We start from the raw sequence: 114,990 nt of genomic DNA, 5'->3' as shown, positions 1-114,990 counted from the left end.
CCAACGGCGCCGTCATGGGCGGGCTGACCCGAATCTCGCCCGGTGGCGAACTCATCGTCCCTTCGGGGCTCGGCGTGGAGTTGGGAGGCCGTGTACAAGGCGAAGGCGACATCACCGCAAATGTGATCAACGCGGGCACGCTCGACCCCCAGCGAACGGGAACGCCCGGCGGAGTCATGCAGATCAACGGTAACCTGACGATGAACTCGTCCGGTACTTATGACATGGAAATTGGCGGAACTCCCGCATCCGACATGCACGATCGCTGCAACGTCTCCGGCACGGCCGCCTTCGACGGCACGCTTCGCGTCACCATCCCGAACGGCTACGTCCCCAAAGTCGGCGAGCAGTTCATCGCCATCAACGCGACGCTCGGCCGCACCGGCGAATTCGCGTCGATCATCCCCCCGAGCCCGACCCCGTGCAACGACGTGACCTTCGTTCTGGTCTATTCGTCCACGGCGGCCATCGTGCTGATCCGTCCACCACTTGGCTGCACGGCCCTGGGAGACTTGAACTCTGACGGCGGCTGCAACGGCGCGGACATGCAGGAGTTCGTCGACAGCATGATCTTCGGCCCCTACAACAACTGTTCCGACATGAACGGAAATTGCGTCAACGACGTCGCCGACATCCCCATCTTCGTCAATTGTCTGCTGTAACTCAGGGCGCCCGGAGCAATGGCATGTTTGCTACGTGGAAACTTCAATAATCCCCAGGACGAGTTCGAACACGCCGGAGATAATTGCCAGCACGCCGTCGCCCTCGTCAAAATCTTCGTGGCAACCGCTCAGGACCAAGAGTGACAGTGCTGGCGTACAGTACGCGAACCATCGATACCAGACATTCTTCATACAAAAGCTCCGCGCAGTCTTCCCCCGGCGAGGTACACCTAAGTTATAGGCATGGACACCCTTAACCGTTGCAAAGTTAGGCGGCGGGCTTTGGTCCGGTCGAGAATGGCTTTATCAGGACCGAATCGCCCTGCGCCGAACACCGCCCCGCAGCCGTCCGCTGCTGCGACAGATTCATGATCGCATTGGCCCCCAACCGCCCCGCCGCGGCCTTTAATGCCAGTAGCGCCTCCTCCGACGTGCGGTAACCCTCGACAAAAACCGTCTCAATCTGACGGATAATCTCATACCCGGCTATTCGGTCGCTGGAACTGGTGGCCACTATCCGGGACGCCTCTTCACGCTGCCGTGCCACCTCCGCGTCACTAAGACCTCCGTACCGCGACAAGTTGGGATGCAGCGGCGCGGCGGGTCGCCGACGTCGAATCGTCGCTGCAGCGCGCTTGACAACGAATACAACTACCAGAAAGGCCGTGGCGACACCGGCGATTGTCCAGCGATGTGCTTCAAGCCACGGAAAGGGATCCATCGGTCGGATTGTAGCGTCGGGCGGCCGCTGGACGAACGTCGCGATTCCATGTCCGGCACCCTCCAATTTATCGGCCTCGGCAAGAGTGCCAGGCCGTCCCGATAAACTCATTCCTCGCCGAAAACAACCGCGATTCAGACGTTGTTTCTAAGCGGGTCCTCGCTCGATTGACTCCGCGCCAGGCACGTGCGTATCACTAAAGGGTGCCCGCCCGCCTCGCACGACGTGTGTTCCGTTTGACTCCTTTTTCTTTCGTGCCTGCGATAAGTGCACCCGCAATCTCGACCCCCCGCAAGGTCGGGCGCCTAGCCCGGCCTGCAATGCCCCGCCGCGATCGAGTGCCCACTCGGTCGCGGCAAGATGGCGCTGCGCCGTCCGAGCCCACGCTCGCGGCGCGGCGTCATTGTTTTTTGGAGAGCAGCCGCCCTCGGCTGCTTTCACTCCTTCACACGCTTTTGCCGAACCATTCTCCCCCAGTTGACACCCCGCGGCCCGCTCCCCCATACTCCCCTACCATTAACGTGATCGCCCCCATCGTCTAGTGGACTAGGACACCGGCTTTTCATGTCGGCGACAGGAGTTCGAATCTCCTTGGGGGTATTCTCATCACTTGCTGGATCGCCGATACGCCTCGAATCGCTCGCGGTAGAACCCCGCCGCCTCCCGATGACCCCGGCGTTCTAATTCCGCCGCCAGCTCTCCCAGCGTCGGCTCGCGTGTAACGTACGTCGCCCAATGGCCGCGGAAACCGGCCCGCTTATCCGGTTCAACGTCACCCTGACAATACCGCCGTGCATCTTGCACGACCTGGCGGGCCTCCGTCGGCCCGAGATAGACGACCTGCACACGATTCTCATTATCGATGAGCAAGCTGGCAGGCAGCGGCCACGGAGATTCCTGCCCGCGGAGATTCTGAATCACGGCCTCGAATGCGTCGACGACCCCCGCCTCGGGGATCACCATCGAGAATACTTCAGCGACGTCAGACCCTGATATCGCCTTCTCGTATACACCTTCGGGCGGAGTCTTACCCTCCTTGCCATCCACGCACACGGCGGCAATCCGTATTCGCGCGTCGCGGAGTTCCTTGGCATCGCGGCCAAAACCCGCCAGTTCCTTTTTGCACGGGGCGCACCACGTCGCCCAAAAATTGATCAGCCCGGCCGAACGCGGCGATTGCCCGGGCATCACCGACGCCGCCAACACGGGAGGCAATGCCAGCGGCGCGCGCAGCACCATTCGCGCCCCGTCGTTCTCCATCGGCGCCGGCGGAGCCGCCGCAGGCAGCCCCTTAAATGAGCGCGACGGAGCTGCCTCCGCCGAGTCTACGCCCTGCGTGACGCGATACCGGCGACCGACCTTGAGGTCATGGACCTCCTGCGTCTTTCCGTCGGGCCATCTCACGACCGCCCGCTCAATGCGCTCCGCCTCTCCGAGCCCGAAGTGCAACACCTTGCTCGACTGGGCAAGATTGCCCTCCCCCGCGAGCAATGCTCTTCGAAAACGCTGGCCCCCCGCGTACACGTCGACGAAGGCGCCGATCGCATCGCGATTGCACGTTTTTCCAGTCAGGCCGATCTGCACCCAGTTCTGCTTCGCCGTGCCGGCGTTCTCGAGATAACGAAGCTGAGGCCCATTCCGATTGCGCAGCCATAAATCCAGGTCGCCGTCATGGTCCCAATCCGTCAAGGCCAGCGCGCGGCCGTCCTCCGCAAAATCGAGGCCGGCGAGCGCGGATACGTCGGCAAACGCACCGTTTCTAAGATTGAGATAGCAGCACTTCCGTTCCCGCCCGCTCCACGACCCGCCCTCGTAGATAAGCTGCCGAATGGCCATCCATCCTTGAAGATACGTCTCCCGCCGACTCGCGAGGGAGCCAGGAGCAAGCGCGGCAATCGGCGGTGTCTGCGACGCGACGCGCCGCCAGAAAAAACTTCACAAATCATCCTTGGAGGGCCCGGTGATGAATCCATTGGGAACGACCATGTCGTCGTAACCGTCGTTATTGATGTCGACGAACATCGCCCCCCAAGCCCACCGCCCCAAAACGATCCCCGCCGCCTCGCTGCGATCCGTGAACCTCCCTTTTCCGTCGCTGGCCAGCAGCGTGTTTCCCAGTGCCAGGCGTTGCAGCGCTTCGCGATCCGCCTCCGGATCGCCGGCCATGGACCGCGGTTGATAGGTGATCCGCCGCCCTGCAGATGAAAACATGTTGCTGACCAGAAGGTCGAAATCCCCGTCGAGATCATAATCCGACCAACTGATCCCCATCCCCGAGGCCTGGTCCTCGGCCCCCGCCTGGACCGCCACGTCGGTAAAACGCCCGCCGTCGTTGCGGTAAAGATTGTTGCGGCCGAAATCATTGGCCACGTACAAGTCCTGATCCCCGTCCTCGTCATAATCAAACCAGGTCGCCACGACGCTGAATCGCCGATTGTTCACATCCAGCCCGACCTCGTTCGTGACATCTTTGATCCCGCCCTTGCCATCGTTGCGCAGCAGGTGATTGCTCGGCCCATTGTTCGCGTCGTAATACGGTTCCGGCGGGTAACTGAAATACCCGGCCTTTTGATAGCGGCTGCAATAGATGTCCAAATCGCCGTCCTGGTCGAAGTCCGCCGCGGCCAGGCTGTAAAACGGCCCCAGGTTCGTCGGCGGCATGATGTACCGCCGCCGCGGTGTGAAGACGCCCCGCCCGTCGTTCTCCAGAAAACCGATCGTCGATTCGAGCGCGACGACCAAATCCTGGTCCCCGTCGTTGTCCATATCCACCAAAAGCGCGCCGCGGCTCTCGTCCAGCCAATCGACGTGCGCCTCGGCCGCCGTGTCGCGGACCGTCCCGTCCGGCTGTTGCACCAGCAATTTGTTGGGCAGGCCCCCGATCATGCAGACGTAAAGATCATCCAGGCCATCGCCGTTGACATCTCCGACCGCAATTCCCTCGCTCCCGATCAAAGACGCGCCGCACAACGCATCCACCCGCCCCACCCACCAGTCGTTGCCCCTCTCGAGTTGCGGCGTCCATACCTCGGCGTCTCTGATAACGCGGTGAATCTGATCCACGAACTGCGGCCGCGAAGAGTGGACTTCGCTCATTCGAATGGGAGTAATCCCCTGGCACTGCGGGTCGCCCTGTTCCCCCGATCGCCACGCCACCGTCCATTCGGCATTCTGCTGAACCCTCCCGCTGGGACCATCTGCCGAATTCAGCTCGACATAAACGCCGGTCGTGAATTGACCTTCTTGAGCCGGATTGACGGTTACAACTTTGAAGAAAATCCGCAAATCGGCGGCGTCGCCGTGCGGTTCGACCAGCGCGGTCAGCGCGTCGGCCGGATTGAATTTCTGCTTTACATCGCCCCACTGAAAGCGCCGAACGCGCGTCCCGGCAATGATCGTGTCATCGAATCGATCGGGCCGCAGCGCCGGTACGCGGCAGCCCTCCACGAAATGAGGAGCGAGATCGCCGGCGTTCGGCCGCCGCCGAGCCTTAATGACCGCACCGATGGCATCCAGGACATGCTTGGCCTCGTCTGCCTCGATCTCAGTCTTCCAATCATCCGCACCGGGCAAGGCGAGCCGCTTGATCGAATCGACCCCGCGCTCGGCCGGTGTAGCCGGGATCCGCTCGCGGACCAGCAACGATTCAGACGACGGCCGCGAATCCGCTTTCTCCTGCGCGGACGCATTCCAACCCCCCGCGCTAGCGCAGAGTAGCACCCCCCCAATCGCCATTCGCCGACTCGCTCGCCTCACGGCTCACCACTCCACCTACGATGAGCGTCCTCGACGTGTAATTCCCTCCACTATACCCGATCGCGCAGGGTCGCGTCGAGTCTTCGAGACCTGCTGTGCTGTGCTCCTACTCCGCCTCCTGCAGTCGCACGCTCACCGTCCGCTCCTCATCCTCCCGGATGACCGTCACCTTTACCACATCGCCACCCTTATGCTTATCCAGCACCTCGCGGAGATCGTCGTAACTGTTGATCTCCGTCCCCTCGATCTTCACGATGATGTCCCCGGGCACGACGTCCCCGCCCCTCGTGATCCGGGCGCCGCGCAGATTCGCCTCCGCCGCCCCGCCACCCTCCTGCACGTCGGCGATCATCACCCCGCGCAGGCCCCACTGCTTCATCAGATGGTCTTGCACCGGCACGATCCCCATCAGAGGCCGGCGAACTCGTCCGTACCGAATGAGCTGCGGCACGACCTCGTTCACCGTATCGATCGGCACGGCAAACCCGATCCCCGCGCTCACGCCCGACGGACTCAGAATCATCGTGTTCAACCCAATGACGCGCCCCGCGCTGTCCAAAAGCGGCCCCCCCGAATTCCCGGGGTTGATCGCCGCGTCCGTCTGAATCACGCCCTCGATCGTCCGGCCCGTCACCGCCTTGATCGTCCGCCCCAGCGCGCTCACCACGCCGGTCGTCAGCGTCTGGTCAAGCCCAAAAGGGTTCCCGATGGCGAACACCTTTTGCCCGACCTGCAAGTCCTTGGAGGTTCCCACTGGCATCGGCCGCAGCTTGCTCGCCGGCGCGTCGATTTTCACCACCGCGACGTCTTTGTCCGCCTCGCCCCCAACGACCTTTGCTTCCCAGCTCGACCCGTCCGCCAGGCGCACTTGCAGCTCGCTGGCGTTGTTGACCACATGAAAATTGGTAACGATGTGCCCCGCCTGGTCCCACACAAAGCCGGACCCGGCGCCCTGCGTCGGCGACTCGAAAACGCGAAACCCAATCGTCTCCCGCCGAATCGCGACGCTGGTGATAAACACCACGGACGGAGAGGCCTCCTCAAAAAGCGCGATCGTGCTCTTCTCGTCCGCCGCCAGGTCGCCCCGCGGCGTGATCGGCCGCGGCTCGGCCGTCCTGTTATCTACGTACCCGCGGATTTTCCCCACGACCAACCAGCCCCCCAACAACCCGATGAGGATGCCCAGGAGTAGCGGTAATCGGCGTGACGAGCGTTCTACCGGCGAATACTGAAAAGGGTCCACGCGGGAGGTCCTCCACTCGCATGTCAACCTACGACCCAGATGATATCCAGCGTCCGGCTCGTTGGCACACGTCGTGCCCGTCGGCGGTTTTTGCGCGGAATGGCAATTCGCCTGCCAAACGCCCGGTCAGCGCTATGCCCGGCCGTGCCGGTCCGTCGATGTTTGTAAGAGAGCGCAGGCCAAAAAACCACCGGCGCGCTCTGGCCCTAATGCCGTAGGTTGCCATGTCGCCGACTCTCACGCTCAAACTCCCCCGCTCCGTGCGTTCCACGTTGCGCCATCTGGTGGACCCCGCCGCGGTGCACAATCCCCACGCGGCGCGCGGCGAAGAACGCGACATCCTCTGCCACGCCCGGCGCCTTCATGAATCGCTCTCGCGACTGCCCCCGGCGGGCTGTCACTCGGACCGTTGCCTGCTCATTGGTTCCGCCGGCGCCGAAGTCCCCTACCTCGGCGCGCAATTGAACTACACAGACGTCACCTGTCTGGCCCCATGTCGAAGTGACGCGGCCGAGCCGTGTCGCGCCGTTCGGCGACACCCCGGCGGTGATCGGCAATTCGAATACACGTTGATTGAGCATGACCCGGAAAGTTCCTGGCCGCTCGCGGACGCCCAATTCTCCCTCGCGCTCTTTTGGGGAGGTCTCGAGCAACTACAGAATGACCCGGAGTTCGCCCTCTACGAATTGAACCGCGTCTGCATGCCCGGCGCGACCGTCAGCGTCGTCGCAGAAAACGCCATCAGCTTCGAGGCGACGCACTCGATCCTGCGCGGCGAACCCGCCCCACCTCGCCTCAAGGGCCCCCAATTTGAAGGCCCCGGCGCGCGAAGAAGCTACACGCCCCGCCAGATTGCCGATCTCCTCGAAGGCACTGGCTGGCGGGTCAACGAGCTGACCACGATCGTCTCCGATCCGCCGGCGCATTGGAGTTGGTGGCATCGCGTCCTGTTCAAACGGCTCGCCGCCAACCTCCGTCGCGGCGCCGGTCTCGCCGAGCCCTACTGGAACGCCTTCGTCCTCGCCCAGGCCACCAAGATCGGCCCCCCCACCCGCAGTTATCCCCGCTGGCTCTACCAGGATGAACGAATCCGCCATCTCAAGATCGAAATGCTTGAAATGTTGTCCGACCAGTCCTCAAACGCGCTGAGCGCGTGACGCTTCCACGTACTCCTTATTTCCGAACGTGCATCACCAATATCGCTGACTCGCCGACCTCCGCACCGGCCGGAGCGCTGCCCAACACGAGATACCCGCCCCGCTGCGTCGTCACGACGGTCTCAATATTGAAATACCCTGCCGGCCCCGGGGCGTTCCCGTCGGCGCCGCCGGGGACAAGTCGAACCGACGCCTTCAGGTCCGCCTTTACGACGCCTTCTTTATTCACATTACTTACCATTCCGCGCACCTCGGCCACAATTCCGGGCACGACTTGGCCCTCCACCGCGAACTTTTCCCCTTCGACAGCCACGGTCGACAATCTGCCCAGGAGCGCGACATTTCCAAATCGTTCCAACTCCGTGGCAACCTCGTCCAAATCCGCGGGCATGTGCGTTCCCCGAGGCTGCCCCTCGAACTTCGCTTGAATAAACGCAAAATCGATGGCGATTCCGGCCGCCGGAGTATCCAGTTCCTTTAGCAGCGACTCGGCTTGCGTGATCTCCTTGCTGTCCCCGCGAAGCAGGATCTTTGAGCGCCCTCGATCGCCTGACACCCGGAGCCGACGGTTCTCTACGACACGATTCAAGTGATCGACGATCTCTTCGACGCGGCGATGCTTCACATCGACAATGACGACGCGCGGCCCGTCGCGCTCGGCGGCCATCACGTCCATCTGTTCGACGAGCTTGCGGGCCATCGCCAGCGTATCGGCCGGGCCGGTGAACACCACGCTGTTCGATTGTTCCACCGGATAACTCGTGCATCCCGGAAATATCTGCGACAGCATGCTGGCAACTTCGAAGCAACTCGCGTTGGCCAGCCTCAAGACGGCCGGCTCATAAGTCGAACGTGCGGCGGTTGGTTGCCCTCGTCCACCCCGCGAAGGTTGCGTCGTCGCAGGCTGGGAGGGTAGCGCCGATACGAATTGCGAGCATGCCAATACGATTGACAAGATGACGTGCATGGTTCAACTCCTGAAAAGAACTACCCTTGCGGTCGAGGCCTTGCCCCGCCGCTCGATTCCGTACTCCCTTCACTTATGTCCGAATCTTCAAAAAGCCAGACAATCCGCACGCGCGGATTGCTCGTGGCCAGTGCCACCGCGGCGCGGCCCGGCGCACTGCACTCACCCGGCGACACGATCGCCGGCCGGTCCGGTTGGAGTGACTCTCCTTGAATGGGCGTCCGCTCCACGATCGCCACCGGTTCGACGTTTCCGCGCCGTGCGACTGCAAAGTAAACGCCGCCGGCAACCAGCAAGGTCACCGCCGCCGCCCGTACCCATGCCCGGCTCCAAGTTGGCGTTACTTGAACACGCTGCGTCGCGCCCACCGCCATCCGATCCCCCGCGCGTCCCAATAGCGCCAAATCGCCGCCCATCGCCTGCATCTGATCAAACGCCGCCCGACAGGAATCGCAGGCGGCCAGATGCTCATCGACGCGCACTCTCAACGCCGCCGACAGCTCGCCGTCGAGCCAATCGGCCATCAGCGAGCGAATCTCATTGCAGGTTCTTTCATCGGCCATCTACTCACCCATCCATCCGGCCAGCCGCTGCCGCGCCAGATGCACATGCGCCCGAACCGCGGAAACCGACAACTTCATCGCAGCGGCGATCTCCTCGTACTCCATCTGCTGCATCGTCCGCATCACCAACGCCGCTCGCTGCTGCGGCGGTAGCCGATCGATCGCCGCGCGAAGTCGCTCCAGCCGCTCAGCCGTTTCCGCCGCCTCCGCCGGACCGCCCTCCATCGGGACGGCCATCCAGGCCTGCAGCGGCTCCGGCTTTCGCTTCCGACGATGGTTCAGGCAAAGGTTGGTCACCGTCCGCACCATCCACGGCCCGAAGCGTTCCTCGCCAGTCCCCGGCCCACGTGCCGCCGCGACTTTGAACGCCTCCTGCACGAGTTCCTCCGCATCATCCCGGTTCCACACGAATTTGACGGCCAAACGGACCATCCCACGCCGAAGCTCGTCCAGCCCACCGGTCGGAGCGTCTTTTTCCACATCGCCCATCGCACCGGTCGGCCCGCCTGGGTCCGTCTCCAGAAATGAACTGTCGAAGAAGGGCAAAGCGCTTAGTTGTACCGGGAATATTTTTCGCGGTTGCCTCCGAAGTGGTCTCTCGGCCCCGCAATCATTGACGGCCCTGCGAATCCGGCCTCTAATCCAGCGTGTCCGCCATTCCGCCAGACGACCGTCCCCTCGAACGCCAACTCCCCCCGGAAATGCATGCCGCGATTGGCGAAATGAAGGCCGGACCCGGCGAAGAGATCGCCTGGTGGCAACCGACCTGGCAGGACGGTCTGCGTCACCTCGGCTGGCGATGGATTTTCTTCCTGCCGGCCATCGGCGTCATCGGTTTCGCCGTCGCAGCGTACTGGTTTCCGCCGCTCGCCAACCTCATCGTGCCGCTCGGCTTCAAATTCATGCTCTTCGCCGCTGGCGTCGCGGTTACGCTAATTGGTTACGCCTTCCGCCAGGCCACCAAGGCCCGCACCGAGCCGTTCTGCATCCACTGCGGCTACAACCTCACCGGTCTTCCGGACAATTACCGATGCCCCGAATGCGGTCGGCCCTATTCCTGGCGGGTGATCAATGAATACCGCCGCGACCCGCAATGGTTCGTGTCCCGCTGGAAGGCCTCGCACAAACTGCCCGAAAATTTTGCGACGTTGGACGCCGGCCCCGGGCCGCAACGCAAATCGCGCGACGGGACATGAATGCAGCACTACGCTGCCGCGCTCTCCGGCTCGATCACGACCGCCGTGCCATAGCAAAGGACTTCCGTCGCACTGGCCCGCCCCCCGACATCCGACGCGTCGTAGCGAAACCCAACGACCGCGTTCGCCCCCAAGGCCGCCGCGTGATCCGCCATCAATTCATACGCCTGCTGCCGCGCCTGCTCGCACATCTCCGTGTAGGCCCCGATCTGGCCGCCGATGATCGACTTGAGCCCGCCCAAAATCCCCTGCGATATCGTCGGCGCGCGGACGATGATCCCCCGTACCACCCCAAGGTATTTCTTGATTCGATAGCCCTCAAACGTGAACGTTGTCGATACAAACAGCGCCATCAAACTCTGCTCCTACGTGGCACAGGCATTCAGCCAGTGGCCCTCGTCAATTCCGTATTCCCAATTCCGCATTCCGCATTACTACCCATGGTCCTTGCCCGCGTACGTCTTCGTCCGCGTATCGATCCGTATCGCGTCGCCGCTCTTAACGAAGAGCGGTACACGCACTTCCAGACCGTTTTCCAGCGTCGCCTCCTTCGTAACATTCGAGGCCCCTCCGACCGAATGCCCGGCGGGCGCCGTCACCTTGACCTTCAGCGTCACAATATCATCCACCTCGACGCTCATCGGCCGTCCTTCCAGATGCACCACGCGATAGTCCCCGCCCTCCACAATGAACCCGTCCCGGCCCGCGAGTTGCCCGCGCGAGATCTCAAACTCCTCAAACGTCTCGCTGTCCATGAACACAAGCGCGTCGCCTTTCGCATAAAGGTACTGCATCTGCCGAATCGCGTGCTCGACCTCCTGCACGGGCAGAAGATCGTCCAGGGTCCGATCGACCGGGTGTCCGTCACGGATGTCGCGCAGGGCGACGTGGACGGTCGGCTTCTGCTTACCGGTGTGCCGCTCATTGAAATCGACAACCTGATAGACATGGCCCTGATGCCGCAGCCACATCCCGCGTTGCAAGGGGATATTCGCCATGACAGGCCTCCGGTTGCGCCGGGAACATCATACCCCGCGCCGAAGGCCGCCTGCAACACTTAGGTATTGCCGCTACTCGCGAAGAAATTTGAGCGCCGCGTCAAGCACGGGATCGGCCTCTTTGAAATCGCCCTTCTTAGGTGTGACGGTCACGTCCGGCTCGATGCCCTTGCCCTCGATCACCGTCCCGTCCGGCTGCATGTCCTTCCACGACGGTACGAAGACAAAAACGCCGTTTGCCAGCTTGTGCGCCTGCGGGTTGCCGGAGCTCCCGTACGATTTCGCGCCGATCAACCTGGCCTTGGCGCCGTGCCGCATCATGAGGAGGAACGACTCGCAACTGCTCATGCACCCCTCGCTCATCAGCACCGCGACCTTGGCCTTAAACGCCGGTTTGTCCTTGTTGGGCCGCACGCTCCGCTTGAACGTCTTGCCGAATCCGCCCTTGGCCTCCTTGTCGCGGCTCTTATTCCTAGAATAGACCGCCGCCTTGGCGACGAAGCAGCCCGCGAACTCCCGGGCCAGCGTCTCGTTTCCCCCGGCATTGGGACGCACATCAATAATGAGCCCCTTGGCGTCGGCGAAATCGCCGAGGGCCGAATAAAGCGGCTCCAAGTCAGAAGGCTGTGCCAGACCCCACGTCGTAATCAACAGGTAGCCAATCCCGTCATCGAATCGGCCCGTGTAGGCAAACTCGCTCCGCTTCTGCCATTGCGGGACGGTCTTTTCCAATAGCGCGAGCTTGTAATTGGGCGTGTATCGCCGCTGATAAGTAGCGAACGGGACATGACCGACTTGCAGCGACAGGTGTACATCCTTCGCCGGGGCCAATAGCTTGGCCGCGTGTCGCGCGAATTCGGCGGCGGTCGCCGCCGCCGTCAACTTCGGCCCGAACTCCTTGAACCGCTTGCCCCAGTCCACCTTGTGCAGGTCGCGGTACGAATACTCCTCGTCGATCAGCCGGCGCAGTTCCGCCACGGACTTTTTGTTGACCGCCTTGGACAGATTCTTGGCGGGCTTCGCTCCGACTTTCGCCGTCGAAAACGAGATGGGGTAGGTCTCCGCCGCCTCGCCCGATTTGTTTCGGCAATTCATCGCGGACGGGCAGTTGATGCTGTAACTGTACGAATGCTCCGGCTGAAGCTTCACGGGGACGACAAGGACCCTGCCCTCTTCAAAATGGGGCTTGCCCGTCGATTCCGGAAACGTGGGGCCGCTCCCGCAAACAGACCATCCCGTCTCATCCATCTCCTGATCGAATTCGATCCGCAGTTCCGTCAGCGCCGGATCGACGTCGGCATCGCCGTTATCGGGAATCGCCTTGACGACCGACGGCGGCGCGGCGTACGCGGCCGCTGTCGTTGCGAGGACTGCGAAGAGAAAGACCCAAGGAGCCTTAGCCGCTGACATCATGTCCGCTGCATCTCTTCCATAAACGCCGACGGATTGTTCGCCCACTTCTCCGCCTCCAACGGCGTAATCTGCCCCCGCCGCACCAGCATGGCCAGCGAGCGCTCCAGTGTCGTCATCCGCTCCTCCGGCACATCCTTCGTCCGCGTCTGCATCTGCGAATACACCTGTTCGGTCTTCACCAGCCGGATCAGGTTCGCGACGGCATAGATGTTGTTGAGGATCTCCATCGCCACGACGCGCCCCTCGCCCGCCGCCTTGGGGATCAGCTTCTGGCAGATGATCGCCCCCAGCCCGAGCGAGAGCTGGCTGGCCACTTCGTCCGCCTGATTGGGCGGGAACATATCCAGCACGCGCGTAACCGTCCCCCGCGCATCCCGTGTGTGCAGCGTCGAAAAGACCAGGTGCCCCGTCTCCGCCGCCGTCAACGTCCACGACGCTGACTCCCGGTCGCGCATCTCGCCGACGAAGATCACGTCCGGATCCTCGCGCAAACAATCGCGCAGGCCCCGTTCAAAGCTTGGCACGTCGCGCCCCACCTCGCGCTGCGAGATGATCGCCGCCTTGCTCGTCAGCCGGTATTCGATCGGATCTTCCAGCGTGATGATCCGGCACGGTCGCGTCTGCGCGATCCGATCGATCAGTGAGGCGATCGTCGTGGATTTTCCCGCCCCGGTAATGCCCGTGACGAGCACCAGCCCGTGCTGGCGATGCAGAATGTCGCGCCAGATGCCGTTGGGAAACCCGATCTCCTCGACCGGCGGCGGAGTCGATTCCAGCGCCCGCACGGCGATGGCGATGCCTTCGTTGTCGTGAAAAAAGTTCAGCCGGAACTGCATCTTCTCGGTCATGCACGAACTGTCGGTCGAGCGGTTCTCCTTCAACCGCTTGATCTCGCCGTCCGAGAGAAGCGTCTTGCACAGCGCCTCGACGGTCGGAGCGTCCATCGGCGGACCCTTCATTCGCTGCAAACTGCCGTCCACCCGATAGACCGGCGGGCAGCCGACCTTGATGTGCAGATCGGACACGCGCATCCGCCCAAGCTGCGAGAAATAGTCGAGCAGGTCCTTCATGCTCAACTTTCGGTCGCCGTCGGTGGCGTACACTTTGGTGTCGATCGCGGAAGAAGGAGGCATGTTCGGCGGGTCCCGTACCGTGGCAGGGTCTTTCCGAGGCTCCCTATTAGCTTACGCCGCCCGCACGACGAAGGCTAGGGTGAGACCGCCGCCGTTGCGCTATGCCCATGCGTTTCGTAACAGGTCTCACACAGCCGCCGCCCATCCGGCAGGTGAAAGACCTGACCGGCCTTCTGACACCTCTCACAGAAACCGGCCCCGCGCGGCGGCAGGGCGCAGCCGTCGCGCCCAATCTTGCTGCGCCGCTCGTTCCGCTTGGCGTCTTCCTGCTGCTTGCGGAAAAGCCAGACCTTCACGCCCGTCCAGACGGCGATCACGAGGACCATGCCGATGGCCAGCACCATCAGAATTCCGATCAAGATGTGGATGTTCAGCCCGAACGATTGGAGCTGGTCCATGGCGGCTCCAGCGATCACGAAGTTAGCCCCCCGTCAATGACGGGGGGCCAAAGGACCAAGACGGCTTCATTGGCTCAGGCGATTGATCGCGACATCGACGTCGGGGCAAATATCAAAGAATCGATCGAGCCGCGTCGCCTTGAGCACGCCGTCGACGAAGGGAAGCAGACCGGCCAGCGACAGCTTGGCCTGCCGCGTATTCGCCAGGGCCGTGACGCGAACGAGGTCGCCCAGTCCCGCCGAACTTACGTAGGTAACGCCGGCAAGGTCCAGGACGACCTTGGCGTTGTTCTGATCCACCAGCTTGGTCACCTCGGCCACCCAATTGCTCTCTTCCCCGCCGATCATCGTCCCGCCGAGGTGAACCACGTTTACGCCACATCGCTCTTCCACGGTAACTTTCATCGTGCCCTCGCATTCCGCCGCGGCGGATCTTCGACTCACCCGGCCTCGGCTTTCGCCGCCCGGCGGGTTCCTATTCCTGCTCCTCGCGCTGCTCCGCGTCGAGTGCGTCCGTTTCGTTCTTCTGATTCTGGAGCCGCACCATCTGGCGGCCGTCCGACCACCCGCGATCGTAACCGTCCTGATACTCCTTTTCCACCATCCACAGCCACATCCATCCGCCGCTGTCCTCGAACAGCGAGGCCTTCGCGTCGCGCATCCCGTCCTTGTAGCCCTGGTTGTACCGACCGGCGGACATCTTCATCGTCGTTCGGTCGCCCGACGAGTTCTCCACATCCGAACAGCCCGGCCACGCCGCCATCGCTCCCACACACAACCAGATAATTGAATTCCGCCGTCGCGCCATGCACAGCCGTCCTGTAAATACTACCGCTTCGGATCGCGATAGACCCCGCGTTCGCACGCCACGACAAACGTCTCCGCCGTCGTCTTCAAGTCCTCCCACTCCCGGCGAATCTTCCGCGCCTCGCCGGCTGTAATCGCGCCGTCATTCGCGACGGATTGGCTGACCTCGTTTAGAAGCTCACTGAACCCCAGCACGAGTTGCTGAGTCGATTGCAGGAGATCGGTATCGATGTCCGCGCTCTTGGCGTCGGGGTTGTGCACGAAGAAGCCGCCCGCCTGCTGGCATAGCCAGCCGACCACCCCGATATGGCCCGTCGCCTGCACAATGTCTCGCAATCGGTCCAGCGGATTGCGCGTCCCGCTCGCGTCGGGGTCGTCCGTCTCGGATTCCTCGCACCACTTGTACACCAGCGCCGGGCTCAGCCGAAGGTGCGCCGCCAACGCCTTGACGCCGACCTTCTCCGCCGCCTCCCGCAACACCTCGTGAGATTCCATCGCGCGCTCCTCTGGCATCCCCAAGGACCAAACACCTTTTCCCCCGAATTCTCTCCGGCGGCGATTATAATCCGTCCGCACCATCGGAGCATCCACTTGCCCCCTGACACCAACCCCGACACTTTTCAAACGCAATCGACGATCCGATCGCTCCTGGACCAGGCCGGAATCTCCCCGCGCAAGCGCTACGGTCAGCATTTCCTCATCGATCGCAACCTGATGAAACGCCTCGTTGAAGCCGCCGAGATCGCTCCTACGGACTGCATCCTTGAAGTCGGCGCGGGCACCGGCAGCCTGACCGGCCTGCTCGCGGCGACGGGGGCCCGCGTCCTGACCGTTGAAGTGGATAGCGCAATCGCCAAGCTGGCCGCCAAGGCGATCGCCCCGTTTCCCAACGCCACGCTCCTGCAGGTGGACGCCCTGGCCGGAAAGTCAGTCATCGCCCCGGAACTCCTCGAGGCCATTCGGCTCAACACCAGGAACTCCGCGGCCCCGCTCAAACTCGTCGCCAACCTCCCCTACGACATCGCCACGCCGCTGGTCATCGACCTCCTCCTCGCCGATCTGCCGCTCGTTCGGCTCTGCTTCACGGTGCAGGCCGAAGTCGCCGATCGCTTCCTCGCCCAACCCGATTGCTCCGATTATGGACCCATCAGTATCATCGCCCAGGCCCTCTGCAAATGCGAACGGATCGCCAAGGTCCCGCCGCAGGCCTTCTGGCCGGCGCCCAACGTCGCCTCGGCCATGCTTCGCCTCGATCCGCTTCCCCGCAACCAACGGCCCATCGTTGATCCCATCGCGTTTTCCCACTTCGTCCGCGCCTTCTTCCTCCACCGCCGAAAGACGATGGGCCACCTCGCCCGGTCGCATTCCAAGGCAGATGACATCTTCGCGGCCCTCTCCGCGATGAATCTCGACCCGAGATCAAGACCGGAGACACTCACGGTTTCACAGTGGATTCATCTTTTTCAGGCCGTCGGTGACGCCTCCTCGCCCGACGGTTATACTCGCAATTCCGGCGATGCATGATCCGGCACAAGGCGCACAATGAACAAAAACCCCGAGCCCCCGTCCATCACCACCACCTATCTCGTCAAGAGCGAAGACCTCAACCACCACCACACGCTTTACGCCGGTCGGTGCGTCGAATGGTGCGTGCAAATGGCCTATATCGCCGCCGAGAACTGCTTTGACCAGCCGCGGCCCATCGTCTTCATGTCCATTCGCAGCCTGTCGATGCGAACCCCCGCCCGGCTGGGCGAGATCATTCAATTTACCGGCCGCGTCGATTACATCGGCGAATCTACGATCGGCATCCGCGTCGATGCCCGCAAGCTCCAGCCCAAGGACGACCCCAAGCCGGTCGCGACGGGGACATTCCTCTTCTGCTCGGTCGACGAGGAGGGACGGTCGGTTCCCCACGGTCTGACGCCGCTGTCGAACGAGACGTCCTCATCCCAGACCCGTTGGAGAAACGCGGAACGCGATCTATGTGGCACCGGCCCATAGCGTTATCCCTTGTGGGTGACGGAGGGCGAGGCTCCCGCCGAGCCTTTTGTAGGGCAGGTCGAGTCTTCGAGACCTGCCGTTTTTCTACCTGACCTTATGATTAGTTCATGAACCTCGACGACACCATTGTCGCCATCAGCTCGCCTCCGGGCGCTGCCCCGCGCGGAATCATCCGCCTCAGCGGGCCGGACGCGCGTACCATCGCCGCCCGTTTCTTCCATGCCGACTCTTCCGAATCGCTCGAACCCAATGTAGGGCAGGTCGAGTCTTCGAGACCTGCCGCTTCACTCGTCGGGCATGTCTCCATCGGCCGGACATCGTTGCCGGCATGCGCATACCTGTTCAATGCCCCCCGCAGCTTCACCCGACAGGACATCGTCGAATTACATCTCCACGGCGCGCCGGGCGTCCTCGGTTTATTGCTCGATCAGTTCCTCGCCGCCGGCGCGCGTTCCGCCGAACCCGGCGAGTTCACCGCCCGCGCCTTCCTCGCGGGTGCCCTCGATCTCTCCCAGGTCCACGGCATCGCCGGCATGATCGCCGCCCGCTCCGATCACCAACTACAGGCCGCCGCCCGACTCCTGCACGGCGCGCTCTCCCGCACCGCCCTCGCCGCCCGCGAAGAACTCGCCGACCTGCTATCGCTCGTAGAGGGAGCGATGGATTTCGCCGATGAGCCCATCGAATTCATTACCCCGGACGATCTCCGGCGGCGACTCAACGCCATACGCGGTGCGCTCGACGCGACCGCCGCCGCCGGTCTCCGCGCCGAACGCTGGGGCGAACTCCCCCGCGTCCTCCTCTCTGGTCCGCCAAACGCCGGCAAATCCAGCCTTCTCAACCGCCTCACCGGCCTCGACCGCGCCATCTGCGCCCCGATCGCCGGCACCACCCGCGACGTCCTCACCGCCCCGCTCGACTTGGGCGACCATGAATGTTTGCTCATGGACGTTGCAGGTCACGACGACCCGACCACCGATCTCGACTACGCCGCCCAATCCGCCGCCCGCGCCGCCATCCAATCTGCCGATTTGATCCTCAAGATCGTTGACGCTTCCAAGCCCTGGGAGGGCGATGCTCCCGCCGAGCCGACATTCATCGTCGTCAACAAAGGCGACCTTTTGGGCGACCCAGAAAAAGATGAACTCCGCCGGCTCTTGGCCAACAAATCCACTCATTCGGCCTACTTCGTCAGCGCCGCAACCGGAGATGGTTGCGAAGCCCTAAAGCTTGGCATTGCCCAAGCCCTTCGCGACCTGCCTGTCACCATCAACGACGCCGCCATCGCTCTCGTCGCCGAGCACCGCCAGGCCCTGGACGACGCCCTCCGCTGCCTGTCCAGCGCCATCGAACTCGCCGGCCGCGCCGGCGACTCCCTCACCGACGCCGACCTCATCGCCGCCGAACTCCACGCCGCCGCCGCCGCCCTCGCCACCCTCGTCGGTCGCGACGACACCGAAGACCTCCTCGGCCGCATCTTCTCCCGCTTCTGCGTCGGAAAATAGCCGCTTTCGAGTATCATGCCTCTAATGTCACTGCCTATGCCCTTCGACGGTATCTTCCTCGACCTCTACGGAACACTGACCGCCGGCGACCGCCAGGCCGTCGAGACGGTTTGCGAGGAGATCGTCCGCGACCACGCGCTGTCACTCTCTGCCTACGAACTGAGCGTCACCTGGGGTGAGCGGTTCTTTAACGCCCTGGATTTTTGCAGCGGTCCGGGCTTCAAAACGCTCTACGACGTGGAGATCCAGACCCTTCGCGAGACGATGACCGCCCTCGGCGTGGAGGTGGAGGCGACGCGCTACGCGCACAAGCTCCAGCACTACTGGAAGCACCCGCCGCTCCAGCCCGAGGTCAAGCAATTCATCGAGGCCGTCACGATCCCCATCTGCATCGTCTCCAACGCCGACCGCGCCGACGCCGAAATGGCCCTGGCCCGCTGCGAGGTGAAGGTGCATCACATTGTCACTTCAGAGGATGCCCGTTCCTACAAGCCAGATCGCGCCATCTTCGAACTGGCCCTGCGTCAGACCGGCTGGCGCCGCGATCGCGTCATCCACGTCGGCGATTCGCTGCACAGCGACGTCGGCGGGGCCCTCGTCGCGGGAATCAAGAGCGGCTGGGTCAACCGCGCGCACCGCATCCACGACATCGGCACGCACGTGCCGAATCACGAATTCGAAGACCTCATGGGATTGGCCGAGTTGATTAACGGTGCCAAGCCGAATTGAAACCGACGAGCCCTATCGCGCCGCGGCGTGAAACGGGCACTTCGGCGCGCTCGCGGGCGCCGACACACTGCCCGCGTTCGCCGTCGCGGGCGATTCCTGCAATTCCTTATGCAACTGCATCACTCCCTCAAACGCTGCGCCCGCCGCCTGGAGGATCGCGTCCGTTTGTGACGCCGAAAATACCACCGCGTTCATGTCATCCTTGAATTGCTGCCAATACGCCCGCTGATTCTCGCCGTAGGGATCGAGGTATCGCGTCCCATCCCCATCCAGCGCGTACGCCCGCCGGACCGCCTTGGCGATGAACTTGGAGCCATTATTGCTTCCTTCGAAGACGTAGTGCATCCCGAGCAGACCGGCCGGTTCGTTGGCCGCCATCGCGTCGATCCGGTCCATCAATCGCTTGGTCGCCGGCAACGGTTCGATGGTTGAGAGCGTGCGCCCGAAGAATGCCAAATCGGCCGCCAGATACGGCTCTTGATACTGGTAATCTCGCAAGACCGCATGGAAGGCCGACACGCTCCCGGCGTGAGCCCGGAGCTGCCCCTCGAGCGTGCGATGGATCAGCCACAACTGGGCCAGCATCTCGACGTAGCGCTCGCGCGGCAAATGGCCCTTGACCAGTTCCTGATTAAACGCCCCATCCTCCGTCGCGTCGTGAAGCGATTGGGTGTATTCCTTCAATCGAAGCATGATCGACGCATTGTGATCCGTCATAGTTGCATTCATGTGTTCCTCCACATCGTTCGTTCCCCCTCGGGAAGGCACCGCCTTCGCGCGGTTACGAATTCCAAAGTCCCCGTGCCACCAGGGCCGGGACGATCAACCACAGCAGTCCCTTTACCAGAAAGAACAAGAATCCGGCCACGCCGAACCGCCGCACCCATCGAACCACGCGGCACGACGCCCGGCATTGCTCCCGCCCGCACTCGCCGGCGACCGTCAACGCCTCGCGGCAAACGGGAAGCCCGGCCTCGTCACCCGGAAAGGTGCCGGTTGAAATCTCAGACTTCGAAGGTTGTGGGCTATTCGACTCCGCCACGTTCCGTTCCTGGGCTTTGAACTTCCAACCGGTAAACCCAAACCCCCCGAACAAGGGGCCGGCTAGTTGAGACTCAGTCTCAAATTCAATTCTAAGGAACCGACGAAGTCCTGCAAGCCCAAAAAACTGAAAAAAGCCGCCAACCGGATTCTGAGGAAGAACGGAACTTCGAGTTTCAACTTCTGTCAAGAAGACGGGTTAGGATCGTCCTGCACCTTACTGCTTTGCAGTACCTGGCGCAGGAACGCTTTGCGTCGTCGGTGGCGGAGGAGGCGAAGCGGATGGCCCGGTCTTGCCACCCGCCGGCACCTTACCCTTGATATCCGCCGACGGCACCGGCCTGGCCGGAGGCGTCAAATCAGTCTTGAGCATCTTCATTCCGCCTTGCCCGGACAACATCTTGAACATGGATTCCAAATCCCGCTTCTTCTCGGGATCAGCTTCCGCCAACTGCTTACGATCCACCAGTTGCCGCAGCCGGCTGTCCAGCAGGACGAATTTTTCCTGGATGGGTTTTTCCAGCTCCCCCCTTCGCTGTTCAAGTTCCCGGGGCTTGAGCTTGGGATTGGCGGATTTTGCTTCCGAATCGAGGAGCGCGAACTCATCCTTGTTCTTCTCGCGATACCTGACTACCTCGTCGCGAAGATCTTTGTAAATCTTGTCGCGGGCGGAGATCGACTGCTTGTCATCCAGCTTGAACGTCTGGATGAACTTATTGACGTAGGCCAGCCAATTGTCTTCCGGCTGGCGCTGCACGATCGGCGGCTGGGCCTCTGAGACTTGTCCTTGCTGGGTCGTCGCATTGCTGCCGGACTGGACTCTGGGGTTGGCCTGCGCCAGCATCGCATTTCCTTTGCCCTCCTTCCATCCTTCCAGCAGCCGGTCGACGTTCTGGAAATTGGACCTCATCTGGGAGAGGTCGGCGTCGTGGGTCTTCTTCTGCTCGTCCGTAAGGATGTCGCGCCACTCCTGGTTGCCTTCCAGAATGGCCCTCTGCGCCTCCGCATAAAGCGGCGCGGCCCGGATCGCCCAACTGGCATAGGCCTGCGGGGTTCCGGCCTTTTTCCCGGCCCGCAAGTCGATGGATTCCTTGAGTAGTTCCCGGACCTCCGGTTCGTACTTCTCCAGGAAAGCCGTCACGCGGTTCACCAGAAGATGTCGCGTGTAATCTTCCTGATCCTGGTTCAGGTTGTAGCGCCGCGAGATTTGAAGGACGGCATCCTCCATCATCTGCTCGGTGTTCCAGAGTTCCGGATTATTGGGGTGAGTCTGCGCCGTCGGTGGGTGGGACGGGGGTTTTTCCACCACCGGCTCGGTAGGCGTCTGGCCCTGAACGGGATTGATCAGGATCGCAACCAGGATTGCGCCCAGCAACCAACAGATCATTTCTAACCCGCGCCGCTTAATAAGTTGATCTTTTAATCGCATCATTTGTCCAGATTATACGCGACCCGTTAACTCGCCAACACCGGCAAATCCCCCCACTCCTTGTCCCCTTTTACTCATTACAGGGCCGGGGGTTGCACCCTGTATCTGATCCCTATGGCCCCCGCCACTTCCATCGGCTTCTCGCCCCATTCCGCCCTGTCCTCACCCCGATTCAATGGGACAGGCTATCCGCCATTTGCCGGGGACATGATAGCAAAGGCTTTCTTGCCGGGCTTGCCTCCCTCGCCGCTGGAACCTCCCAACGCCAAATACGGTGAGGTGTCTAAACATCACATCGTCGACGGTCAGACATTGAATCGGACGATGTTGCACGAACCCCATTTTCAAAAAAAAGGTGCCGAAACTCGGCCCGACGATTGACGATGTATCTCTGGAACGCTAAAACGATAGTGCTTGTCAACGTGGGTAATGTCTCCTGTGTCCACGCCTCGGCTGAATCCGGGCTCCCGGCGGATGAAGCCGAAGAAAGACTGTCATCATTGTGAAGTTTGCTTTGGCATGCTGGCTCGTGCTCCTGAGCATCGCTCACGAGGCCGCCGCCGCGCCCGCCTGGCCCACGCCGCCGCGCAACCCGTCCAAACCGACGAGCTCCCCGACCTCCGGTCCCCGGGAAACCGACCAGAACCTGGCCCTAATCAAGGGTAATAACACCGCCGATGCCAGGAAGCTTGGCGCGCTGCGCCTCTTGGAAATCGGCGGACCCGACGCCTCGAATGCGCTTGCCGAAATACTCCGGCAGAAGCCCGCCGACCTCCCTGCGCAGGTCGCGGTCTGCGCGGCCCTCATCGACGGTCCGCAAGCCGATCCCGCCCTCCTCCAACCGCTTCTTGACTTGCTGGGCGATCCACGGCCAGGCCTTGAAGATGTTCTTGTCTCCGCACTTCAACGCTTCGATCGCAGTCAGGTCGTGGAACGGCTCCGGCCCGCGGCCGTGGAGTCGTCTCAGGGGAGGCCGAAACGCCTGGCGGCAATCGCCGCCCTGGGCTCGATGGGCGATGAAAAAAACGCCGTCGCCGTTCTCAGGATCCTGCTCGACGACCCCAGTCGGTCCGTTCAGGGCGCCGCGTTGGCCGCGTTTTCGCAGGCCACCGGCATCGCCCACCCCGATAGTGCCGCTGCGAAGGACTGGTGGGAAAAACACTCGCAAATGTCGACCGTCGAGTGGCTTCGCACGGTCAGCAATGCCCGCAATGGTCAGGTCCGCGCCCTCTCCGGCGAAAAAACGGAGTTAACCCGGCGACTGACCGCCTCCTATCGCGAATTCTACCTGCAAACTCCGGAACCCGCCCGCCCGCCCTATTTAAAGTCCCTCCTGACCGACGCTTTGCCGGCCGTCCGCTCGCTGGGTCTGGATTTGATTAACGATCTGATTACCGATCGAAAGGAAATCGATCCGGCACTGAAGCCGCTGGTAGCCGGCACGTTGGTGGATCCCGATCCAAAAGTGCGCATGAGGGCCGCGAGGATGGTCAGTGACCTTCGCTTAAGCGTCGGCCTGGCCAGGCTGACGGATGCCCTCGGCCGCGAACTGGTGGATGAGGTCCGCGCGGCGCAGGTGGCCGCCCTCGGCCGACTGGACGATCTTCTGGCGATACCTGTACTGACGGAGAGGCTGACGGACGAATCCGGGATAGTCGTCGTCGAAGCGGCGACCGCGTTGGGGAACCTGGCGCGGAGAGGCCGTGCAGAACGGCAGGTATCCGACGCGATTGCTCGCGTCCTCCTGGAGCGCTTTGAAAAGGTGGCCACGTCCGATGCGGAACTACGCGAAAAACTCCTGATGGCCATGGCCAATATCGACGCGCCGGGTCTGTGGCCTGTTTTCGAGCGTGAATTACGGGCAGACAATGACGTCGGTCTTCGCCGCGCGGCGATGATCGGTCTGGCTGCCGGCGGTGACGCTGCCGTCGCTCCGATGGTGCGACCGCTCTTGGCATCATCCGAACCGGAGCTTCGCCTCGCGGCCGTGGACGCCCTCGCAAAATGCGGCCGTCTGGAAGTGGACTTGGACGCCTTGTCGCGCCTCCTGAACCCCGAGGTGGAGCCGGACCTCGCCGTCCGGCAGCGGGCCTGGGATGCCTTTCTCGCCGTCCTGCAACACGCCGCCCCCGACAAGCGCCTCGCCGTGGCGGATTCCTACAATCTCCCGGATGACAAGATCGCCCAGCGCCGGCAACTCGATATTCTGAAGACGTTCAGGGCCGATGCCGTCGCCTACGAATCGCTCTCCGACGACCAACGCCTTGTACTTTTGGAAAAGACCGCCCGCGCTCAATTACAACTCGCCGAGTTCAGCGGCGCCGCGGCGACGCTGGAGCAGGCGACCAGCCTTCTCAGGGACCTGGAGAGCCCGCGCTACGCGGCTATTTCAACAGAATGCGTGGCCGCCTTGTTGAAGGGCCGCGAAGACGAACACGCGGTTCGCCGCCTCATGGAACTCTCGGACGGCCAGCCCATCAACGGCGAGCTTACGGACCTTCGGCCGCTCACCCGCGCCCTGCGCGACGAACTGGAGGCGCGCATAACCGCGGCCGACGATGCCGTCGACCTGGAGTCGGCGCTGAAATTGACCATGCTCTCCGCGGAATTTGCCGAGAGCGCCGGTCCGGACTTCGCGCAGGACCTGGCGGTCTGGCGTACCAGGGCGATGGCCAAACGGGATAACGTCATCGACGGTCTCCTCTCCCAACTGGCGGGCGACCCGGATGCAGAAGCCCGGCTCATGAAGGACAACCCGCAGGCCGTGCTTTCGCGCATCTATCAAAAGCTGGCGGGAGCCCCTGAATCTGTTTCGACGAGCGACGAGGAAGAGCGTCTGGTCCGTCTCGCGCGCCGACTTGCGCCGAAATGGGAAGGATATTCGGCCGATACAACTCCTGAAAACAGGACGGCCTCCTTGAATGATCTCCGCGACAAATGCGCGGCGCCGGAAGCTGGACTGGTGTCGCCGCCCCATACCAGCACATCCGCTCCCGCGGAAAAAAAAATCGGCCTTCACACCGTCAAGAACTCCAGTGAACTATAACGGACCGCTGAATCTCCTTGCATTTTTCGATTTCTTGTGCTATACATCATTAGGCGCAGCGAGCGACTGTTGCGAAGAGAACTCGCCACCCGGCGCGTTTTCGCAACCTGTCGACGAGCACCCATGCGTGCTACTGCGAATGATTCGCAGTTTAAAGTAGCGGAAGGGTTGCCGCTCATCCGTTCGTTGCGCCTCATTTTTTTTCCGCACCGCCCCCTGGTTATCCCAATTCTGCCAACCGCCCAAAAAACTCCGGAAACGTCTTGTTGACACACGACGGATCACGGATGACCACGCCATCGATCCTCAACCCCGCCAACGCGAAACTCATGGCGATGCGATGATCTCCGTACGTATCGATCTTCCCCGCCACCGGACGAGTCACCGGAGCCACCGTAATCCCATCGTCGTGCAGCTCTGTGGGAACTCCTAAATGGCCCAGTTCCGTCGCCAGCGCCGCCAACCGATCGCTCTCCTTGATCCGCAGATTGGCGACGTTTCTTATTCGTGTCGGTCCTGCGGCAAACGCCGCCACCACAGCCAGCGTCGGCGCTACGTCGGGCATCGCCCCCAGATCGGCGTCAATCCCCGCAAGGGACCCTTCCCTCGTCCCCCAGACGGTCGTCTGTTGTGATTCCATCGCCACGCGGCATCCCATCCGCTCCAGCAGATTCACAAACCCGATATCGCCCTGCACGCTCCCGGACCCCAACCCTTCAATGGTTACCCTTCCGCCCGTCAACGCCGCGGCCGCAAAGAAGTACGAAGCCGCCGAGGCGTCGGGCTCGATCGCATAGTGCGTAGCGGAGTAGACCTGCGGTGCGGGCACCACAAACCGCCGCATCTGATCTTCCACGACCGATACGCCGAACGCCTCCATCACCCCGAGCGTCATCCGCACGTATGGATCGCTCGGCAGCGCCCCCTCCACCGAGATCATGACATCATTGGCTGCCAGCGGCGCGGCCATCAACAGCGCCGACACATACTGACTGGAGACCGGCCGATCAAAGACCACCGTCCCCCCGCGCAAGCCGCGCGCCCGCACCTGTAGCGGGCAGTATCCCTCGCGCTCCCCATATCCAATCTGCGCGCCTAAATCGCGCAACGCATCGACCAGCGCGCCGATCGGCCGCTGTCGCATTCTTACGCTGCCGTCGAGCACATAGTCGCCCTGCCCCGCCGCGCACGCCGCCGTCACGAACCGGATCACCGTCCCCGCGTTGCCGCATTCAATATTGGCCTCGGTATTCGGCCAATGTCCGCCGCGGCCCTCCACCGCCGCGCGCTGTGCGCTCCGCTGTATCAACACCGGGACGCCCAAACCAGCCAGAGCGTCCGCCATGAGTTCCGTATCTTCAGCCTGGAGGACGCCGTCCAGTTCCGACCGACCCCGAGCCATCGCCGCGACGAGAAGCGCCCGATTCGTCAGACTCTTGCTGCCGGGAAGCCGCACCGTTCGATCGACGGGTCGCCCCAGGGGACGAATCATGATCTCGCGTTGCGGAGCCATCGCCGTCATGCTACTGGATGCGCGCAGCTCTCGCATGTGGAGCAGCCGTCATCGGCGGGTTTCCACGCATCAAACCGATACCCGGGCCCGCTTGATTCGCCCGCCCGCCCGTATAACATTCAGTGGGTCGGGGCCTCGACGATAACCCGTGCTCCCGCCGCGGCCGACCTCGTTACCAGACCTGCCATGAAAGAACCCCCGGATACATCAAAAAACGGGCTGATCTCTCGCCTCTACGGCTACCCCCTGCTCACCGGGCTGGGGATGGCCACGCTGGCGCTGCTCGTCGTCGCCGGAGTTCTGAGAATGTTCGCGCCGACGGCCTCCTCGCCATCACACGTGGCCGTCGACCTCGCCATCCTCTCGCTTTATCTCGCCATCGGTCTGGCCTCCGCGGGCCTTCTCATCGGGATCTCTCTCATATTGCGCGTCCTGCGAGATTTGCATTCCGCCCTGGTGCGCGTCGAACGATATCAATACGAAATCGGTCCGGCCCCCGCGCCTCCCGCAACCGCCCCGCAGCCGCCTTCCCCTGGCGACGAGACCATCGTGGAACTCACCTCGGAATCCGACGTCGCCGCCAGGATTCCCCCGCCCCCGTGGCAGGAAATCGTGCGCCTTCTCGAGGACATCCGCGATAACAGCCTGCTCACGGAAGCCGAGCGCCAGGAAAAACGCCAACAGACGGCGGAACAGGAACTGGACCAGGCCGAGAGAGGCGTCTCAGCGCACCTCGCCGCAGGCGATTATGCCCGCGCCCGCCAGTTGGCCGAGGCCGTTCATGCCAAGTACCCTGCCGATCCCCGCGCCGACCGAATTGCCGAGCAGCTTGAATCCTCGCGCGAGCAGCACGAAGCAGAAGACGTCGGCTCGGTCGCCAAGCAGGTCGACGACTTGATCAGCATCTCCGCCTGGCAGCGCGCCCGCCATCTGGCCCAGCAGCTCCAGCAGCGCCACCCCGACTCGGCCGACGCCCGCAATCTCCTCATCCGCATCGAGCGCGAGCACGGCATTTTCCAGGAGGAACAGCGCCGCCGAATGTCCGCGGAGATTCAGCGTTTCGTCAGCCGACGCCGCTGGGAAGAAGCCCTCGCCGCCGCCCGCACCTTCGTCGAGCGCTTCCCCGGCTGCCCCGACTCCGAGGCCATCCTCCTGCAAATTCCCACCCTGGAAAACAACGCCGACATCGAGCGACGCCAGCAGCTCGAAGCGGAAATCATGGACCTTGTCCGCCACGGTCGATATATAGAGGCCGCCGAACTTGCCCGGCGCGTGATTGAAAGATTCCCCGACTCTCCCCAGGCGGAGGCCTTGCGATTGCAGCTTCGACGGCTCGAGGAACTGGCCAACAACCCCACCGCTCCGCCGGCGCGCGTCCGCATGGAGTGAACCGCGACGTTCCTTTCCCGACCCCCTGGCTCAACTCCATCGCCGTCATCACCACCAGCCGCGCCGACGCCGGCATCTATCGACCGCTCCTCAGCGCCCTGACAAACGAATTTCACGGCCAGACGATCGGCCTGGTAGGTGGCAATCACCAATCCGCCGAATTCGGCAGCACTTCCGGCCATCTCCCACAACACGCAAGACTGCAACTGGTCCCGGTCGAGCATTTCGTCCCGGGAGAATCGCCGGCCGACGTTGCCCGTACGGCCGGTCAGGCCGTGATCGCCTTTTCGAGTGCAATCGACAAACACCAGCCGGACCTCGTCTTCGTCCTCGGCGATCGCACGGAGATGCTCGCGGCGGCCTTGGCGGCGCTCATTCACAAGGTCCCCATCGCCCACCTGCACGGCGGCGACGCCACCCTCGGCGCTTACGACGAACAATGCCGCCACGCGATCACGAAATTGTCGCACCTTCACTTCCCCGCCCTGCCCGAACATGCCCGCCAAATCGAGGCGATGGGCGAAGAGCCCTGGCGCATCCACGTCGTCGGTGCCCTGGCCCTCGACGCGATGCGCACCTTCAAACCCCTCCCCGCCGACGCCCTCTCCTCGCGCCTCGGGCTTGACGTGACCCAGCCGACCGTCGTCGTAGCCTTCCATCCCGAAACGCTCTCACCCGTGCCGCCGGACCAACAGATCAACGAACTGCTCGTAGCATTCGACAAACTCGACATCAACCTCTTGATGATCGGACCCAACGCTGACGTCGGCCACGCCGCGTTTCAAACCCGTCTGCGCCACTTCGCCGCCGCGCGCCCGCGTCGCGCCTGCACGCCCTCCCTGTCGCAAGATGAATTTTGGACTTGCCTCTCCCATGCCGTCGCACTGGTCGGCAATTCGAGCGCCGGTCTCCTCGAAGCCGCCTCCTTCCGCCTGCCCGTTGTCAACATCGGCGACCGCCAACGTGGCCGCATATTCCCCAAAAACGTCATTCACACGGAGACCAACGCAAAAGGGATCGAGCGCGCAATCGCCAAGGTCATCTCTCCCGCCTTTCGTTCTACCCTCGCTGATCTCGTCAATCCCTACGGCGACGGTCGCGCCGCCGAGCGCATCTTGGATGTCCTGAAAACGCTGCCCGATCGCCATCCGCTCCTTCAGAAGGGTTGGAGGTAACAAGCGAATCAAGGCAGCAGGCAGGCATGCTCGCCTCCATAGGCGTTCCGTCGTCATTGACCGGCTTTAACCAGTCAGTTTTTGCCACCAGCTTTAGCTGGTGGGAGCCGGCACCTCAATTTTTTTGTTTTTCAACCGGCTTCAGCCGGCATTGGTGGAGTCCGAGCGTTCCACCCATCGCATTGCCCAATTGCAAATGACAAAAAAAGGCCCGGCAGCCATTTGAGCCACCGGGCCTTTTGAAAACCTCGATAACAACCCGCCCTCTATGGCGCTGGCAGCAGCCGCGGCTCTGCCTTCGGCAGCCCGAGCAAATCCAGCGACGCGTCCCGCGGGTTGGAGCGCTGTAACACGTCATCCAGTTCAGGAATCGCCATCCAGCACAAGGGCTCTATCCGCCGCGCGAAGAAGCGCAACTGCGTGTCAAATGTAACCGTCGGCACGGACATCTGTGTCTGGCTCATTATTTCCATCATGGTCGAAGCCCCGAAAATCCCCTCGACAAACTCACCAAACGTCGCCGGCTTGGGATACTCGACGAGCTTGATCTCCGCGCTCGGCGGAATGTCTGCCATCTCTCGCACCGCCGCAATCGCATCCTTGAGCCCGCCCAGTCGATCGACCAGACCGATCTCCAGCGCCTGCCGCCCCGTGTAAATGCGGCCTTCCGCGATCTTGCGTACCTCGTTCTTCGGCATCTTCCGCGTCGCCGCGACGCGATCCAGGAAGATCTCATAAAAATCGAGCATGTATTTCTGAATCAGCTCGCGGTCCTCCGGTTTCAGGTCGCAGTGGCCCGATCCGAGTGTCGCCCGCTGCCCGCGCTTCATCTCGTCGATGTTGATGTCCGACCGGCTCAGCGCGGAGGCCTGGTTCGGCAGGATACCCAGGACCCCGATCGATCCCGTGATCGTCGTGGGCTCCGCATAGATCAACCGTGCCGGACAGGCAATGTAATACCCGCCGCTGCCCGCCACGCTGCCCATGCTCACAACGACCGGCTTTTCCTCGTCCAATTCCCGCAGCTTCCGCCAGATGACATCCGACGCGTAGCCGCTGCCGCCGGGGCTGTCGATCCGCAGCACCACCGCCCGGATCGTCTTGTTCTTGCGGATTTCCTCGATCGTCTTCACGAACTCATCCCGCATGATCAACATGGACGAATACGACGACCCGAGGCTGACATCAATGATCGGCCCCCGGGCATTCAGGATCGCGATCTTCGGCCCCACCTGCTTGTAACTCTCCTGCGCCTCCTTGACCTTCTTCTGCCACGCCGTCAGCAAATCCTGGAACGACGTGACCTTCGAAAAATCCGAATCGAATTCGCTCGACTTCTTGTACTTCATCCGCTTGGCCACGCGCTCGTGATACTCGTCGTAATATGCGATCACATCGATCAACCCGCGGTTCTTGGCTTCCTGCGCATTCATGAGCGCCAGATCGATGGCCTCTTTCACCTTCTCTTCATCCAGCTTCCGCCCCTCCGCGATGAACTTCACGTAATCCCCGAACCAACTGTCCAGGATCGCATTGAATTCCTCGTGGAAGTATTTGTTCGGCTCGCGCTGGGTCATGAAACCGGGGTACTTGAACCGTCCGGCCGTGATCACGTCGAACTCGATCCCCTGCATCTGGTACATGCCCCGCATGTACGGAAACAATCGGCCCAGGCCCGGGATCGTCAGGCTGCCGGTCGGCGCAGCCGCAATCTCGTCCGTCGCACAGGCGAGCAGGTAATCGTTCGGCGCGCCCGTGTTCAAAAAGGAAACGACCTTCTTGCCGCCCTTGCGTAATTCAAGGACCGCCGCCCGCAACTCCTCCACGTCGGGTATGGACAGATACACTCCGTCGAGATTCAGTATCACCGCCCCGATCTCGTCATCCTTGCCCCATTTCTCAAACCGCGTCACCAGGTCCCGAACCGTCCGCGTCTTGCCGGGCAGCGGGATATTCAGTGCTCGCGCCGCGATCAGGTTTTGGTCGAGTTTGACCTCGAGCAGCTTCTTGATCGGGCTGGGCTTCTTCTCTTCCTTGGACTTCTCGGTGGACTTTTCCTTGACTTCGGCGGCATCATCTTCGTCGTCGTCCGCAGCATCCTGGTCGTCGTCCTCGTCCGAGTCGTCCGCCTCATCCTTGTCGGCCGATTGATCCTCGTCCTCGTCGGCCTCCTCCGCCTCGTCATCGTCGGACTCCTTGGCTGAATCCTCGTCCTCCTTGTTCTTCTCCTTCTTGGGTTCATCCCATCGCCCGGCCCACGACTTCGCCGGCATCGCGGCAAACAACGACAACGCAAACATCGCGGCAAAGAACGCAATCAGATTACGACGCATGGCAACACTCCTTGAATCTCAACAGTCCAATGGCGAAAGGCGCATCAGCCCTTCGCCAGCTTGTTCTTGGTCTTTTTACTCTTCTTTTCTTTCTTCTCCACCCGGTGGATCTCCCCCTCCGCATCCACATAAATCGTCGCGTAATTCACGAACTCATCGGCCCGCAGCCGCAGCTTCCAATCATGCTCCGACCAGTCGATCTCATACAACGAATCATTGATGTCGCTTTCCTCTTCATCCGCATCCTCGCTCGCTTTTTTCTTCGCACCGGTCTTGAAGATCGCCACGAACCCCCCCAGGAACCCGTCATCCTTGGGCTGGAGCGATAGCAAGTACGGATGCGATGAAAAGTCGACGTAGCCGTCCAGTTCCGCGACCGTCGCCGGCCACCGCCCATAGTCCTTCTTGAATAACTTGGCGTGGTGGTGCAACACACGCAGATTGCGGCACGCGATCCGCTCGCGGTCCGCCTCCGTGCCGCCGCCCGATGTCTCAGACAAAGACATGGCCGCGACGGCAGGCACATACGCCGCCCCAAAAGGCAAAGGCCCCGTATGCCGCGCATCCAGGCCCGCGTAGAGAATCTGAATGTTAATCGTCGAATCCGCCAGCGCGTCGCCCAGTTCCTCCGCGTCCGGCGCCGCCGCAACCTCCGATCCCATGCCGGCCGCAAGCGTCAGGTAAGGAGAAACAAGTTCGTAGATTTCCTTCCAATGAATGACCGCCTGCCAATGCACCTTGTCGGAGGTCGGCACGCGCATCCGTAGACTCTCCCGCGCCGACAATTCGTCCCAACGCCCCACCGCATCCTCCGCCCAGTTCGACGTCTGTGCCACGATCAACTGACTGCCGCTCTCGTCGTCTGCGTCCTTGTTCTTTTTCCCGAAGAACACCACGGTGCGGTAGTTCATCAGCGACAGTCCGCCGCCGCGGTCCACCGAAGGGTCCTGCCAAAACACGACGCGATCGCCCACCTTCTCTTCGCGCCAGGCCGGAAGTCGATCGTCCTCTTTGCGCTTTTTGGCATCCTTGCGCATCGCCTTGCGGATCGCCTCGACGATCTTGTCCTCGCCCCGCACGTGGAACTGATAGAAAAGATCCGGGATCGGCAAAAAGCCCCCGCCCGGCACGACGGCGATGGCAAATTCCCCGTCGGCCCGCGAACCAATGGTGCCGGTAGGCAAACCCGTCAGCCCGTCCGCCATGCCCTCCGCCATTCCCAGATGAATGGCCGCCACGGCAAACGCCTCTTTGGGGCATTGAAAGGACGCGCCGGCCTTTTTGAACATCGTCTTGAGCGCCATTCCGACGAACGGATTCCAGCGGATATTGAATCGCTCGTTCCACAGCCCATCCTCGCCGACCGAGGCGGCATAGCGGATATCACTGACCCCCGCGATTTGCGAAAACATCGAGTTGCCCTGCTCCTCGTCTTCTCCTGCAAGATTGAGCAGGCAGTAAACCAGGGACGATTTCGACTTTTTCTTGCCTTCCGGCTTCTGACCGAACGCCCGCTCCGGTGGTTCCAGCCCGGCGGTCGATGCCACGATCGATCCGCCTTCCGTCTTTCGCAAAATGGCAAGGACCGTGTCAGGCGACTCGATCTGGTACGACCCGTCTTTCTGTTGCTTGAGTTCGATGTCCTTGAGGATCTTCTTCGCCGCCTCATCGTTGAGAATCTCGCCTACACGACGCCGCAGATCGTCCAGCGGCCAGTCCAGCCGGACAATCCACCGCGGTCGTCCCTCCCGATCTTGCGTATACGTGAAGAAAGAGACCGACGTATCGGTCCACGCCATGGTCTTTTTCACGAGGGCGAGCACGGCCTGCGGATCGAATCCCTCCCCGGTCTCATCCACCGGCATCGGCACCAGCGCGGACAGCGCGCGATACAATTGTGCCGTGCGTGACCGCTGAATCTCCACCGCCAGCCGCGCGACGGATGGGATATAGACCTCGACCTGCGGAGCGACCTCGTTCTTCTCGTCCCCGCCCGCCGATTTGGATTTCGTAGTCGTTGACTTCGTGGGCGTATCGGTTTCGGTAATCGGCCCGGCCACGCAGATTCCGGCGGTCAGCGCCGCCAGACCAAGAACAGCCGCCCACATCGAGACTTCTCGCCACCATCGAAACAACATTCTTTCGACCCTCAGGGGTCCCGATGCACGGAACCGCGGATTATCGGTAGGCTGACAGCATTATAGGCGATCCCGGCCAAGCCGCGCCCCGTCAGCGGGAAGCGGCGATATTTCCGGCCGCGGCCGTCCTACACCCGGTCTCTTCGACTATTTCGCCCAATTCCCCCGCCGCCTGAAGAACGAGGGCGGCGAGGCTCGCACAAACATGGGAACGGCGTCACTGGGTCGCCTTCACTGTGGACAGGAAGCCGCACAATTGCGGATAATGGGGATGCCAAACGGGAACCAGCCGCATGCCCCAACGAGTGAGACGCCGAACGTATGTTGACGCATCCGTGTATGGCGGCGTGTTCGATGAGGAGTTCGACGAGGACAGCCGGGCCTTCTTCGACCAAGCGCGGGCTGATCGATTCCTGATTCTCACCTCGGCCTTGGTAACTGGTGAAATCAGCGGAGCACCGCAAGAGGTACGGGACCTGTACGATCAGGTCCTTCGCGATGCCGAATTGATCCAAATAGGTGAACGAGCTCTGGAATTACAGGCGGCCTATCTCTCAGAACGAATCGTGACGCGGAAATGGGCGGATGACGCCCTCCACGTCGCACTGGCGTCGGTATCGGCCGCCGACCTGATCGTGAGCTGGAATTTTCGACACATCGTCCACTTCGACAAAGTTCCGCACTACAATGCGGTAAACAAGCGATGTGGCTATTGCGAACTGGCGATCCATTCGCCGAGCGAGGTTATTGCCTATGAAGACGAAGAAGAAGTTTGATTGTGTCAAGATGAAAGATGATGCACAGCAACGCCGAGCCAATGAGCTTAAGGGGCTCTCGCAGACGGAGCTGCTGGAATACTACCGGCACGAGCATGAAGAACTCGCGAAACGCCAACAGAGACTTCGAAGGAACGGCGATTCGGAAGAGTAGAGCGAAAGTTCCCTACTTCGCTCGCGACAAAAACCCCACGCTCGACTGAAACATCTGCTCCGCCAGTTGCGGCGTGCCCGCCGGCCCTGCCTCCGCCGACAGATCATCCAGGTTTGCCCGGCACATCAAACACCGTACCGTCTCCAGGTGAAAAGCCGTGTACGACTGCCACGGCTCCTCCACGACGCCGAGCAGGTACGAACCGATGGTGCTTCGCTTCAGACACGACAGCCGCCGCTCGCGCCACACCTTGCAGATCGTGGCCTCACCCGATAGCTCGCCCTCCAGCAGCCCACGGTCGTCGGCATCGAGTTCCTCCACAAATTCGCGCAGCCGATCCAGCGCCCGGAATTTGACCCCCGCGATCGCCTTCTCATCCCGCTTGAACAACTCCCCCGCTTCCTTATTGCGCATCCCGACGTAAAAGAGCGCCTCGATCACCTGCAAATCGTCGAGCTTGCGCTTGTCGCGCAGCTCCTCGATCAACCGCCGCAGGATCGTCGCCAGTACCTCCGTCTGCCGCGCCGCCCGCTCGCGGTTCGCGGCCGCATCACTGGGCGTCTCCGTGTCCGACGGCTCCGCAAGGCCTGGCCCCTCGTCATCGACATCAAAACCGCTGACATATTCCGACCGTCGCTGTTTTTTCTCCAGCAGCTCACTGATCTTGTAACGGAGAATGGCGAACAGGTATGTTTCGAGCGAGCGGGCCGCGTCGTAGTGCTTCAAACTCGTCAGGAACCCCAGCATCGTCTCCTGCAGCGCATCCTCCGCCTCCCCCGGCTGGCGCAGCCGCGCCCGGGCGAACGCCAGGAGCCGCCCCTGATAGCGCTCAATGAGCTGATGCCACGCCCGCTCATCGCCCTTGCGAATCGCGGCAATGAGAAAACTGTCGGCGTCGTGAGTTGGGTCCAACAAGCCTCGCCTTTCGGAATGGTCGGTGGCGCAGCATAACACCCCCTCTCTCTCCTAGGGAGAGGGACGGGGTGAGGGTTCGTTGACCAGATGTTTACGCCATCTGAGGAGCCCCGCCCGAAGGCGCATCCCGTCCACCGAGCAGCCCCTTGAGGTCCAGAAGCTCGCTATCCAGAACCGCTAGTTGCTTCGCATCGGGCTGATTGAACGAAGCGTCCATATCGAGGTAACACGTCATGCGATACCCGCCGGTGTCCAGTTCATAGGCTGCGATGTTCAGCTTCAGTTTCCACTGCCGCACATCGGAATGCCAGAACTGGTGCGCCCAGTTCCCGCGCTCGAAGGACCACAAGAGGTCCGACTTCGCCGCCAGCCGATAACCGAACATCGTCAGGTGCCGCTCGATCAGCCGGGACAAGTTGGCATTGGCATCAACCTCAAACACACGCCGCAGGGGCAGCGTCAATTTCTCGACCTTTTCCTTGGGAGGCTTGCCAGCGAGGTGCGACCAGTAGAACAAGCTGGCTGAAGCCATGGTCCCAATGATCGCGATCGGAGGAATCGCCTCCTCCGCGTCGCGCCCATGCGCACTTGCTCCAACGATGGCGATGATCCCGCACATGATTCCGAATACGGCAAAAGCAATCCGGCGCAGCCTCCGACTGCTGACGCGCCGCGCTTCTTCCTGCTCGTCAAGTCGTCCCTCGTCATCAATGAGGTTCCGGCCCCGTCCGCGCGGTCGATAGGGCGAGACCGGCACGAACCACACAAAAAGCGCTGAAATGGCCCCGAACAGGATCCCGCCCAGGACAAAAGGCGGCGCTTCCTTCGGCAACTTCAAGAGCCCCATGGCAATTCCGCAACAGGCCGACAACGCCAAGCCGCCGAAAAATACGCCGGGCCGCAAAATCCCCCGCCAAAACCCGACTTTGTATCCCGACCACGACCGGGTAAACAGGAACAAGAACAAACATCCAACGCTCGTTCCCCACATAGTAAAGAACGCGATATCCTCGTCGATGTTCTTCCCAAGGACTGGACTGTAATCTTTCGCGCTCGTTTCCATGAGATGCGGCGCGGCAAACAGTACGACACTCCCGCAGAACGCGATCGAAGACAACAAGAGCCAACCTGACCGGATGATTGCACTGCGCCGCACGCGATCCCGCGTATCCGTCCGATCCTGCGCCAGTATGGCGGGCGCGGCCGGCACTGCCGGCGTTGCGCCTTTTCCGACATGGACTTTCGCGAAAAAGCCCGGCGGCTCGACCGCGACCGGTGCGGGCGTTTCCAGCTCTTCGTCCTCTGCTTCCTTCTTTTCCTCCTCGTCATCGCTCTTTGTCTTGGGCACGATCGCCCCGGCAGGCAGCGGCCAAAGGCTCCCTACCGCCTGCACCACCAGCGACGCTGCCGCCGCGATCACCGCCGTCTCGAACGCCCCGCCCCTGGTAAAGAAGATGCCTGCGACGAACCCGCAGAGCCCGATCGAGAACGCCGATCCCAGCGAAACCTGGCCTTTGCGACCTTCGTAAAACCGGCCGGCCCAGTCGCCCAGGATCAGGCACGCCCCCAAGCCACGAACCCACGTCCCGACGCCGCCAATCTGATTCAGCGATTCCGCAAGCGCGCTGGTTCCCACCAACCCGCCGCAGGCCAGCGCGGCGATAATCAACCGGGGAACCCAGATGCCCACGATCTTCAGGTGTTCATAGCTCCACCACGTACCGACTAAGACACCCTGCACGATGCTGACAATGTGGAGAAAGACGATCCCCGCGAACAAAGCGCGGTTCCCCTCGCCGGCGATGAGGGTGGCGGCGAACGAAATCCCCGCAGCCAGCAGGAGTGCGATGGTGACTTTCGCGCCGTGGCTGGCGGCGCTTTGCCCGGTATGACGCATCTGTTGACCGAGCCCTGTCCCGTCGATCCGTTGGGCCATCCGTTCCACACGAGCGCCGATGCGATTGTGCAGCTTCCCCAACCGTCCGGGTGGCCCGCCGAACCCCGGAATGACCGGTGTCGGCGTCATTGCACCCTGCCCGACGTTGCTGCTCCCCGTGCCCAATGTCGTGACCGTCGCCCCGTAGGGCGCGCCGCCGACCGCCGCGCCGACTTGCACGTCGCGCGCCACCCGCGCCGCAATCGTGGACAGACTCCCCGCCTCAAATGTGGCCACCGACTGATCCAACGCGGGTACGGAGAACACCTCCGCGATCATCTCGTTGACCGTCTGGTAGCGATCCTTCGGATCCTTGGCCAGAGATTTGCGAATCACATGCGGGAACGGCTCCGGCAGCTCATCCACCTCCGGCTGGGCCGTCAGGTGCTTCATGAGCACCTCGCCCATCGTCGCCCCGGCGAACGGCACGCGCCCCAGCAGCATCTCATACAGAATCACTCCCATCGCATAGATGTCGATCGTCCGGTCATAATTTCCGCTGCCGACCTCCGGCGCCATGTAATGCACTGTGCCGACGGAGACCGTCTGCCCCGAGTGCTGACTCGCCGCCATGATCTTGGCCAGGCCGTAGTCCCCGATCTTCACATAGCCGTCTTCATAGAAGATGTTGCCCGGCTTCAGGTCGCGATGGACGATCCCGCGATCGTGCAGGTACGCCAGGCCCTTGGCAATCTCGCGCAAGAGATACGCCGCCTTCTGCGCGCCCAGCCCCGCTGCGTCATCATTCATCAGATCGCGCAGCGAAGGCCCGTTCACGTACTCCATGATGACAAAGTAATCGCCTTCATCGTTCTGGCGTACATCATGAATCGAAACGAGATACGGGCTCTTCAGATTGAGGCAGTGCGACACGCCGCGCAGCTCAATCTGCGGATTCTCGCGCAGAAACTTGAGCGCGACCTCCTTGCCGCCGTCGCTCATGGCGTAATACACCTCGCCGAACCCGCCGCGGCCGACTGCACGCTGGATCGTGTAGCCCGTAAGGGGCCGATCACCTTGTTTGAATTGAAACGCCATCGCAGTTCCTAGTAGCGGCCGCCGTCTCGGCGGCCGACGAATGCAACCTTACCCAACCACACGTCCGACTCCGCCCCCGCTACTTCCGTTAAGACTCTGCACCCGCATCCCCAACTCGCCCACCGTCGTCGTCACGCCCAGCGGCAGCGCCGTCACCGCCTGCTGACCGGGGCCGACCGGTCGCACAATCACCGTCCCCGCCCGCTCCATCAAGATCAGTCCGCCGACCGGCAGCCGGATATGACAATCAGTGCTGTTACCAAGCAGTAACGGTCCGCTCCACAGGATTACACGCCGGCAATCCCCCGCCGTCCGGACACCCTCGCCCAGATCCAGCGCCGCCGTCGTGCTCTTCAAGCTCGGCCGCCGGAATGTTAGGCGCACACGCTTGCCCAGGGCCAGCCGATCGCCCTCTTGCAACAACGCATGATCCACTCGCCGCCCGGCCAATTCGACGCCACTCGTCGCGACGACGAAATAGTCCTCCGCCGCGCGGATGATCTCCGCCTGCCGCTCCGCCAAATCGGAAAGCAGTTCCAAATCCGCCCCGCCGCCCGCACGGCCGATCGTCACCCGATCTCCGCGGATCAGCACAAAGCTGCCGACGCCATCGATCCGTAGCAACAGCCGCCGCGGCAGCATCCCCGCGTCCGCCGCCGGCCGCACGACCAACGGCGCATCGTCAATTGGTCGAATCATCCGCGGCCGCGCCGAAACGGTCTCCTCCGTCACCCGCTGGTCCGTCACCGCCACTCGCGCCGCCTGGCGACCGACCAACAGCCCCAGCGGGCCTTCCAATAGCGCCCGTCGGTGTTCGTCGAGCACATCCAGATGTCCCCGCGCCTCGCCGATCCACTTCGCCGACAGCCCCAACTGACCGAGCTGCCCGAGCAACACGCCCGCCTGGACGTAGTGATCCTCCGCCAGCGCCCGCGCCGCATCACCCGCCAACCCGAGCGCATGTTCAATCTCGACCCGATCCGGTCGCTCCCGACCGATCTCGCCGAGCAGCGCTAATTCCTGTCGCGCTCGATTGAGTCGGCCCTCTGCAAAACTCTCCGCAACCTGCTGCATGACGCGCTCCAGTAGCCGAGTCTCCATCGCCGCCAATTCATCCGCCTTGGAATGCAATCGTCGCGCCGCCGCCAGCTCCCGCGAGGCCCGAACCAGATCGCCTTCATCCAGCGCCGACTCCGCCGCGGCGATCGCCTCCTTCGCGCGATCCGCCTGCCGACCGATCGCCTGCGAAAGCGCCGCCGCCGCCGTGTCATCCAGCGGCGCCCGTTCGCGCGCATCCTGCGCCCCGGCCAGACTTCCCGCCGCCAGGCGATGATGTCCCGCCGCCAGCGCCGCGTTCTGTTCGCCCTCGACCCGCATCTCGTGGTTCAGCGCCTCCCGCGCCCGCCGCCGCCATTCCTCAACCTTCGCGCCATCCCGACCGCACCGCGCCGCCCGATCAAAATCCGCCAGCGCCTCGCCAAACCGCCGCGACATCAGATGATCCTGCCCGCGCCGAAGCAGCGCCTCTACGAGTTCGGCGACGAACCGGTCAGCCGCCCCCAACATCACGACATCCGGCGAGTCCGCCAGCGAAAAGGCCTCGTCCAGCCGCCCGTCCGCCAGGGCCTCTTCCGCGTCCTTCAATCGTCCCGCCGCTCGTCGACCAAACATCTCGCTCTTCCTTGCCTCAGGCCGCGCCGGGGGACGACAAAGCTCTGCTTTGTCGCCACCCGCCCGACGAATCCACGTATTCTAACCGGCCTGCCCCCGCCGACCGGCCAACGGGGTATTAGCCCTTATCCCGGGAATATTCCCCCCGGTCACGTCTTCCAATTGAGAGGAGCCGCCCTCGGCTGCTCTCTTTCCATCAAATCAGGCCAATACCAGCCCCTCTAACGTCCCCCTCGCCCCAGTGTCAGAATTAGCAGTGCCCAAAGGCCTTCGGAAGGCCGAGAAAGGCACCAAAAACAGGGGAGAACTGACCATGCGTTCCAGAATCTCGAAACTCGTCTTGAGTCTGATGCTCGTAACCATGCTGGTGCCCATGATGGGCTCCGACGGCTGCGACGACTGCGACTACGGCTACGATTGCGGCGGCGGCGGTTTCGGATTCGGCTTCGATAGTTTCGGGTTCGACGATTGGGGGTATTCCGACGGCTATTACGACGAAGTCTATTACGAGGAAGGCTACTACGACGACGGCTTCTATGACGACGGCTTCTACGATGACGGCTTTTATGACGACGGCTTCTACGGCGACGAATTCTGGAAGAAAAAGAACCCCGCCCGCTCGTAACGGGCGGCACACAGTGGGGCGGGCGTCCCTGCCCGTCCCCTGTAGGGCAGCGTCGAGTCTTCGTGTCGAAGATCCGCCCAGGCGGGACCTGCCGTAAAAAGAAATACGCCGGAAGTAGAGAACGCGGCCCTCTGATGGACGCGCAAGCCCACGGATGATTCATACTCCGTGGGCTATTTCTTGCGCCCACGCTTATTTAGCCCCTGGTCAATGACCGGGGGGTTATTGCCTCCATGACCGGGGGGCAAAGCAGATGCAGATTCTGCCGCATTGGACGGACTCAATTCAAGCGCCTAGCATCACGCTCGCCATGGATCAAATCCTCGCCACGATGATCACGCTGACGACCTATGGTACGTGGCTTCGCGGCGATCAGCGCGGTTGGGTCGAAAACGGAAAAACGCTCCCACCCGATCCGGAACTCGAAACCGCCGATCGGCACCGTTCGCAGCACAAGCCATTTCTATTCGCCGAGTCGCAGTTCCTATCCGTGGGACGTTGCATCGGAGACTCGTTGCGACAAAGAAAGAACGTTGCTCTTCTCGCCCTCACCGTGCAATCCTGGCACTGCCACGTCGTGATGGGGCCCACGGACCACCCCATCCCCGACATCGTAAAATGCGCCAAGGATGCGGCGCGCTATGGCCTCTGCGTCGGCCGCCCTATCTGGACCGACGGATACGACAAGCGCTTTTGTTTTGATCGGGCGGCAGTGCGCAACAGGATTGATTACGTCGAACGCCACAATCTCGAATTAGGGCTTCCCGCCAAGCCGTGGGATTTCATCGTTCCGTTTGCCCGCGCGCAACCCCTTTGAGCCCCCGGTCAATGACCGGGGGGTTATTGCCTCCATAACCGGAGGGTTTTTGCCTCAATGACCGGGGGATTCTTGCCACCAAGGCTTCGTCGCCCGGAGGGCGTTCCGGCGCGCCGGAATTGCCAGGCGTTTCAACGCCTGGAGAGATGGTTGCCAGGGGTTTCAATCCCTGGAAGCCTGGTAAACCGCCCGCCCAAGAGCTACTATTGTGATGTCGAGCCGAGACTTTCTGATAGCGCTTTCTGGTAGTGCTGACCGGACGAACCGGTCTCTATAGCCTCGACGCACAAGGAGAATTTCATGAACAGCCTTCGATCATCCCTGGCGGTCATACTTCTCATCTCCCTGGCGAGCTGTGCGGCAAAAGAGGGGGACGTTCGCACAGAAGGACCCGACGGTCATAAGGCGGCAGGCCCCCAAACCGCGATCGCAAGGATCGACCCGCAGGATGCCAAGCCCCGGATCGATTCGGGCGCTGCCCTCCTGGTGTGCGCTTACGACAAGCCGGAAAAGTTCCACAAGAACCACCTGCAAGGCGCGCTCTCGCTCGACCAGTTGCAGGCCCGTGAGTCCTCGCTGGCGAAGGAGAGCGAGATCATCTTCTATTGTGCCTGACCGAAGGACGCCAGCGCTGCCCGTCGGGCAGCCGAATATCGGGGCAAAGGTTTCATCAACGTCAAGATCCTGAACGGCGGCGTCGCCGCCTGGAAGCAGGCGGGCTACGGTCTCGTGTCCGAGTCGTGATAATGACCAGCCCGAAGGGATGACCGTTAGTAGCCAGTGGTAAGCGCAGCGCCGCCACTGGACCGCAGCCCGCGCTTGCCATCCCGACCCCATAGGGGTCGAATTACGCTCTGTCGCGATACGGGTTACAAGCCCTCCAAACCTGCCCTCCCCGCGATGCTGTCTTATGTGCCGCAGCTTAGTCGCCTGGGTGACTGCCTTCGGTATTGGTACAGTTTGAATTATTCACGCTTGTCGGTACGCGCGCCGCACCGAGGACAATGGTATTCGTAGTTGCCTGCCAGCATGAGGTAGAGAGAATGCGGGATAATGTGCCAGAGGAACCACAAGATCGACTCGAATCGGTTGCGGGGCGGAACGAGCTTGGCGGGCCCGCGATAACCACAGTTCGGGTTGGGGCAGTTTATCTGTTTTTGTGACAACATCGCGGCTGGAATGCTACCACAGCTGGCCCCGCCCTCAGAAACATGATACTCAGCCCCGCCGCCGCCTCGATCGCGTAGCCAAAGGCAAACACGCAGAAAACAAGGCTAATGTACTCGGTTCCGGAATGTGGGCGATCCAAGCCTCAGTAGCACCCGTTGGGTTTAGACCATAGCCCGTGATCGTCGATCCGTCTGCCGAGATTCCGCTCGCAATTTGGAGAGTCCACCCGGAAATATCCATGCCAAAATCGTTTCCCAGGACATCCGCCAGCGGTCTCAGGCCATCTGCCTGAGTCCACAAGAAGGCACGCAAACCGAGCGGACTATTGCCGTATCCGACAATGACAGAGCCGTCGGCGGAGACGGACGTGGCTTGGCTGTCATTTCCGCCCGGCAGATAGCCCAAGCCGACCATTCCATCTGATTCAGTCCAGCGGAATGCCTGATCATTTACCCAGGGAGATTGACCGCTAAGACCCACGATGACCGAACCATCAGCGGAGACACTCTGTGCGCAGCTGAACGAGCTGCCGTCAGGCAGAAACCCAATGCCCACCATCCCTTCCTTCTCTGTCCAACGGAATGCCTCTTGCTGCCCGAGCATGTTGTAGCCGCAGCCTGCGATCAGCGAACCATCGGCAGACACGCCACCGGCGGCGCTTGAATATCCTCCAGGTAGCTGGCCCAAACCGATCATGCCATCTTCCTGTGTCCATCGGAACGGCTGATCTTGGTCCGAGTCATTCACGTACCAGCCGACGACAACAGAGCCATCCGCCGAGACTCCTCTGGCACCGCTAAGATAGGCGCCGGCGGACTGTCCCAATCCAGAGATTCCACTCGCTTGAGTCCAACGAAACGCCTCGTTGGTGGAATACGAAGAGTTAGCCGATCCTGCGATGACGGAACCGTCGGCGGACACGCCATAAGGAATAGTCAATATACTTCCGGGAAGAAATCCAAGGGGAGTCATGCCACTTGAGCGGGTCCATCGGAACCCCTGGTATAGCCCGGGCGAATAACTGTATCCAACCACCGCTGAACCATCCGCCGACAAGGCGTTTGCAACGCTGACGGTGCTACCGGGAAGATGGCCCAGGCCCATGAAAGAGGGCGGATCAGCGTCGGCGCGGGCGGGTGCGGGGAATGACGTTTGGACAAGCGCGATGAGAATTTGGAAGAAGCACCGCGAATCATGGGGGGACGATGGGCCGTCATCTCTGGACTCGGGGACCAATAGCTGGTGATTCACGGTTGTCCTGAAAAAAGCACGCGGCATTAAGGCTCCCCCTCGTCGTAGGAAACCCGCGGCGCACACCTGAGTGGGAGGCTCGCGGATTTGTTTGCATCATATCACAAAAGGATGTGTAGGTGTGCATGCGGGGCCGACACTATTCGGAGTCTTAGGACAAAGCATTGCCCTCCCTAGGAAAAATCAAACACTGCCCAAAGAGTCTTTGAAAATGTAGGGAGGGCATTCTAGGGGGCCTCCCGCCACGTCGAAGTCGCAGATCCGCTCGCCTGGTCGAGTCGCCTGGGCGACCTGGGCGGGTCGAAGATCCAGAGTCTACCCGCCGCAGTGGGTGGTGAACCCGCCGTGTCAGCAAGACCTCGCCTTGGTGGTGGGGGCAGGCAATCAGGCCAATCCTTCAGGGCCTTCTCACCCGCCCCGACCAACACCACCCTCCCCCACGGTCACCTGCTCTCCTGCTCCCTTCCCCTGCTCATCATTCCCAAGCCCCTGACCCCTGACCCCTGTTCTCTTGACTCCGTTCGCCCCTCCGTGCCTATGTGCCTCAGTGACTTCGTGCCTCTTTTCACAGGGAGCGCGAAGCAAGTATAGAGGGCAGGAACAGAAAAAAGCGGCGCAGCCGCCATTGTCGTCGAGCTTATGGCTTACGGCTTATGGCTGAAGGCTCACCGCCCCGGAGTTTCCCCGCCATGAACTGCGATCAATCCGAAACGTCGTTTGGTAGTCCGGCCCTGTGTGCCTCCGCGCCATCGTGCCTTGTCGGCCTATTTCACCTTTGTTCGGCTTTTTCCGGCCAAAAAAATATCTGCGTCGATCGGCGTCATCTGTGGATCGATTTCGCTCGTTCTCGCTCGATTTCGGCCCAAAAAAATCTGCGTCCATCTGCGTTCATCTGTGGTTACGTTGCTTCTTCCGCGTTCCCCACCTCAAGCCTCAGGCCTCAGGTCTCAAGCCTCTATCCGTTCCGGCCCGTTCCGCCTTGTTCCACCAACAAAAAAAACCTCTGTGTCCTCGGTGCCTCTGTGGTGAACGACTTTCGTTTCCTGCATTCCCCTACCGCTGCATCGCCTCGAACAGCGCCCGGAAGTTGCCCTCGCCGAATCGCTGGCTGCCGCACCGCTGGACGAGTTCGAAGAAGATCGGCCCCGCGTTGGGTCGGCGGAACTGCACCGCCTGGTCCTGGCAGAACGCTTGCAGGAGATACCCGCTCTTGTCCCCATCCACGAGGACGCCCAGCCGCTCGATCTCCTCTATGCTCAGCGACAAACTCGGCACGCCCTGCGCGCCCAATCGTCCGGGCAGCGCCTGATAGTACGCCTTGGGTGTCGGCATGAACGAGACGCCATTCGACCGGCAATGCCCCGTCGCCTTCGACATATCGGCCACGGCGAGCGCGACGTGCTGTATCCCCGGCCCGCGGTTCGTATCGACGTGCAATTGCACCTGCGACTCCGCGAACCGCGGTCGCAGCGGCTCGTTCGTGACCATCCGAATCCCGCTCGCCGCATCCTCCATCGCCACCGCCTTCAGACCGCTCCCCACGCCCGGCCGGAAGTCTTCGGTGTGAAACTGCACGTTCCAGCATCGCGAAAAGCCCATGACATGCTCGTAGAACGCCAGCATCGGCATAAGCGTCCGCGCGTTGGCGGTCAGGTGATCGATGCCCGCCAACCCCAGCGGGTTGTAGGCCGCGTCGAGCGTGTCCAGGCGCTCCATCCCCGGCGGCAGCGCATCCGCCGCGTCCGGCGTCTGGATGAACGCAAACTCGACATCGCCGAGCGGCGTCGCGATCGCCAGCGTCCGCCACGGGCCAGCCGGCGTATCCTCGCTGCGAATGAAATCCGTGGCCGCGGCGTTCCGCTCCAGAAGCTGCGCCTCGGTCGCCTCGATGTCCTGCACGAGGAAGTTCACCCGCGCGATGCCCTCGGGATGCCGCTCAAGATACCGCCGCACCGGCGAGCCCGGATAGGCCGGCTCGTTCAGGAAGACGCCGACGTCCCCGCAGCGCAGCCAGCTCCGCCGCGTCCCGCCCGCCTCTTCCGCCGCGCCGGTGCTTTTGGCCAGATGCTGAAACCCGAACCCGTCCGTCAAGTGCGCCACCCACGGCGCGGAATCAAAGACGGAGATCTCGAGACTATGCAATCGTTCGATGCCCAGTGTCGCTTTACCCATGATCGTACCCCTTGTGCCACAGACTCTAAGCCTGCGAAGTCGAAGGACCGGTCCTATGGATTTATCGGCTGCTTAGGAGAGGAAGGGCGACCGGCGGTAGCGGCCCCCGTCCCGGGGGCCGAAGAGGACCGCGGCGCGATCGCATTGCCATGGGCGCGGGTTTTTGATCGCAGACAACTCAGCATTAGACGTCCGCCGAGACGCCGGACGCTACGCCGTTCCGAAAAGCCGATCCCCCGCATCCCCCAGCCCCGGCACGATATAGCCATGGTCGTTCAAATGATCGTCCACGGCGGCTGTGAAAATCGCCACATCCGGATGCTGCTTGCAGAGAAAGTCGATCCCCTCCGGCGATGCGACCAGGCAAAGCACTTTTATGCGATCCGCACCGGTCTCCTTGATAACATCAATCGCCGCCGCCAACGAGCCCGCCGTCGCCAGCATCGGATCGATCACGATGACGTCCGTTTGCGCAATGTCCGGCGGAAGCTTCTTGTAGTACGTGACCGGTTTGAGCGTCGTCTTCTCCCGATAGATGCCCAAGTGCCCCACCCGCGCCGCGGGCAGCAGTTCCAGAATCCCCTCGACCATGCCCAATCCCGCGCGAAGGATGGGTACCAGCGTCAGCCCCCGCGCAAGCACCTGCCCCTCGCAGGGCCCCATCGGCGTCTCAATCTTCCGCGGCGCCGTGGGATAGTCGCGCGTAATCTCAAACGCCATCAGCCGCGCGATCTGCCCCAGCAGTCGGCGGAATTGTTCCACGCCCGTGTGCTTGTCCCGCGCGACCGTCAGCTCCTGCTGCACGACGGGATGGCGGATGACGGTCACATTGGGCCAGGTGCGTGCGCTCATCGGCCGTCTCGCCCCATCGCGATGGATTTGCAATTCCCCACGCCGCCTAATCCTTCACAACGGGATACCCCGCCTCGCGCCAGGCCTTAAAGCCGCCGTCCATCGAGATGACATTTTGATAGCCCATCTTCATCAGGCTCTCGGCCGTGAGCGCGGAGCGAAACCCGCCGCCGCAATAGACGATGATCTCGGCGTTGGTATCGGGGATGGCCTGCTCGATATCCCGCTCGATGATGCCCTTGCCGAGGTGGACGGCCTTGGGCAGATGCCCAGCGGCCCACTCGCTTTCTTCGCGGACGTCGACCAGAACAAACTTGTCCCCGCGATCCAGCCGCGGTTTCACCACCTCGATCGTCGTTTCGCGAATGCCCTTCTTGGCCTCGTCGACGAGCTTCAAAAATCGCGGTGCATGTCTCGCCATGGTGGATACCTCCGATCCGAGTACCGGCCAAGTCCTCCCCGCCGAATTGTGGAAGGCCGCGCCCCGACCGTCAAGGTTTGGACGCCGGCCGCCTCAGCGGATCGATGCGCACTCCGTTTGACACCTGCCCACCTCCTCCCTAAAAGCGCGGTGATGGTGATGTGGAAGTGGTTCGCCGGGTGGTTCGCCGGCTTTGCAATTGCGGCCCTTGTCTCGATGCTCGTCGCCGGACTCCGCACCGCCCGGCGGCGCCGCCGTCTCTACCAGGACGCGATGCAGCTCTGGCAACAGACCGCGCCGCAAGCGCGCCGCACTGTTTTTAGGAAGTACGTCGAGGGTCTGGACCTCAGCGCCCCCGCCTGGTACCTGCTCGGCTGCGCGTACTTGCAGGAGGGCCGGCCCCGGCTCGCGGCGCGGGCCTTTGGCGTTGCCCACCACGCGGATTACCGGCTGGAAACGGCCGCGCTGTTGACGTTCGCCTGTCTCAAGGCCCGGGAAGGACCCGACTCCGATATCATTGACCAGACGATTCAGACCTGGCACGAGATGCGCGAGCCCGACCTCGCGCGCCATGCTCCCGATCGACTTATGCTCGACGGTCTGGCCTCCATGGAGTCTCCGCCGGCGCTCTCCCCGCTCGGTCAACTGATCTGGCTAACGGTCTCGGATCCGCAGCGCCGTCAGGTTGAGAAAAGAGTCGCCAATGGGAGCGTCACGGGGGCGGTGTTGCGCGGGTGACGGCGTCCGGAGCGTTAGGGGCAATTTCGAATGATGAACTAAATCGCCAGCTCCAGCAGTTGCTTCGGCGTCGTGGTCAGGTTGTCGTGGCCCGTTTCGGTGACGACGACGAGGTCCTCGATGCGGATGCCGCCCCAGCCGGCGTAGTAGAGGCCCGGTTCGACGGTGACGGCCATTCCCGCCTCGACTTTTTTCTGGATTGTCTTCTTCAGGCGCGGGTCTTCGTGGATCGCCAGGCCGACGCCGTGACCGGTGCCGTGTTGGAAGGCGTCGGCGCAGCCTTTGGAGGCGAAGAAGTCGCGGCAGAGGGCGTCGAGTTCGTGGCAGGTCTTGCCCGGGCGGATGCCGTCGAGGCAGCGCTTCTGCGCTTCGAGCACGAGGTCGTACACCTCGCGGGTCCGGGCATCGGCCTTGCCCATGTAGATCATTCGTGTCAGGTCGCCGCAGTAGCCCTGGTAGATGCCGCCGAAGTCGAGCAGGACGAGTTGATTCTTCTCCAGCTTGCGCGTTGGCGAGGGCTCGTAGTGCGGATTGCAGCTCGTCTCGCCGAAGGCCACGATCGGGTTGAAGCTGTTGCCGTCGCTGTTCTCGCGGAGGTAGTTGCCGATGGCCAGGGCGACGTGTTTTTCCGTCATGCCCGGCTTGATGTAGCCCGCGATGTACTTGAAGCAGTCGCCGGTGATGGCCTGGGCCTTGCGGATCAGCTCGACTTCGTCGGGGCCCTTGCGGACGCGGATCGTCGCCAGGATTTCCTCGGCGGGCGACCACTCGTATTTGGAGGCCTCCTTCATCAGGCCCGTCGCGTCGCAGTAGAGGAGGGCGTCCTGCTCGAAGCCGACGCGCTTCGCTCCCGCGGGCAGGAGGTCCGTGATCTTTTTGGCGAAGACTGCCGCGTTGGTCGGCGACTCGATCTGTTGGGCCGTCACGCCGGGCAGCTTGGAAGCGCCGGTGATGTAGCGACCGTCGCAGAGGAGGTCGCAACGGGCCGCGTGGATCAAGGCGAAGCCTTCGGGGTCGCCGAAGGGCTGGACGTCGCCCGGCATCATGGGCTTGAAGCCGGTGATGTATTGCACGTTCTTGGGGTTGGAGAGAAACAGGGCGTCCAGCGACGCGGACTTCATGGCGGAGCGGACGCGATCCAGGCGGTTGGCGTTCATGAGACGACTCCCCTGCGTTGAGATACCAAGACGCGGTTTGTTGTATCCGGCCGGCGCTCTTTTGGCAATTGAAGCCGATAGGCGAGTGAAACGAGCGATTCGTCGTCCCCCACAGAGGGGGGACGCTACGGCTTGCGGGCCGGCGCGCGGCGCGCCATAGTAGCGCCGGCGGGAGACAGAGGTCCTTCGTTTTTTGAGAGGAGTCTACCCATGGCGACACGACGCGATTTTCTTGGTGGTCTCGGGGTTTTCGGCGGGTTGGCACTTCTGCCCGAACAGCTTGGCGTGCTCCCGGCGATGGCGTTTGATGAGCCGGGCGGCGGGCCGCCTGCGAATTACACTCTGCCGCCGCTGCCCTACGACTACAACGCGCTGGAGCCGTACATCGACGAACAGACCATGCGCATTCACCACGACAAGCATCACCAGGGCTATGTGGATGGTCTGAACAAGGCGCTGGCGGGTCTGGCCGCGGCCCGTGATGCGAACGACATGGCCGATGTCCCCGGTCTCTCGCGGCAACTGGCCTTCCACACGGGCGGCTTTTTCAACCACATCGTCTTCTGGAACAACATGGCCCCGGCGGGTAAGGGTGGTGGAGGGAAACCTGATGGCAAGCTCGCCGCGGACATCGCCCGCGACTTCGGCAGCCATGAGAAGTTCCTCGCCCACTTCACGACGGCGACTGAGAAAGTCGAGGGCAACGGCTGGGGCATACTCGCCTACCACCCCGCGCTGCGACGGCTCGTCGTCCTGACGATCATGAACCAGCAGCTTGGGACGCCGGCGGGGACCGTCCCGCTGCTCATGTGCGACGTCTGGGAACACGCGTACTATCTCAAGTACCAGAACAAGCGGGCGGACTACGTCAAGGCGTGGTGGAACGTGGTCAATTGGAAGAATGTGTCCGAGCGGTACTACGCGGCGATGGCGCATGCGTGAGCCGAGCCGCACCGGCTATTAGCCGGTGCCTTAAGGGCGGACGATGAACTGCGTAAAATGCCATGCCAAGATTGAGGCGGACAGCAAGTTCTGCAAAAGCTGCGGCGCCGCGGTTAACGATGCGGACGCCGCCAGCGCGGCGAGCGCGCCGCCTGCGACGGCGGACTCCAACCCGCTTTCTGCCGCTGTGACCCGCGCGGCGGACCCTTATCGCGACCCGGCGCTGGAGAAGCAGGTCTGGGAGGGCCGGCCGGCCTGGAAAGCGTACTATGGGGTTTGGCTACTCTGGCTGCTGGTGAGCGTTGCCGTCTTGTACGCCGCCCTCAAATGGACCGTCGCCGGCTCGACGGGGCGAACGGCCGCATGGCTCTTGATCGGCGCGTCCGCGCTCACATTACTGGTGCGCGAGGGGCTCGTCATTTTCAGCCGGCGCTATCGCCTGACGACGCAGCGGCTGTTCCTGCACCGCGGCATTCTCACGCAAACGACTGATCAATTGGAGCTGGTCCGGGTCGAGGATGTGCGCCTTCGCCAAGGGGTCGTGGACCGTATCGTGAATACCGGCGACATCGAGATCATCAGCTCCGACGAGACCGACAACAAGCTGGTCCTTCAATCCGTGAGCGCTCCTGCGGAAGTCGCGGAACACGTCCGCCGTAATGTCCGCGGGGCGAGGGGCAAGGGGGCGCTGTTTGTGGAGAATGTGTGACGCGGGCGTCACGATCGTTCAAGACGATGGGCCAGGAGGATGCCGAGATAGACGCCCGCCAATCCCAGCGCCACGCTCAGGATGAGATACAGGCCGGCGCGGAATGAGTGACCGCTCCGCGCCAGTTCATAGATCTCATAGGCAAATGTCGAGAAGGTCGTGTAGGCCCCGACGAAGCCCACGGCGATGGCCAGCCGCAGGGCGTCCGACACGACGCGATCGCGGATCAGCGTGAGAAAGAACGCCAGCAGCACACAGCCCGTCGCATTGACCACGAGCGTCCCCGTCGGAAAGCCGCGCGGGGCGAGGACGGTGACGGCGCCGCTGACGGCGAACCGGCAGATGGAGCCGACGAAGCCGGCCAGACCAATCAGTGCCGCCGTGGAGAGCCAGTTCATAGACTTGCGGGACAGGATGCTACTTGTTCGCCTAATCGATACGACGCAACGTGGCGCTGTTCCCAGAGATCCGTGGCGGGGGTGAACTTCTTGATGTCGGAGCGAGCGAGGTCGAGTTCCAACGCCTGCGAGCCGTCCGCTTCTCGCCGGATAATTGCCCCGTCGGGATCGACGACGAGCTGCGCGGAGTCAGACGCCACGATGACGTAAACACGGTTCTCCGCGGCGCGGGCGCGGGCCATGACCTCATCCGCCACTCGGCCTTTGGCGACGACGACCTGCGCCCCGGAGAGCGCGTGACAGCGTAACGGCGGAAAGGTCGCCAGCTCGGACGCCGCAACCTTTGCGACCCGCGCCCCGGCGGATTGCAGGGTCGAGAAAATACCATCGGCGTCCGCGCGGAGTTGGATCGTACAACGACCGCCGAGCGTAGCGGCTCGATACGGGGGTTCCGGGCTCAGAACGCGCTTGAGCGTTGCGGCGTCGATATTTGGAGGCTTGGAGTCGTGCGGCGTCATTTCAGCGGTGATCAAATGCTCGCCCTCTGCCTCGGCCTGAGCCAGAACGCGGCCCTCTGCGGAGACGATACGGCTCTGGCCGACGTACTCGAGGAAATCACCCTCCCGACCGCTCTTGCTGGCGCAGGCGAAGGGGACGCCGAATTCCATGGCGCGGGCGCGGATCAGGAAATCGGGGTGGATATTGCGATAGACGCGGCGCTCCTTGCTGGCGTTGACCCAGGCGGTCGGGAGGATCATGAACTGCGCGCCTTGCGCCGCGAGCGTCGCGGCGATTTCCGGCGCGCGGGCGTCGGCGCAAATGAGGACGCCCATCCGGCCGAATTCGGTGTCGAAGACGGAGAGTTTTTCCGCCGGGCTGAACCAGCGATTGTCGCAGTCCCAGAGGAAGCTCTTGCGGGCGATGCCGACGACGGCCCCGCCGCGATCGATGACCGCGGCGCTGTTGTAGAGCCTGCCGCCGGACTCCTCAACGAAACCGACGACAAGCCACAGTCCATGACGCTCGGCGTATTTCGAGAAGCGGTCCAGGACGACGGGCGTGCGCTCGATGTCGGTCTGCATGTAGCGGGTTGCGGACTTGAGCCAATAGGCGGGATAGGTCGCCTCCGGCAGGACGAGCAGGTCCGCGCCGGCCTCTGCGGCCTGATTCGCGAGTCTCTCCACCACCTGCCAGACGCCCGCCGACTCCGCCAGCGTCATCGCCTGCATCTGGCCGCATGACACGATCATTCAACGTTCTCCTGTACGGCCGGCGGCGCCGCTCGGCGGCGCAGCCGCGACCGCTGCATGATAGACGTTTTTGTCGGTGATGCCAGCGGTTGTGACCGACGCCCGTAAATTGCTGGTAATGCCACTGTCCATATAATCCGTTGTCGGCCAACAGACCGCGCCGGCGCGAGCGAGCAAAGATGGACAAACGCGATTATTACGAAGTGCTCGGCGTCTCGCGTGGCGCGGACGATACGGATATCAAGAAGGCCTATCGCCGCCTTGCCAAACAGCACCATCCCGACGTCAACAAGGGCAACAAGGACGCGGGGGAGCGATTCAAGGAAATTCAGGAGGCCTACGACGTCCTGTCCGACAAGGACAAGCGCCAGCGATACGACCAGTTCGGCCATGCGGGCGTCGATCCGCGCTTTGCCGGGGCCGGCGGGCCGCAGGCGTGGTCTTCTGCTGACGGCGTTCCGATCGACTTCGAGAATCTCGGCGACATCTTTGACTTCGCCTTCACCCGCGGCGGCGGCGGTGCAAGGGGGTCGGGCTCGGTCTTCGAGCGGTTCTTCCGCGAGCGCGGCGATGGTCGCGAGGCCGCGTCCACGGCGACGATGCCCGCGCAGGACGTTGAGCACGCTGTCCTGCTGACGTTTGACCAGGCGATTCGCGGGACGACGCTGGAATTGCAACTGACCGGCTCGCGCGGGAGCGAGACGATTTCCGTCAAGATTCCGCCGGGCGTCAACGAGGGCCAGCGGATCCGCATCAAGGGCAAGGGCAACATGAATCGGCGCGGGGCCGGAGACCTGTATGTTGTCTGCAATATTCAGCCACACGCGTATTTCCGCCGCGTCGATCATGACATCTACCTGGAGGCGCCGCTGACGATCGTGGAGGCGGCGCTGGGTGCAAAGATCGATCTGCCGACGCTGGACGGCGTCCGCACGGTCACCATCCCCCCGGGGACGGCCAGCGGTTCGCGGCTGCGGCTGGCGGGGCTCGGCGTCGCCAATCCGAAGACGGGCCAGCGCGGCGATCAATTTGTGGTCATCAAGATCGTCCCGCCGCCGCTGCCGACGCCGGAGCAACGGGAGCTGCTGGATCGACTGGCCGCATCCAACGTGGGCGCTCCGCGCGAAGGGCTGTGGTCGTGAGCCCTATCACTCGGCGCTCCCTGTTGGTCGCGGCTCTGGTGACGGCCTATCTCTCCGGCCAACCCCGCGCGTATGGGCAAGGTGAACCTCCCACAACAACGGCCCGCGTTAATGAGGCGGCATCGCAGCCCGCCTCCGCGCTCTCCGGCGACGAGCGCCTTCTTCACTGGCGGCAGGTCTTTTTCTGGGCCGCCGTCCTACTGCTGATCTTTTTCATCGCTGCATGGGTCATCATCCGTTTTTCCCTTCGCTATCGGGCGTACCTTTTTCGTGAAAAGCCGCCGCCTACGCCGAGCGAGGACGTATGGAGGATGCACCGGGTTCCGGAACATGATGTGCAAGAGGGCGAACCGAGAGAGGAATAGCTATTGCCGCGGATGGAATTTCTGGTGGATGGATTTCAGGCGGCTGGAGTCGACGTGCGTGTAGATCTGCGTCGTGGCGACGTTGGCGTGGCCCAGGAGTTCCTGAACGATGCGCAGGTCGGCCCCGCCTTCGAGTAGGTGCGTCGCGAAGCAGTGGCGGAGGGTGTGCGGGCCTACCGGGATTTGAATGCCGGCCATGCCCGCGTAGCGGCTGACCAGCCGCCAGATGTTCGTGCGGTCGAGCGGCGAGCCGGTTCGCGAGACGAAGAGGGCCTCGATGTCGCCGGCCGCCAGTGTCATCGCTGGGCGCAAGGACCGAAGGTACTCGCGGACGGCGTCGATGGCATGGGAGCCGATCGGCACCACCCGCTCTTTACCGCCCTTCCCGAAACAGCGGGCGTAGCCGACGTCGAGATTCACATCCTTGACCCGCAGGCCGGCCAATTCCGAAACGCGCATGCCCGTCGCATAGAGCATTTCCATAATCGCCCGATCGCGGGCGTAAAAAGGTTCGCCCGGTTGCGGGGCAGCGAGCAGGTCTTCTACTTGACGCTGCCGGAGCGTGTGCGGCAAGGTCTTCCACTTCTTGGGCGTTTCCAGGAGGGAGCTCACATCGGTCGTCGCCGCGCGGACCATGAACAAGTAGCGCAGGAACATCTTGACCGATACGAGATGACGAGCGATGGACGAGAGGGCCAGCCGGCGTTCCGAAAGGCGGACAAGATAGGACCGCACGGTCAGCGTCGTCACGTGATCGACGGTGCGGACGTCCCGGGCGTCCAATTCGACAAGAAATTCCCGCAGGTCCCGGGTGTACGCCTCGATGGTGTTGGCCGCCAGACCGCACTCGGATACGAGATAATCGACGAATTGCCGCAACAAGACCGGCCAGTTCGCCGACGGACTTCCCGCGGATGGGCCGGAGACGCCCAGCGGGACTTCCGCGATCTCGGGCCGCGGAATCGTCGGGGGGCGTCGTACGATCTGAGGCTGCACGAAGGACCGCCTTCCCAAACAACGAAGGTGGCGAGCCTCCGCGGACGTCAGACCATTTATCGACCTCTGTGTCGAGCCAAGTTGAGCGTAGAGACACACTTGGTTCGCGACCGGTCGGCCATTCGCCCGATGCGCGATGAGATTGGCGGGGGCTGGTAAAAAAAAGAGGCATGGCAAACAATAACCGGCCGTTGACGGGCGTTTTGGATGGTAAGGCGGGATTTTTCGTCGCATTTCGGCATTCGACGAAGGAGCGGCTCGCCGGGGTGAGGGAGTGGTTCTCATGGATGCCTATCGAGTTGGAAGGTCCGTCTGCGCTTCGGTTCTAATTACGCTGTTTTTTGCGATCCCGCTTTCCGCTCAACCTCAACCACCGGTGCCGCCCCTGCCACCGCCGCCCGTACCACCGCAAAACCCCATCACGGAAGAAAAGCGAATCCTCGGAAAGCTTTTGTTCTGGGACGAACAGTTGTCCAGCGACAACACGGTTGCCTGCGGAACCTGCCATCGCCCTGCCGTCGGCGGGAATGATCCACGCATTGCGCGTAACCCGGGGCTGGACCTCATTCTGAATACGCCGGATGACAAACTCGCTTCGCCGGGAGTCATCAGTTCGGACACGACCAACAAATTCAGCATTGATCCCGTGTTTGGTCTGCTCCCACAGATTACAAACCGCGCCGCCAATTCGTTCATGTTCGGCTTTTTCGCGCAGGACATTTTTTGGGACGGCCGGGCCCGATCGGAGTTCACCAATCCGGAGTCGGGCAATGTCAGCATTCCGCTGGGCGGTGCGTTGGAGAGCCAGGCCATCGCACCGATCCTCAGCAGCGTCGAGATGGGACACGTCGGCCGCTCATGGCCGGAAGTGATCGCCAAGTTGGCTCTCGTCACGCCGATGATTCTGGCTGCGAATCTGCCCGCGGACATCGCGGCGGTCCTGGACAGCAATCCCAGTTACCCTGATCTCTTCGCCGCCGCCTTTGGCGATCCGGCCATCACCGCCGAGCGGATCGCCTATGCGATCGCCACCTACGAGCGGACTGTCGTGCCCAACCAGACGCCCTGGGATGCGTTCAATGCGGGCAACCAAAACGCGCTGACGCCGAACCAGGTGCAAGGACTGAATGTCCTTCGCGGTTCCCCTTGCACGATCTGCCACGTCCCGCCGCAATTCACCAATAATACGTTTCAGAACATCGGCCTCCGCCCCCTCGCCGAAGACAACGGGCGGCAGGCGGTGACCGGCCTCGCGGGGGATCGGGGCCGATTCAAAGTGCCCACGCTGCGCAACGTCGGACTCAAGCCGACGTTTATGCACAATGGGCAGTTCTCCACCCTGGGTCAGGTGATCGGGTTCTATGCCAACGGGGCCGCCCAATTCCCGGACAATCGCTCGCCGATCCTGCCCGTGGCGCTGCCGCCGCAGGCCGTACCGCAGGTGATCGACTTCCTGGTGAACGGGCTGACCGACCCTCGGGCCGCGGCGGAGCAATTTCCGTTTGACCGGCCGATGCTCTTTTCCGAACGGCCCAATCGCAATCCGTCCATCGTCGGCGCGGGCACGCCGGGGACGAATGGTATCGTTCCCGCCATGATCGCGGTGAGCCCGCCGAACGTCGGCAACATCGACTTCAAGATCGGCGTCGCCTCGGCCCTGGGCGGCGCGCAGGCCTACGTGGCTTATTCGGAATCAGCGCCGGTCAATGGGCAGCTTGTTAATCCGGTGTTGAACGGCCCGATGACGCTCGGCGGCGCAGGAGCAGGCGCAGGGTTAGGAACCTGGCAATGGCCGATCGATCAACTCGCCGTGTCGGCCTGTGATGTGTACCTGCAATGGCGTGTCGAGGATCCCGCCGCCGCGGACGGCATCGCGCTGTCACCCATCGCCCATCTCCGAATGATCCCCTACCTGTGCGGCGGGGATATGAATTGCGATGGCGTAGCAAACGGTCTCGATGTGCAGGCGCTGACGGAGGCGATGCTCGATCCCGCCGGGTACGCGGTGCACTATCCTGATTGCAATGCGGCCCACGGCGATTTCAACGGAGATAATCTGGTCAATCTCGCCGACGTTCAGCCGTTCGTTGAGGAGGCGATGCAGGAGCCGTAAGGCATCGATAAAAAAACCCACCTTCACGCTCACGCGGGAAAGTGGGTGGATCGAGGCTGACGGGACTCGAACCCGCAACCTCCGGCGTGACAGGCCGGCGCTCTAACCAATTGAGCTACAGCCCCAATGAAGAGGCAAACGGCCACGATATTCGTGGCCGTGAGGGAAGGAAAGTATAGCGCGGCGATTTGAGTGTCAAGCGGAGCGCGTCGGGCAGAAAAAACCGATCACGATCCCGTCAACTCCACAGGATCAATCCCGTGTCAAACCGGTGCGTCAGGTCCGGGTGGCGGGGGACGATGCGGACCGCGTAGCCGTGCTGACCGCTGCGATGGCACGGCACCTCGCCGTTAAACCAGTACGTGCCATTCTCGATGTGGTCGCGGCAGGACATTGCTTCGCTGGCGCCCTCGACGAGATGGCCATGGGCGTCGACGCGACCGTGATACAGCTCGACGGCCACGTCGTCCGGCTTGACGTCGCCGAGATGGACCCTGGCGCGGACGCTGACCGTCGATCCGACGGGCATCTCATCGCCGCTATTGGATTGGACTTCCTCCACCTTGACCTTGGCCCAATGGGCGCCCACGTCGTGTTTCCAACGGGCCAGGTCTTTGGCCCGTTGATAATGGTCATAGGAGAGCCGGCGCCAGCGCTGCGCAGCGGGGACGTAGAGCCGGTTGGCGTATTCCTCGATCATCCGATTGGTATTGAACATGGGGCAAATGGTTCGCATGGAGGCCTTCATTCGGCCGAGCCAACCGCGCGGCAGGCCGTCCGCGCCGCGATCGTAGAATAGCGGGACGATCTCCTTTTCGAGCAAGTCGTAAATCGCCTCGCCTTCGCTGTGGTCGCGGTACGCGGCATCTTCGTAAACCCGGCCCTCGTCGATGGCCCAGCCGTTCTCGCCGTCAAAGGCCTCGGGCCACCAGCCATCCAGCACGGAGAGGTTGACGCCGCCGTTGGGAGCGACCTTCATGCCGCTGGTACCGGAGGCTTCGCGCGGCTTGATCGGATTGTTGAGCCAGACGTCGGCCCCTTGAACCAGGGCGCGGGCCACGGTCATGTCATAGTTCTCGATAAAGAGTATTCGACGGCGGAATTCCGGTTGCGTGATGTTGGACATGATCTCCTTGATCACGGCCTTGCCGTTGTCATCCCGCGGGTGCGCCTTGCCGGCAAAGATCAACTGCACCGGACGCTCGGGGCTGCTGAGGATTTTTAACAGGCGCTGGGGATTGCGGAACAGTAGCGCGCCGCGCTTATAGGGGGCGAAGCGGCGGGCGAAGCCGATGGTCAGGGCCTCGGGGTCAAGGTACTCGTCGGCCGCTTTGACCTCCGCCGGGGGCGCACCGCGGCGACGGAACTGCTCCTTCACGCGCCGGCGTGCGAAGGCCACGAGGGCGATCCGTTTGCGCTCATGCATCCGCCAAAGCTCGAGGTCGGGAATCTCATCCACGCGTCGCCAGACATCGTGATCCACGGGGTTTTCGGCCCAGGTCGGACCGAGGTAGCGATCGAGCAGATCCGCCATTTCCGGCGCGATCCACGTATTCGTGTGAATACCGTTGGTAATTGACGTGATGGGCACCTCGTCGCGCGGCGCGCCGGGCCACACGCGGTGCCACATTTCTCGTGAGACGTGGCCGTGCAATGCACTGACACCGTTGGCCGCCCCGGCCAGCCGGAGGGCCATTACCGCCATGCAGAACTCCTCTTTGGCGTCGGAGGCATCGATTTTTCCCAGCGCCAAAAATTCCTCCGGCTTCAGACCGGCGTCGGGCAGAAAGGGCGACAGGTACTTTGTGACCAACTCGTCCTCGAAGCGATCGATTCCCGCCGGCACTGGCGTGTGCGTTGTGAATACCAGACTTGCGTTCACGGCCTCGCGGGCTTCGGCGAAGCTCAGGCCGTCCTTCTCCGTACGCTGACGGATTCGCTCCAAGGCGAGGAAGGCCGCGTGCCCTTCGTTCATGTGGCAGACATCGGGCAGCATCCCGATTTGCGACAAGGCGCGAAGCCCCCCGATGCCCAATAGCACCTCCTGGCGGATTCGCGTTTCCTCATCGCCGCCGTACAACCGGAACGTGATCTCGCGATCCCGCGGGTCATTCTCCTTCACGTCCGCGTCGAGCAAAAAGAGCGGAACCCTTCCGACCTGCACGCGCCAGACGTTGGCGATTACCGAGCGATCCGCGATCGGCAGCGCGACCGTCAGGAATTCTCCATTTTCTTTTTTTACCGGCGTGATGGGAGCCTGGTAAAAGTCGAACGAGGGATATTCCTCCAATTGCCAGCCGTCGCTCGAAAGCCGCTGATGGAAATAGCCCTGGCGATAAAGCAGGCCCACGCCGACCAGGGGAAGTCCCAGGTCGCTGGCGCTCTTGAGGTGATCCCCGGCCAGTATTCCCAGGCCGCCGGAGTAGATCGGCAGCGATTCGTGCAGCCCGAATTCCATGGAGAAGTAGGCGATTCTCGCATCACGCAGGTCGGCGTAACTTCGGCCGAACCACGTTTCGCCGTTCATGTACGCATCGAAGGATTCGAGGACGCGATCCATGTGGGCCAGATACGCCTTGTCGGCCGCGGCCTGGTCCAGGCGACGCTGCGCCAAGTGGGCCAGCATCTTGACCGGATTCTGGTTCATGTCCTCCCAGAGGTCCGGATTCAGGCGGCGGAAGAGTTCCATCGCGTCCGCGTTCCAGCTCCACCAGATGTTGTAGGCCAGTTCACGCAATCGCGCGAGTCGCTCGGGGAGCGCCGGCACCACGGTATAGGTTCTCAGGCGATACATGATCGCTCCATTCTATTAATCCTCAGGTCGATCGACCGCGGCCGGTGTACCAGTCAATGGCCTTTCGCAACCCGTCGCGAAACGTCACGATCGGACGGAAACCGATCACCTTCTCAGCCAGTTTCACGTCGGCCCAGGAGTGCTTGATGTCGCCCGGCCTCGGGGGGACGTAATTCGGCCGGATGTTTTTTCCCAGTTCGGCGTTGATGGCCTGGATAATCGCGTTGATCGAGATCGACTCGCCGCAGGCCACGTTGATGACCTCGCCGCGGACCTCGGTCTTAACGGCCCGCAGGTTGGCTTCGATGATATTGTCGATGTACGTGAAATCGCGCGTCTGTTCGCCGTCGCCATATACCGTCGGTGCGCGACCTTCGGCGATGGCCGTGATGAAGGCAGGAATCGCGGCGGCGTATTGGCTCGTGGGGTCCTGCCGCGGGCCGAAGACGTTGAAGTAACGGATCGTGAGCGTCGCCATCCCATAGCATCGCGCAAACGCCGTGCAATAGTACTCGCCGGTGAGCTTTTGCACCGCGTAAGGACTCAGCGGGCTGGGCTTGATGGTCTCCACTTTGGGAAGGACTTCCGACTCGCCGTATGCGGAACTGCTTCCCGCATAGATAAACCGCTCGACCTTTGCGTCTCGCGCGGCAACCAGCATGTTGAAGGTGCCCTGCACGTTGGAACGATGGCTGGCGACCGGATCGGCAACGGACTTGGGCACGGAAGGCAGCGCAGCTTCGTGCAGGACAACGCGAACACCCTGGCATGCACGCTGGCAGATCGACGGGTCTGCCATGTCTCCATCCAAAAGTTCGATTTGATTGCCGAACGGGGCGAGATTCTCGCGCTTGCCGGTAAGGAAGTTGTCCAGGACGCGCACGCGGCGGCCGTCCTTGACCAAACGCTCCACCAGATGCGAACCGATAAAGCCCGCTCCACCCGTCACCAAATATTCCATCGAGCCATGTCCTCATGAAGGGCGGTCGCTGCACGACGTCCGCCCTAGATTCGTCCTACTATCGCGATCCCGTGCCGATTGGCCAGCGCAATTGTCTCCGCGGGAGACAAGAGCAGCGTCTTGCCCGCTTCAACGACGACTGCCGCGGCCCGCGCTCGAGCCAGCCCCTCGATCGTGCCGGGGCCGATGGTAGGGACGTCGAAACGCATGTCCTGGTTCGGTTTGGCGACCTTGACAAGGGTCCACCCGCCGGATCGGCACAGTTCGCCCGCCCGTGCAATCATCGCGTCCGTGCCCTCGATCGCCTCGATCGCAATGATGTCCTTGTCCTTGACCGCGACCGATTGGCCGATGTCCAGGCGGCCCATTTCCTTGGCGATGGACCATCCCAGCTCGGCGTCGGCGGCCTGAGCGGGCGAGAGGCGAAGGTTTCCCAGCGCGCCCTCGGCGGCCATCGCGTCCCGGCAATAGGCCGTTGAATCGATCAACTCCACACCCTTGCGCCGCATCTCGTCGGCCACGGCGCGAAGGAGATTGTCGTTTCGCCGATCCTTCGCGCCGAAGTACCAGACCTTGATGCTAGTCCAATCCGGCAGGTACGCCAACCATTGTCGCCAGGGGGATCGGTCGAGCATACGGGTCTTGCGGACGCGGCCGGCCATAATGACCTGGTGAGCCTGTTCCCTGCGGAAGATGCGAATCCAGCGACCGAGCCTTGCGACTCCCGCTTCGTAAAAAGCGTCGGCGTCGGTGAAGAGCCGCGCGTCACAACAACTGTGCAGACCGACGACGACGACGCGGAGCCCGGCTTCCTTGGCGCCGCGCAGGACCATGGCGGGGAACACGCCTTCACCGGCGATGAGTCCTAATGTTTGGTTGCTTGGGGTCATTATTCAAACGTATCGGAAGAATTCGCAGGGATTGTATCAGAGAAACGGCCACGCGAAGCGGCGCTACTTCTTCGCAATCATAACCCGCAAGCGTTCGAGATTTGAGCGATCAAACTCAACGCCTCTGTCGGATTCCTTGGGTGTTTCAAGGATTCTGGGAACGGCCGCGAGGCGAGCGTCGTTCAGGATGTTCTCGAAGCCACGCACGCCGATGCGACCCTCGGTAATGTGGTCGTGCCGGTCAACCCTGCTGCCGCGTTCGCCCTTCGAGTCGTTGGCGTGTATGCAACTGACGTTTTCGAAACGGACGGAGGCGGCGAGTTCGTCGGTCATCCGTTGATAGTCGGCGATGTCCGAGAGGTCATAGCCCGCCGCGAAGAGGTGGCAGGTGTCGAGACAAGTTCGTATGCGGCCCGGGTCTTTTGAGGCCGCCATGATCCTTCCGAGATGCGCGATTTCAAAGCCAATCGCGGAGCCCTGGCCCGCCGTGACCTCCAATGCGATGGTGGTTTTGAAGCCGGGTGTGGCCGCGTGGATTTGATCGAGCGATTGGGCGATACGGGCGATACCGGCATCGACACCCTGGCCCATGTGGGCGCCGGGGTGCACCACTAACGAAACCACACCGAGGGCCTCGCAGCGTGTCAGTTCATCGATCATCGCCGCGATGCTCTTCTGGCGAAGGGCGTCGTCGGGCGAGGCCATGTTGATCAAGTAACTGGCGTGCGCGACCACAGGAGTGATCCGTGTGGCCGCCATCGCTTGGCGAAACTCGGCCGCTTGTCCGTCGGTCAGCGGCTTGGCGACCCATTGCCGCTGGTTCTTTACGAAGATCTGCAGACAGTCGCAACCCGCCTGGACGGCGAGGTCGAAGGCAAGGTGAAGCCCTCCGGCGACGGACATGTGTGCACCGAAGCGTTGTTGTTTGGGGGAATCCGCCATGGGCCGGGATTGTATGTGACGAGTCGCCGAGTCGCACGACGGCAATGCCTACGAGATGCGTGACGCGCTGCCAGCGGCTAAAATCGGGGCATGATGGATGGGAACTCGAAGAATAAGCCCCAGACTCTCGGCGAGCTTCGCGCGGCGGGCTGGCGGCCCAAAACTGTCAAACAGGAATTGCACGACAACCTTCTGCGGAAACTCTCCGCGCACGAAGAGTTGTTTCCCGGCATCATTGGTTACGAGGACACGGTCATTCCCGAGGCTTGCCTCGCCATCCTGGCCAAGCATGACATGCTCTTTCTTGGCGAAAAAGGGCAGGCCAAGAGCCGGCTTATGCGCGGTCTTGTTCGGCTGCTCGATCCGGAGATTCCATATGTCGCAGGTAGCGAGTTGCACGACGATCCGCTCAAACCGATCAGCACCTTTGCAAGGCGAGTCATCGCCGCCGAGGGCGACCGCACGCCGATTGAGTGGTGGCCGCGGGACGCACGATATGCCGAGCGGCTGTCGCCCGGTACCAAATTCGCGGATGTCATTGGTGAGATCGACCCGTCGAAGCTGGCCGCGGGGACGAGCATGTCGGCCGAGGAGGCTCTGCATTTTGGACTGATCCCGCGGATGAATCGGGGCCTGTTCGCTATGAATGAGGTCCCGGAGCTGGACGAACTCGTGCAGGTCGGGCTCTTCAACATCCTCGAGGAGCGGGACGTGCAGATTCGCGGCTTTCCGATCCGCTTCGATCTGGACATCGTCATTCTCTTCTCGGCCAACCCCGCGACGTACAACCGCAGCGGCAAGGTCATTCCGCAATTGAAAGACCGAATCGGCTCATTGATTCGTACCCATTACCCCCGCCAGCGCGAGACGGGGATCACCATCATGGAACAGGAAGCCGGCGTGACGCTTGACGGTCAGTTTCCGGTGCGCGTGCCGCTGTTCATGAAGGAAATCTGCGAGCAGATTACGATCGAGGCAAGAGACTCGGATTTCGTGGACGCGGCCTCCGGCGTCAGTGCGCGATTTTCGATCGCCAACTATCGCACGATGATTGCCAGTGCGCGGCGGCGGGCCGCGATTCTCGGAGAACCCGGCGCCGTGCCACGGATCAGCGACCTCGGCCACCTTGCCGCCTCGTCGATGGGCAAGCTTGAACTGGACCTCATGAGCAGCCATCAGCTAAGCGAGGAACAGGTGCTGGAGGCGGTGCAAGTTACCTCGATCAAGAAAGTGTTCGACGAGTATTGCGACAAACACGGGTTCGAGGAGATCGCGTCCATCTTCGGCAAGGGCGTGAAGATCGAGGTCGGCGACCTGCTGCCGTCGAACGCCTACGCTGAGCGCCTCAAGCGTGTTCCGCCGGCGTGGGAAAAGGCGTTTGAGATCAACCCTTCCGATGATCCCGCGATGCGGGCGAGCTGCGTGGAGTTCGTCCTCGCTGGGCTGCATGCGCATGAGAAGATTTCTCGCTCCGTGAAACACGGGCGAGTGAGCTACCAAACATGAACGCACCAAGATGACTCAGCGTAACCCACTCATGCCCGGCGGAATCGTCCATACCTATCTCGGTTACGACCCCGTGCGCTTCCCGATGCCCGCCGCCGAAGCGCCCGATCTCGTTTCACCCGCGTTCGAGCACATGCTCGCCTATGGGTCGCTGGGCGATTTGACGCCGAAACAACTCGCCGAGGCGGTCGAGATTGATCCGTCGCAGATCGCCGGCCTGGGGCCCAGCCTTTCTTCGCTGCTGGCCATGCTCGAAGAGCGAAGGCGGCGAATCCTCGAGACCTACGAAACGACGCGTGCGCGAAGCGCGGCCGACGAGGCTTATCGGCAAATTGTGCAAAACGCGTCCGTCCCGCCGCACTTCAAAAAGCAATTCGACCGCGCCGTTCGTGACGAGCAAGTCATCGACTTAGAGCGGCTGTGGTATCAAGCGGATGTGAAGGAGATCGAGCCTCAGGCCTTTGCTTCTCAACTGCTCCAGATCATCGAGCGGCTTGGCGAGAAGTATGAGGTTGAGAAGCTGGCCTCCAAGTACCCGTTCACCGGCCGGCAGCCCATGGAGGTTCCCAATGCGTTGGAGATCAAGGAAGAGCTGGAGACCATCGACCGGCTCATCCAGCAACTCAAAGAAGCGGCCAGGAACGCCAAACTGTATGTCGTCAACATGGATGAGCTGGCCCGCTTTGCCAGCGAAGAACAGATGGAAAGCCTGGAGGCGATGCGCCGGCAGGTCGAAGAGCTGCTCCGGCACCTCGCGGAAGAGCAGGGCCTGCGGGATCAGGACGGTCGCTACAGCCTCACACCCAAGGCCTTCAAGATTTTCCAGACAAAGCTCCTCGACCGCATCTTCGCCGATCTTTCCGCTGCCAAAGCCGGCCGTCACCAGCAGCAGATCACCGGAGAAGGGGCTGTCGAGCTACAGCGCACCAAGCCCTACGAATTCGGCGACAGCCTGGCGAATATGGATGTGCCGGGCTCACTGATGAATGCGATGATTCGTGAGAAAGGAAAAGTCGGAATTCGGAATGCGGACCGCGGAATGAAAGAGGCGGCTGATTCCCGCAAGGTGCGTGTACTTCCGGAAGACATCGAGATTCACCTGACGCGCAATACACCCAAATGCGCCACGGTCGTGTGCATGGACATGAGCGGGTCGATGCGCTACGGCGGGCAGTACATTAACGTCAAGCGCATGGCCCTTGCGCTGCACGGCCTGATCCGTACGGAGTACCCCGGCGACTTCGTGGACTTCGTCGAGATCTACACCCTCGCCAAACGCCGCCACATTTCCGAGGTCCTGCAACTCCTCCCCAAGCCGGTCACGATCTACGATTCGCGCGTCCGCCTGAAGGCCGACTTGTCCGACGAACGAGTGACGGAGCACGACCTCCCGCCTCACTTCACCAACCTCCAACAAGGCCTCGCGTTGGCTCGCCAAATCCTACAGGGCCAGGACACTCCCAACCGCCAGATCATCCTCATCACCGACGGACTGCCTACAGCACATTTCGAAAAGAACTGGCTTTACCTGCTGTATCCGCCGGATCATCGGACCGAGACATTTACGCTGCGCGAGGGCCTGCTCTGCCGGCAGCAAGGCATTACGATCAACACGTTTCTTTTGTCCTCGTGGGGCCAGACCGAGGACGATGTTCGTTTCGCCTATCGCCTGTCTGAAAACACACAGGGGCGGGTTTTTTTTGTGGGCGGCCGCGAACTCGATCGATTTGTGGTGTGGGATTATCTGCAGCGCCGCCGATTCTTGATCGGCTGAAGAGGGAACAGCCCGCTTTTTCACCGTGACCCCATAAAACAGTTTCCTACTCTTTTGCCTTTTGGTATAATTGAGAGGCGGTGAGGAGTTCTGAGACGCTGGCCGTTCCACTCCGATAGAGTTTGGATCGTCGCATCGCCTAAAAGAGGACCGGCAGGCCCCTAAAGGCCTGACGACCGCTTTCGGCGCCGCTCGATAACGCTGGAGGGCAACAATGGGGAAATCACGATGGGCGGTCTTTGTTTCTGCCTTGGGCCTGTTAACATCCAATTTCCCGGTAATCGCAGCGAATCCTCAGACGATCCCCGCCCGAGGCCGTTTCGTTCGTCTGGACGCCAAGGCATCGAGTGACGCCGCCCGCCTGGCGCTGGCCCCGCGTCTGGCGATTGACTACGGCTCATTTTCCCTTGTCGAACTTGAAGATGCGGATTTTGTCAGGCTGAAATCGTCCGGCATCTCTTATCATGACCAATCGCAGGCGTATTCGCTGATCCTGGGGGAATCCCGCTTTGATCCCCTTCACGAAGCGCCGACCCTTCCCGCGGCGTGGGCGGCGCAGCCCCGCGCCGACGGCAAGGCGTTTCGTCTTGTTCAGTTTGTCGGCCCGACCAAAAGCGAATGGCTGGATCGCCTTCGAGCGGATGGCGCCGAGATCGTCCAATACCTCCACCCCTACACCTATATCATTTATTCGGAATCCACCGCCGTCACGAACCAACTCGCGATTCCCGTCGTCCGCTGGGCCGGCGAGTTTCATCCGGCGTACAAGGTCATGCCGCGGTGGCGCGCGTTGGCCGCCGAGCCGGTGGCGACAAAGGTCGTGATCTTTCGCGGTGCGGGTTCCCAAGGGATTGTTGAATCGGTCAAGGCGCTCGGCGGCAAACTTGACGGCATCGCCTCCACCGACCCTGCCTTTGACGTCGCCACCTTTCAGTTGCCGGGCGACAAGTTTCTCGATGTCGCCGCCCTGGCGGGCGTGTACAGCATCCAACCCATCCCGACGGACGGCGGATTGCGCGGCGAGATGAGCAACCAGGTCAACGTCAACAACGTCAACGGATCGAACCAGGCGTTTCCTGGCTATCTTACGTGGCTCTCCGGCGTCGGCCTCTCCGGCGCAGGGGTCCGAATCGCCAACGTCGACGGCGGCGTACAGGAGACGCACACTAATCTCGTCAACCGCTTTGTTGTCTGCGTCGGCACCACGTGCAGCGCGACTTCCAGCAGCCATGGCACTCACACGGCGGGCATCATGGCCGCGGACGGAACCTCCGGTGTCCTCGACAGCTTCGGCTTCCAGCGCGGCCTGGGCGTCGCGCCGGGCGCGAATCTTGTTGAGCAGGTGTACAGCCCGTGGTTCCAAAACCCCGGCGGCATGCTTCTGCTCATGACCGATTCGTACAACAACGGCGCTTCGCTCTCCGGCAACAGTTGGGGTCCCGCGGGATCGCCGCAGGGATATGATGACGACACGCGCCAATGCGACGTCGGCGTCCGCGATGCGGATCCGGTTGCCCCCGGCAATCAGCCGCTCAGCTTCGTGCTCTCGTTCATGAACGGCAACGGCGGCACCAGCTCCCAGGGTTCGCCCGACGAGGGCAAGAACATTTTCACCATCGGCTCGACCAAAATGCAGACCAGCGGCGGGACGCAGATCCTGGAGATCGACGACCTGTCGTCGAACTCCGCTCACGGACCGGCCCTGGACGGGCGCAAGATTCCGCACATGGTCGCCCCGGGTTGTTACGTGGATTCCACGGTTCCCACCAACTCATACGGGCTGAATTGCGGCACCAGCATGGCCTCGCCGCACGTTTCCGGTGCGGTCGCGCTTTTCATTGAGTACTACCGCGGCCTTCCCGATTACACGACGGACCCAAGCCCCGCGCTCGTGAAGGCCGCATTTCTCGCCATCGCCCGCGATCTTGCCGGTCATCTCGACGCCGACGGAGGCACGCTGGGTCACGTTTTTGACAACAAGCAGGGCTGGGGACGCATGGACCTCGAAGCGGTCGTTGATCCGGCGAATGCAGTGCAGTACATTGATAACCCGGTCGTCTTCAACAACACGGGCGAAGAATGGGTCCGTAATGTGTCCGCGGAGGACCCCTCCAAACCCATCCGCATCATGCTGGTATGGACCGATGCTCCCGGACACGGTCTGGGTGGCAGCAGTCCCGCGTGGAATAACAACCTTGATTTGACCGTCGTAGATGGCGCCAACACCTATCGGGGGAACGTTTTCGACGTGAACGGATGGTCGACCACCGGCGGCTCGGCCGATGATCGAAACAACACCGAAGGGGTGTTCATCGGGCCGACGGCGCCGAATGCCTACACGATTAGGGTTTCGGCAGCGAATATCAACTCCGATGGTGTGCCCAATTCCGGGGATGCGACGGACCAGGACTTCGCGATCGTATGCTACAACTGCGCCCAGGACCCGACCTTCACACTTGCTGTGACGCCGACTCCGCAGTCGGTGTGCGCTCCGGACGACGCGGTTTACAAGGTCGATGTCGGCTCGATTCTCGGTTTTTCTGACGCCGTGACACTCAGTGCCAGCGGACATCCCGCCGGCACTACGGCCGGTTTTGGAACCAACCCCATCACTCCACCCGATTCGACGACGATGACGATCTCCAACACCGGCGCGGCGTCCGCGGGTTCGTACGACATTCTGGTGACGGGGACGTCCGGACCGACCATGCGGTCCTCAACAGTGCGACTAAACCTGTTCACCGCCTCGCCGGGAATCTCAACGCTGCTAACGCCACCAAACGGCGACACCAACCAAACCCTTCGACCGAACTTTACGTGGACCGCCGCCACCCAGGCCGCGACCTATACCATTGAAATCGCCACGGACGCCGGCTTTGGTTCAATCGTGCAGAGCGCCAGTGGCCTTACTTCGCCGGCGTTTACTCCGGCCAGCGATCTGGCCATGTTCACCACGCATTACTGGCGGATTCGCGCGACCAACACCTGCGGAACAGGGCCGGGTTCGGCGGTCTTCAGTTTCACGACCCGCGCCATCCCTCCGATTCTTCTGGTAGACGATGACGACAATTCGCCCGACGTTCGCAGCTATTACACGACAGCCCTGAACGCCCTGGGGAAGAGCTATGACGTCTGGAACACTAACAACACCGACACCGAGCCTTCCGCCGCGGAGCTAAGTCCGTACAAGATTGTGATCTGGTTCACCGGCGATGAGTTCGGCGGCTTCTGTGGTCCCGGCGCGGCGGGAGAAAGTGCCCTGGGCACCTGGCTCAGTTCCGGCAAGCGGCTGTGGATGGTCAGCCAGGATTATCTCTACGATCGCGACTCGCCCAGCGGCGTCCCCACGTTGTTTATGCAGATGTACCTGGGCATGGCCAGCCCGGGGCAGAACGACATCACTCAGACGACCGTGACCGGCCAGAATGTGTTCAGCGGCCTCGGCCCGTACACGCTCAGCTATCCCTTCGCCAATTTCAGTGATCGAATCAGCCCGAATGAAACGGCGCTGCTGGCCTTCAGTGGGAATGCCGGCACACCGCCCCAAGCGGCCATTTCCAAGGACAGCGGCGCCTACCGAACGGTCTTCTTTGGCTATCCCTGGGAGGCGATCCCCACGCCGGCCGGTCGTGAGGCGGTCATGCAGCGGGTACTCGACTGGTTCACACCGCAGTGCGGCAACCTCCGCGGCGATATGAACGGCAGCACGACACGGGACGGAGCGGATATCGCCGCGTTTACCAACTGCCTGATCGGCAACAACGCCTTCGCCCCCGGCTGCGGCTGCGCGGACATGGACATGAGCGGCGACCTGAGCCAGAACGATCAGACGCTGTTTGTCGATTGTCTGCTCAACGGCACTTGCCCGTAGGTATTGGCGAACCGATAGTTTCAAGCGGCGCGGTTCGTCAGACCCCGCGCCGCTTTTTCATGCGCCTGCTATGGGACCATTCATTTACAGGTCACTCGCCAACAAGCCGTTCCTGGCTTTTGCAGTCTCAATTTGCGAATCGACCATGTGCTTTCTTGCCTTTGAGAAGCCCCAGATGTTGAGAAAGTGCATCACGCCTAGAACGAGCAAGACCATGCCGATCTTCGTGCTGAAGAACTCAATCGCTTCAACCAAGTTTGTGGGCTTTTCGCCGTATTTCAAAGCCAGGGCTACGTAGCCCACGTTGATCAAATAGAACCCCACTACTAAGAGGTGGTTCACAGAGTCGGCCAACGACTCGTTGCCGCCAAAGGCATCCACCAAAAAGATACGACCATTCTTGTGTAGTGTTCGTGCCACCCAGATGGTGACAACAATACTGACTGACAGGTAGATAAGATGGGTCCAGACAGTGAACATGATGTGTGTCTCCTTTCGGGCGAATCAACCGCAATACCTTGAAAAACGCTCGTTCACGATGTTGCTCCCAGCAGCTTCCGCACCTTGTCCCCCATCTTCACGAACTTGATCACCGCGCCGGTCGGCAGGCGGCGGATTTGGGCGTACCAGCTCGTCATCGTTTCGAAGAACGCCAGCATCTCCTCCAGCCGCTCCTGTTCGTAGGATTTCGCGGCGGCGCCCTTTTTTGTCCGGCCGGTCAGTTCGCGCAACATGGCCAACGTCGGATCCGTCTCCCGCTTCTTGCGCTCGTCGAGGATGATCTGGAACATTTCCCAGACGTCTTTGAGCGACTCGTAGTGATCCCGGCGGTCGCCCATGACGTGGACGATGCGGACGATTCCCCAACCTTGAAGCTCCCGGAGGCTGTTCGAGACGTTTGACCGGGCCACCCCGAGGGCCTCGACGATCTGCTCGGCGCTCAGCGGCTCGGGCGACAGGTAGAGCAGGGCGTGGATCTGGGCCACGGTCCGGTTGATTCCCCAACGGGTTCCCATCTCCCCCCAGTGGAGGACGAAATCACGGCAAATCGGGCTGAGCTTCATGGTTGGTTTCTCTTATTTCTGTCTGTACAGAATATACAGTATAATGCGTTGACTGTCAAGTCGTGCCGATTTTTTTGAAAACTGTGGAAAAAGCGGCTTATGGAGTGATTTTCAGTAACGCTTGAGCCATCGGTCGTCCGGGGGGATGCCCGAAGAGTTGCGAATAGAGGCGACAATCGAGGCTGACATCCGCCGGTCGGGGCTCGGGCGTCGCCAATTCAGTCTGTCGGATGGCCACGACATGGTTCACTTTGACACCCAGCGCCTGGGCCATCGCCAGCCCCATCTCCAAGCGGGAAAGCCGTTCGGGCCCCGCCACGTGCAAAACGCCTGTGATTTCCGAACGCCCGGCTTCGATACAGGCGGCCGCGGCATCCTCCAACCAGAGGGGCGTCCGGTATTCGTCCTCGAACAGGCGAAGCGGCTGACCGGTGCGTAGGGCCTCAAGCTGGCTAAGAAAGGTCGTTGGACGCCCCACTGCGGGAACGCCGTACATCAGGGCTGGCCGAATCACCAATCCGCTGGGGCACGCCCGAACGGCCTTTTCCGCCTCGGCCTTCGTTTGGCTATAGACCGACAACGGAGCGATGTCAGCGTCCTCAGCGTATGGCGCGCTCGTCCCGTCAAAGACGAGGTCGGTGGAAAGAAACACCAACCGGCACCCCATATCTGTCGCCAAACGGGCCAGCTCACTGGTAACGTCGATGTTCGTCCGTCGGGCGACGGCCGGAGCCTTCCAGGCCTGGTCGACGCTGGTCACGGCGGCGGTGTGGACAATGACTCGCGGTTGGGCCTGACCTACCAGGCGCTCCAAGGCCCCAAAATCAGTCAAATCCAGCCGAACGGTCGGGCCCGAGGTTGGCCCGGGTCCCCCTGTTGAAAGGGTCCCTACGGCCGATTCCCCCCTGTGCAGGAGTCGGCGAAAAAGGACGCTTCCCAGCTGTCCGCCGGCCCCTGTTACCAGCCAATCAACCGCCATGGGACTGTTCCCTACAAGGTATGGTCAAGAAATGATTGACAGCACGATATAAAATTAGGTAACCTATCAGCAGCGACGGCCTTTCGGCCACGCTCGAATCGGGAAAAGGGTGGAGCCGTGAATTCTGGCGGGCTTCCATCGGGTGCGTCTAAACTACGCCAACGATCATCGGGGACGGCCCGGTCTACCCAGACTGCCTTCACACTTTTGGAACTTCTCGTCGTCATGGCGATCATCGCCCTACTCTTGGGCGTGCTCCTGCCGGCATTGGCTTCATCGCGGACGGAAGGTACCAAGGTCAAGTGTATCGCCAATCTCCGATCACTCGGCCAGGCGATGGCCGCGTACAGCACCGACGATGAGCGCGGTTTTGCGGCACCGGTTAGTCCGACTGCGGACCGACGGTGGTACGACGGCGATTATGAATACGGCGGAAAGACCGGCCTTGGTCCCTATGCGACGGCCGCCTACTCGACTCAAAGCCGTCCGCTCAACCGCTATCTTTTCCGTTCCGGCAAGAACGCGGCGATGGACTTTTTCGAATGCCCCACGGAGACCGGGATCCCCTCCGCCCCGTTCAATTTCGATGAGTATTTTTTCAACGACGCGGCCATTGACAAGCCTGCGTTTCAGGTGACCGGCACGAGTTACCGGCTCAATAATCACATCGATTTCACCGGCCGCTTCCCACAGTATCACGACCACTTCTACGGGCCGTACATGCGCCCCTCGTCGCAGGTACCCGATACCGGCGCGACGGTCATCCTCGAGGAGACGGTGACCGAAGTCGCCAAATGGAACGAGCCGATTCACCAGACCATGGGCTGGCATCGAAAACCCAACCGATTCAATGTGTCGTTCGTGGACGGTCACGCGTCGACGATTTTCCTGGCCGGCCAGAATGAACAAAGTGCCTACGGCGGCGAGGTCTATTGGATTCTTCGCGGCGATGGGTGGCGGATGGACTGTTACCCGCGGCCCCCTGTTTGCGACAGCCCCAAGAACTGCGATTAAGTTTCCCCCTTTTTCCTGAGACCCACCGCGAATCTGCAACGTCCGCCGTTTCAAGCAGTTGTGGCGAGCTTTCTTAATCCTTCCAAGCCCCTCCTTAAACGGCACTTGCAGGAACGTCCGCCATCCTGTAAAAGGGAGCGTTTAGGTTTGTAACCCCTTGGCTCCGGCCGTGTTTGTGAATGCCCGCTTCGGCCTCGGGCAGGTTATCAGCCAAGCTGGCGCGGTTGCCGAAGGCCCCCGAACGAGCATCGATCAACGGATATGAAGTTTATCCTGGTGGACCGCATCCTGACGCTGGAGCCCCCTTCGCGGATTGTCACGCGAAAGGCGCTTACCCTTGCGGAGGAATACCTTGCGGACCACTTCCCCACGTTCCCGGTGATGCCGGGCGTCCTCATGCTGGAGGCCATGGTCCAGTCCGCCGCGTGGCTCGTTCGGGCGTCCCAGGATTTCGCCCACAGCATGGTGGTCCTCGAAGAGGCGAAGAACATCAACTACAAGAGCTTTGTGTCACCGGGCCAAACGCTCGAAGTGACGGTCGAAGCCCTCGAAATCAACGATCGCGACAGCGAGTTTAAAGCCGCGGGGCGGAGCGGCGACGATGAAATGGTAAAGGCCCGTTTGCGGCTGCGGCATTATAACCTTTCGGATGCCGATGCCTCGATGGCCGACATGGATGAAAAACTGGTCGAAGGTTTGAAAAGGACGTTTGCGCTACTAGGCGGTCCGGACGCGCTCTCGCGATCCCCCGTCCTCGCGCACAACCCGTAAGAGAGTCCCAGGGAGGACGATGAGTTATGGCTATGAGTCGAGCGGATGTATTTGGCAAAGTTAAAGAAGTCCTGGTGGACGCGCTGGGTGTGGACGACGACGAGATCAAGGAAGAGGCCACGCTGACCGGCGATCTGGGCGCGGAGTCCATCGATTTCCTGGACATCGTCTTTCGGTTGGAGAAGACGTTCTCCATCAAGATCCCCCGCGGCGAATTGTTCCCCGACGACATTCTGAACAACCCGGAGTACGTCGAGGGCGGCAAGATGACGGCCAAGGGCCTGGCGACGCTCAAGAGCGCGATGCCCCACGCCGACTTCACCGGCTTCGAGAAGGACCCGGACGTCTCCAAGATGCCCAACCTCTTTACGGTCAAGACGATTGTGAACTACGTCACGACGAAGATGGCGTGACGGTTCAATTTCCCCTCGCGCTACAACATCATGCGTTGGATCTGGATCGACAAGTTCGTGGATTTCCAATCACAGTTGCGGGCGACGGCCATTAAGAACGTCAGCCTGGCCGAGGAGCACCTGCACGACCATTTTCCGGCCTATCCGGTCATGCCGGCCAGCCTGATCGTCGAGGGCATGGCCCAGACGGCGGGAATCCTCGTCGGGGAGGCCCGCAACTTTGCGGAAAAGGTCATCCTGGCCAAGGTCAAGCGGGCCCGCTTCGAGCGGGAGGTACGGCCCGGCGAGCAGCTTCGCTACGAGGCCGAGATCGAGCAGGTCTCCCCGGAGGCGGCCAGCACGACGGGCAAGGTCTATGCCGACGGCAAGCTGATGGCCGAGATCGACATCGTTTTCTCGCACATCGATAACAACCTCAGCGGCCTTTCCTTCCCCGAGGAGAATTTTGTCTTCACGGACGATTTCAAGTCGTTGCTACGGACCTACAATATCTCCTCGCAGAACGCGTAGCACGGCCGGTACCGAGATCTCATGCCCAGCAACCGAAAGAACCGAGTCGTGATCACCGGCCTTGGCGTCGTCTCGCCGCTGGGCCTGGGGATCACCGAGACCTTCGACGGTCTCGTCGAAAAGCGCTGCGGCATCGGCCGCATCCAGGCCTTCGACCCTTCCCATTTCACCTCGCAGATCGCCGGCGAGGTCCGCCTGGGGAGCGTCTCCGACTGCGTCCCCAAGAGCTATCGCAAAGCCGCAAAGGTGATGGCCCGCGATATCGAGCTGGCCGTCATTGCCGCTTATCACGCCGTCAAGGACGCCGGGATCAAGACCAAGTGCCTGGTCGATCGCGGCGAGGCGGAGGGAGGCGCCGATATCGATTCGACCCGCTTTGGGGCCAACATCGGAGCAGGACTGATCTGCGCCGACCTGACCGAACTGGCCGGAGCGCTGGCGAGCGCAGCGGAGCGTCCCGACGCGCCGGCGGATCGCGGATTCAGCCTGAAAAAATGGGGCACCGAGGGGATGAGCAATCTCACGCCCCTGTGGCTGCTCAAGTTCCTGCCCAACATGCTGGCCTGTCACGTCACGATTGTTCACGATTGTCAGGCGCCATCGAATACGATTACCTGCGGCGAGGCCAGCAGCCACCTGGCCATCGGAGAGGCGTATCGCACGATCGAACGCGGGGCGGCGGACATCTGCATTTGCGGTGGCGCGGAGAGCAAGATTAATCCGATGGGGCTGCTGCGACAGTCGCTCCTCAATCGGCTGGTCACGGACTGCAACGAAAATCCCACCGCGGCCTGCCGGCCGTTCGACGCCGCCCGAAAGGGCGCGGTCATCAGCGAAGGCGGCGGCCTGCTCATCCTGGAGGAGCTGGAGCGGGCCAAAAAGCGCGGCGCTCGAATTTACGCGGAACTCGTCGGCTTCGGCGCGGCCGTCAATGCGAAGAACTGGCTGGAGCCGCAGGCCGACGGACGGGCACATCACCTCGCCATGAGCAAGGCGATCGCAGATGCCGGAGTGAAAGCCGCGGACGTCGGGCTGGTGAACGCCGCGGGGGTGGGAACGCTCGATCACGACGCCTCCGAGGCCGCAGGAATCCGCGCGACGCTCGGAAACACCGCCGCGACCGTTCCCGTCCTCGCCACGAAGGGCGCGTTGGGCAACAACGGGGCCGGCAGCGGCGCGATCGATCTGGCGGTCACGATCATGGCCCTGCACCGCGGAATCATCCCACCGTCATTCAATACCGACAAAGTGGATCCGGCCTGCGGCCTCAACGTGGTCCGCGGGGACCCGACCGATTGCCGTGCGGAGGTCGCGGTCTCCCTCGCGGGCGCCCTTTCAGGCGGTCAAACCGCCGCCCTCGTCGTCCGGAGGTATCACCCATGAGCCGCCGCGTCGTTGTCACGGGAATCGGATGGATCACGCCGCTCGGTCACGATATCGAGACGGCCTGGTCGCGGATCATCAAGGGCGAGAGCGGTATCGCACCGACGACGATTTTCGACGCGGGCACGTTTCCGACGCAGTTTTCCGCCGAGGTCAAGGATTTCGATTTTAAACGGTTCCTGGGGTCGGACTATGACTTGCATAAGGAAGTCAGCCGCCAGGCCGCCTTTGCTCTGGCCGCGGCCAAGCTCGCCTGGACGGACTCGAAGATCGCGGAGGCGAAGTCGCTCGATCGAACGCGCATCGGCGTCTATCTCGGCGGTGGCGAAGGTCCCTTGGATTTCGAGAACTTCACGACCGCAGCGGTGGAGGGTTGGAATTACTCCGAAAACGACCTGGACACCAAGCGTTGGGCCGATGTCGCCTACACCTGCCTGAAGCAGATCGTCGAGGCCGAGCAGGACCCCAACATGGCGGCCGGGCACATCGCCCAGCTCTTCGGCGTCGAGGGGCCGAACTTCAACACGTTGACCGCTTGCGCCGCCAGCACCCAGGCCATCGGCGAGGCGACCAACATGATCCGCCGCGGTGATGCGGACGCCATGATCTCCGGCGGCTGCCATTCGATGATCCATCCCTTCGGCGTGACCGGCTTCAATCGGCTGACCGCCCTTTCGACGCGCAACGATTCGTGCGTGACCGCGTCGCGGCCGTTTGATCGCACTCGCGACGGCTTCGTCCTCGGCGAGGGCGCAGGCATGCTCATCCTGGAAGAGCTGACTCACGCCCAGGCCCGCGGCGCGAAGATCCTCTGCGAAATTGTCGGCTATGGCTCGACGGCGGATGCCTTTCGCATTACGGATATTCACGAGGACGGCCGCGGCGGGATCGCGGCCATGCGGGCCGCCCTGCACGACGCCGGCAAGAAGCCCGAGGACATCGACTACATCTCCGCCCACGGCACCGGCACACAGGAAAACGACAAGATTGAATCGCTCGCCATCCGCGGCGTCTTCGGCGATATCGCCAAGAAGGTCCCGGTCAGCAGCGTCAAGAGCATGCTCGGCCACCTGATCGCCGCGGCGGGCGCGTGCGAACTGATCACCTGCGTCCTGGCGATCCGCGACCAGGTCCTCCCCCCTACCATGAACTACCAGACGCCCGATCCAGTGTGCGACCTGGACTACGTCCCCAACGCGGCACGCAAGACCAAAGTGCGCACCTGCCTGTCGAATTCCTTCGGCTTCGGCGGGCAGAACGATACGCTGGTGGTGACAGCATTCGCGCCGTAGCAACCGAGCAGGGGAACCATGGCCGAGGTCCCCAACGACTCCAGCCCGCATGATTGGAACACCTTCACGCTCGATTTATTCTGCCCCCGCTGCGATTACAACGTGCGGATGTTGACCGGCTCGCGGTGTCCGGAGTGCGGGCTGTCACTCGACTGGCCACGGATCGTCGCTAGCGCCGAGCAGCGCATTGATAGCCCCCTCTTTGAATATCAGTGGCGTAAGACGCCAGTGCGATCGTTCTTTGGGACGCTGAGTTTGTGCTTGCGTCCTTGGCGGCTTTGGAAAGGTCTTTCGATCGCCGATGTCCCACATTCCGTCGGGTTGGCCCTCTTTGCATTGGCAGTAAGTGTTATCTATTTACTGACCACCACTGCCTCATCTGTTATTTCAATCATGTTGATGAGAGTAATGTACGGGCGGTTTAGAGCCAAATTCCTCCCGTGGCTGCTCGCGACGATCAAATCGGTGGGAATCTGGTATCTCAAGGAATTCGGAATAGTGGTCGTCGTCGCCCTTTTTCTTTGGATCTACTTGCAGGTCTTTCAGCAAACCATATCTCGATATCGAATAAGACGAGTACAGCTCGCTCGTATTGTGGTTTTCGCGTACGTACCGCTACTTATCATCAAGGTTACGCGACAGGTGTGCCTTGAATCCTATTGGATGGGTCCGAGCATAGACCTGAACCTGTGGAACGTCATTTTTGATTACTCGGGGTTGGCCCTATGTGTGCTTTCGTTAGCGATTGGGCTGGATACGTATCTAAAAGTACGTCGAGGCTGGGCCGTCGCTGTGGCGATTTTTGTTCTAACATTTCTGACGTGCTTCACGCTTTCTATATCATTGATCGTCGGGTTAGGAATGTGGGCCAACCCGTTCACGGATGCCCTGAGCAGCGCCTGGCCCGGCGTGTCCTATTCGATGACGTGGCTACTCGCGTTATGAGCTGAGTGAGGCGTGAGATTCTGAAAAGCATGCTTCGGCATGCAAAATCAACTCTCTCGATCTTGAATTACCGCTGAAGAGGGAATACACTATGCAATCATGATCGAAGGACTCTTCATCCTTTCTGCATCCTATCAGGCTGGCCAGTACCCGCGCTAGCGGGTAAAAAATCTCTTTCTCTACCATCTGAAATTCTCGTTTTTCCGTATGGGGCAGTTCTGCGCTGGTTTTGATTCAACGACCCATGGCAACGACCCGATAAAGGTGACTTATGTTTCGCGATGAGCACATTGATTCCCCATTAACCGGCGCGGCGGAAATGCCCGCGACGGCTCTTCGGCTGGATCCCAAGCACCCCGGCATCAACGACCCGGCCTACATCGAGCGCCGAACGAGCTTTTTCAACCTGGCCCGCAGGGCGCGGCTGGGCGGCGAAGAGATGCCCGACGATCGCTACACGCCGGAGGAGGATGCCGTCTGGAAGGTCATCTTTCGGCGGCTAGAGGAGGTCCATCAGCGGCGGGCCTGCGGGCTTTATTTGGAAGGACGGCGACGGCTGGGGTTTGTTGCCGATCAGCTCCCCAACCTGCGCGAATTGAGCCGAAAGCTCTTCGCGTGGAACGGTCTGCGGCTGGTTCCGGCCGAGGGGCTGATCGATTTCCGCGAATTCTTCTCGCACCTGGCCGACCGGGAGATGCCGTGCACGCAGTACCTTCGGCATGGGTCACACCCGGAATATACACCCGAGCCGGACGTCATCCACGATGTCATCGGGCACGTCCCGGCGCTGATGAACCCCGAGTACGTGTCGTTGATCCAGATCATCGGCCGCGCCGCGCGGCGGGCGATGCCCGACCAGTTGGTCATGCTCAATCGCATCTACTGGTTCGGCATCGAATTCGGCCTGATTGAGGAAGGCGGCGACATCAAGGCCTTCGGCGCGGGCCTGTTCTCATCGTTCGGGGAATTGGAACACGCCTTCAGCCCGGACGTCCGGCGGTTGCCGTTCGTGATGCAGGAGGTCATCGAGCACGACTACGACCCGACATCAATGCAGCCCGTGCTCTATGTGATCCCCTCGCTGGCCGGCTTGATCGACGCCACGCGCGAGCTGACGGACCGGTTCTGATCGGCGAGCGGGTTACTCATCCTTCGGCCCCTTCGCCGCCAGGATGCGCTCGATCTCGTCGGCCTTCAAGCCGCGCTCCACCAAAGACCGCTTGAGGGCGTTCTCCGACTTCGCCTTCTCGATGCTCTGCCAGGCCCAGGCGACGCTGCCGACGATCGGGATCAGGCAGCCCATGATGACGCCAATGACATTCGGTCGAAACACCACGCCCCAATCGAATTCCGCGAGCATGAGATGGTCTCCAGGGCCCGTCCGTCGGGTGCACCGAGCAGCACCAAGCGGCCGGCCACGGAGATATTGGGACATCGGCGCGGAATATTCCAGTCGTCCCGGAGTTGCCGCCTTCTAACTTCCCTTCGCCGGAATGGCTACGCCCGCCCCGCCGGTTCCGGCTGTTCCAAGGCCGCGAGCGGCCCGCGGGCGACGTCCTTCAAAGGCCCTTCGTCGCGCTCTTCGCGGTGGAATTTCGCGGTCAAGTAATCCCAGTCAATCACCAGGCGCCCGCCCGTGGATTCGTGCTGCGTTTCCCAGTTCATCAAGAGATCAAAACACGCGTGATCGATGTAATCGAGCCGCTCGAAGTGTACGTGCAGCTCCGTGCTCGGGCGCACCTGATCGAGGGCGGCCGCCAGCTTGGGCAACCCGACAAACGTCGCCGCCCCTTTGAGGCGAATGATCGTCCGGTTCCTGGCGAATTGATCCTCGACCGCAATACTCAAATGCGAAAACAGATAGAGGAGCTTGGCGATGGAGATTCCCACACCGACCAGCACACCGGTCAACAAGTCCGCGACGACGATCACCACGACGGTCACGATGAAGATCACGGACTCGCCCTTTCCAAACGCGGCCAACTCCTTCACCGCCTTGAAGTCGATCAGCTTGTATCCGGTGAACACGAGAATCGCGGCGAGACACGACGTGGGGATCATTCGCAGCAGCCACGGCAGGGCCGCCGCGAACAAGAGCAACCAAACGCCGTGCAGAATGGTGGACGCGCGCGTGCGCCCACCCGCCTCGATATTCGCCGAACTACGCACAATGACACCCGTCATGGGCAGCGCCCCGAGGATGCCGCAGACCATGTTTCCCACGCCCTGCGCGGCCAGCTCCTTGTCGTATTTCGTGCGCGGCCCCTTATGCATTCGATCGACCGCCGTCGCGCACAACAACGTCTCCGCGCTGGCCACGAAGGCCACGGCCAGGCCTGCCAGGATGATTTGGCCGTCCAGCAAGCGCGAGAGATCGCCGGGGGTAATCCAACGCACCGATTCCACGAAGGATTCCGGTATGGACACGAACTTGATCGGAAGCCCGCCGATCGCCGTCGCCCCCGTCGCAACCAGGACCGCGACGAGCGGGGCAGGGACCACCCGCCATTTTTTGGGAACGATCCACTTCCAGGCGACGACCAGCAAAATCGTGAGGACGCCGATCCGCGCCGCCCAGTGGTGCGGGGAACCGTCCATCGGGACGACGCCTTTCCACACCGCCTCCGGAAGCGACAGGAGGTTGGCCAGGCCCGCGCCTTTCGGGGCGTCGTCCACCATGACGTGAAACTGACTGGCGAAGATCAGCACGCCAATGCCGGAGAGCATTCCGCGGATGACGGCCGGGGAAACCGCCCGGAACCACTGCCCCAGGCCGAGAAGACCGGCGGTCAGTTGCACCGCCCCGGCGATCAGGACGATGGCGCCGAGGATTTCGATGCCCGAAAGCCCGGTTGGGCCCTCCCGTTCGACGATCTCATAGACCATCACGCTGAGGCCGGCTGCCGGCCCGGAGACCTGAAGCGGCGCTCCGGCCAGCGCGCCGACCAGGATCCCACCGACAATTCCGGTCACAATGCCCAATGCCGGGGGAACGCCGGAGGCAATGGCCACGCCCATGCACAGGGGCAATGCCACCAGGAAGACGACGATCGAAGCCGGAAAATCGCGCTTGAGATTTGAACCGATCGCACTGATCGTTGATTGAGTACTGGAATCTTGATACATCAACTTCCTCTTCCTCGGTGAAATCTTGGGATTAGGAAAAACCAGAGATCTTTCTCTGATTGTCAAGGCAGCGAACTTCCGGCTCCTGCGCCAGCGATTCGCCCCTCGTCGAAATTGAAAAAATGAACGGTTAGATGGATCGATCGATTCGGCGCTGTGGCCCGGCGTCGAGGCCCCGCGCCGGTTGCTCCCCCAACGCGAGAAATTGACCTTCCACCGGATCGAAATCGAACACCTGACCCGACTCGAGCTTGTAGACCCACGCGTGCAGATTCAGCTTGCCCTGGGCCATCGCCGCGGCCACCGACGGATGCGTCCGAAGGTTCTCCACCTGCACCAGCACGTTCTCCTCCACGGTCGCCGTCAACCGGGCCGGGCCCTCAAGCTCTCGATATTTTTCACGGATGATGCGACGCGTCGCCTCCGCGTGGGTGAGCCATTCGGCGACTGCGGGCAATTCGCTCAAGGAATCAGGTTCCAGAATTCCCTTCATGGCCCCGCAATGCGAGTGCCCGCAGATGATGATGTCTCGAACGCCCAATCCCGAGACGGCGAACTCAATCGTCGCCGCTTCGCCGCCATTGGCCTTGGCCGAATACGGTGGAACGATATTGCCCGCGTTGCGCAAAATGAACAGATCGCCGGGATCGGTCTGCGTAAGCAAATTCGGATTGATGCGGGAATCCGAACAGGTGATAAAAAGGGCGATGGGATTCTGACCCTTCGCCAGTCGTTCATAGAAACCCTTCTTTGTGCCGAATATTTCCTTTTGGAAACTGTGTACACCTTCCACGAGCTTTTGCATAACACATCCTCGGAGGCGGCGCAACGCGACGCCTCGTCCATCCTATCCATGAGCCGCGGATCCCGAACGGACCGCGGCGAAATTACCATCACGAATGATGCGTTGTGCCGACTCAACAAAGAAGTGGAGCGCCAAGACCGTTTCGATAATCGTGGCCGCAATCCACGACGGCCTGATTTTCTCCCATGAAGTGCTGGCGGACTTGTCCTCGATGAATGCGCTGCGCCTGCTTGAGGCAGCCGCGTTGGAGACGTACGAGGGAGCGGACCCCGGGGACTCGCGAAAGGACCGGTTTTTCGAACGTGTCGCACGATTCGCGGGATTCTCGTTCCACGGGCTCAGACGACGAAGCACGCTCGGCCTCGGCCCGGCCAATGGAACTCAGCGGCAACAAGCTGGCGCAACAGACCAGGACTCCGGCAAATCTCGCCCAGCAACGTGCCATCGAGAAAAGATCGGGTGATTGGGGTCCGCGTTTCACGTGTTTCCGCCTACTGAAGGCACCTACCATGAACGAAACTCGTTAGCCGCCCTCACGAAAACGGCGGAGTCTAGTCCACTTCTGGCAATACGTCAACCAACGTCAGAAGTTCGCGCACCGATATCGGAACATCGACGCCTAGCACCCCCCGAATTGCAGGCAATCGAGGATGAACTGGATATCCTCGCCATCCGTGATCTCGTTGTAGTTCAAGTCGATCCGGTGCGCCCCGCCCGGCGGGCTGGTCTCGTTGCCCAACAGGGCCTCCACGATGCAGTCCAGATCGCTCTCCACACTGAATATCAGGTCGTTGTTGCAGTCTCCTGACACCCAATACGTGTGGACCGAGATTGGATCGCACAACGCCGTCTCGACGCCATCACGATTGCGCGCCTTCAACACAAATTCGTAGTCGGTGTCCGGCATCAGACCGCTGGCGGTGGCCATCGTCCCCTGTACCCAGACATTCAGGCCCGTGTCGCCGCCCGGTGTCAGGGAGTCGAAATACAAACCCGATTGGCCTTCCGAGAGATTGCTGAACGTGCCCAGCGCCACCAACTCGATGAAATCCACTCCGACCACGCCGGTCGCCAGACCCTGGGGCGTTTCGATCGACGTCGCCACGTGGTGGTCCGGCGAAAACGCCGACTGGTTGGGCGTCGGCGTGTTGCTGTCACGCGCCGCCAATCGATACGAATATGCCGTGTTGGCCGACAATCCAGAGTCGATATGGGTCTCGCCGACCTGCCAGAAACTGCTGGTTCCGCCCGGCGTCGCGCTGGTGCACTGGAACAGGTATTGCACCGGCGGCGTCGCATCCGTGGCGGGCGTCGCGGACATCGTTACGGATGTCGTGCCCAGGGCCATCGGGGCTATGGCAAACGTCATGGGATCCGGCGCGGGTCCTGAGATATCCGGCGGCGCAAAGGAAACCCGTCCGACCCAGGTGCCCCACGTATCCGTCGCCGCGGCATATTCCTGAATCGTCCAGAGCTTGGTGTCATCCGACGGATCGAGCGAACACAGGCTGTAGTCGCCCCAGCGATTTCGCCCGTATTGGTCGATGTTGTTTTGTGGGGCGACACCGGCCTGCAGCAACGCCGGAGGAGCCGTCTGCCCTGTGGGGTCTGTCGCACGTCGACCGGTGTAATATGCGCTGGCGTATTGCGTGGCATCGGCCCCCGAAAAGCCCAACACCATGTCGCCGACCGAATTCACCATGATCGAGGGCATCCAATAGTTCAGCGTCGGGCTGTCCACCTGCCCCACCTGCAGCGTCGTCATGGTGTTCTCGCTGATCTCGTACCAGCGCACCGCCGCGCGCCCGCTCACCTCGACGTTGTGCGCCGTCCAGATTGAACCGTTGCGATAGACCGCGTTCATGTGGCGGTTGTCGATGCTGTCGAGGGGCGTCGCGCCGCCCAGCGAGGGGACGTCCGGCGGAAAGCCGTGGGACGGCACCGGCACGGCGGCGACCGTCGTCAGCGACGGGGTACTTGTGATGTTGGTCAACCTCCGCACGCGAATCTGCGTCGACGACTGCTCCGACGTGAAGTACTGTCCCGCCACGGCGGGCGTGCCAAACGTGTGGACCGGCTGAATCGCCTGCTCATAAGGCAGCCCTCGAAAGGCCCAGACCGTCCCCAGCGTGGGTGACCCGGCGATGAGCGGCGCCTTCGGGATCGCAAAGATCGTCATGCCGCAGCCGACCATATAGCTGCCCATGTAAATCCCGTCGGCATCGACCCCGAGCGTCGGATAGTCGGGAAAACAGCCGGTGTCGCCGTCCGTGGACGCAACAAAGCTCGTCTTGAACCACGATCCGTTGGCGTCGCTGGTCGTTGAAACCGCGAGGTAGATCCGTGTTGAAAAATCCGAAACGATGATGAACCACCGGCCGCTGTATTGATCGTATATCACGCGCGGATCGCCGTTCGAACCCGGAAGAAACGAACCCAGTGACATATTGACGATCGACGTCCCAAAGGACTTGTCGAATATCGCGAAATTTCGATTAACCGTGACCACGAATTGGGTCGGCCCGACGGCCCCGCAGGTGTCCGGCGGATAAGAGAATGAATTGGCCTGGCCGCGGATCACGCCTTGAAAATTCGTACTGAGAATGGGCAGCGTCCCACCGCCGCCGCGCGGGCCCGGCACCAGCGGCCCTAACCCCGCGGTCAGGTCGACCAGCTTCGGCGGCCCTGCAATCCCGGGCGCGGCCGCCCTGAAGTGGCCGGTGCCGACTTCCCAGGTTAACCCCGCATAATTGGATCCCGTGAGTTTTTGGCCAAACGATGTATCCTCGAAGTCCAGGACGGTGTCGGGTTGTGGCCGACCGTCTGGGCCACGTCGGGCAAACGTCAGATCGTCGAGCGCATACCAGCCGGCCCCGTTGATGACCGGCTCGGCCTCGATGACGACGCGATCGACGCCTTGAAAGCAAATATTGAACCAGCTCGGTGTGTTGTCGACATCGCGAAACCAATCGGTCGTGGCGACGGCCGTGTCTCCGAGATATCCAACTGCACGAACCCCCGTCGACCAGACGCCGGCGCCGGCCTGACCGCTGACGTAAACGCCTCCGAGGTTGACGGTGCCGCGGAACCCGATCCCCATCCGCGTGTCGCCCCATTTATTCACGAGGTTGTGTACGCCCGAGCGCGGGAAATACGTCGCCCGAACGGAAGGGATGTTCCAGGTCCCCTGCTCCTCACCGCGGTAGTTCGGGCCGTAGTCGGGCTCCTGCGGCCGCGCCTGGTCGCGGGCGATCGCGTCCTCCATCGATTCGACAAACCCCACGTCGATGTCCGCCGGTGAGACCTTCTCGCTGCGCAGCTCAACGCCGACGGGCTCGATCCGATCGGGCGGCAGGGGGATCGGCGCAAGCAAGGAGACGATAAGACTCAATAACGAAAAGCTGTTCATCTTGGTCCGCTCCTGTTGGGCCGGTGGAAAGACCCGCCCGACGTGAGAACCCGCCGCGGCTAACCCTCCAGTTTAATGTTTCGAGTTTGCAAACTCAAGGCAAAACACGGGGTATTGATAGGCGTGCGTCATACAGGCGATCGGAGGCGACGTGTGGGTTACGGCGCTGAGGGGATCGATCTCTTCGGCAGCCGCCGATGTTCGATCCAAAACTTCCAATTCGCTCGAACTTGCTCGGGATCAAACGACTTTCCACATTCGGGGCAAATCCGCCGTTCTAAGGAACCGACCAGCGAATAGCCACAGATGGGACAAATCAGCATTTCATTTTGATGCAACTCACGCACAATCTGCCGACGAACGTAACGAGGCCAATAGGCATAAAAGAGCGCCTGCAAGTAGATCGGAACAAATGCGATCATCATCCATGGCCTGAAGCGACTTTGAAAGAAGCAGAAGTTGAACCAAGCCAAACCGAGAACACCTACACAGAGACCGGAATCTCGCACAATCCGAATGCGACTCCAGAAATACTCGGGCATCCACGCTGGCCGCGTAAAGGGAACGCGTTGCCCAATCGGATTTCTCGGCCAAAGCTGAATGTTCCAATCCCAAAGTCCCATCGTGTAAAGCTTGTTCGGGCTGAAGGAAGTTAAGATTGGCCAATCCGCGCCGCGATCTGCGGATCGGCCGGCGCGCCGCGGACTGCGAAGTACCGCGCCTCGGGGTGGTGCGCGATGATCGCGCTCGTCGATTGCTCGGGATCGAGTTGGTACTCCTCGCTGAGCGAAAGTCCGATCCGCCCCGGTTCCAGGAGCGGCCACAACTTCGCCTGGGCCTCCAGGTTCGGGCACGCCGGATAACCGAAGCTATACCGGCTGCCTTGATAGCCCTGTTGAAACAACTTGCGGATGTCGCGGGCATCTTTGCCGGAAATGCCCAATTCCATGCGCACCTGTTTATGGATGAACTCCGCTAGCGCCTCCGCCGCCTCGACGGACAGTCCGTGCAGGTGCAGGTAATCCTTGAACAGGTTCTGCTCAAACCACTGCCGGGCCACCTCCGTCGCACGACCGCCGACCGTCACGATAGAAAACGCGACGACGTCGATCTGCCCGCTCGCGACGGGCCGCCAGAAATCCGCCAGGCACCAGTGCGGCGGCTCGCCCTGCCGCGGGAACGTGAAGCGCATGATCTCAGAGGCTTGAGGCTTGAGGCTTGAGGCTTGAGTGAAAGGTGTCCCCTCTGGTAGCGGCGCATAGATGACGAGTTCGTCACCCTCACTGTTGCACGGCCAGTAACCGTAGATAGCCTGCGGCTGCAATATTCCTTCGTCCGCGCAGCGCTTCGCCAACGTGTGCAGGATCGGCCGCACCTCGGTCTTGATGAATGTCTCGTATTCCTCGCGCTTCCGTCCCCCCGGCGTGTACTGCCACTGCACGCCGAAGAGCATCTTTTCGTTGATAAATGGCAGGACCGTCCGCAGATCAATCCGTTCCACGACGCGCGAACCCCAGAACGGCGGCGTGGGGATCGGATTGTCTATGGCGACGCCGCTCCGCGCGACGCCCGGCCGGCGCATTGTCGCTTCCACCGCCGGCTTGCGCGCCGCGGAAATCACCGGCTTGCCCTCCTCCACAAGCGGCTTGCCCTCCGAGAGCCGCTTCATCAGCGCGAGCCCCTCAAACGCATCCTTAGCATACGCAACCGGCCCATGATAAATGCCGCGTAGGTCCTGCTCGACGTACGCCCGCGTCAGCGCCGCACCGCCGAGGATGACCGGCATCGTCAGCCCCCGCTCGTTCAACACCGCCAAATCATCGCGCATCACGAGCGTCGACTTCACGAGCAGCCCCGACAGACCGATCGCATCCGCCCCATGTTTCTCAAACGCCTCAATGATGCTCGCGATCGGCTGCTTGATTCCGAGGTTGTGGACCGTATAGCCGTTGTTGCTCAGGATGATGTCCACTAGGTTCTTGCCGATGTCGTGGACGTCGCCCTTGACCGTCGCGAGCACGATGGTCCCCTTGCTCTGCCCGGCGACGCGTTCCATGTGCGGTTCGAGCAGGGCCACGGCCGCTTTCATGGTCTCAGCCGACGAGAGCACGAACGGGAGCTGCATCTTGCCCGACCCGAACAGCTCGCCAACAACCTTCATCCCGTCGAGCAGGAATGTGTTGATGATGTCCAACGGCTTGTACCGCTGCCTCGCCTCGTCGAGGTCTTTGTCGATCCCGATCCGGTCGCCGTCGATGATCCGCTGCTTAAGCCGCTCTTCTAACGGCAGGTCCGCGAGCGTGGTCTTCTTCTCGCCGATCTTCTCACCCTCTCCGAACAGGCCGATGAAGTGATGCAGCGGATCGCGTCCGTCCCGCCTGCGGTCGTAGATTAAATCGAGCGCCGCCTCCCAGCGCTCGTCGCTGATCTTGTTCCGCGGGAGGATCTTGCTTGCGTGAACGATCGCCGCCGTCAGACCCCGCGCGATCGCCTCCTGAAGAAAAACGGAATTCAGCACCGCCCGTGCTACGGGGGCCAATCCGAAGCTCACGTTGGACAGTCCCAGGATCGTCCCGCACCGGGGCATTTCCTTCATCAAGACCTCTATCGCGTCCAGCGTCTCCAGCGCCAGCCGCCGATCGGCATCGTTGCCTGTCGTGATGGGAAAAGTCAGGCAGTCAAAGAGGATGTCCTCTTCAGGAATCGCGTATTTTTTCGTCAACAACCCGTGAATCCGCTGGGCGATCTCCACCTTGCGCCCGCACGTCTTGCCCATCGCTTCGACCGGGTCTTCATCGATCGTTAGCGCCACCACCGCCGCCCCGTACTTTTTTAGCAGCGGGCAGACTTTCTGCATCTTCTCCTCGCCGTCCTCCAAATTGACGGAGTTGACGATGCACTTTCCTCCGGCGCGCTTCAATCCCGCTTCGAGGACCTGCCACTCAGTCGAATCCAGCATCAACGGAACGGTCACGTCCTTCACATAGCGCGAGACGATGCGGTCCATGTCCGGGACGCCGTCGCGGCCGACGTAATCCACGCAAACGTCGAGGACGTGCGCGCCTTCGCGGACCTGCTCGCGGCCCACCTCCACGAGCCCGTCGATATCTTCAGCGACGAGAAGGTCTTTAAACTTGCGGCTGCCGTTGGTGTTGCTGCGCTCGCCGACGATAAGAAAGCTGTTGTCCTGGCGCAGTGTGACGGCTTGATAGATGCTGCTGACGCTCGGCTGCCGGATCGGCTGGCGATGTTTGGGGACAATGCCGCGCACGGCCTCCACGACCGCGGCCAGATGCTCTGGCGTCGTCCCGCAGCAGCCCCCAACGATGCTCACGCCATCTTCAACGGCGAACTCGCGCAGCCATTTGGCCAATTCCGCCGGTGTCAACGAATAGTGCGACCGGCCGTCCACCAGTTGCGGCAAGCCCGCGTTCGGCACGACGCTGATCGGCCGCGACGAATACCGCCCGAGATACCGAATATGCTCGGACATCTCCTGCGGACCGGTTGCGCAGTTGATCCCGATGACGCTGATCTGCGGATAGGCCTCCAGCGCCACCAGCGCCGCGCCGATCTCCGTTCCGACAAGCATGGTGCCCGTCGTTTCGATGGTCACCTGGACGATCAGCGGTACCTGCCGCGACCGTTCGTGCATGGCCAGCGTCGCCCCGCACACCGCGGCCTTGGCCTGAAGGATGTCCTGGCATGTCTCGATGATGAGGGCATCCGCGCCGCCGTCCAAAAGCCCGCGGGCCTGTTCGGCGTAGCTGTCCTCCAGCACATCGAAGGTGGTGTGCCCCAGCGTCGGCAGCTTCGTTCCCGGCCCCATCGACCCAAAGACAAACAGCGGCCGATCCGGCTTCTTATTCCGATCGACCACCTTCCGGGCGATCTGGGCCGCCTGCTTATTGATCGCGTGGGTCTGGTCTTCGAGCTTGAACTCCGCGAGGACGATTTTGTTCCCGCCGAAGGTATTGGTTTCAACAGCATCGACGCCGACTTTGATGAACGACTCGTGGATCGCCTCGACGACATCCGGCCGCGAGAGGTTGATGACCTCCGGACAATTCTCGCATCCGCGATAGTCCTTCTCCACGGACAGATCGTGCGCATAGACGCTGGTGCCCATCGCCCCATCCAGGACGACGACGCGCTCGCTCATGATTCTTAACAGCGGATGTTCCACGATCCGATTCCTCGGCCAGCAACACTTAATAATCGATATTCTAGCCGTTTTGGGATAAGGCAGATAGACGCGGCCCGGATCGGACCGCGTTTAGCCAACGTGGGTTCGTTCTCGATTAAGGACCAAAACGTCCGCGACGTTGAGAGTGGAAACGCAACGTGTGCGACCAACGCGATCCAGGAATTCCACCTCTAAGCCATCAGGCGGCAATACCTCCACGATAGTGCCGACATCACCCGCCTGCACTGCGGCCGACTCGTCGGTGCGGACGACGGCAACCAAGTCACAAGGTTTTGGTTTCGTACACATCACCATGATCACGCTTCGGCTTGCATAGTATAGCAATTAGTGACCGCCGAGGACATTTCGCACCGCTTCAACCGCCTTTTCTGCCGCATCCCCCGGAATATCCAAATGCGTCACCGCCCGCAATCGCGTTGGCTGCATCAGCGGGCTGAAGCGCACGCCGTGCGGCTCCAGGCCCTTCAGGAAATCCGCACGGCTAACACCCGTTCCGCCGATGTCGAACATGACGATGTTCGTCTCCACCGCGGCGACGTCGACCTGGATCCCTTTGATCTGCGCGAGGCCTTCCGCGAGCTGCTTCGCCTTCGCATGATCCTCCGCCAGACGGTCGACATGATGCTCCAGCGCATACACGCCCGCCGCGGCGATGATTCCCGCCTGGCGCATCGCCCCGCCGAAGAGGTGCTTATGCCTCCACGCCTGGGCGATGAATTCGCGACTGCCCGCCAGGACCGCCCCCACCGGGCAACCCAGCCCCTTGGAGAGGTCGATCCAGCACGAGTCGAATGGCGCGCAATAGTCCCGCGCCGAAACCGCTGATGCCACGACCGCGTTGAGCAGCCGCGCCCCATCCAAGTGCAGCAATAGCCCATGCTTCCTCGCACACTCGGTCACTGCCCTAATCGCCCCCAACGGCCACACCCGCCCACCACGGAGATTGTGCGTGTTCTCCACGCACACCAGCCGCGACCGTGTAAAGTGGGCATCGTCCGGTCGCAGGCACGCCTCGACTTGCGCCGGCGTGAACACGCCACTGTCCGTCTCGATCAGCCGCAGCGAGGCCCGGCTGTGCACAGCCGGCCCGCCGCCCTCAAAATGCGCCGGATGGCTCGTCGATTCCAGGATAATCTCGTCTCCCGGCCGGCAATGGATCGCGTGGGCGATCAGATTGCACATCGTCCCCGTCGGCAGGAACAGGGCCGCCTCCTTGCCCGTCAGCGCCGCCACCATTTCCTGCAAGCGATTGACGCTTGGGTCCTCGCGTTTCTGCTCGTCCCCCACCTCTGCCTGCGCAATCGCCTGCCGCATCCCCGCCGTCGGCCGGGTCTGAGTGTCACTCGATAGGTCAATGGGAAAGGACTTCATGACAGCCTCGCACCCGCACTCCCGGGGCCTCAAACGCCTCATGGCGTCCTCGCCGGTCGGTCGATAGTATATCCGGTGGCGACCGCCGGGTGCGAGTCCGCGCCTTTCGGGACGCCGCGAGGCAATCTCATGAAGCGAATTCGCCGTACGAAATGGATCATGTTCGCCACAATGACCGTAGGGAGCGTCATGCAACTCTCGACTTGTCGTGAGGAGACGGCTCTGCTCGGCCTCCGCACCGCGATCTCATCCATCACGTTGCCGATCAACACGCTGATTCAACAATTCTTCTTCGTGGTGGGAACAATCTGAACGATTCAGGCCTCGTCAGCTTCATGCGCAGCGATTGCCCTGCCGCTTTTCCCAGACCTCCTCGGCCTCCGGCCTGCGCAAATAGAACGGTATCAGTTCATGCGGAGGCGTGAAAAGTCCCGCCTGCGACATTTCCCAACCCAACCGATGGACCCCGCCCGCGCGCGGCGTCCAGAGAGTTCGCTCGATGATGGCCGCGCCGGATGTCTCGACTGCCGCGCGATGATAGTCAATCCCCTCCCCCATCACCGAGAGTCGCGATCCTTCGTGGAGTAGCACGGCAGGCTCCACCAGCCGCGCCTCGCCGTCGCGTCGATACGCTTCGCCCACCATCGTAAAAGTCGCTCCGAAGACCTGCCCGCGCTTGGCGTCCAGGATGACGGCCAGCCGCTCCGGGGGCGGTGGCACCGAAACCATATTGGCCGCGATCACATCCAGCGTCGCCACCGCGCAAAGCCGGGCCCCCGCGGCCAGTGAAAGGTGCCTCGCAAAGGCCACGGCCACGCGCAGCCCCGTAAAGCTCCCCGGACCGATCGACAAAAAACATTCGTCGACCTCGCCCGGCTGCCACGCGCACTTTTCATGCAGCATCGCCAGCGTCGGCAGCAACTCACGGGCATGCTGGGTCTTCGCGGAAAATGACTGCTCGGCCAATAGCCGCGGCCCCAGCGCCAAAGCCACGGAACCCGTCGCGCTGGAAGTTTCGACGGCGATGATTCGAGGGGCCTGCATCGATTTTTGTGCCTCGCGTGAAAGATTGGGCCTCGCTAGGATAATGATAAGGCATGGGAACGGCCCAAGCCTATTCACCGTGGAGCATCAGACCGATGTCGACTTCCCGATTACTGGTGGAAGACTACGCGGGGATCACCCTCGTCACGTTCACCGATAGCTCCATTCTGGACAACGCCACGATCGACCAGATAGGCAGAGATCTCTACCGCCTTGTGGACGAGGAAAACAAGCAGAAAATCATCATTGATTTCTCCAACGTCAAGTTCCTGTCCTCGCACGCCCTGGGAATCCTCCTGACGCTTCATAAGAAGGCCAAGGGGGTCAATGGATCGCTTTGCCTCTGCGGCGTCCGCAAGGAGCTCATGAAGGTCTTCACGTTGACCGACCTCGACAAGATCTTCAAGTTCTATCCCGACGACAAGGCCGCCCTGGCGGCGCATCATGTCAACCTGTGACGCGTTCTTGACTTCCGTTTTCCTAGTCCATACGATCCGGTCCCTCGCTCATTATGGAGAAACGGAGTTCCCCATTTTCCCCATGAGGCTTAAATGAAGAAGAACTTGATGCTCGTAGTTGTTTGTCTCCCGCTGCTGGCGACGGCGTGTCCTGGCGTCACCCCGATCCCCAGCATCGGCGTCCCGTGCTCGAATAATCTTGACGCGTCCTCGTTTGGGTTCAAGCTGACCATCCCCCCGGATTTCACCTGCACCACGGTACTTCCCAATGATCAGCTTCTTGTCAGCGTCCGCTATCGCCAGAATTCGACGGGCTACATCGCCGCGGTCGTGCTGGCGCCGCCGGGCGCCAACACGGGGTGTGATGAGGACTGCAATACCAACGGCGTGATCGACTCCACCGAAATCGCGGGGAATCCGAGTCTGGACACCAACAATAACGGCAGGCTCGACTCCTGTGACAACGTGGGAGCGCCAACCTGTCAGGAGCAGAATTCCATAACCACTGGAGAGAATATCACCTTCCGGACCTTCCGTATCGCCAGCACCAACCCGGCGTTCATAACCTACCTTGCTTCGGCGAACCTTTCCAACGGCAATGGGTTGGGCATCAGCATGAGCGCGTTGTCGACAACCGACGATCCTTCGCTTCAGACCACTCTTGCTACGATCCTGGAAACCGTAGAATTTACGCCCTGAATTTCTCTGGAGCGATTTCGAGCACTGTGGTATTAAACGTCAAAGTCATTAAGCCCGCCGGATTGCATTCGGCGGGCTTTTCTTTTCAATGCAGCGATGGACCTCTACCGGGCACGATGGCTTCTGCCGATCGATCGCGAGCCGATTGAATCTGGCGAAATGCTCGTCGATAGCGAGCGAATCGTCGCGGTCGGTGACAACCTGGATGCGACCGGCGCCGCTGTCCATGACCTCGGAGACCTTGTCCTCCTGCCCGGTCTTGTTAATCCCCATACGCATCTCGAATTGAGTTGTTACCGGGAAAAGCTCTCTACGGGCTCCCTTTGGGAATGGCTGGAGCAACTCGTGACCCTTCGTCGCCAGCCCGGCGCCGCTCAGGGCGAGCGCGCCGCGGTGCTCGATGGCGCCGCGCAGTCTCTCGCTGCGGGCGTGACCTGCGTCGGCGACATTTCCCGAACCGGGATGAACGTCGAACTCCTTCGCGGATCACCGATCCGCAAAGTCTGTTTCGTCGAACTCTTCAGCGGCGCCAGCCAGCCCCCCTTCGACGCGGCGTCTCTCCGACAAGTATTCCAAGTAGCCTCAACGCACACGGAGCCCGATCGCCTCATGATCGGCCTGTCTCCCCACGCCCCCTACAGCGTCAGTTGGAGCGACCTTTTGGGCGCGATCGAACTCGCGGACACGCACCGCCTCCCGCTCACCATGCACTTCCTCGAAACCCGCGACGAACGGCAATGGTTGGAGGGCGGCGGCGGACCATTGGCGAATTTCCTCGACCGCTTTGGCCTGCCCAACGCTCAAACGGATCGGCCGCGCACCGCAGGAGACGTCCTGGCCCGCTCCGGTCTGCTTGACCGCGCTCCCCTACTCGCCCACGTCAACTACGCCGACGATGATCTGCTCAATATCCTCTCGCAAGGGCCAATTTCGGTCGTTTGGTGCCCCCGCACTCATGCATTCTTTGGTCATTCCCCACACCGCTGGCAGGAGATGATCTCTCTGGGGATAAATGTCTGCCTCGGGACGGACAGCCTCGCCAGTTCACCCAGCCTCTCCATCCTCGATGAACTGCGTTATCTGTATCGTCAGACACCGGATGTCGATCCCGGCCTGTTATTCGACATGGCGACCCGAAGATCGGCGATCGCCCTGGGCATGGGCGACCATTTTGGATCGTTTGCTTCCGGCAAGTATGCGGACTTCGTTGCCATTCCTTGGGACCCGGCCGGTTCCGGCGACCCGAACCTCAACATCTTGGAAAGTGAGTATCCACCGGTAACAACTTGGATTGGCGGCCGTTGCAATGGCCGAGAACCCCGGAATCCGCACTAAGCAATTACCCTAATTGTAAATGAACTGCCAATAAAAAACGCCGTCGACCCGCCTTTTCCCTTGTTTTGTTTACCGTCGTGCGGGTAAACTGGATGACTCGGCCAGGCGTTCCGGTATCCACGCGATTCCCCCCAGTCGCGACCGGACCCTGGCCACTTTTTTCCCTTCTCAGGTCAGCCGCGATAGACTCCCCAGCGGAGGAGTTAGCCTATGCCCGATGACCGCAAGATCCAAGTGGATGACGACTGGAAGAGCCAGGCCGCGCAGGAAAAAGCGCGCCTCGCCGAGACCGCCGACGTCGAGCGGCCACAGGGCATGCCCGAGGCCAGTTTCGCCGGTCTCGTTCAGCTTATCGCCATGCAGGCCCTCGTAGGTCTCGGCGGCTTTGCCGGCCCGGCGGGTCAGGAGATTCCGCCCAATCTTGAACTGGCGAAACACCACATCGACCTTCTGGATATGCTGGATCGCAAAACCAGCGGCAACCTTCAACCCGACGAGAAGCGCCTTCTCGACACCACGCTTCACCAGCTTCGCATGGCTTACGTTGAGGCCGTCCGCGGAGGCACACCCATGCCGCCACCAGGTCGCCACGGCTGATTTCTACTCAGAATCTACTTCTACAGATTCGTCAGCGGGTTTTTACCCTCCCGTAAAGCTCATATGAAATACTATGGGGGGAGTCGTCTATGCGCTTTGCGATCATTGGGACGACGATAGTTTGTTTGACCACGGGATGCGACGCGGGCCCGGAACCGACTCACGCGGCAATCGACGATCGGGGAGCCGTCCTCGCGCAAAGCTCCAATGATACGACTTCGCGCGTCCGCACCGTCGCGTTCGAAAGCGGGACACGCGGGGAACGCTTCATTAGAAACGCCGCTTCCGCGGCCCGGATGCAGGTCGAACTTGGGCGAATTGCCCAACGCCAGGCGAGCGATGCACGCGTGAAGAAACTCGGCCGACAAATGATCGAGGATCATCGGAAAGCGGAACGGGATCTCCTCGATGTCGCGATGGATCGGGATATCACCATTCCCCCGGGCATGACGCCGGCACATCGATCGCTCCTGGGCCAAATTATGCCGCTCTTCGGAGACGCGTTTGATCGCGAGTACCTTCGCATGATGGTCGCGGAACACCTCACCCTGGTGCGCGAATACGACGAAGAGGCCCGCAATGGCCTCGACCCGCAGGTGCGTGACGCCGCCGGGGAAAACCTCCCTCTTCTTCGCGACCATCTGCAGAAAGCCCGCGCATTGGCGAACGCACTGAGCGTCAAGATCGAGGATGAAGAGGCCAGCGTTCCCGGAGCCCCCCGCGAGGCCGAACGCGCCTCGCCCTCACTTTACTAATAATTCGCAAGCCTTGTCCTGAAGTTGCGTCAGCGGCCGGGTACTGGCCGCACCGTTGTAGAAGAATGCGAATGCCACCCAACGGCCCGCCTTGGTTTGGGCATAGCCTGCCAGCGTGCGAACACCGTTGATGTAGCCCGTTTTTGCAAACACCCGCCCGCGCGTGGCCGGTCCGCCAAGCCGATCGTCCAGCGTGCCATCTACACCCGCCTTGGAGAGTGTGTCGCGGAGCAGTTCAAAACCGCTTGAGTCGTGGATGTACCGCAGCACCTGCGTCATGGCCGCCGCGCTGATGCGATTCTTCCGCGAGAGACCGCTGCCGTCATCGACGACGGCCCCGGGAGCCGCCCCGGCTTTTTGCAAGAACATCTTCACCGCCGCGCTGCCGTTCTCCCACGTTCCAGCGCCCGATTGCTTATGGCCCAGTGCCTTGATCAGGGCCTCGGCCATCATGCCCAGGCTGTCCTTGCCCGCCCGCGACATCGCCTGCCGAAGGGGCGTTTGTTCGATCGCCACGACATGGCTGTTCTCCGGCATCCCATCGCCCATCACACGGACGCGCTCGCGCACGACATTTCCGCCCACGCGAATACCCTGGGCGACCAGCACGGACCGCAGCACCTGTCCGAAGTGCAGGCCCGGATCGCGCACCGTCACCGGCCCCAGCCGGTCCGATCGCGCGACCGATCCGCCGACAATGATCGTGTCGCTACCCTTGGTGCGCGAGACCCGCGCCGAGTGCTTCTTTCCGGTCACCGTCTGGTTCACCATCTTGACCGCCGCGCCGGAGGGAATCACGCTCACCTGAGCCGGCTTACCCGCCGGACCGGGCTTGATGCTCACGTCGACGCAGTTGGCATTAAAGTTCAGTCCCCCCACCGGCGCTTCGTACCAGGCCTCGAACTGCTCGGGGGGCCAGTTCGGGTGTGTAAATTGCCGGTCGAAAACAGAATCGTCGATCACAATGTTCCCGGGAATCTGCTTGACGCCGGAGGCCTTGAGTTTCTCCGCCCACCCGTGAAAAACCGCGGTGATGGATTTGCCGGAGGCCCGGGCTGGTTTCTCGTCGCCGATTGTCGGATCGCCGCCTCCCACGACGACCAGGTCCTTGCCGCGAACCGCCAGGATCGTCTTGAACTGGTAGTCCTTGCCAAGCTGATCGAGGGCCGCGGACATGACGACAAGCTTCATGTTGCTGGCCGGGATCATCGGCTGCTCGCCGTTGTGATCGTAAAGCACGCGCCCGCTGGGAAGCTCGATGACGCACCCGCCGAACTGCACCCGCTTGTCGGCGTAGCCGGTCAGCACCTTGTCGAGCTGTGCGGCAAGCGAGTTTTCCGCACGGTCTTTAGGCTCGGCCCGCATTATCGCAGTCGTCGCAAGCGGTACGAGCGCCGCGACCGTCATCAGCACAAATGCCGAGCCGCTTCGTTTCCAAGTCCGAGTATGTCGCCGCATCATGACTCCTGATCCTACGAATGCCTTTGCCGCCTGCAAGTTTTGACTTGATCCCTTCGTCCCCGTAGACTCTCACGGAGAGCGTTCACCCTACGCGTCACGATCGATCAACCGAGTCCTCGCCAGGGACGAGGTCCGGCGTTCGATTCTTATCGGGGCAGGGCATGTCCACTATCGGACGGTCTGACAACCCTTCTATTCTCATCGTCGCGGACGTGGCTCAGCCGCCATTTTCCGACGCCGTGGCCGCCTTTACGCGCTCCAGCAAGGCGTTGGCGGTCGCCGCGGATGTGTACGCCGCAACGGCCGAACTCGCCCTTTCGCCGGGTTTACGCCATGTTCTCATCGATGTCCGAAGCCTCGACCCGCAGGAGCGAGCGTTTCTCCAGATCGCCCCGCGCTATTTCCGCGGCGTTCGGTTCTGCGTGGCCGATCTGCCGGGCGCATCCACCCGTCTGCGGCTCGACGAAAATACCCTCCCTTTGAAGACCGTCCAGTCATTTGTTGCCGCGATATTGACGCAACCGCAAGACCTGTCCTCCGAAATCGTTCCGCAGACGCGGCCCTTGCCGGCGTCCGCTTCGATCGCGAGTCCGCCTCCAGCGCCGCCTTCCGCAGTTCCTCCCCTGAGAGCCGCGCCCCGCAAACCGCTTTCCACCGACGGCGTTCCGAGCGATGGCGACGGCCCTTCGCTTCACGAAGCCGTCCGTCGACGTATGGCGAGCGAGGAACCCGCCCCTCCCCAGCGCAAACCGCCCGTCCGCATACCTCCCAAAGCCGCGCCGACGATTTCTCCTCAGGAACTCGACGCGCTGCTGGCTCCCGATGAGAACGTGATCCCGCCCTCCAATCCGGGCGACGGCAATACAGGACGACCGCGATGACTGCCGCCGACGCGACAACTGAGCGGCGCCTTTTGGTCGTAGGCGATCTTCCGCGCCTGGGCCCCATTGTCGCCTCCTGTTTCGCGCCCCAGCGAATTGAAGGGGTTCACACCTACCTGGAGGCCATCGCCGAAATCCCGCGCTCGCCCACCCGCGCAGTGCTGGTCGGCTTCGAGGTCAACTGCCGGCAGCCTGAGGCCGCCATCGCCGCCATGAAACGCGTGGCCGGTGAGTCCCCCGTCGTTTTTTGTTGCGAACCCAATTACGAATCGCTCGGTCGCCGGCTGACCCAACATGGCGCAGACAGCTACGTCATCTTCCCGCCAGAGGCCATCGACCTTGAAGAAGCCCTCGGCATTCCGTCGCGCCGAACGCAGCGCCGCTGGGTCGAAACCCCGGCGATCACTCCCGCGCCGTCGCCGGAAGAGCTGGCCCGCATGGCGGATTTGCTGCCAAAGCTGGCCGAAGGCGCGACCGATTGTCTCGACGCCATGGCCGCCCTCGTCGCCGCGGCGCTTCACGCCCATGATGCAGCGGTTGTTCTTGAAGGCCGGACAGGTATCGCCGGGATGGGCGGCTTCGCGGCCGTGCTGATTGAGCCCATCCTTCAGGAGAATCGGCCCATCGGTCAAATCCGCGTGGGCGCGCGTCGCGACGAATCATTAGTAGGGCAACTCGATTCTTCGAAACCCGCCGCCTCGACGCAGCCTTACACCCACGACGACACCGCCAAACTTCGCCATTATGGCGTCCTCTTCGGTCGCCTGTTAGAAAGCGCCCGGCGAACCGACCAACTCAAGACCCTAGCCTATACCGACGACCTCACCGGCCTGCCCAATCGGCGCCGGCTGCTCGAGTTTCTCGAGGAAAAGCTCTCCCTTGCCGCAGACGCCCAGGCTACGGTCACGGCCCTCGTCTTCGACATCGACGATTTCAAGCGTTACAACGACACCTACGGCCACGATGCCGGGGACGAAATTCTCATCGAAGTCGGCAAGCTCTTTGTTCAATGCTGCCGCAAGTCCGACCTGGTCGCCCGCTACGGCGGCGACGAGTTCGTCGTCGTCTTCTGGGACCCCGAAGGCCCCCGTACCGCCGGCTCGCAGCACCCCCATGCCTTTCGCGCCGTGGTGGATCGCTTTCGAGAGGCCCTGCGAAGCCACTCTTTTTCCCGTTTGGGCCCCGAAGCGGTCGGCTGCCTGACCATCAGCGGCGGTCTCGCCCATTTCCCTTGGCAGGCCCGTACGGCTCATGAGTTGATCAAGGCTGCCGACCAGGCGCTACTGCGGGCCAAAGAGGCTGGGAAGAACCGGTTCTGGGTCACTGGCGAAGGTGCCGGCCCTGGCCCGTCAGCTTAAATTGTCGCGGCTCGCGCACGCCCCATAACCGCGATATCCAATGTCCATTTTTCTCTTGTTTTCAAAAAAGATAACGTTAAATTGGTATTCCCAGGGGAGAGAATCACCCCCGGTGGCCCAGTGCCGCCGGATGTTGAGAAACAACGATGCCAGTCGAAATTGTTCGGGCCCCCATTGATGCGGAACTTTTGCGCCAACATCGCGATCGTGCAGCGGCTGTGTTGCCCGAATACGACGCGGATGGCCTCCTGATCTTTCGCGACACCAACATCCTCGGCTTCTGCGGCGTACCCCTCGCGCCAACCGACCGACTGGTCTGCGCCCTCTTGAATCGCGACGGCGCTGTCGGCTTCATTGTTCCCGCCTTTGAGGCTGCGATCGCCGACGGCATCCTTGCGGACAACGAGATCTTCGATTGGCGCGAGCACGAAGACCCTTATGCGACCGTCGCGAAGGCCGCCAAATCCCTCGGCCTCGCCGGCGGGACGATCCTGCTCGATCCTCATACGTGGCTCGATGCCTCGACGCGCCTGGTCGCCCACCTGCCGGGAACCCGCCTGATCCCTGATCCCGGCGTGATCGAGAGCGTGCGGATCACCAAAAGCCCCGACGAGTTGGCGATCGTCCGCGAGGCCTGCCGCGACACGGGGCGGATTTTCGCGATTATCAAACGTCTACTCCGCCGGGGAATCACCGAAAGGGACCTTCGCCGCGAGGCCTATGAACACCTCAATCGCGCGGGGGTGACTCCCTTTGGTGAACTTATCCAGGGGGGAGAGTCCGCGGCGATCCCACATCAACCGACCAGCGACCGTCGATTCCGCGAGGGAGACGCTGTCATCGTCGATTTCGCCGCCTATCGTGGCGGCTATTTGGGCGACATGACCCGCACCTTCGCGATCGGCGAGATGGACGAAGACATCCGCCGGGCTTACGCGATCGTCCGCGAGGCGCAAAAGGCCGCCATCGCCGCCGTCCGCCCTGGCGTCACTTGCGAATCCGTCGATCAAGTCGCGCGGGCGATCATCGAAGACGCCGGCCTGGGAGATTACTTCTCCCATCGACTCGGGCACGGCGTAGGGCTGAATATTCACGAACCGCCCTACCTTGTGCGCGGCAACCGCCAACCACTGGCCGCGGGAATGTGTGTGACCGTCGAACCGGGCGTCTATGTCCCCGGGCGCTATGGAATCCGCATCGAGGATGTGGTGGCGGTGACCGATGACGGCTGCGAGGTCCTGACAAGCGAAGTGCCGACGGACATGTCCGAAGAATTCGCGTAGCGCCCCCTCGGAACTGAACCACATCATTCTGCTGGTTCAATCGTCGCCGACATGCTTCCCTTACAGCGTGGAATTCGCCAATCGGCCCCGTAGGCGTGGATCTGATCTCTTTTCAGCTCCGCCCGTTCGAGCGAGGTCGTGTCCACGATCACTCGGCCGGTCGTATCGACCTCCTTGGCCATGTGCATGGCCGTGGGCGTGGCGTGGCCAAAGACCTTCCCGAGCATCTCGATGACGTAATCGTAAGTGTGGTCGTCGTCGTCGAGTAGGATGACGTGATACGGCGGGATGAGCTTGGGCTTGTTCGCCGGCCTCGCAGCAGCGGTTTTGGGCTTCTGCTTCGTAGTTGTTGCCGACACAGACATTTTGTCATCCCATATTCTTGATCACCGCATCCCCGAACTCGCTGCACTTCAAAAGCGTCGCCCCTTCCATCAGCCGGTGCAGATCGTACGTCACGCGCTTCGCGGCGATCGCCCCCTCCACACCCTTGATGATCAGGTCGGCGGCTTCCGTCCAACCCATGTACCGCAGCATCATCTCGCCCGAAAGTATCACGCTGCCGGGGTTGACCTTGTCCTGGTCGGCGTATTTGGGGGCTGTGCCGTGCGTCGCCTCGAAGACGGCGTGACCGGAGATGTAATTGATGTTGCCGCCGGGGGCGATCCCGATCCCGCCCACGCACGCCGCCAGGGCGTCGGAGACGTAATCGCCATTGAGGTTCAGCGTCGCGATAACGTCATAATCGGCCGGTCGAGTGAGAATCTGCTGCAGGAACGCATCCGCAATCACGTCCTTGATGACGAGACCGGCCCCGGGGCGGCCGTCGGGAATCTTACACCACGGTCCACCGTCCAGCTCGACCGCGCCGTAGAACTCCCTGGCGACTTGATAACCCCAATCACGAAAGGCGCCCTCCGTGAATTTCATGATGTTGCCCTTGTGGACCAGCGTGACGCTCTTGCGCTTGTTCTTGATGGCGTAACCGAGGGCGCTGTGCACCAATCGCTCGGTGCCGAGGTAGCTGACAGGCTTGAAACCGATGCCAACCTGCACGGGCATCTCGCGCTTGGGCGCCCCGATGGCCTCCAACTGCCTGAGCCACGCTTCCGTTTTTTCCCTGGTGCCGAAACGAACCTTCCCGAACTCCTTGGGAAACTCCTTGCCGAGAAAGTCGAGGATCTTTTGCGACTCCGGGGTTCCGCCCGCATATTCGATTCCCGCGTAAATGTCCTCCGTGTTCTCGCGGAAGATCACCATCTCGACCTGCTCGGGCTGACGAACCGGCGAGGGGACGCCTTTGAAGTAGCGAACGGGCCGAAGGCAAACGAACAGGTCCAGCGTTTGGCGAAGAGCCACATTGAGGGAGCGAATGCCGCCGCCGACGGGAGTAGTCAATGGCCCCTTGATTCCCACAAGGTAGTCTTTGAACGCCTGCACCGTCTCATCGGGCAGCCAGTTTCCGGTCTTCTTGAAGGCCTTCTCCCCCGCGAGGACTTCCATCCAATCAATCTTCCGCTCTCCTCGATAGGCGCGCTCGACGGCGGCGTCAAAGACGCGAACCGACGCCCGCCAGATATCCGGGCCCGTCCCGTCGCCCTCGATAAAGGGGATGATCGGGTGATGGGGAACGGAAAGTCGTTCTGCTGGACCGCGGCTGATCTTTTCGCCAGGCATGGGGTTCACCTCCGGACGGACTGGTAGGTACAGGCCGAAACACCGTATTTTGAACCCCACATCCTATCAGGAAACCCCGGTTGGACAATGAGAGGGACGCCGCAAGCGGCACCCCGTGCGCGCTAAAAGCGCCGCCACACAGGGTAGACGAAAGGGATTCGTGCCCTTCAAGCAACGGAGAGGGGCCGGGTATGGGCTACGCGGCCACCTCGGTCGCCTCCAGCCTCGCCTGAAGAGCGAAAAGCGCTGCCTGCAGCGCCTCCAGTTTCTGGCGATAGGCCGGCCGATCCGTACGGTGAATCTCGACGCCCAGATCGGTCAACCGTTCGCGGATCAACTCCTGGAGCGTCTCTTGGTCCTCTTTGTTCAACTCAAGCACCATCGCAGCACCTCCCATGGGGCGCGCCCAATTGCCCCACAAAATTCTATGCACGATCCATGCCAGTCGCATCACGTTCGCCGCCGACCTTTCACCGATGTTATTAAGCAGGCTGGCGTTTTATAATCGGGGGCCCGGGACGCTGGTTCCGCGCGACCGATAGAAGTGTCGAAACTGCGTTTTTCCGGTTGGCGAATGAGCGGATCTACCTCAGCATCCAGCGCACCTGGATTCCCTCGTCTGCAGGGCGCGTTATTGACGCTGGTGTCGCTCCTATCGATGGAATCGGTCGGCCTCGGATTGCCGCCGGGCTTTGTCGAGGAAGACGTTCTGAGCGGGCTTACACAGCCGGTCGGCGTGACCTTTTCCACCGATGGTCGGCTGTTCTTCTGGGAAAAGGCCGGCCGGGTCTTTGTCGTCGAAAACGGCGTCAAGAGACTCCTTATCGATATCTCCGCCGAGGTGTTGAATTGGTGGGACCACGGGCTGTTGGGGTTTGCCCTGGATCCCGACTTCAACACGAACGGTTACCTGTACCTTCTGTACGCGGTGGATTACGAGTACCTCGTGGCGAACGGCGATCCACAGGGAACGAATCCGTTGGGAGGAGCGCCGGATCAAATGCGGGATACCATCGGCCGATTGACCCGGTATACGTGCAACAGTCCTTCGGCGACTCCCACGGTGGACCTTGAAAGCTGGACGATCCTGATTGGCCACTGGCAAACCAATCCCACTCCGCCACATGTCACCGATGGCATCCCTATCACCAGCTCATCGCACGGCCCGGACACACTGGTGTTCGCCGCGGACGGCACCTTGTTGGTTAGCGTTGGGGATGGTGGACAATGGCACAACCCCGACAGCGGCGGCTCACGAGTCACACCGTACAGCACGAACACGGCGGAGAGCGACGGAATCCTCACTCTGCCCGAGCAAGTGGGGTCATTCCGAGCCCAGCTCGTCAACTCGTACAACGGGAAGATCCTCCGCCTCGATGTAGATTCCATCGATCCGGTGCTCGGCTGTGCCGGAGTTGCCAGCAATCCGTACTATGAGGCGGCGAGCCCCTACGCTCCCAGGTCCAAGACCTGGGCGATGGGGTTTCGTAACCCCTATCGGTTTTCGCTTCGTCCGGGCACGGGGCAGGCCGATCCCCTGGCCGGCGAGCCCGGAACGATCTACGTGGGCGACGTGGGCGTGAACAACTGGGAAGAGATGGATGTGGTATCGGCCGCGCTGGCCCGCACGGGGAAAGCGAACTACGGCTGGCCGCGCTTTGAGGGGATGAGCCTGGCGGCCGGTTTCCCCTCGATCCAAAAGGCCAATCGGGACGCGCCGAATCCACTGTTCGACGGCATCGCATGTACGCAGGAGTTTTTTTACTTCAATGACCTGTTGATCGAGGCGGTCGATACGAAACTCCTGACTCCGTCGTGGCCGAATCCGTGCGACAGCGAAGAATCAATTCCATCGGAATTGACCTACCTGCACCAACGCCCGCTCTTCGACTGGCGCCACGGTATCGCGCAAACGCGGGTGCCTATTTTCAATGCCAATGGGACTGCGGCGACAGTGAACATCGACGATCCTGCATCGCCAATCATCGGGGCCAGTTTTGCGGGGCCGTGTGCGTTTGGCGGCCTCTTTTACACCGGGGATAAGTTTCCGGCCGAATATCAGGGCACGTACTTCTTCGCCGATTGCTGGGTAGGCTGGATCCGCAATCTCGTGGTGGACCGGAACGACGCAGCCCTGGAGATCCGCGATTTCCAGGCCTTGACCGACGGAAAGCCCGTATGTTTTGCCTTCGACCCCGCCGGATATGGTCTCTACTACGCGAGCTTTACCAGCCAAAAAATCAAACGGATTGCCGTCGATTGCAACGCCAACGGATCGGGCGACGACCTCGACATCGCCCTCGAAACGAGTCGCGATTGCAATGTCAACGGCCTTCCCGATGAATGCGACCCCGAGTCGCGGGATATCGACCTGATGGTGGGCCAGCTTCTGGCCGCGACGCAGAACCCCCTCCTGGTCTGCATGTTGGATTCCAACGCCGACAACCAATTGGACGGAAGAGACATCACCGCATTCGTGGATGCATTGGTCGGCCCGTGAATTCGCCCCCCGATCACCCGGAACATCAAGTTTTTTCCACTCGATTCCCTGGATGAATTCACTATAATGCGCGGTCGGCCGGGCCCTACTGGCGATCTGCCCCTTGGCGAAGCGGCGATGGAGTGACCGCTAACGGGATGGGTACGCGTGGGCTTGTTGCCGTTTCGGGAGGATCAGTGGATGGTTGCCACGTTGGCCGTCCTGAACAATAAACCCGACCAATACGGCGGCGCGAGCTTTTCCCCGAGTGGTTGCAACCCCAACCACAAGTGCGGGAACGGTCTGGAGAAGATCTACCCTACCTGTGCCGTTCGATACGGCTACATGGGATACATCGGGGAGTTCCGCTACGCGCCGGGCATGTTGTTCGGTTGCGGGGCGAAGGTTGTGGTCCAGACCAGCCGGGGGATCGAGATTGGCCAGCAGGTCAGTCTGACTTGTACCGGCTGCGACAAATCGATCAAGCGCCAGCAGGTGCTCGACTACGCCAAGAACAGCGGACCGGATTTCTATCGACTCAAATCCGGGCGAATCCTCCGCGAAGCCACCCCCCAGGACCTGCTGGAAGAAAAACACCTCAACGACGGAAGTTCGGAAAAACTCAGCCGGGCGCGGGAACTCGCTCGACAACACGGCTTGACCATGAAATTCGTGGCCTGCGAGCACCTTTTTGGTGGCGAGCGTCTCGTGTTTCATTTCATGTCTGAAGATCGCGTCGACTTTCGCGACCTGGTCCGCGACCTGGCACACGACTTCCATACACGGATTGAGATGCATCAGGTGGGCGCTCGCGACGAAGCCCGCCTCGTCGCGGATTATGAAATTTGCGGCCGGGAATGCTGCTGCAAGAACTTCCTGAAGACCCTCCGTCCCGTTTCAATGCGCATGGCCAAGCTGCAGAAGGCGACCCTCGATCCCGCCAAGGTGTCCGGCCGATGCGGGCGGTTGCGCTGCTGCCTCCGCTACGAGCACGAGGGCTATGAGGAGTTGAACAAGAAGCTTCCGCGCCTCGGCCTGCGCGTCCGGACGGATCGCGGAGCCGGGACGATCCGCGACCGACAAATCCTCACGCAGCTCTTGACGATCGAATACGATTCAGACGGCCTCGTTGAAACGGTCGGCTTGGAAGAGGTCGTTGAGCAGAATGTGCCGATGCCCGACGTAGGTGAACAGCGGCCGGCCGCCGACCGGTATCCCGGACGGGGTACGGGAGACCGTGATCGACGTCCGCCGATTCAGCCGGCCAATCCCCCGCGCCCGATTCGGCCGCAAGTGGAAGCCCCACCGGCGAATACGGACAATATGATCGACCGTCCGGGCCGGGACGGGCCGCCGGATGCCCCATCAGGTGACATGCCGGAGACGGCCGATCAAAACCAGGGAACTGATCGACCTCACCGCGGTCGGCGGCGGCGCCGCCGGGGTCGGCGGCATAGACCACCCGAGGCCGGTGGACCGGCGGGCGCAGGTCCCGGCGACCCGGGGCCGGGTTTTCCGCCGGGCGGACAAGGGTAGGACAGGGCAAAGATGCTATCATTATTGCATACGAGAGCGGGCGACGAGATCGCCGGGGGTGGTGCTGGATGAGCGTGTCACAAACGACTCAAAACCCGATCGAGGCCATAGCTGATCGGTTGGGAAAATATCGACCGGAAGCCTACGAGTTCCTGCGCCAGGGCCTGGACGTCACCGTACAAAAGACGCACGGCCAGATCGCCAAGTCGGTGCGCAAGGTCATCGAGTGGTTGGAATCAGAAGGGGCGCAGCTTTCCGAATTGCCGGCGCTCCTGCGGAGGAAAAACGTCCCGCGATTCGTGGCCAAGTTCATCGAAGAATCGGGCAGCATCAAGGCCGCGACGCAGCGCCTCAATCTCCACGTGGACGGTGAGGATCTGTGCTGGGGACTGCGGGATTTGGCGCTCGACCAATGGGGCTTGCTCGCGCCGGTCGTGCTGAGGCATTGGGGTATCCGCTCGACCAAGGATTTCGGCAGAATGGTCTTCGCCCTGGTCGATCACGGGCTCTTGCAGAAACAGCCGGAAGACGATATCCGCGACTTCGATAACGTATTCGATTTCGAAACGGCCTTCGTCCAGTCCTACAAGATCGACTTATCCAGGCAGCCTGCGAAAGCTGAAAAGTCGGAGTAACCCACCGTGAACACAGCGGTCAAGGAGGACGATCGAGCCTGGGAGAAGGAACTGGCCCCGCGAGTCACGCGCGGTCAGGTCATTCTCGTGGGCTTGATCTACACGGCATGGATCGCCCTCCTCGCCGCGATCGCCGCCAATCGGTGGTTTGGATCGCTGCAATAGGCCGGGACAATTTTCTTGACCGCCGCGCCCTCATCCGCCGCACCGCCTGATACTGCCAATTTGGAGATTAATCTTGCCGCGCTGCGCAAGCGTCACCCGACCGCAGCCGTGCTGATCGAGGATGCACGGGGACCGCGGACGCTCACACCAGCGAAATCGCGAGATGGCGCGTCGACCTTCACTTGGACCGACACGGACGAACGCTCGCACTGGCTGGGCCGCACCACGATGCCGAACATTCGCGCGGCGGCATTGGTAGATGCCTTTCAACCCGGCGACGGAAATATCCTGCTTGCCGGATTCGGCCAGGGGGCCGAGGCGCAACTCCTCTTCGCCCGACTCGCCCCGCACCAGGCGGTCATGGTGGTCGATGATTGCGAGTGGAGCACCGTCTGTGTGCTGCGGCTCTACGATTTCTCGCGGGAGATTCGCGAAGGGCGGCTGCTCCTTTTCATCGGAGCAACGGCCTGGCAGGACTTGGAGCGATTCCTTACCGAGAACGACGGATACCGGGAGCCGCAGAGAATTCTCTCCTGGCCGTGGTTCGACCGGCCACAAATCACCGAGATCAGCCAACGCCTCACGGAAATGAACGTCCGACTCGCCGCTCAGCGCGCCGGCGGTTTGACCACGTGCCTCGCTCGCAAACCGGTATCCACCAACGCGCCGGCCCCGCCCCGCCTGGCCATCCTCTCCACCGTCGTCGATGCTCGAATACGTCGCGGGGCACAGGTGCTTTCGTCGGCCGCCGAATCGCTAGGATGGCGGGCCGAGGCCTTTGTTCTCGACCACCCTGCCAGGGTCCATCCTCTCGGCATTCGCCGGGCCTTGGGAGAGCTTTCCCCGACGATGTGCCTTTTGCTCGATGTGAGCCCGTCGATGATGCCCTACCCTTTGCCCGAAGAAGAGGCGATCGTCTTTTGCACACACGGAGGGCCTCTGTCGAAGGAATGGCTGGGCCGGCTTGGACCAAATGTGCGCTTGGGAGTGGTGAATGAACTACAGCAACGGCAGGCGTTGGAAGCCGGCGTTTCCAGGGAGGCTGTCCTATTGGTTCCTCCCGCAGCACAATCGGGCCTCACCGTTGAGAATGCGGGCGAGGCGGCGAAGACCGAGCGCCTGATGGTCGTCGCCGATCGCATCGACGCGTCCGCCGAAGCCGCCGGTCTGCACCTGCCTTCGCATCGCCGCCTCTGGGAGTTCGCCGCGGGAATCGTGGCGAACCAATGTGATGAGTATCACGATCAACGTGTGGCGGAAGTCCTGTTGGCCGCCGAAAGGCAGGCCAAAATCACACTGACCAGCGACGACGTCCGCGCGGGCTTGATCGAGCGGATTCAGCGCCGCCTGGCGCCGGCCGTTATTCGCACAAAATTTCTGGAGTTTCTCCACGCCAAGATCGGTAAATTCGACCTGTACGGGGCCGGATGGGAAAACGACCCGGCGTTTGCGAAACATCACTGCGGTTCTTGGCCCGCGCCGCCGGATGTCAAGGAAACATTGTCTCGCTACCGAACGATGATCGGATTCGATTCCATTGCGGGACCCTGGGAGCCTCTGCTGGATGGCCTCGCCGCGGGGCTTCGCTGTTTCCATCGCTGCGTGGGCGGCGTTCCCCCGCCACTGACGGATCTGGACCCTTTCAAGATTTCCTTCGCTTCGCGCGCCGAATTGTTGAAACTGCTGAACGGCCGTGACGCGCCTGAGAGCACCCTTCAAGTCTCGAGAATCATGAACGAACGCCATACCTGGGCGCACCGGCTGCAAGCCATTGCGAGGTTTTGTCAGGTAGTTTGAGGGACCGGACGCTGCGGCAGCCCACCGTATTTCTTTCGAAAAGCCAAAAAACTCCGCAAGTGATGCCACCCGGCGAGCGTAAAGGGATTGCGGCTGGACCGCCGGTGGGCATGAATACACTCGATCCGCGGGCAATACATCACGCGCTGACCGCGGAGCCACGTGCGATAGCAAAGGTCGACGTCCTCGAAGTAGAGAAAAAAACGTTCATCGAAGACCCCGTCGGATTCGCAATCCTCGCGCCGCAGAAACATCGCGCCGCCCAGGCCCCAATCCACGGTCGTCGGAACATCCAACGGCAGGTCTTCGCAAAGGTACCGGCGAAAAAACGCGGGCCGGATGCCCAGCCACCGCAGCGGCGAGCGCGCAAAGAGTGCGACCGGCCAGGTATAAAACTGCCGAGCGGAACGCTGGACTTGGCCGTCGATATTGCGCATAAGCGGCAGGACCACGCCCGTCGTCCGATCCGCGACTAACAGGTCGATGGCCGCGTCCATGGCTCCCGCGGTCACTTGTACATCCGGGTTCGCGATCATGACGTATTGGCCCTGTGACCGCTGAAAGGCCAAGTTGATCCCGGCCGCGAACCCGCGATTCACCGAATCCGCGATGTCAATGGATAGGCGTTCGTCCCCCACCAGCCCGATCGAATCGTCCGGCGAATTATTGGTGACGACAAGCTGCATCGGCCCGCGCGAAGGGTGCTTGCGCAGTGACTCCGCCAACACCCCCACGTCCGCCGACGAATGATAATTCACCGTAAGGATGCTGATCACGCGCCACCTGTGGGATTCGATGTAGATCCGCGCGAGCGCACGTGCAGCTTCCACCAATCGCGCACCAACTGTTCCTCAATCTTCGATGTCGAGACCTGCGCGCGGCCCACGGATTCCCGCCGCTTGTGCAGGACATGACCCCAATGCCCCAGCGCCCCGAGCTTTCCCGCCACATACGCCGGACCCACGCCCTGCCACGTCTTATGCATGACCTGCATCGCCAGAAACACCAGGTGCGCCGGCAGAAAGCGGACGCGGCGAGGCATGTGGCTCCACCAGACGATCTCCGCATTTCGAGCCGAGTTGTAGTGATACCTCCAGCTTCGCGGATGGTACGATGCACTTAAGTGGTGATAACAGACCGACCCCGGCGCGAAGACGCACCGATACCCCGCCCACGCCATGCGGAACCCCAGATCGACATCTTCGTAATAGCTCTCGAACCGTTCATCGAGCAGACCCGTTTTTTCCAGCGCGTCCCGCCGATAAAACGCCGACACCCCAGAAGGTGAAAAAGGCGCCGATTCCGATTCAGGGCTGTCCTCGCGCGGGCACAAGTGCTTTCGCTTGACCGCCCCGCCCGCCACGCTGTACACGTCTCCCGCCGTGTCAATCAAGTGCGGCGGCTCGGCGAGCAGCGCCAGCGAGGCGACCGAGCCGACATCGGGCTCGTCAAACGGCCGCAGACCCTCGGCCAGCCAATTCGCCTCAACGTGCGTGTCGTTATTGAGCAGCACGACGAAGGGCGTCGTCGCGGCACGAATGCCGGCGTTGCAACTCGCCGCGAAACCGACATTTTCAACGTGGCGGATCAGTTGAACGGCCGGCCACCGGCCTTGCACGTATTCGACGCTATCATCGGTGGAGACGTCATCCACGATGATGATCGTGGACTCGACGCCACGCTGAGCGGCGAGAGACTCCAGGAGATTGGGTAGAAACCGGCGGCCGTTATAATTGGGGATGATGACGGTGGCGAGCGGTGAGGCCATGAACGCCCAGGGCTGCTTCCGGCGAATCGGCGATTCCTATCCGAGCCGAACGGTCCGACTATAATCGCTGCTCCGTCGCGATGCGACTCGCCGGTAACTGTAACGTCGTTTCAGGCCGCGGCCCAAGCGCCCGTGCCATATTCCGCCCCCGGTCGAAGATCGGTCGAGTCGAAGACTCGACTGGGCGAGGCGAACGGCCCCATGCCCGACACTTCCCTTGCACCCGTCCAGCAGGAGACCCGGCGACGGGTTCGCGCCGTTCGGATTGCCATTGCCGCGAGCTTTTCCGTCGGCGTCATCGAGGCCGCACTCGGTTGGATCCTCGGCCTGGAGAGCCTCATCGCGGAAGGGATCCATACCCTGCTCGACGGCGTGGATTCCATCGTCGTCCTCGTCGCCGTGTTGATCGCCGCGCGGCCTGCTGACCGATCTCACCAATTTGGTCATGGCAAATTCGAGGCCTTGGGCGCGACCGTCGAGGGATCCTTCGTGCTGGTGGCCGCGGGAGGAATCGCCTGGCGGGCCATCGGCCGTCTCTTGCGCGGCGAAGCGCCTGAACAGATTCCGCTTTACGTCTGCGTGGCGATGGGCGCGGCGGCCGTCTTCTACCTCGTCGTCTCGCTCTACCTGATGCGTGAGGCCCGGGCCACGAAGTCGCCGGCCCTGCTCGCTGAAGCCCTGCATCTTCAGACGCACATCTATATCACCGGCGGCCTTGGCGTGGGCCTGCTCATCGGCGCGATCGGTGACTGGCCCATCACGGACACCATTCTGGCTCTTGCCGTCGCGATCTGCCTCGTCTGGATTTCGGGGCACATCTTTCGAGAGGTCATCCGCCAATTCACCGACGCCGCGCTGCCCGCGAACGAACTCGACGAATTGGGCCGGATCATCGAGCGGTTCAGCGATCGATTCCTGGAGGTTCATGGCGTCCGGACCAGGCAATCCGGGGCCGAACGACACCTGGAAATGCATCTCGTCGTCGCGCCGGAGACCACCGTCGCCAGCGCCCACGCATTGGGCCACGAAATCGAGGCGGCGATCGCGGAAAAGTGGCCAACCACGCGGACGATGGTGCATCTTGAGCCGCTCAACACCGCCGACCGCAATCACGAGCAATGGATGGCCGGCCAGCCCAAAGTCCGAACCCACGACGCCTCCCCGGACGAACGCGAGTTCATCCACTGAGCGTGTTTCGGGCGGCACGGTCTGGCAGCAGCCAGGCCGTGGCTTGTCAACCGCACAGCCTCGCCTTCCTTGGCACATAGCATCCTAATCCTAATCACCCTAGAATCGCCCCCCGAAGCAGCACAACGAGGTTTGGCATTCAAGAGAGGTTTTTAGCATGGTCGTTGGTGACTTGGCACAGGAAGTCGATTTGTTGGTTATCGGGGGCGGCCCCGGCGGATATGTCGCGGCCTGCGCGGCGGCGGATCATGGCATCCAAACCGCTCTGGTGGAAAAGGCCGACGTTCCCGGCGGCGTCTGCCTCCGCGAAGGCTGCATCCCCAGCAAGGCCCTCCTGCACGTCGCCAAGATCATCGGCGAGGCCGCCCATGCCGCGGATTTCGGCGTCAGCTTCTCCAAACCGCAAACCGACGTCACCAGGCTCCGCGACTGGAAGAACAGCGTCATCAAAAAACTTTCCGGCGGCGTCAAGACGCTCCTGTCCGGTCGCAAGGTGGAATACATCAACGGCACGGCCGAGTTCGAGGACTCCCGCAGCGTCTTCATCGAGGGGGCCGAAGTCTCGCGGATCAAGTTCAAACACTGCATCGTCGCCACCGGCTCCTCCGCAAAAACCCTGCCCGAATCGCTCCTGCCGCGCGACTTCTACTGGGACGCCGCCGACGCCCTAAAGGTGCAGGAAATCCCCAAGCGCTTGCTCGTCGTGGGCGGCGGCTACATCGGTCTCGAACTTGGGCAGGTTTACGCCGCACTGGGCAGCGAGGTGACCGTCGTCGAGGCACTCGAAAATGTCCTCGCCGGCGCGGATGCCGATCTCGTCCGGCCGCTCCTGACCAAGTTCCGCAAACAGATGAAAGCGATCCACACCGCCGCGACGCTCAAGGGTGCGAAGAAGACCGGCTCGGCCTACGCCGTCACTTTTGCCCTCGAAGGCAAAGACCGGACCGAGGAATTCGACCGCATCCTCGTTTCCGTCGGCCGAAAACCCAATTCCGCCGGTCTGGGGCTGGAGAACACCAGGGTCCAGATCGACTCCAAGGGGTTCATCACCGTCGATTCCCAGCGGCGCACGACCGACAAGCGGATCTTCGCCATCGGCGACGTCGCCTGTGAGCCGATGCTCGCCCACAAGGCCATGCGCGAGGCCAAGGTGGCCGTGGAGGCCATCGCCGGCAAAACGACCATCTTCGACCCCGCCTGCATCCCCGCGGTCGTCTATACCGACCCCGAGATCGCGTGGTGCGGTCTTACCGAGGCCGAGGCCGTCGCCAAAAAGCTGGATGTAAAGGTGACCAAGTTCCCCTGGGCCGCCAGCGGCCGCGCCGTCTCCATGGGCCGCACGGACGGTCTCACCAAGATGATTTTCGACAACAAGACCCACCGCCTACTCGGCGTCGGCATCGTCGGAGCCCATGCCGGCGACCTGATCGCCGAGGCGGTCCTGGGAATGGAAATGGCCGCCGTCGCCGAAGACATCGGCGCCTCGATCCACCCGCACCCCGCCACCAGCGAAACCCTCGCCGAAGCCGCCGAGGCCATGCTGGGCATGGGCGTCCACGGCGGACATTAGGCGTTGAGTTCGTGTGAATTATTGACGTTCCGGTTCTCGGACGGGCAAGTTCGCCGTAGCACGCCGCCCCAGCTCGGACTAGAATAAGTTGAATTGGAGTTGCGTGGCAAATGGTCTTGGTCATCCCTGACGATATTCTGCACGAGAGCGGTCTAAGCGAGGACGATGCGCTCGTCGAGTTCGCTTGTCGACTCTACGACGCGGAAAAACTCCAGCTCTGGCCCGCGGCCCGCTTGTGCGGCATGGACCGTATGGCCTTCATCAATGAGCTGCAAAAGCGCCGAATCGCGGTTTTCCGCCCTTCCGTCGAAGAAGTTAAGGACGATATCAGAACCCTCGAACGGCTGAGTCCGCGGTCGTGATCGTCGTCAGCGATACGTCTCCCCTGGTGGCCCTTCAGCATCTTGGAAAAGTGGATTTGCTCCGCGCCCTCTTCGAAGAGGTGCTCGTTCCGCCCGCCGTGGTGGCCGAACTGGCGCGTGGGACGGAAAAGTGGCCGGCTGTTGATCTCTCGCCCTATCCATTCGTACGCATCCGTTCTCCCCAGCGACCCCAACCTCCCCTAAACCTTCGCGTACGGATCGATCCAGGAGAGCAAGAAGCCATCGCCCTGGCCTTGGAATTACATGCCGATCTCCTGCTCGTTGATGACAAGTCTGGCCGCGAGGCGGCGCGCGAAGTCGGACTCCAGCACACGGGGACGCTGGGCGTCCTCCTCCGCGCCAAGTCGATGGGATTTGTACCGCTGATTCGCCCATTATTGGATCGTCTTGTAGAAGACATCGACTTCTATTTATCTCGCGAGGTTCGGGACGTCGTACTTCAGCAGGCGAGAGAGCAGAAGTGACGGTGGCCCCCGACACGCTTTTCGTGCAGACGGGCGGTGCCCCGTCGGCCACCCGCGTGGTCTATCTGGGAACCGGCGTTCTGGTGACCGGCATCGACGGCGCGCCGGTCGCGCCGTTCGACCTGATGTTGCCGTACCCGTAGGCGGCGCATCGGGGTTTGCGGATGGCAGGGGGTTTCGAAAATGGAGTCGGCTCCGGTGGTTTGCGAACGCAGGGACCAACGTCGCAGTCGGACGAGAGCGTTGCCCCTGATTCTTGATTCGTTGCCGGAGCCGGTTCCTTACTTCTCACAACCGTCCTTAGATTCCTCTTGCCCTGCAACCGCACCTTGGCTATCGTGGAGTACTCTTGCGATCAGGCGGGCCATACGGAGTACTACATGCTCAGATGGCTCAGCCGGTCGCCGCGGCGACCCCTTGGAGCGAAACGGCCAGCGCGACGGTGGGAGCGTGACTCCGCTGACCTCCGGTTCAATTGCGATGGAGGTGCGACATGCGATTCATCA

General features: G+C 61.9%; 103 protein-coding genes, 2 tRNA genes and 1 pseudogene (1 of these 106 cut by a window edge). 52 read left to right on the top strand and 54 right to left on the bottom strand.

What is annotated here, in order from left to right; translation table 11 throughout:
• A protein-coding gene (locus VJZ71_19220; protein HKQ50214.1) for a hypothetical protein crosses the window boundary here: on the top strand, positions 1-662 show its 3' end. It extends 1,342 nt beyond the left edge of the window; 662 of the gene's 2,004 nt are visible here — the last part of the coding sequence; its start codon lies beyond the left edge, outside the window; the stop codon is at positions 660-662.
• Positions 663-692: 30 nt separating this feature from the next.
• Here the strand turns inward: VJZ71_19220 and VJZ71_19215 are convergent, their stop codons facing one another.
• The gene (locus tag VJZ71_19215; protein ID HKQ50213.1) at positions 693-854 is read right to left on the bottom strand and encodes a hypothetical protein; all 162 of its coding nucleotides are present in this window, start codon (positions 852-854) and stop codon (positions 693-695) included.
• A gap of 76 nt (positions 855-930) precedes the next feature.
• Positions 931-1,383, bottom strand: a complete 453-nt coding sequence (locus VJZ71_19210) for a hypothetical protein (protein ID HKQ50212.1) — start codon at positions 1,381-1,383, stop codon at positions 931-933.
• 527 nt (positions 1,384-1,910) lie between these two features.
• Between VJZ71_19210 and VJZ71_19205 the strand changes: the two genes are divergently transcribed.
• Positions 1,911-1,983, top strand: a tRNA-Glu gene (locus tag VJZ71_19205).
• A 6-nt stretch (positions 1,984-1,989) separates the two neighbouring features.
• Here the strand turns inward: VJZ71_19205 and VJZ71_19200 are convergent.
• The 3 genes from VJZ71_19200 to VJZ71_19190 all read right to left on the bottom strand — a co-directional run bounded on the left by VJZ71_19200 (position 1,990) and on the right by VJZ71_19190 (position 6,382).
• The gene (locus tag VJZ71_19200) at positions 1,990-3,219 is read right to left on the bottom strand and encodes an ASPIC/UnbV domain-containing protein (protein HKQ50211.1); all 1,230 of its coding nucleotides are present in this window, start codon (positions 3,217-3,219) and stop codon (positions 1,990-1,992) included.
• A gap of 99 nt (positions 3,220-3,318) precedes the next feature.
• Entirely contained in the window at positions 3,319-5,118 is a 1,800-nt protein-coding gene (locus VJZ71_19195; GenBank protein ID HKQ50210.1) for a VCBS repeat-containing protein, read from the bottom strand.
• A gap of 127 nt (positions 5,119-5,245) precedes the next feature.
• On the bottom strand, positions 5,246-6,382 hold the full coding sequence (locus VJZ71_19190) for a trypsin-like peptidase domain-containing protein (protein HKQ50209.1): 1,137 nt from the start codon (positions 6,380-6,382) through the stop codon (positions 5,246-5,248).
• 224 nt (positions 6,383-6,606) lie between these two features.
• Between VJZ71_19190 and VJZ71_19185 the strand changes: the two genes are divergently transcribed.
• Entirely contained in the window at positions 6,607-7,539 is a 933-nt protein-coding gene (locus tag VJZ71_19185; GenBank protein HKQ50208.1) for a hypothetical protein, read from the top strand.
• 16 nt (positions 7,540-7,555) lie between these two features.
• Here the strand turns inward: VJZ71_19185 and VJZ71_19180 are convergent, their stop codons facing one another.
• Genes VJZ71_19180 through VJZ71_19170 form a run of 3 tightly spaced genes read right to left on the bottom strand, consistent with a single transcriptional unit; the run spans position 7,556 to position 9,615 of the window.
• Positions 7,556-8,506 carry a secretin N-terminal domain-containing protein gene (locus tag VJZ71_19180; protein HKQ50207.1) on the bottom strand — a complete coding sequence of 317 codons (951 nt, stop codon included), beginning with the start codon at positions 8,504-8,506 and terminating at the stop codon, positions 7,556-7,558.
• A gap of 20 nt (positions 8,507-8,526) precedes the next feature.
• Positions 8,527-9,069: a zf-HC2 domain-containing protein gene (locus VJZ71_19175; protein ID HKQ50206.1), complete on the bottom strand. Its 543-nt coding sequence runs from the start codon at positions 9,067-9,069 to the stop codon at positions 8,527-8,529.
• The gene (locus tag VJZ71_19170) at positions 9,070-9,615 is read right to left on the bottom strand and encodes a sigma-70 family RNA polymerase sigma factor (protein HKQ50205.1); all 546 of its coding nucleotides are present in this window, start codon (positions 9,613-9,615) and stop codon (positions 9,070-9,072) included.
• A gap of 176 nt (positions 9,616-9,791) precedes the next feature.
• Here VJZ71_19170 and VJZ71_19165 point away from each other — a divergent pair, with 176 nt between their 5' ends.
• Positions 9,792-10,265 carry a hypothetical protein gene (locus VJZ71_19165; GenBank protein ID HKQ50204.1) on the top strand — a complete coding sequence of 158 codons (474 nt, stop codon included), beginning with the start codon at positions 9,792-9,794 and terminating at the stop codon, positions 10,263-10,265.
• A gap of 8 nt (positions 10,266-10,273) precedes the next feature.
• Here VJZ71_19165 and VJZ71_19160 read toward each other — a convergent pair whose 3' ends face one another.
• From VJZ71_19160 to VJZ71_19125, 8 genes are all read right to left on the bottom strand, one after another.
• Complete coding sequence (locus VJZ71_19160) at positions 10,274-10,618, bottom strand: YbjQ family protein (GenBank protein ID HKQ50203.1); 345 nt, start codon at positions 10,616-10,618, stop codon at positions 10,274-10,276.
• Between the two features lie 81 nt (positions 10,619-10,699).
• Positions 10,700-11,263, bottom strand: a complete 564-nt coding sequence (locus tag VJZ71_19155) for an elongation factor P (GenBank protein HKQ50202.1) — start codon at positions 11,261-11,263, stop codon at positions 10,700-10,702.
• Positions 11,264-11,335: 72 nt separating this feature from the next.
• On the bottom strand, positions 11,336-12,721 hold the full coding sequence (locus VJZ71_19150; protein HKQ50201.1) for a S41 family peptidase: 1,386 nt from the start codon (positions 12,719-12,721) through the stop codon (positions 11,336-11,338).
• On the bottom strand, positions 12,673-13,809 hold the full coding sequence (locus VJZ71_19145; protein ID HKQ50200.1) for a PilT/PilU family type 4a pilus ATPase: 1,137 nt from the start codon (positions 13,807-13,809) through the stop codon (positions 12,673-12,675). Before VJZ71_19145 ends, VJZ71_19150 begins: the two co-directional genes overlap by 49 nt.
• Positions 13,810-13,883: 74 nt before the next feature.
• Entirely contained in the window at positions 13,884-14,207 is a 324-nt protein-coding gene (locus VJZ71_19140) for a hypothetical protein (GenBank protein ID HKQ50199.1), read from the bottom strand.
• Positions 14,208-14,273: 66 nt separating this feature from the next.
• Positions 14,274-14,612, bottom strand: a complete 339-nt coding sequence (locus VJZ71_19135; protein HKQ50198.1) for an STAS domain-containing protein — start codon at positions 14,610-14,612, stop codon at positions 14,274-14,276.
• Positions 14,613-14,682: 70 nt separating this feature from the next.
• A complete protein-coding gene (locus VJZ71_19130) occupies positions 14,683-15,015 on the bottom strand; it encodes a hypothetical protein (protein ID HKQ50197.1) in 333 nt (110 codons plus the stop codon).
• A 20-nt stretch (positions 15,016-15,035) separates the two neighbouring features.
• Positions 15,036-15,509, bottom strand: coding sequence for a helix-turn-helix domain-containing protein (locus VJZ71_19125; GenBank protein HKQ50196.1), 474 nt, complete (start codon positions 15,507-15,509; stop codon positions 15,036-15,038).
• 96 nt (positions 15,510-15,605) lie between these two features.
• On the opposite strand from VJZ71_19125, the gene rsmA reads away from it, so the two are divergent.
• The 4 genes from rsmA to VJZ71_19105 all read left to right on the top strand — a co-directional run bounded on the left by rsmA (position 15,606) and on the right by VJZ71_19105 (position 19,252).
• On the top strand, positions 15,606-16,538 hold the full coding sequence (rsmA, locus tag VJZ71_19120) for a 16S rRNA (adenine(1518)-N(6)/adenine(1519)-N(6))-dimethyltransferase RsmA (protein ID HKQ50195.1): 933 nt from the start codon (positions 15,606-15,608) through the stop codon (positions 16,536-16,538).
• An 18-nt stretch (positions 16,539-16,556) separates the two neighbouring features.
• Positions 16,557-17,018 carry an acyl-CoA thioesterase gene (locus VJZ71_19115; protein HKQ50194.1) on the top strand — a complete coding sequence of 154 codons (462 nt, stop codon included), beginning with the start codon at positions 16,557-16,559 and terminating at the stop codon, positions 17,016-17,018.
• Positions 17,019-17,125: 107 nt separating this feature from the next.
• Positions 17,126-18,523: a GTPase gene (locus VJZ71_19110; protein ID HKQ50193.1), complete on the top strand. Its 1,398-nt coding sequence runs from the start codon at positions 17,126-17,128 to the stop codon at positions 18,521-18,523.
• A 24-nt stretch (positions 18,524-18,547) separates the two neighbouring features.
• On the top strand, positions 18,548-19,252 hold the full coding sequence (locus VJZ71_19105) for an HAD family hydrolase (protein HKQ50192.1): 705 nt from the start codon (positions 18,548-18,550) through the stop codon (positions 19,250-19,252).
• A 12-nt stretch (positions 19,253-19,264) separates the two neighbouring features.
• Here VJZ71_19105 and VJZ71_19100 read toward each other — a convergent pair whose 3' ends face one another.
• The 3 genes from VJZ71_19100 to VJZ71_19090 all read right to left on the bottom strand — a co-directional run bounded on the left by VJZ71_19100 (position 19,265) and on the right by VJZ71_19090 (position 21,680).
• Positions 19,265-19,981, bottom strand: coding sequence for a biliverdin-producing heme oxygenase (locus VJZ71_19100; GenBank protein HKQ50191.1), 717 nt, complete (start codon positions 19,979-19,981; stop codon positions 19,265-19,267).
• Positions 19,982-20,033: 52 nt separating this feature from the next.
• The gene (locus tag VJZ71_19095; protein ID HKQ50190.1) at positions 20,034-20,294 is read right to left on the bottom strand and encodes a hypothetical protein; all 261 of its coding nucleotides are present in this window, start codon (positions 20,292-20,294) and stop codon (positions 20,034-20,036) included.
• Between the two features lie 216 nt (positions 20,295-20,510).
• Positions 20,511-21,680 carry a hypothetical protein gene (locus VJZ71_19090; GenBank protein HKQ50189.1) on the bottom strand — a complete coding sequence of 390 codons (1,170 nt, stop codon included), beginning with the start codon at positions 21,678-21,680 and terminating at the stop codon, positions 20,511-20,513.
• Positions 21,681-22,236: 556 nt separating this feature from the next.
• Here VJZ71_19090 and VJZ71_19085 point away from each other — a divergent pair.
• Entirely contained in the window at positions 22,237-24,768 is a 2,532-nt protein-coding gene (locus VJZ71_19085; GenBank protein HKQ50188.1) for a HEAT repeat domain-containing protein, read from the top strand.
• 220 nt (positions 24,769-24,988) lie between these two features.
• On the opposite strand, the gene aroA is transcribed toward VJZ71_19085, so the two are convergent.
• A complete protein-coding gene (gene aroA / locus VJZ71_19080) occupies positions 24,989-26,281 on the bottom strand; it encodes a 3-phosphoshikimate 1-carboxyvinyltransferase (protein HKQ50187.1) in 1,293 nt (430 codons plus the stop codon).
• A 186-nt stretch (positions 26,282-26,467) separates the two neighbouring features.
• On the opposite strand from aroA, the gene VJZ71_19075 reads away from it, so the two are divergent.
• Both VJZ71_19075 and neuC read left to right on the top strand, forming a co-directional pair.
• The gene (locus VJZ71_19075; GenBank protein ID HKQ50186.1) at positions 26,468-27,670 is read left to right on the top strand and encodes a tetratricopeptide repeat protein; all 1,203 of its coding nucleotides are present in this window, start codon (positions 26,468-26,470) and stop codon (positions 27,668-27,670) included.
• Entirely contained in the window at positions 27,667-28,845 is a 1,179-nt protein-coding gene (gene neuC, locus VJZ71_19070) for a UDP-N-acetylglucosamine 2-epimerase (GenBank protein ID HKQ50185.1), read from the top strand. The genes VJZ71_19075 and neuC overlap by 4 nt, the downstream gene beginning before the upstream one ends.
• A 266-nt stretch (positions 28,846-29,111) precedes the next feature.
• On the opposite strand, the gene sppA is transcribed toward neuC, so the two are convergent.
• Positions 29,112-31,178, bottom strand: coding sequence for a signal peptide peptidase SppA (gene sppA / locus VJZ71_19065; protein ID HKQ50184.1), 2,067 nt, complete (start codon positions 31,176-31,178; stop codon positions 29,112-29,114).
• A gap of 44 nt (positions 31,179-31,222) precedes the next feature.
• A complete protein-coding gene (locus VJZ71_19060; GenBank protein ID HKQ50183.1) occupies positions 31,223-33,316 on the bottom strand; it encodes a hypothetical protein in 2,094 nt (697 codons plus the stop codon).
• A gap of 347 nt (positions 33,317-33,663) precedes the next feature.
• Here VJZ71_19060 and VJZ71_19055 point away from each other — a divergent pair, with 347 nt between their 5' ends.
• Entirely contained in the window at positions 33,664-34,092 is a 429-nt protein-coding gene (locus VJZ71_19055; protein ID HKQ50182.1) for a hypothetical protein, read from the top strand.
• On the top strand, positions 34,070-34,246 hold the full coding sequence (locus VJZ71_19050) for a hypothetical protein (protein HKQ50181.1): 177 nt from the start codon (positions 34,070-34,072) through the stop codon (positions 34,244-34,246). The genes VJZ71_19055 and VJZ71_19050 overlap by 23 nt, the downstream gene beginning before the upstream one ends.
• A gap of 12 nt (positions 34,247-34,258) precedes the next feature.
• On the opposite strand, the gene VJZ71_19045 is transcribed toward VJZ71_19050, so the two are convergent.
• The 3 genes from VJZ71_19045 to VJZ71_19035 form a co-directional block, all read right to left on the bottom strand.
• On the bottom strand, positions 34,259-35,158 hold the full coding sequence (locus VJZ71_19045; protein ID HKQ50180.1) for a sigma-70 family RNA polymerase sigma factor: 900 nt from the start codon (positions 35,156-35,158) through the stop codon (positions 34,259-34,261).
• Positions 35,159-35,252: 94 nt separating this feature from the next.
• Complete coding sequence (locus VJZ71_19040) at positions 35,253-38,135, bottom strand: serine/threonine-protein kinase (protein ID HKQ50179.1); 2,883 nt, start codon at positions 38,133-38,135, stop codon at positions 35,253-35,255.
• 48 nt (positions 38,136-38,183) lie between these two features.
• The gene (locus tag VJZ71_19035; GenBank protein HKQ50178.1) at positions 38,184-39,806 is read right to left on the bottom strand and encodes an FHA domain-containing protein; all 1,623 of its coding nucleotides are present in this window, start codon (positions 39,804-39,806) and stop codon (positions 38,184-38,186) included.
• A gap of 313 nt (positions 39,807-40,119) precedes the next feature.
• Here VJZ71_19035 and VJZ71_19030 point away from each other — a divergent pair, with 313 nt between their 5' ends.
• The 3 genes from VJZ71_19030 to VJZ71_19020 all read left to right on the top strand — a co-directional run bounded on the left by VJZ71_19030 (position 40,120) and on the right by VJZ71_19020 (position 41,863).
• Positions 40,120-40,431, top strand: a complete 312-nt coding sequence (locus tag VJZ71_19030) for a hypothetical protein (GenBank protein ID HKQ50177.1) — start codon at positions 40,120-40,122, stop codon at positions 40,429-40,431.
• A 310-nt stretch (positions 40,432-40,741) separates the two neighbouring features.
• The gene (locus VJZ71_19025) at positions 40,742-41,248 is read left to right on the top strand and encodes a hypothetical protein (GenBank protein HKQ50176.1); all 507 of its coding nucleotides are present in this window, start codon (positions 40,742-40,744) and stop codon (positions 41,246-41,248) included.
• 300 nt (positions 41,249-41,548) lie between these two features.
• Positions 41,549-41,863, top strand: coding sequence for a hypothetical protein (locus VJZ71_19020; GenBank protein ID HKQ50175.1), 315 nt, complete (start codon positions 41,549-41,551; stop codon positions 41,861-41,863).
• Between the two features lie 603 nt (positions 41,864-42,466).
• Here the strand turns inward: VJZ71_19020 and VJZ71_19015 are convergent.
• The 4 genes from VJZ71_19015 to VJZ71_19000 form a co-directional block, all read right to left on the bottom strand.
• Positions 42,467-43,390 (bottom strand): PEP-CTERM sorting domain-containing protein, encoded by a 924-nt coding sequence (locus tag VJZ71_19015; GenBank protein HKQ50174.1) that lies wholly within the window; start codon positions 43,388-43,390, stop codon positions 42,467-42,469.
• 1,332 nt (positions 43,391-44,722) lie between these two features.
• A complete protein-coding gene (locus VJZ71_19010; GenBank protein HKQ50173.1) occupies positions 44,723-45,841 on the bottom strand; it encodes a VOC family protein in 1,119 nt (372 codons plus the stop codon).
• Positions 45,842-46,051: 210 nt separating this feature from the next.
• On the bottom strand, positions 46,052-46,693 hold the full coding sequence (gene upp, locus VJZ71_19005; GenBank protein HKQ50172.1) for a uracil phosphoribosyltransferase: 642 nt from the start codon (positions 46,691-46,693) through the stop codon (positions 46,052-46,054).
• A gap of 46 nt (positions 46,694-46,739) precedes the next feature.
• Positions 46,740-47,114: a rhodanese-like domain-containing protein gene (locus VJZ71_19000; GenBank protein ID HKQ50171.1), complete on the bottom strand. Its 375-nt coding sequence runs from the start codon at positions 47,112-47,114 to the stop codon at positions 46,740-46,742.
• Between the two features lie 159 nt (positions 47,115-47,273).
• On the opposite strand from VJZ71_19000, the gene VJZ71_18995 reads away from it, so the two are divergent.
• On the top strand, positions 47,274-47,852 hold the full coding sequence (locus tag VJZ71_18995) for a hypothetical protein (protein HKQ50170.1): 579 nt from the start codon (positions 47,274-47,276) through the stop codon (positions 47,850-47,852).
• A gap of 38 nt (positions 47,853-47,890) precedes the next feature.
• Here the strand turns inward: VJZ71_18995 and VJZ71_18990 are convergent, their stop codons facing one another.
• Positions 47,891-49,009, bottom strand: a complete 1,119-nt coding sequence (locus VJZ71_18990; protein ID HKQ50169.1) for a Xaa-Pro peptidase family protein — start codon at positions 49,007-49,009, stop codon at positions 47,891-47,893.
• Positions 49,010-49,219: 210 nt separating this feature from the next.
• Here VJZ71_18990 and VJZ71_18985 point away from each other — a divergent pair, with 210 nt between their 5' ends.
• On the top strand, positions 49,220-49,951 hold the full coding sequence (locus VJZ71_18985; GenBank protein HKQ50168.1) for a superoxide dismutase: 732 nt from the start codon (positions 49,220-49,222) through the stop codon (positions 49,949-49,951).
• Between the two features lie 43 nt (positions 49,952-49,994).
• Positions 49,995-50,660, top strand: coding sequence for a PH domain-containing protein (locus VJZ71_18980; protein HKQ50167.1), 666 nt, complete (start codon positions 49,995-49,997; stop codon positions 50,658-50,660).
• An 8-nt stretch (positions 50,661-50,668) separates the two neighbouring features.
• On the opposite strand, the gene crcB is transcribed toward VJZ71_18980, so the two are convergent.
• Together crcB and VJZ71_18970 are read right to left on the bottom strand one after the other, a co-directional pair.
• Positions 50,669-51,058, bottom strand: coding sequence for a fluoride efflux transporter CrcB (crcB, locus tag VJZ71_18975; protein ID HKQ50166.1), 390 nt, complete (start codon positions 51,056-51,058; stop codon positions 50,669-50,671).
• Positions 51,055-52,308, bottom strand: a complete 1,254-nt coding sequence (locus VJZ71_18970; GenBank protein HKQ50165.1) for a nitrilase-related carbon-nitrogen hydrolase — start codon at positions 52,306-52,308, stop codon at positions 51,055-51,057. The genes crcB and VJZ71_18970 overlap by 4 nt, the downstream gene beginning before the upstream one ends.
• 179 nt (positions 52,309-52,487) lie before the next feature.
• On the opposite strand from VJZ71_18970, the gene VJZ71_18965 reads away from it, so the two are divergent.
• A complete protein-coding gene (locus tag VJZ71_18965) occupies positions 52,488-53,450 on the top strand; it encodes a DnaJ C-terminal domain-containing protein (protein HKQ50164.1) in 963 nt (320 codons plus the stop codon).
• On the top strand, positions 53,447-53,815 hold the full coding sequence (locus VJZ71_18960) for a hypothetical protein (GenBank protein HKQ50163.1): 369 nt from the start codon (positions 53,447-53,449) through the stop codon (positions 53,813-53,815). Before VJZ71_18965 ends, VJZ71_18960 begins: the two co-directional genes overlap by 4 nt.
• Here the strand turns inward: VJZ71_18960 and xerD are convergent, their stop codons facing one another.
• A complete protein-coding gene (gene xerD / locus VJZ71_18955) occupies positions 53,816-54,811 on the bottom strand; it encodes a site-specific tyrosine recombinase XerD (GenBank protein ID HKQ50162.1) in 996 nt (331 codons plus the stop codon).
• A gap of 283 nt (positions 54,812-55,094) precedes the next feature.
• On the opposite strand from xerD, the gene VJZ71_18950 reads away from it, so the two are divergent.
• Complete coding sequence (locus tag VJZ71_18950; protein ID HKQ50161.1) at positions 55,095-56,924, top strand: cytochrome c peroxidase; 1,830 nt, start codon at positions 55,095-55,097, stop codon at positions 56,922-56,924.
• Between the two features lie 51 nt (positions 56,925-56,975).
• Here the strand turns inward: VJZ71_18950 and VJZ71_18945 are convergent.
• The 5 genes from VJZ71_18945 to VJZ71_18925 form a co-directional block, all read right to left on the bottom strand.
• Positions 56,976-57,049, bottom strand: a tRNA-Asp gene (locus VJZ71_18945).
• Between the two features lie 113 nt (positions 57,050-57,162).
• Complete coding sequence (gene glgP, locus VJZ71_18940) at positions 57,163-59,718, bottom strand: alpha-glucan family phosphorylase (GenBank protein HKQ50160.1); 2,556 nt, start codon at positions 59,716-59,718, stop codon at positions 57,163-57,165.
• A gap of 22 nt (positions 59,719-59,740) precedes the next feature.
• The gene (locus tag VJZ71_18935; protein HKQ50159.1) at positions 59,741-60,679 is read right to left on the bottom strand and encodes an SDR family oxidoreductase; all 939 of its coding nucleotides are present in this window, start codon (positions 60,677-60,679) and stop codon (positions 59,741-59,743) included.
• 44 nt (positions 60,680-60,723) lie between these two features.
• Positions 60,724-61,569: a UDP-2,3-diacylglucosamine diphosphatase LpxI gene (lpxI, locus tag VJZ71_18930; GenBank protein ID HKQ50158.1), complete on the bottom strand. Its 846-nt coding sequence runs from the start codon at positions 61,567-61,569 to the stop codon at positions 60,724-60,726.
• 63 nt (positions 61,570-61,632) lie between these two features.
• A complete protein-coding gene (locus VJZ71_18925) occupies positions 61,633-62,511 on the bottom strand; it encodes a deoxyribonuclease IV (protein HKQ50157.1) in 879 nt (292 codons plus the stop codon).
• Positions 62,512-62,601: 90 nt separating this feature from the next.
• On the opposite strand from VJZ71_18925, the gene VJZ71_18920 reads away from it, so the two are divergent.
• The 3 genes from VJZ71_18920 to VJZ71_18910 all read left to right on the top strand — a co-directional run bounded on the left by VJZ71_18920 (position 62,602) and on the right by VJZ71_18910 (position 69,662).
• A complete protein-coding gene (locus tag VJZ71_18920) occupies positions 62,602-64,017 on the top strand; it encodes a magnesium chelatase (GenBank protein HKQ50156.1) in 1,416 nt (471 codons plus the stop codon).
• A gap of 10 nt (positions 64,018-64,027) precedes the next feature.
• Positions 64,028-65,791: a hypothetical protein gene (locus VJZ71_18915; GenBank protein HKQ50155.1), complete on the top strand. Its 1,764-nt coding sequence runs from the start codon at positions 64,028-64,030 to the stop codon at positions 65,789-65,791.
• A gap of 214 nt (positions 65,792-66,005) precedes the next feature.
• Positions 66,006-69,662 (top strand): S8 family serine peptidase, encoded by a 3,657-nt coding sequence (locus tag VJZ71_18910; GenBank protein ID HKQ50154.1) that lies wholly within the window; start codon positions 66,006-66,008, stop codon positions 69,660-69,662.
• A gap of 84 nt (positions 69,663-69,746) precedes the next feature.
• Here VJZ71_18910 and VJZ71_18905 read toward each other — a convergent pair.
• From VJZ71_18905 to VJZ71_18895, 3 genes and pseudogenes are all read right to left on the bottom strand, one after another.
• Positions 69,747-70,139, bottom strand: a pseudogene (locus VJZ71_18905) (hypothetical protein).
• Between the two features lie 56 nt (positions 70,140-70,195).
• Positions 70,196-70,726, bottom strand: coding sequence for a MarR family transcriptional regulator (locus tag VJZ71_18900; protein HKQ50153.1), 531 nt, complete (start codon positions 70,724-70,726; stop codon positions 70,196-70,198).
• Between the two features lie 97 nt (positions 70,727-70,823).
• A complete protein-coding gene (locus VJZ71_18895) occupies positions 70,824-71,705 on the bottom strand; it encodes an SDR family oxidoreductase (GenBank protein HKQ50152.1) in 882 nt (293 codons plus the stop codon).
• A gap of 117 nt (positions 71,706-71,822) precedes the next feature.
• Between VJZ71_18895 and VJZ71_18890 the strand changes: the two genes are divergently transcribed.
• From VJZ71_18890 to VJZ71_18855, 8 genes are all read left to right on the top strand, one after another.
• On the top strand, positions 71,823-72,719 hold the full coding sequence (locus tag VJZ71_18890; GenBank protein ID HKQ50151.1) for a prepilin-type N-terminal cleavage/methylation domain-containing protein: 897 nt from the start codon (positions 71,823-71,825) through the stop codon (positions 72,717-72,719).
• Positions 72,720-72,980: 261 nt separating this feature from the next.
• Positions 72,981-73,490, top strand: coding sequence for a 3-hydroxyacyl-ACP dehydratase FabZ family protein (locus tag VJZ71_18885; protein ID HKQ50150.1), 510 nt, complete (start codon positions 72,981-72,983; stop codon positions 73,488-73,490).
• 26 nt (positions 73,491-73,516) lie between these two features.
• Positions 73,517-73,903, top strand: a complete 387-nt coding sequence (locus tag VJZ71_18880; GenBank protein ID HKQ50149.1) for an acyl carrier protein — start codon at positions 73,517-73,519, stop codon at positions 73,901-73,903.
• Between the two features lie 30 nt (positions 73,904-73,933).
• The gene (locus VJZ71_18875; protein HKQ50148.1) at positions 73,934-74,413 is read left to right on the top strand and encodes a 3-hydroxyacyl-ACP dehydratase FabZ family protein; all 480 of its coding nucleotides are present in this window, start codon (positions 73,934-73,936) and stop codon (positions 74,411-74,413) included.
• 21 nt (positions 74,414-74,434) lie between these two features.
• A complete protein-coding gene (locus VJZ71_18870; GenBank protein ID HKQ50147.1) occupies positions 74,435-75,796 on the top strand; it encodes a beta-ketoacyl-[acyl-carrier-protein] synthase family protein in 1,362 nt (453 codons plus the stop codon).
• Positions 75,793-77,088 (top strand): beta-ketoacyl-[acyl-carrier-protein] synthase family protein, encoded by a 1,296-nt coding sequence (locus VJZ71_18865; protein ID HKQ50146.1) that lies wholly within the window; start codon positions 75,793-75,795, stop codon positions 77,086-77,088. Before VJZ71_18870 ends, VJZ71_18865 begins: the two co-directional genes overlap by 4 nt.
• An 18-nt stretch (positions 77,089-77,106) precedes the next feature.
• A complete protein-coding gene (locus tag VJZ71_18860) occupies positions 77,107-78,033 on the top strand; it encodes a hypothetical protein (GenBank protein ID HKQ50145.1) in 927 nt (308 codons plus the stop codon).
• Positions 78,034-78,352: 319 nt separating this feature from the next.
• Complete coding sequence (locus VJZ71_18855) at positions 78,353-79,162, top strand: phenylalanine 4-monooxygenase (GenBank protein HKQ50144.1); 810 nt, start codon at positions 78,353-78,355, stop codon at positions 79,160-79,162.
• Positions 79,163-79,174: 12 nt separating this feature from the next.
• On the opposite strand, the gene VJZ71_18850 is transcribed toward VJZ71_18855, so the two are convergent.
• From VJZ71_18850 to VJZ71_18825, 6 genes are all read right to left on the bottom strand, one after another.
• A complete protein-coding gene (locus VJZ71_18850; protein HKQ50143.1) occupies positions 79,175-79,393 on the bottom strand; it encodes a hypothetical protein in 219 nt (72 codons plus the stop codon).
• A 137-nt stretch (positions 79,394-79,530) separates the two neighbouring features.
• Positions 79,531-81,159: a SulP family inorganic anion transporter gene (locus VJZ71_18845; protein ID HKQ50142.1), complete on the bottom strand. Its 1,629-nt coding sequence runs from the start codon at positions 81,157-81,159 to the stop codon at positions 79,531-79,533.
• A gap of 130 nt (positions 81,160-81,289) precedes the next feature.
• Entirely contained in the window at positions 81,290-81,964 is a 675-nt protein-coding gene (locus VJZ71_18840) for a carbonic anhydrase (GenBank protein ID HKQ50141.1), read from the bottom strand.
• 619 nt (positions 81,965-82,583) lie between these two features.
• Positions 82,584-85,373: a hypothetical protein gene (locus VJZ71_18835; protein ID HKQ50140.1), complete on the bottom strand. Its 2,790-nt coding sequence runs from the start codon at positions 85,371-85,373 to the stop codon at positions 82,584-82,586.
• Positions 85,374-86,025: 652 nt separating this feature from the next.
• Positions 86,026-89,559 (bottom strand): methionine synthase, encoded by a 3,534-nt coding sequence (metH, locus tag VJZ71_18830; GenBank protein HKQ50139.1) that lies wholly within the window; start codon positions 89,557-89,559, stop codon positions 86,026-86,028.
• Between the two features lie 345 nt (positions 89,560-89,904).
• Complete coding sequence (locus tag VJZ71_18825) at positions 89,905-90,951, bottom strand: GntG family PLP-dependent aldolase (GenBank protein HKQ50138.1); 1,047 nt, start codon at positions 90,949-90,951, stop codon at positions 89,905-89,907.
• Positions 90,952-91,080: 129 nt separating this feature from the next.
• On the opposite strand from VJZ71_18825, the gene VJZ71_18820 reads away from it, so the two are divergent.
• Positions 91,081-91,263, top strand: a complete 183-nt coding sequence (locus VJZ71_18820; protein HKQ50137.1) for a hypothetical protein — start codon at positions 91,081-91,083, stop codon at positions 91,261-91,263.
• 21 nt (positions 91,264-91,284) lie between these two features.
• On the opposite strand, the gene tsaB is transcribed toward VJZ71_18820, so the two are convergent.
• Positions 91,285-91,995, bottom strand: coding sequence for a tRNA (adenosine(37)-N6)-threonylcarbamoyltransferase complex dimerization subunit type 1 TsaB (gene tsaB, locus VJZ71_18815; protein ID HKQ50136.1), 711 nt, complete (start codon positions 91,993-91,995; stop codon positions 91,285-91,287).
• A 95-nt stretch (positions 91,996-92,090) separates the two neighbouring features.
• Here tsaB and VJZ71_18810 point away from each other — a divergent pair, with 95 nt between their 5' ends.
• The 5 genes from VJZ71_18810 to VJZ71_18790 all read left to right on the top strand — a co-directional run bounded on the left by VJZ71_18810 (position 92,091) and on the right by VJZ71_18790 (position 95,839).
• Positions 92,091-92,453: an STAS domain-containing protein gene (locus VJZ71_18810; protein ID HKQ50135.1), complete on the top strand. Its 363-nt coding sequence runs from the start codon at positions 92,091-92,093 to the stop codon at positions 92,451-92,453.
• 93 nt (positions 92,454-92,546) lie between these two features.
• On the top strand, positions 92,547-93,152 hold the full coding sequence (locus tag VJZ71_18805; protein ID HKQ50134.1) for a hypothetical protein: 606 nt from the start codon (positions 92,547-92,549) through the stop codon (positions 93,150-93,152).
• A 96-nt stretch (positions 93,153-93,248) separates the two neighbouring features.
• On the top strand, positions 93,249-94,487 hold the full coding sequence (locus tag VJZ71_18800; GenBank protein HKQ50133.1) for an amidohydrolase family protein: 1,239 nt from the start codon (positions 93,249-93,251) through the stop codon (positions 94,485-94,487).
• A gap of 210 nt (positions 94,488-94,697) precedes the next feature.
• On the top strand, positions 94,698-95,084 hold the full coding sequence (locus VJZ71_18795) for a DUF1844 domain-containing protein (protein HKQ50132.1): 387 nt from the start codon (positions 94,698-94,700) through the stop codon (positions 95,082-95,084).
• Between the two features lie 89 nt (positions 95,085-95,173).
• Complete coding sequence (locus VJZ71_18790) at positions 95,174-95,839, top strand: DUF4142 domain-containing protein (protein HKQ50131.1); 666 nt, start codon at positions 95,174-95,176, stop codon at positions 95,837-95,839.
• Here the strand turns inward: VJZ71_18790 and dacB are convergent.
• On the bottom strand, positions 95,828-97,300 hold the full coding sequence (dacB, locus tag VJZ71_18785; GenBank protein HKQ50130.1) for a D-alanyl-D-alanine carboxypeptidase/D-alanyl-D-alanine-endopeptidase: 1,473 nt from the start codon (positions 97,298-97,300) through the stop codon (positions 95,828-95,830). The two genes, VJZ71_18790 and dacB, sit on opposite strands and share 12 nt — an antisense overlap.
• Positions 97,301-97,461: 161 nt before the next feature.
• Here dacB and VJZ71_18780 point away from each other — a divergent pair, with 161 nt between their 5' ends.
• The 3 genes from VJZ71_18780 to VJZ71_18770 all read left to right on the top strand — a co-directional run bounded on the left by VJZ71_18780 (position 97,462) and on the right by VJZ71_18770 (position 100,822).
• Positions 97,462-98,181: a hypothetical protein gene (locus tag VJZ71_18780; GenBank protein ID HKQ50129.1), complete on the top strand. Its 720-nt coding sequence runs from the start codon at positions 97,462-97,464 to the stop codon at positions 98,179-98,181.
• Entirely contained in the window at positions 98,178-99,539 is a 1,362-nt protein-coding gene (locus tag VJZ71_18775; GenBank protein HKQ50128.1) for a GGDEF domain-containing protein, read from the top strand. The genes VJZ71_18780 and VJZ71_18775 overlap by 4 nt, the downstream gene beginning before the upstream one ends.
• 146 nt (positions 99,540-99,685) lie before the next feature.
• On the top strand, positions 99,686-100,822 hold the full coding sequence (locus tag VJZ71_18770; protein HKQ50127.1) for a Xaa-Pro peptidase family protein: 1,137 nt from the start codon (positions 99,686-99,688) through the stop codon (positions 100,820-100,822).
• Between the two features lie 23 nt (positions 100,823-100,845).
• Here the strand turns inward: VJZ71_18770 and VJZ71_18765 are convergent, their stop codons facing one another.
• The 3 genes from VJZ71_18765 to VJZ71_18755 form a co-directional block, all read right to left on the bottom strand.
• Complete coding sequence (locus tag VJZ71_18765; protein ID HKQ50126.1) at positions 100,846-101,187, bottom strand: ATP-dependent Clp protease adaptor ClpS; 342 nt, start codon at positions 101,185-101,187, stop codon at positions 100,846-100,848.
• A 4-nt stretch (positions 101,188-101,191) separates the two neighbouring features.
• Positions 101,192-102,499, bottom strand: coding sequence for an isocitrate dehydrogenase (NADP(+)) (gene icd / locus VJZ71_18760; protein ID HKQ50125.1), 1,308 nt, complete (start codon positions 102,497-102,499; stop codon positions 101,192-101,194).
• Positions 102,500-102,695: 196 nt separating this feature from the next.
• Positions 102,696-102,881 (bottom strand): hypothetical protein, encoded by a 186-nt coding sequence (locus VJZ71_18755; GenBank protein HKQ50124.1) that lies wholly within the window; start codon positions 102,879-102,881, stop codon positions 102,696-102,698.
• A 276-nt stretch (positions 102,882-103,157) separates the two neighbouring features.
• Here VJZ71_18755 and VJZ71_18750 point away from each other — a divergent pair, with 276 nt between their 5' ends.
• The 5 genes from VJZ71_18750 (at position 103,158) to VJZ71_18730 (ending at position 109,111) form a co-directional block, all read left to right on the top strand.
• Positions 103,158-104,999 (top strand): PQQ-dependent sugar dehydrogenase, encoded by a 1,842-nt coding sequence (locus VJZ71_18750; GenBank protein ID HKQ50123.1) that lies wholly within the window; start codon positions 103,158-103,160, stop codon positions 104,997-104,999.
• A gap of 180 nt (positions 105,000-105,179) precedes the next feature.
• Positions 105,180-106,514 carry a regulatory iron-sulfur-containing complex subunit RicT gene (gene ricT / locus VJZ71_18745; protein HKQ50122.1) on the top strand — a complete coding sequence of 445 codons (1,335 nt, stop codon included), beginning with the start codon at positions 105,180-105,182 and terminating at the stop codon, positions 106,512-106,514.
• Positions 106,515-106,582: 68 nt separating this feature from the next.
• Positions 106,583-107,149 (top strand): Minf_1886 family protein, encoded by a 567-nt coding sequence (locus VJZ71_18740; GenBank protein HKQ50121.1) that lies wholly within the window; start codon positions 106,583-106,585, stop codon positions 107,147-107,149.
• Between the two features lie 6 nt (positions 107,150-107,155).
• Positions 107,156-107,314 (top strand): hypothetical protein, encoded by a 159-nt coding sequence (locus VJZ71_18735; protein ID HKQ50120.1) that lies wholly within the window; start codon positions 107,156-107,158, stop codon positions 107,312-107,314.
• A 15-nt stretch (positions 107,315-107,329) separates the two neighbouring features.
• Positions 107,330-109,111, top strand: coding sequence for a hypothetical protein (locus tag VJZ71_18730; GenBank protein ID HKQ50119.1), 1,782 nt, complete (start codon positions 107,330-107,332; stop codon positions 109,109-109,111).
• On the opposite strand, the gene VJZ71_18725 is transcribed toward VJZ71_18730, so the two are convergent.
• Both VJZ71_18725 and VJZ71_18720 read right to left on the bottom strand, forming a co-directional pair.
• The gene (locus tag VJZ71_18725) at positions 109,099-109,887 is read right to left on the bottom strand and encodes a glycosyltransferase family 2 protein (protein ID HKQ50118.1); all 789 of its coding nucleotides are present in this window, start codon (positions 109,885-109,887) and stop codon (positions 109,099-109,101) included. The two genes, VJZ71_18730 and VJZ71_18725, sit on opposite strands and share 13 nt — an antisense overlap.
• The gene (locus VJZ71_18720; protein HKQ50117.1) at positions 109,884-110,879 is read right to left on the bottom strand and encodes a glycosyltransferase family 2 protein; all 996 of its coding nucleotides are present in this window, start codon (positions 110,877-110,879) and stop codon (positions 109,884-109,886) included. The genes VJZ71_18725 and VJZ71_18720 overlap by 4 nt, the downstream gene beginning before the upstream one ends.
• Before the next feature lie 201 nt (positions 110,880-111,080).
• Here VJZ71_18720 and VJZ71_18715 point away from each other — a divergent pair, with 201 nt between their 5' ends.
• From VJZ71_18715 to VJZ71_18695, 5 genes are all read left to right on the top strand, one after another.
• On the top strand, positions 111,081-112,067 hold the full coding sequence (locus tag VJZ71_18715; GenBank protein HKQ50116.1) for a cation diffusion facilitator family transporter: 987 nt from the start codon (positions 111,081-111,083) through the stop codon (positions 112,065-112,067).
• A gap of 157 nt (positions 112,068-112,224) precedes the next feature.
• Positions 112,225-113,637 (top strand): dihydrolipoyl dehydrogenase, encoded by a 1,413-nt coding sequence (gene lpdA / locus VJZ71_18710; protein HKQ50115.1) that lies wholly within the window; start codon positions 112,225-112,227, stop codon positions 113,635-113,637.
• Positions 113,638-113,747: 110 nt separating this feature from the next.
• Entirely contained in the window at positions 113,748-113,999 is a 252-nt protein-coding gene (locus VJZ71_18705; GenBank protein HKQ50114.1) for a UPF0175 family protein, read from the top strand.
• Positions 113,996-114,484, top strand: coding sequence for a DUF3368 domain-containing protein (locus tag VJZ71_18700; GenBank protein ID HKQ50113.1), 489 nt, complete (start codon positions 113,996-113,998; stop codon positions 114,482-114,484). The genes VJZ71_18705 and VJZ71_18700 overlap by 4 nt, the downstream gene beginning before the upstream one ends.
• Complete coding sequence (locus VJZ71_18695) at positions 114,481-114,627, top strand: hypothetical protein (protein HKQ50112.1); 147 nt, start codon at positions 114,481-114,483, stop codon at positions 114,625-114,627. Before VJZ71_18700 ends, VJZ71_18695 begins: the two co-directional genes overlap by 4 nt.
• The last annotated feature ends 363 nt before the right edge of the window (positions 114,628-114,990 follow it).

The sequence above is a fragment of the Phycisphaerae bacterium genome (assembly GCA_035275405.1).
GTDB lineage: Bacteria > Planctomycetota > Phycisphaerae > UBA1845 > UTPLA1 > DATEMU01.
Note: the sequence above shows the minus strand (reverse complement) of the source record. Positions and strands in the feature narration are given on the sequence as shown.

Excerpts from the sequence above, each read along its gene's own strand:
- VJZ71_18900 (HKQ50153.1), bottom strand. The coding sequence starts at position 70,726 with ATGAAGCTCAGCCCGATTTGCCGTGATTTCGTCCTCCACTGGGGGGAG.
- VJZ71_19040 (HKQ50179.1), bottom strand. The coding sequence starts at position 38,135 with ATGGCGTTTCAATTCAAACAAGGTGATCGGCCCCTTACGGGCTACACG.
- tsaB (HKQ50136.1), bottom strand. The coding sequence starts at position 91,995 with ATGCAGGCCCCTCGAATCATCGCCGTCGAAACTTCCAGCGCGACGGGT.
- VJZ71_18985 (HKQ50168.1), top strand. The coding sequence starts at position 49,220 with ATGGCGACACGACGCGATTTTCTTGGTGGTCTCGGGGTTTTCGGCGGG.
- VJZ71_18720 (HKQ50117.1), bottom strand. The coding sequence starts at position 110,879 with ATGGCCTCACCGCTCGCCACCGTCATCATCCCCAATTATAACGGCCGC.
- VJZ71_18870 (HKQ50147.1), top strand. The coding sequence starts at position 74,435 with ATGCCCAGCAACCGAAAGAACCGAGTCGTGATCACCGGCCTTGGCGTC.
- VJZ71_18805 (HKQ50134.1), top strand. The coding sequence starts at position 92,547 with ATGAAGAAGAACTTGATGCTCGTAGTTGTTTGTCTCCCGCTGCTGGCG.
- VJZ71_19105 (HKQ50192.1), top strand. The coding sequence starts at position 18,548 with ATGTCACTGCCTATGCCCTTCGACGGTATCTTCCTCGACCTCTACGGA.
- VJZ71_18750 (HKQ50123.1), top strand. The coding sequence starts at position 103,158 with ATGGAATCGGTCGGCCTCGGATTGCCGCCGGGCTTTGTCGAGGAAGAC.
- VJZ71_19135 (HKQ50198.1), bottom strand. The coding sequence starts at position 14,612 with ATGAAAGTTACCGTGGAAGAGCGATGTGGCGTAAACGTGGTTCACCTC.
- VJZ71_18885 (HKQ50150.1), top strand. The coding sequence starts at position 72,981 with ATGAAGTTTATCCTGGTGGACCGCATCCTGACGCTGGAGCCCCCTTCG.
- VJZ71_19180 (HKQ50207.1), bottom strand. The coding sequence starts at position 8,506 with ATGCACGTCATCTTGTCAATCGTATTGGCATGCTCGCAATTCGTATCG.
- VJZ71_18810 (HKQ50135.1), top strand. The coding sequence starts at position 92,091 with ATGTCGACTTCCCGATTACTGGTGGAAGACTACGCGGGGATCACCCTC.
- VJZ71_19185 (HKQ50208.1), top strand. The coding sequence starts at position 6,607 with ATGTCGCCGACTCTCACGCTCAAACTCCCCCGCTCCGTGCGTTCCACG.
- VJZ71_18990 (HKQ50169.1), bottom strand. The coding sequence starts at position 49,009 with ATGAACGCCAACCGCCTGGATCGCGTCCGCTCCGCCATGAAGTCCGCG.
- VJZ71_18995 (HKQ50170.1), top strand. The coding sequence starts at position 47,274 with ATGTGGAAGTGGTTCGCCGGGTGGTTCGCCGGCTTTGCAATTGCGGCC.
- lpxI (HKQ50158.1), bottom strand. The coding sequence starts at position 61,569 with ATGACCCCAAGCAACCAAACATTAGGACTCATCGCCGGTGAAGGCGTG.
- VJZ71_19140 (HKQ50199.1), bottom strand. The coding sequence starts at position 14,207 with ATGGACCAGCTCCAATCGTTCGGGCTGAACATCCACATCTTGATCGGA.
- VJZ71_18775 (HKQ50128.1), top strand. The coding sequence starts at position 98,178 with ATGACTGCCGCCGACGCGACAACTGAGCGGCGCCTTTTGGTCGTAGGC.
- VJZ71_18915 (HKQ50155.1), top strand. The coding sequence starts at position 64,028 with ATGACTCAGCGTAACCCACTCATGCCCGGCGGAATCGTCCATACCTAT.
- VJZ71_18965 (HKQ50164.1), top strand. The coding sequence starts at position 52,488 with ATGGACAAACGCGATTATTACGAAGTGCTCGGCGTCTCGCGTGGCGCG.
- VJZ71_18825 (HKQ50138.1), bottom strand. The coding sequence starts at position 90,951 with ATGAAGTCCTTTCCCATTGACCTATCGAGTGACACTCAGACCCGGCCG.
- VJZ71_18850 (HKQ50143.1), bottom strand. The coding sequence starts at position 79,393 with ATGCTCGCGGAATTCGATTGGGGCGTGGTGTTTCGACCGAATGTCATT.
- upp (HKQ50172.1), bottom strand. The coding sequence starts at position 46,693 with ATGAGCGCACGCACCTGGCCCAATGTGACCGTCATCCGCCATCCCGTC.
- VJZ71_18795 (HKQ50132.1), top strand. The coding sequence starts at position 94,698 with ATGCCCGATGACCGCAAGATCCAAGTGGATGACGACTGGAAGAGCCAG.
- VJZ71_18755 (HKQ50124.1), bottom strand. The coding sequence starts at position 102,881 with ATGGTGCTTGAGTTGAACAAAGAGGACCAAGAGACGCTCCAGGAGTTG.
- VJZ71_19160 (HKQ50203.1), bottom strand. The coding sequence starts at position 10,618 with ATGGCGCTGTTTGTATCGACAACGTTCACGTTTGAGGGCTATCGAATC.
- VJZ71_18770 (HKQ50127.1), top strand. The coding sequence starts at position 99,686 with ATGCCAGTCGAAATTGTTCGGGCCCCCATTGATGCGGAACTTTTGCGC.
- VJZ71_18970 (HKQ50165.1), bottom strand. The coding sequence starts at position 52,308 with ATGATCGTGTCATGCGGCCAGATGCAGGCGATGACGCTGGCGGAGTCG.
- VJZ71_19000 (HKQ50171.1), bottom strand. The coding sequence starts at position 47,114 with ATGGCGAGACATGCACCGCGATTTTTGAAGCTCGTCGACGAGGCCAAG.
- VJZ71_19175 (HKQ50206.1), bottom strand. The coding sequence starts at position 9,069 with ATGGCCGATGAAAGAACCTGCAATGAGATTCGCTCGCTGATGGCCGAT.
- VJZ71_18880 (HKQ50149.1), top strand. The coding sequence starts at position 73,517 with ATGGCTATGAGTCGAGCGGATGTATTTGGCAAAGTTAAAGAAGTCCTG.
- VJZ71_18910 (HKQ50154.1), top strand. The coding sequence starts at position 66,006 with ATGGGGAAATCACGATGGGCGGTCTTTGTTTCTGCCTTGGGCCTGTTA.
- VJZ71_19060 (HKQ50183.1), bottom strand. The coding sequence starts at position 33,316 with ATGTTGTTTCGATGGTGGCGAGAAGTCTCGATGTGGGCGGCTGTTCTT.
- VJZ71_19125 (HKQ50196.1), bottom strand. The coding sequence starts at position 15,509 with ATGGAATCTCACGAGGTGTTGCGGGAGGCGGCGGAGAAGGTCGGCGTC.
- VJZ71_19165 (HKQ50204.1), top strand. The coding sequence starts at position 9,792 with ATGAAGGCCGGACCCGGCGAAGAGATCGCCTGGTGGCAACCGACCTGG.
- VJZ71_18865 (HKQ50146.1), top strand. The coding sequence starts at position 75,793 with ATGAGCCGCCGCGTCGTTGTCACGGGAATCGGATGGATCACGCCGCTC.
- icd (HKQ50125.1), bottom strand. The coding sequence starts at position 102,499 with ATGCCTGGCGAAAAGATCAGCCGCGGTCCAGCAGAACGACTTTCCGTT.
- VJZ71_19010 (HKQ50173.1), bottom strand. The coding sequence starts at position 45,841 with ATGGGTAAAGCGACACTGGGCATCGAACGATTGCATAGTCTCGAGATC.
- VJZ71_18875 (HKQ50148.1), top strand. The coding sequence starts at position 73,934 with ATGCGTTGGATCTGGATCGACAAGTTCGTGGATTTCCAATCACAGTTG.
- VJZ71_19145 (HKQ50200.1), bottom strand. The coding sequence starts at position 13,809 with ATGCCTCCTTCTTCCGCGATCGACACCAAAGTGTACGCCACCGACGGC.
- sppA (HKQ50184.1), bottom strand. The coding sequence starts at position 31,178 with ATGCGTCGTAATCTGATTGCGTTCTTTGCCGCGATGTTTGCGTTGTCG.
- glgP (HKQ50160.1), bottom strand. The coding sequence starts at position 59,718 with ATGTATCGCCTGAGAACCTATACCGTGGTGCCGGCGCTCCCCGAGCGA.
- VJZ71_19195 (HKQ50210.1), bottom strand. The coding sequence starts at position 5,118 with ATGGCGATTGGGGGGGTGCTACTCTGCGCTAGCGCGGGGGGTTGGAAT.
- VJZ71_18855 (HKQ50144.1), top strand. The coding sequence starts at position 78,353 with ATGCCCGCGACGGCTCTTCGGCTGGATCCCAAGCACCCCGGCATCAAC.
- VJZ71_18715 (HKQ50116.1), top strand. The coding sequence starts at position 111,081 with ATGCCCGACACTTCCCTTGCACCCGTCCAGCAGGAGACCCGGCGACGG.
- VJZ71_19030 (HKQ50177.1), top strand. The coding sequence starts at position 40,120 with ATGCGTTCCAGAATCTCGAAACTCGTCTTGAGTCTGATGCTCGTAACC.
- dacB (HKQ50130.1), bottom strand. The coding sequence starts at position 97,300 with ATGATGCGGCGACATACTCGGACTTGGAAACGAAGCGGCTCGGCATTT.
- VJZ71_18845 (HKQ50142.1), bottom strand. The coding sequence starts at position 81,159 with ATGTATCAAGATTCCAGTACTCAATCAACGATCAGTGCGATCGGTTCA.
- VJZ71_19215 (HKQ50213.1), bottom strand. The coding sequence starts at position 854 with ATGAAGAATGTCTGGTATCGATGGTTCGCGTACTGTACGCCAGCACTG.
- VJZ71_18860 (HKQ50145.1), top strand. The coding sequence starts at position 77,107 with ATGGCCGAGGTCCCCAACGACTCCAGCCCGCATGATTGGAACACCTTC.
- VJZ71_18950 (HKQ50161.1), top strand. The coding sequence starts at position 55,095 with ATGGATGCCTATCGAGTTGGAAGGTCCGTCTGCGCTTCGGTTCTAATT.
- VJZ71_18895 (HKQ50152.1), bottom strand. The coding sequence starts at position 71,705 with ATGGCGGTTGATTGGCTGGTAACAGGGGCCGGCGGACAGCTGGGAAGC.
- VJZ71_19025 (HKQ50176.1), top strand. The coding sequence starts at position 40,742 with ATGGATCAAATCCTCGCCACGATGATCACGCTGACGACCTATGGTACG.
- VJZ71_18835 (HKQ50140.1), bottom strand. The coding sequence starts at position 85,373 with ATGAACAGCTTTTCGTTATTGAGTCTTATCGTCTCCTTGCTTGCGCCG.
- VJZ71_18935 (HKQ50159.1), bottom strand. The coding sequence starts at position 60,679 with ATGGAATATTTGGTGACGGGTGGAGCGGGCTTTATCGGTTCGCATCTG.
- lpdA (HKQ50115.1), top strand. The coding sequence starts at position 112,225 with ATGGTCGTTGGTGACTTGGCACAGGAAGTCGATTTGTTGGTTATCGGG.
- VJZ71_19155 (HKQ50202.1), bottom strand. The coding sequence starts at position 11,263 with ATGGCGAATATCCCCTTGCAACGCGGGATGTGGCTGCGGCATCAGGGC.
- VJZ71_18840 (HKQ50141.1), bottom strand. The coding sequence starts at position 81,964 with ATGCAAAAGCTCGTGGAAGGTGTACACAGTTTCCAAAAGGAAATATTC.
- VJZ71_18705 (HKQ50114.1), top strand. The coding sequence starts at position 113,748 with ATGGTCTTGGTCATCCCTGACGATATTCTGCACGAGAGCGGTCTAAGC.
- ricT (HKQ50122.1), top strand. The coding sequence starts at position 105,180 with ATGGTTGCCACGTTGGCCGTCCTGAACAATAAACCCGACCAATACGGC.
- VJZ71_19035 (HKQ50178.1), bottom strand. The coding sequence starts at position 39,806 with ATGTTTGGTCGACGAGCGGCGGGACGATTGAAGGACGCGGAAGAGGCC.
- VJZ71_19110 (HKQ50193.1), top strand. The coding sequence starts at position 17,126 with ATGAACCTCGACGACACCATTGTCGCCATCAGCTCGCCTCCGGGCGCT.
- VJZ71_18920 (HKQ50156.1), top strand. The coding sequence starts at position 62,602 with ATGATGGATGGGAACTCGAAGAATAAGCCCCAGACTCTCGGCGAGCTT.
- VJZ71_18820 (HKQ50137.1), top strand. The coding sequence starts at position 91,081 with ATGAAGCGAATTCGCCGTACGAAATGGATCATGTTCGCCACAATGACC.
- aroA (HKQ50187.1), bottom strand. The coding sequence starts at position 26,281 with ATGGCTCCGCAACGCGAGATCATGATTCGTCCCCTGGGGCGACCCGTC.
- VJZ71_18740 (HKQ50121.1), top strand. The coding sequence starts at position 106,583 with ATGAGCGTGTCACAAACGACTCAAAACCCGATCGAGGCCATAGCTGAT.
- VJZ71_19075 (HKQ50186.1), top strand. The coding sequence starts at position 26,468 with ATGAAAGAACCCCCGGATACATCAAAAAACGGGCTGATCTCTCGCCTC.
- VJZ71_19130 (HKQ50197.1), bottom strand. The coding sequence starts at position 15,015 with ATGGCGCGACGGCGGAATTCAATTATCTGGTTGTGTGTGGGAGCGATG.
- VJZ71_19100 (HKQ50191.1), bottom strand. The coding sequence starts at position 19,981 with ATGAATGCAACTATGACGGATCACAATGCGTCGATCATGCTTCGATTG.
- VJZ71_19020 (HKQ50175.1), top strand. The coding sequence starts at position 41,549 with ATGAACAGCCTTCGATCATCCCTGGCGGTCATACTTCTCATCTCCCTG.
- VJZ71_19090 (HKQ50189.1), bottom strand. The coding sequence starts at position 21,680 with ATGATCTGTTGGTTGCTGGGCGCAATCCTGGTTGCGATCCTGATCAAT.
- VJZ71_19050 (HKQ50181.1), top strand. The coding sequence starts at position 34,070 with ATGAAGACGAAGAAGAAGTTTGATTGTGTCAAGATGAAAGATGATGCA.
- VJZ71_19200 (HKQ50211.1), bottom strand. The coding sequence starts at position 3,219 with ATGGCCATTCGGCAGCTTATCTACGAGGGCGGGTCGTGGAGCGGGCGG.
- VJZ71_18980 (HKQ50167.1), top strand. The coding sequence starts at position 49,995 with ATGAACTGCGTAAAATGCCATGCCAAGATTGAGGCGGACAGCAAGTTC.
- VJZ71_18925 (HKQ50157.1), bottom strand. The coding sequence starts at position 62,511 with ATGGCGGATTCCCCCAAACAACAACGCTTCGGTGCACACATGTCCGTC.
- VJZ71_18790 (HKQ50131.1), top strand. The coding sequence starts at position 95,174 with ATGCGCTTTGCGATCATTGGGACGACGATAGTTTGTTTGACCACGGGA.
- VJZ71_18765 (HKQ50126.1), bottom strand. The coding sequence starts at position 101,187 with ATGTCTGTGTCGGCAACAACTACGAAGCAGAAGCCCAAAACCGCTGCT.
- VJZ71_18800 (HKQ50133.1), top strand. The coding sequence starts at position 93,249 with ATGGACCTCTACCGGGCACGATGGCTTCTGCCGATCGATCGCGAGCCG.
- VJZ71_19210 (HKQ50212.1), bottom strand. The coding sequence starts at position 1,383 with ATGGATCCCTTTCCGTGGCTTGAAGCACATCGCTGGACAATCGCCGGT.
- VJZ71_18780 (HKQ50129.1), top strand. The coding sequence starts at position 97,462 with ATGTCCACTATCGGACGGTCTGACAACCCTTCTATTCTCATCGTCGCG.
- VJZ71_19015 (HKQ50174.1), bottom strand. The coding sequence starts at position 43,390 with ATGACTCCCCTTGGATTTCTTCCCGGAAGTATATTGACTATTCCTTAT.
- crcB (HKQ50166.1), bottom strand. The coding sequence starts at position 51,058 with ATGAACTGGCTCTCCACGGCGGCACTGATTGGTCTGGCCGGCTTCGTC.
- VJZ71_19115 (HKQ50194.1), top strand. The coding sequence starts at position 16,557 with ATGAACAAAAACCCCGAGCCCCCGTCCATCACCACCACCTATCTCGTC.